Annotated in this window: 87 protein-coding genes (1 of these 87 only partly in view); 37 read left to right on the top strand and 50 right to left on the bottom strand. The window is 62.0% G+C overall.

Features of this window, described 5'->3' with window-relative positions; translation table 11 throughout:
- Positions 1–220: 220 nt before the first annotated feature.
- The 10 genes from ggt to G3N95_RS22445 all read right to left on the bottom strand — a co-directional run bounded on the left by ggt (position 221) and on the right by G3N95_RS22445 (position 12,236).
- Positions 221–1,978, bottom strand: a complete 1,758-nt coding sequence (gene ggt / locus G3N95_RS22490) for a gamma-glutamyltransferase (RefSeq protein WP_205972272.1) — start codon at positions 1,976–1,978, stop codon at positions 221–223.
- A 127-nt stretch (positions 1,979–2,105) separates the two neighbouring features.
- On the bottom strand, positions 2,106–3,503 hold the full coding sequence (locus G3N95_RS22485; RefSeq protein ID WP_205972271.1) for an aspartate aminotransferase family protein: 1,398 nt from the start codon (positions 3,501–3,503) through the stop codon (positions 2,106–2,108).
- Between the two features lie 36 nt (positions 3,504–3,539).
- A complete protein-coding gene (locus tag G3N95_RS22480; RefSeq protein ID WP_205972270.1) occupies positions 3,540–5,045 on the bottom strand; it encodes an NAD-dependent succinate-semialdehyde dehydrogenase in 1,506 nt (501 codons plus the stop codon).
- A 32-nt stretch (positions 5,046–5,077) separates the two neighbouring features.
- Positions 5,078–5,254 (bottom strand): hypothetical protein, encoded by a 177-nt coding sequence (locus G3N95_RS22475; RefSeq protein WP_205972269.1) that lies wholly within the window; start codon positions 5,252–5,254, stop codon positions 5,078–5,080.
- A gap of 686 nt (positions 5,255–5,940) precedes the next feature.
- Complete coding sequence (locus G3N95_RS22470) at positions 5,941–6,411, bottom strand: Lrp/AsnC family transcriptional regulator (RefSeq protein ID WP_205972278.1); 471 nt, start codon at positions 6,409–6,411, stop codon at positions 5,941–5,943.
- A 15-nt stretch (positions 6,412–6,426) separates the two neighbouring features.
- On the bottom strand, positions 6,427–7,467 hold the full coding sequence (gene doeB, locus G3N95_RS22465) for a N(2)-acetyl-L-2,4-diaminobutanoate deacetylase DoeB (protein ID WP_205972268.1): 1,041 nt from the start codon (positions 7,465–7,467) through the stop codon (positions 6,427–6,429).
- 4 nt (positions 7,468–7,471) lie between these two features.
- Entirely contained in the window at positions 7,472–8,683 is a 1,212-nt protein-coding gene (gene doeA, locus G3N95_RS22460) for an ectoine hydrolase DoeA (RefSeq protein ID WP_205972267.1), read from the bottom strand.
- 9 nt (positions 8,684–8,692) lie between these two features.
- Positions 8,693–9,694: a cyclodeaminase gene (locus G3N95_RS22455; RefSeq protein WP_205972266.1), complete on the bottom strand. Its 1,002-nt coding sequence runs from the start codon at positions 9,692–9,694 to the stop codon at positions 8,693–8,695.
- A complete protein-coding gene (gene eutB / locus G3N95_RS22450) occupies positions 9,691–10,683 on the bottom strand; it encodes a hydroxyectoine utilization dehydratase EutB (protein WP_205972265.1) in 993 nt (330 codons plus the stop codon). Before eutB ends, G3N95_RS22455 begins: the two co-directional genes overlap by 4 nt.
- Positions 10,684–10,838: 155 nt before the next feature.
- Positions 10,839–12,236 (bottom strand): PLP-dependent aminotransferase family protein, encoded by a 1,398-nt coding sequence (locus G3N95_RS22445; protein ID WP_205972264.1) that lies wholly within the window; start codon positions 12,234–12,236, stop codon positions 10,839–10,841.
- A 240-nt stretch (positions 12,237–12,476) separates the two neighbouring features.
- Between G3N95_RS22445 and ehuB the strand changes: the two genes are divergently transcribed.
- The 4 genes from ehuB (at position 12,477) to ehuA (ending at position 15,738) form a co-directional block, all read left to right on the top strand.
- Positions 12,477–13,331, top strand: a complete 855-nt coding sequence (gene ehuB / locus G3N95_RS22440; protein ID WP_205972263.1) for an ectoine/hydroxyectoine ABC transporter substrate-binding protein EhuB — start codon at positions 12,477–12,479, stop codon at positions 13,329–13,331.
- A gap of 195 nt (positions 13,332–13,526) precedes the next feature.
- Complete coding sequence (ehuC, locus tag G3N95_RS22435) at positions 13,527–14,198, top strand: ectoine/hydroxyectoine ABC transporter permease subunit EhuC (protein ID WP_205972262.1); 672 nt, start codon at positions 13,527–13,529, stop codon at positions 14,196–14,198.
- The gene (gene ehuD / locus G3N95_RS22430; protein WP_205972261.1) at positions 14,195–14,854 is read left to right on the top strand and encodes an ectoine/hydroxyectoine ABC transporter permease subunit EhuD; all 660 of its coding nucleotides are present in this window, start codon (positions 14,195–14,197) and stop codon (positions 14,852–14,854) included. The genes ehuC and ehuD overlap by 4 nt, the downstream gene beginning before the upstream one ends.
- A 59-nt stretch (positions 14,855–14,913) precedes the next feature.
- On the top strand, positions 14,914–15,738 hold the full coding sequence (gene ehuA / locus G3N95_RS22425) for an ectoine/hydroxyectoine ABC transporter ATP-binding protein EhuA (RefSeq protein ID WP_277398027.1): 825 nt from the start codon (positions 14,914–14,916) through the stop codon (positions 15,736–15,738).
- A gap of 42 nt (positions 15,739–15,780) precedes the next feature.
- Here the strand turns inward: ehuA and G3N95_RS22420 are convergent, their stop codons facing one another.
- From G3N95_RS22420 to G3N95_RS22400, 5 genes are all read right to left on the bottom strand, one after another.
- Positions 15,781–17,184 (bottom strand): MFS transporter, encoded by a 1,404-nt coding sequence (locus G3N95_RS22420; RefSeq protein WP_205972260.1) that lies wholly within the window; start codon positions 17,182–17,184, stop codon positions 15,781–15,783.
- A gap of 796 nt (positions 17,185–17,980) precedes the next feature.
- The gene (locus tag G3N95_RS22415; RefSeq protein WP_205972259.1) at positions 17,981–18,745 is read right to left on the bottom strand and encodes a phosphocholine cytidylyltransferase family protein; all 765 of its coding nucleotides are present in this window, start codon (positions 18,743–18,745) and stop codon (positions 17,981–17,983) included.
- Between the two features lie 21 nt (positions 18,746–18,766).
- Positions 18,767–19,771 carry a flippase-like domain-containing protein gene (locus G3N95_RS22410; protein WP_205972258.1) on the bottom strand — a complete coding sequence of 335 codons (1,005 nt, stop codon included), beginning with the start codon at positions 19,769–19,771 and terminating at the stop codon, positions 18,767–18,769.
- Complete coding sequence (locus G3N95_RS22405; protein ID WP_205972257.1) at positions 19,768–20,637, bottom strand: 2OG-Fe(II) oxygenase; 870 nt, start codon at positions 20,635–20,637, stop codon at positions 19,768–19,770. Before G3N95_RS22405 ends, G3N95_RS22410 begins: the two co-directional genes overlap by 4 nt.
- Complete coding sequence (locus tag G3N95_RS22400; RefSeq protein ID WP_205972256.1) at positions 20,634–21,323, bottom strand: CDP-alcohol phosphatidyltransferase family protein; 690 nt, start codon at positions 21,321–21,323, stop codon at positions 20,634–20,636. The genes G3N95_RS22405 and G3N95_RS22400 overlap by 4 nt, the downstream gene beginning before the upstream one ends.
- Positions 21,324–21,582: 259 nt before the next feature.
- Here G3N95_RS22400 and G3N95_RS22395 point away from each other — a divergent pair, with 259 nt between their 5' ends.
- Positions 21,583–22,020, top strand: coding sequence for a hypothetical protein (locus G3N95_RS22395; RefSeq protein WP_205972255.1), 438 nt, complete (start codon positions 21,583–21,585; stop codon positions 22,018–22,020).
- A gap of 673 nt (positions 22,021–22,693) precedes the next feature.
- Positions 22,694–23,122 (top strand): HIT domain-containing protein, encoded by a 429-nt coding sequence (locus G3N95_RS22390; RefSeq protein ID WP_205972254.1) that lies wholly within the window; start codon positions 22,694–22,696, stop codon positions 23,120–23,122.
- A gap of 28 nt (positions 23,123–23,150) precedes the next feature.
- On the opposite strand, the gene G3N95_RS22385 is transcribed toward G3N95_RS22390, so the two are convergent.
- A complete protein-coding gene (locus tag G3N95_RS22385) occupies positions 23,151–23,657 on the bottom strand; it encodes a hypothetical protein (RefSeq protein WP_205972253.1) in 507 nt (168 codons plus the stop codon).
- Positions 23,658–24,350: 693 nt separating this feature from the next.
- Here G3N95_RS22385 and G3N95_RS22380 point away from each other — a divergent pair.
- The 5 genes from G3N95_RS22380 to G3N95_RS22360 all read left to right on the top strand — a co-directional run bounded on the left by G3N95_RS22380 (position 24,351) and on the right by G3N95_RS22360 (position 29,149).
- The gene (locus tag G3N95_RS22380) at positions 24,351–25,505 is read left to right on the top strand and encodes a porin (RefSeq protein ID WP_205972252.1); all 1,155 of its coding nucleotides are present in this window, start codon (positions 24,351–24,353) and stop codon (positions 25,503–25,505) included.
- Positions 25,506–25,776: 271 nt separating this feature from the next.
- Positions 25,777–26,199, top strand: coding sequence for a hypothetical protein (locus G3N95_RS22375; RefSeq protein ID WP_205972251.1), 423 nt, complete (start codon positions 25,777–25,779; stop codon positions 26,197–26,199).
- Positions 26,200–26,414: 215 nt separating this feature from the next.
- On the top strand, positions 26,415–26,753 hold the full coding sequence (locus tag G3N95_RS22370; protein WP_205972250.1) for a sugar ABC transporter ATPase: 339 nt from the start codon (positions 26,415–26,417) through the stop codon (positions 26,751–26,753).
- Between the two features lie 130 nt (positions 26,754–26,883).
- Entirely contained in the window at positions 26,884–27,393 is a 510-nt protein-coding gene (locus G3N95_RS22365) for a metal-dependent hydrolase (RefSeq protein ID WP_205972249.1), read from the top strand.
- 163 nt (positions 27,394–27,556) lie between these two features.
- On the top strand, positions 27,557–29,149 hold the full coding sequence (locus G3N95_RS22360) for an amino acid carrier protein (RefSeq protein WP_205972248.1): 1,593 nt from the start codon (positions 27,557–27,559) through the stop codon (positions 29,147–29,149).
- A 13-nt stretch (positions 29,150–29,162) separates the two neighbouring features.
- On the opposite strand, the gene G3N95_RS22355 is transcribed toward G3N95_RS22360, so the two are convergent.
- Positions 29,163–30,335: an FAD-binding oxidoreductase gene (locus tag G3N95_RS22355; RefSeq protein ID WP_205972247.1), complete on the bottom strand. Its 1,173-nt coding sequence runs from the start codon at positions 30,333–30,335 to the stop codon at positions 29,163–29,165.
- Between the two features lie 125 nt (positions 30,336–30,460).
- Positions 30,461–31,960: an aldehyde dehydrogenase family protein gene (locus tag G3N95_RS22350; protein WP_205972246.1), complete on the bottom strand. Its 1,500-nt coding sequence runs from the start codon at positions 31,958–31,960 to the stop codon at positions 30,461–30,463.
- A 333-nt stretch (positions 31,961–32,293) separates the two neighbouring features.
- Here G3N95_RS22350 and G3N95_RS22345 point away from each other — a divergent pair, with 333 nt between their 5' ends.
- Positions 32,294–32,923, top strand: a complete 630-nt coding sequence (locus G3N95_RS22345; RefSeq protein WP_028368533.1) for an XRE family transcriptional regulator — start codon at positions 32,294–32,296, stop codon at positions 32,921–32,923.
- A 37-nt stretch (positions 32,924–32,960) separates the two neighbouring features.
- Here G3N95_RS22345 and G3N95_RS22340 read toward each other — a convergent pair whose 3' ends face one another.
- Together G3N95_RS22340 and pcaQ are read right to left on the bottom strand one after the other, a co-directional pair.
- Positions 32,961–34,088, bottom strand: coding sequence for a VOC family protein (locus tag G3N95_RS22340; RefSeq protein WP_205972245.1), 1,128 nt, complete (start codon positions 34,086–34,088; stop codon positions 32,961–32,963).
- Between the two features lie 115 nt (positions 34,089–34,203).
- Positions 34,204–35,313 (bottom strand): pca operon transcription factor PcaQ, encoded by a 1,110-nt coding sequence (pcaQ, locus tag G3N95_RS22335; protein ID WP_205972244.1) that lies wholly within the window; start codon positions 35,311–35,313, stop codon positions 34,204–34,206.
- 108 nt (positions 35,314–35,421) lie between these two features.
- On the opposite strand from pcaQ, the gene pcaH reads away from it, so the two are divergent.
- Positions 35,422–36,126: a protocatechuate 3,4-dioxygenase subunit beta gene (gene pcaH, locus G3N95_RS22330; RefSeq protein ID WP_205972243.1), complete on the top strand. Its 705-nt coding sequence runs from the start codon at positions 35,422–35,424 to the stop codon at positions 36,124–36,126.
- Between the two features lie 2 nt (positions 36,127–36,128).
- On the top strand, positions 36,129–36,719 hold the full coding sequence (gene pcaG, locus G3N95_RS22325; protein WP_205972242.1) for a protocatechuate 3,4-dioxygenase subunit alpha: 591 nt from the start codon (positions 36,129–36,131) through the stop codon (positions 36,717–36,719).
- A gap of 175 nt (positions 36,720–36,894) precedes the next feature.
- On the opposite strand, the gene G3N95_RS22320 is transcribed toward pcaG, so the two are convergent.
- The 4 genes from G3N95_RS22320 to G3N95_RS22305 form a co-directional block, all read right to left on the bottom strand.
- Complete coding sequence (locus G3N95_RS22320) at positions 36,895–37,680, bottom strand: class II aldolase/adducin family protein (protein ID WP_205972241.1); 786 nt, start codon at positions 37,678–37,680, stop codon at positions 36,895–36,897.
- 81 nt (positions 37,681–37,761) lie between these two features.
- Positions 37,762–38,016, bottom strand: a complete 255-nt coding sequence (locus G3N95_RS22315) for an H-NS family nucleoid-associated regulatory protein (protein WP_205972240.1) — start codon at positions 38,014–38,016, stop codon at positions 37,762–37,764.
- Between the two features lie 335 nt (positions 38,017–38,351).
- Positions 38,352–40,004, bottom strand: coding sequence for an acyl-CoA synthetase (locus tag G3N95_RS22310; RefSeq protein ID WP_205972239.1), 1,653 nt, complete (start codon positions 40,002–40,004; stop codon positions 38,352–38,354).
- Between the two features lie 299 nt (positions 40,005–40,303).
- Complete coding sequence (locus G3N95_RS22305) at positions 40,304–40,612, bottom strand: hypothetical protein (RefSeq protein ID WP_041765167.1); 309 nt, start codon at positions 40,610–40,612, stop codon at positions 40,304–40,306.
- 377 nt (positions 40,613–40,989) lie between these two features.
- Between G3N95_RS22305 and G3N95_RS22300 the strand changes: the two genes are divergently transcribed.
- The 3 genes from G3N95_RS22300 (at position 40,990) to G3N95_RS22290 (ending at position 44,316) form a co-directional block, all read left to right on the top strand.
- Entirely contained in the window at positions 40,990–41,886 is an 897-nt protein-coding gene (locus tag G3N95_RS22300) for a DUF72 domain-containing protein (protein ID WP_205972238.1), read from the top strand.
- Positions 41,887–42,027: 141 nt separating this feature from the next.
- Positions 42,028–43,491: a hypothetical protein gene (locus tag G3N95_RS22295; RefSeq protein ID WP_205972237.1), complete on the top strand. Its 1,464-nt coding sequence runs from the start codon at positions 42,028–42,030 to the stop codon at positions 43,489–43,491.
- Positions 43,492–43,509: 18 nt separating this feature from the next.
- Entirely contained in the window at positions 43,510–44,316 is an 807-nt protein-coding gene (locus G3N95_RS22290) for a hypothetical protein (protein ID WP_205972236.1), read from the top strand.
- A gap of 8 nt (positions 44,317–44,324) precedes the next feature.
- Here G3N95_RS22290 and G3N95_RS22285 read toward each other — a convergent pair whose 3' ends face one another.
- The 4 genes from G3N95_RS22285 to G3N95_RS22270 form a co-directional block, all read right to left on the bottom strand.
- Positions 44,325–46,724: a transglycosylase domain-containing protein gene (locus G3N95_RS22285; RefSeq protein ID WP_241018819.1), complete on the bottom strand. Its 2,400-nt coding sequence runs from the start codon at positions 46,722–46,724 to the stop codon at positions 44,325–44,327.
- A 236-nt stretch (positions 46,725–46,960) separates the two neighbouring features.
- Complete coding sequence (locus tag G3N95_RS22280) at positions 46,961–48,436, bottom strand: sodium:solute symporter (RefSeq protein ID WP_205972234.1); 1,476 nt, start codon at positions 48,434–48,436, stop codon at positions 46,961–46,963.
- Positions 48,433–48,630, bottom strand: coding sequence for a DUF3311 domain-containing protein (locus tag G3N95_RS22275; protein ID WP_205972233.1), 198 nt, complete (start codon positions 48,628–48,630; stop codon positions 48,433–48,435). The genes G3N95_RS22280 and G3N95_RS22275 overlap by 4 nt, the downstream gene beginning before the upstream one ends.
- A gap of 195 nt (positions 48,631–48,825) precedes the next feature.
- A complete protein-coding gene (locus G3N95_RS22270; RefSeq protein WP_205972232.1) occupies positions 48,826–49,716 on the bottom strand; it encodes a LysR family transcriptional regulator in 891 nt (296 codons plus the stop codon).
- 167 nt (positions 49,717–49,883) lie between these two features.
- On the opposite strand from G3N95_RS22270, the gene G3N95_RS22265 reads away from it, so the two are divergent.
- From G3N95_RS22265 to G3N95_RS22235, 8 genes are all read left to right on the top strand, one after another.
- Complete coding sequence (locus G3N95_RS22265) at positions 49,884–50,609, top strand: pirin family protein (protein WP_205972231.1); 726 nt, start codon at positions 49,884–49,886, stop codon at positions 50,607–50,609.
- A 43-nt stretch (positions 50,610–50,652) separates the two neighbouring features.
- Positions 50,653–51,063, top strand: coding sequence for a DoxX family protein (locus G3N95_RS22260; protein ID WP_205972230.1), 411 nt, complete (start codon positions 50,653–50,655; stop codon positions 51,061–51,063).
- A gap of 318 nt (positions 51,064–51,381) precedes the next feature.
- Positions 51,382–52,518 carry a porin gene (locus G3N95_RS22255; RefSeq protein ID WP_205972229.1) on the top strand — a complete coding sequence of 379 codons (1,137 nt, stop codon included), beginning with the start codon at positions 51,382–51,384 and terminating at the stop codon, positions 52,516–52,518.
- A 193-nt stretch (positions 52,519–52,711) separates the two neighbouring features.
- Positions 52,712–52,846 carry a hypothetical protein gene (locus G3N95_RS40895; protein ID WP_277398026.1) on the top strand — a complete coding sequence of 45 codons (135 nt, stop codon included), beginning with the start codon at positions 52,712–52,714 and terminating at the stop codon, positions 52,844–52,846.
- Between the two features lie 169 nt (positions 52,847–53,015).
- Complete coding sequence (locus G3N95_RS22250) at positions 53,016–54,050, top strand: fatty acid desaturase (protein WP_205972228.1); 1,035 nt, start codon at positions 53,016–53,018, stop codon at positions 54,048–54,050.
- A gap of 37 nt (positions 54,051–54,087) precedes the next feature.
- Positions 54,088–54,435: a MocE family 2Fe-2S type ferredoxin gene (locus G3N95_RS22245; protein ID WP_205972227.1), complete on the top strand. Its 348-nt coding sequence runs from the start codon at positions 54,088–54,090 to the stop codon at positions 54,433–54,435.
- Positions 54,432–55,679: an FAD-dependent oxidoreductase gene (locus tag G3N95_RS22240; RefSeq protein WP_205972226.1), complete on the top strand. Its 1,248-nt coding sequence runs from the start codon at positions 54,432–54,434 to the stop codon at positions 55,677–55,679. Before G3N95_RS22245 ends, G3N95_RS22240 begins: the two co-directional genes overlap by 4 nt.
- Entirely contained in the window at positions 55,676–56,542 is an 867-nt protein-coding gene (locus tag G3N95_RS22235) for a sugar phosphate isomerase/epimerase (RefSeq protein WP_205972225.1), read from the top strand. The genes G3N95_RS22240 and G3N95_RS22235 overlap by 4 nt, the downstream gene beginning before the upstream one ends.
- Here G3N95_RS22235 and G3N95_RS22230 read toward each other — a convergent pair.
- Entirely contained in the window at positions 56,532–57,569 is a 1,038-nt protein-coding gene (locus tag G3N95_RS22230; RefSeq protein ID WP_205972224.1) for a LacI family DNA-binding transcriptional regulator, read from the bottom strand. The two genes, G3N95_RS22235 and G3N95_RS22230, sit on opposite strands and share 11 nt — an antisense overlap.
- 110 nt (positions 57,570–57,679) lie before the next feature.
- Between G3N95_RS22230 and G3N95_RS22225 the strand changes: the two genes are divergently transcribed.
- The gene (locus tag G3N95_RS22225) at positions 57,680–58,507 is read left to right on the top strand and encodes an SDR family oxidoreductase (RefSeq protein WP_205972223.1); all 828 of its coding nucleotides are present in this window, start codon (positions 57,680–57,682) and stop codon (positions 58,505–58,507) included.
- A 47-nt stretch (positions 58,508–58,554) separates the two neighbouring features.
- Here G3N95_RS22225 and G3N95_RS22220 read toward each other — a convergent pair whose 3' ends face one another.
- Positions 58,555–59,469, bottom strand: a complete 915-nt coding sequence (locus tag G3N95_RS22220) for a LysR family transcriptional regulator (protein WP_205972222.1) — start codon at positions 59,467–59,469, stop codon at positions 58,555–58,557.
- Between the two features lie 765 nt (positions 59,470–60,234).
- Between G3N95_RS22220 and G3N95_RS22215 the strand changes: the two genes are divergently transcribed.
- Positions 60,235–60,447, top strand: a complete 213-nt coding sequence (locus tag G3N95_RS22215) for a hypothetical protein (RefSeq protein WP_205972221.1) — start codon at positions 60,235–60,237, stop codon at positions 60,445–60,447.
- A gap of 122 nt (positions 60,448–60,569) precedes the next feature.
- Positions 60,570–61,088 carry a phasin family protein gene (locus G3N95_RS22210; RefSeq protein ID WP_205972220.1) on the top strand — a complete coding sequence of 173 codons (519 nt, stop codon included), beginning with the start codon at positions 60,570–60,572 and terminating at the stop codon, positions 61,086–61,088.
- Positions 61,089–61,194: 106 nt separating this feature from the next.
- Here G3N95_RS22210 and G3N95_RS22205 read toward each other — a convergent pair whose 3' ends face one another.
- The gene (locus tag G3N95_RS22205; RefSeq protein ID WP_205972219.1) at positions 61,195–61,404 is read right to left on the bottom strand and encodes a hypothetical protein; all 210 of its coding nucleotides are present in this window, start codon (positions 61,402–61,404) and stop codon (positions 61,195–61,197) included.
- Positions 61,405–61,570: 166 nt separating this feature from the next.
- Here G3N95_RS22205 and G3N95_RS22200 point away from each other — a divergent pair, with 166 nt between their 5' ends.
- On the top strand, positions 61,571–62,638 hold the full coding sequence (locus tag G3N95_RS22200; protein ID WP_205972218.1) for a hypothetical protein: 1,068 nt from the start codon (positions 61,571–61,573) through the stop codon (positions 62,636–62,638).
- Positions 62,639–62,729: 91 nt separating this feature from the next.
- Here the strand turns inward: G3N95_RS22200 and G3N95_RS22195 are convergent, their stop codons facing one another.
- Together G3N95_RS22195 and G3N95_RS22190 are read right to left on the bottom strand one after the other, a co-directional pair.
- Positions 62,730–63,068: a DUF4148 domain-containing protein gene (locus G3N95_RS22195; RefSeq protein ID WP_205972217.1), complete on the bottom strand. Its 339-nt coding sequence runs from the start codon at positions 63,066–63,068 to the stop codon at positions 62,730–62,732.
- 95 nt (positions 63,069–63,163) lie between these two features.
- Positions 63,164–63,847 (bottom strand): TetR/AcrR family transcriptional regulator, encoded by a 684-nt coding sequence (locus tag G3N95_RS22190; RefSeq protein ID WP_205972216.1) that lies wholly within the window; start codon positions 63,845–63,847, stop codon positions 63,164–63,166.
- Positions 63,848–63,918: 71 nt separating this feature from the next.
- On the opposite strand from G3N95_RS22190, the gene G3N95_RS22185 reads away from it, so the two are divergent.
- The 3 genes from G3N95_RS22185 to G3N95_RS22175 all read left to right on the top strand — a co-directional run bounded on the left by G3N95_RS22185 (position 63,919) and on the right by G3N95_RS22175 (position 65,802).
- Positions 63,919–64,542, top strand: a complete 624-nt coding sequence (locus tag G3N95_RS22185) for a glutathione binding-like protein (protein WP_205972215.1) — start codon at positions 63,919–63,921, stop codon at positions 64,540–64,542.
- A 21-nt stretch (positions 64,543–64,563) separates the two neighbouring features.
- Positions 64,564–64,914, top strand: a complete 351-nt coding sequence (locus tag G3N95_RS22180; protein WP_205972214.1) for a VOC family protein — start codon at positions 64,564–64,566, stop codon at positions 64,912–64,914.
- A gap of 132 nt (positions 64,915–65,046) precedes the next feature.
- Positions 65,047–65,802 carry an acetoacetate decarboxylase gene (locus tag G3N95_RS22175; RefSeq protein ID WP_205972213.1) on the top strand — a complete coding sequence of 252 codons (756 nt, stop codon included), beginning with the start codon at positions 65,047–65,049 and terminating at the stop codon, positions 65,800–65,802.
- A 57-nt stretch (positions 65,803–65,859) separates the two neighbouring features.
- On the opposite strand, the gene G3N95_RS22170 is transcribed toward G3N95_RS22175, so the two are convergent.
- Together G3N95_RS22170 and G3N95_RS22165 are read right to left on the bottom strand one after the other, a co-directional pair.
- A complete protein-coding gene (locus G3N95_RS22170; RefSeq protein WP_205972212.1) occupies positions 65,860–66,747 on the bottom strand; it encodes a 2-dehydropantoate 2-reductase in 888 nt (295 codons plus the stop codon).
- A 91-nt stretch (positions 66,748–66,838) separates the two neighbouring features.
- A complete protein-coding gene (locus tag G3N95_RS22165; RefSeq protein WP_205972211.1) occupies positions 66,839–67,729 on the bottom strand; it encodes an alpha/beta hydrolase in 891 nt (296 codons plus the stop codon).
- A gap of 279 nt (positions 67,730–68,008) precedes the next feature.
- On the opposite strand from G3N95_RS22165, the gene G3N95_RS22160 reads away from it, so the two are divergent.
- Positions 68,009–69,337, top strand: a complete 1,329-nt coding sequence (locus G3N95_RS22160) for an MFS transporter (RefSeq protein ID WP_205972210.1) — start codon at positions 68,009–68,011, stop codon at positions 69,335–69,337.
- Between the two features lie 89 nt (positions 69,338–69,426).
- Here G3N95_RS22160 and G3N95_RS22155 read toward each other — a convergent pair whose 3' ends face one another.
- From G3N95_RS22155 to G3N95_RS22130, 6 genes are all read right to left on the bottom strand, one after another.
- A complete protein-coding gene (locus G3N95_RS22155) occupies positions 69,427–70,497 on the bottom strand; it encodes a glycosyltransferase family 4 protein (RefSeq protein WP_205972209.1) in 1,071 nt (356 codons plus the stop codon).
- Between the two features lie 75 nt (positions 70,498–70,572).
- Positions 70,573–71,490, bottom strand: coding sequence for a glycosyltransferase family 9 protein (locus G3N95_RS22150; protein WP_205972208.1), 918 nt, complete (start codon positions 71,488–71,490; stop codon positions 70,573–70,575).
- A 1-nt stretch (position 71,491) separates the two neighbouring features.
- The gene (locus tag G3N95_RS22145; protein ID WP_205972207.1) at positions 71,492–72,394 is read right to left on the bottom strand and encodes a glycosyltransferase family 9 protein; all 903 of its coding nucleotides are present in this window, start codon (positions 72,392–72,394) and stop codon (positions 71,492–71,494) included.
- Positions 72,395–72,836: 442 nt separating this feature from the next.
- A complete protein-coding gene (locus tag G3N95_RS22140; RefSeq protein WP_241018813.1) occupies positions 72,837–75,092 on the bottom strand; it encodes an LPS-assembly protein LptD in 2,256 nt (751 codons plus the stop codon).
- Between the two features lie 140 nt (positions 75,093–75,232).
- Positions 75,233–75,637: a hypothetical protein gene (locus G3N95_RS22135; protein ID WP_205972206.1), complete on the bottom strand. Its 405-nt coding sequence runs from the start codon at positions 75,635–75,637 to the stop codon at positions 75,233–75,235.
- On the bottom strand, positions 75,630–75,809 hold the full coding sequence (locus tag G3N95_RS22130; RefSeq protein WP_205972205.1) for a hypothetical protein: 180 nt from the start codon (positions 75,807–75,809) through the stop codon (positions 75,630–75,632). The genes G3N95_RS22135 and G3N95_RS22130 overlap by 8 nt, the downstream gene beginning before the upstream one ends.
- 308 nt (positions 75,810–76,117) lie before the next feature.
- Between G3N95_RS22130 and bamA the strand changes: the two genes are divergently transcribed.
- Entirely contained in the window at positions 76,118–78,427 is a 2,310-nt protein-coding gene (gene bamA / locus G3N95_RS22125) for an outer membrane protein assembly factor BamA (RefSeq protein WP_205972204.1), read from the top strand.
- 86 nt (positions 78,428–78,513) lie between these two features.
- On the opposite strand, the gene G3N95_RS22120 is transcribed toward bamA, so the two are convergent.
- On the bottom strand, positions 78,514–79,350 hold the full coding sequence (locus tag G3N95_RS22120; protein WP_205972203.1) for a response regulator transcription factor: 837 nt from the start codon (positions 79,348–79,350) through the stop codon (positions 78,514–78,516).
- Between the two features lie 273 nt (positions 79,351–79,623).
- On the opposite strand from G3N95_RS22120, the gene G3N95_RS22115 reads away from it, so the two are divergent.
- Both G3N95_RS22115 and G3N95_RS22110 read left to right on the top strand, forming a co-directional pair.
- Positions 79,624–81,147, top strand: a complete 1,524-nt coding sequence (locus G3N95_RS22115; protein ID WP_205972202.1) for an ATP-binding protein — start codon at positions 79,624–79,626, stop codon at positions 81,145–81,147.
- Positions 81,140–81,883 (top strand): response regulator, encoded by a 744-nt coding sequence (locus G3N95_RS22110; protein WP_205972201.1) that lies wholly within the window; start codon positions 81,140–81,142, stop codon positions 81,881–81,883. Before G3N95_RS22115 ends, G3N95_RS22110 begins: the two co-directional genes overlap by 8 nt.
- Positions 81,884–81,919: 36 nt before the next feature.
- Here the strand turns inward: G3N95_RS22110 and G3N95_RS22105 are convergent, their stop codons facing one another.
- From G3N95_RS22105 to G3N95_RS22095, 3 genes are all read right to left on the bottom strand, one after another.
- Positions 81,920–82,177 carry an H-NS family nucleoid-associated regulatory protein gene (locus tag G3N95_RS22105; protein WP_205972200.1) on the bottom strand — a complete coding sequence of 86 codons (258 nt, stop codon included), beginning with the start codon at positions 82,175–82,177 and terminating at the stop codon, positions 81,920–81,922.
- Between the two features lie 69 nt (positions 82,178–82,246).
- Positions 82,247–82,477 (bottom strand): hypothetical protein, encoded by a 231-nt coding sequence (locus G3N95_RS22100; protein ID WP_205972199.1) that lies wholly within the window; start codon positions 82,475–82,477, stop codon positions 82,247–82,249.
- A 216-nt stretch (positions 82,478–82,693) separates the two neighbouring features.
- Positions 82,694–83,515 carry a hypothetical protein gene (locus tag G3N95_RS22095; RefSeq protein ID WP_205972198.1) on the bottom strand — a complete coding sequence of 274 codons (822 nt, stop codon included), beginning with the start codon at positions 83,513–83,515 and terminating at the stop codon, positions 82,694–82,696.
- Positions 83,516–83,614: 99 nt separating this feature from the next.
- On the opposite strand from G3N95_RS22095, the gene G3N95_RS22090 reads away from it, so the two are divergent.
- Positions 83,615–83,953, top strand: coding sequence for a helix-turn-helix transcriptional regulator (locus G3N95_RS22090; protein ID WP_205972197.1), 339 nt, complete (start codon positions 83,615–83,617; stop codon positions 83,951–83,953).
- A 112-nt stretch (positions 83,954–84,065) separates the two neighbouring features.
- On the opposite strand, the gene G3N95_RS22085 is transcribed toward G3N95_RS22090, so the two are convergent.
- The 5 genes from G3N95_RS22085 to G3N95_RS22065 all read right to left on the bottom strand — a co-directional run.
- Positions 84,066–85,856 (bottom strand): acyl-CoA dehydrogenase, encoded by a 1,791-nt coding sequence (locus G3N95_RS22085; RefSeq protein WP_205972196.1) that lies wholly within the window; start codon positions 85,854–85,856, stop codon positions 84,066–84,068.
- A 196-nt stretch (positions 85,857–86,052) separates the two neighbouring features.
- The gene (locus tag G3N95_RS22080; RefSeq protein WP_205972195.1) at positions 86,053–87,066 is read right to left on the bottom strand and encodes an AraC family transcriptional regulator; all 1,014 of its coding nucleotides are present in this window, start codon (positions 87,064–87,066) and stop codon (positions 86,053–86,055) included.
- 49 nt (positions 87,067–87,115) lie between these two features.
- Positions 87,116–88,885 (bottom strand): DUF6880 family protein, encoded by a 1,770-nt coding sequence (locus G3N95_RS22075; RefSeq protein WP_205972194.1) that lies wholly within the window; start codon positions 88,883–88,885, stop codon positions 87,116–87,118.
- A gap of 113 nt (positions 88,886–88,998) precedes the next feature.
- Positions 88,999–91,434, bottom strand: coding sequence for an MMPL family transporter (locus tag G3N95_RS22070; protein ID WP_205972193.1), 2,436 nt, complete (start codon positions 91,432–91,434; stop codon positions 88,999–89,001).
- Positions 91,435–91,465: 31 nt separating this feature from the next.
- Positions 91,466–92,420, bottom strand: the 3' portion of a protein-coding gene (locus G3N95_RS22065) for a YCF48-related protein (RefSeq protein ID WP_205972192.1). 185 nt of this gene lie beyond the right edge of the window; the window shows 955 of its 1,140 coding nt (coding positions 186–1,140); the start codon falls outside the window, past its right edge — the gene reads right to left on this strand; its stop codon occupies positions 91,466–91,468.

Genomic DNA, 92,420 nt, shown 5'->3' with positions numbered 1-92,420 from the left:
GATTTACGCTCCACGCTTCCTCCCCACACTCGGTCGCCCTCATGCAGTTGCGCTTCACTTCATTCGCTGTGACCAGCTTATGGCGGGACTTGCACCCGCAGGAGTGCGCCCATGCTGGGCGCACAAAAAACAGCGGGCACCGCCCATCGGCGATGCCCGCTGCAAAGCGAACCGGCTGGACGCCGCGCGGATCGATGCGGCGTCCAGGTCTGCAGTTCGATCAGGGTATCACTCGCGTCACGCCTCGTCCTCGCGGATCGGATACCGCTTCCGGCGTTTCGCCGTCGATCTTGATCGCCTGAATGTCGCCGTTGAAATCCTGCGCCTGCAATTTATAGCCCTTCGCCCTGACCTGCTCCGCAAGCTCGCCGTTGATGGGCGCATACGGCTCCCAGAAAATCGTATTCGGCGGCAGCAACTGATGGTGGAAGCGCATCGCACCAACGGCTTCCTTCAGCGGCATGTTGAAGTCGTACACGTTGTTGATCACCTGGAAGATCGACGTGAAGATGCGCGAGCCGCCCGGTGTGCCGATCACCAGCGACACCTTGCCGTCCTTCGTCAGAATGGTCGGCGTCATCGACGACAACGGACGCTTCTTCGGCTCGATCGAATTCGCGTCGCTGCCCACCACACCGAACATGTTCGGCACACCTGGCTTAGAGGCGAAGTCGTCCATCTCGTCGTTCAGTACGATGCCCGTGCCTTCCGCCACCACGCCCGAGCCGAAGTAACCGTTGATCGTGTACGTGTTCGACACGGCATTGCCCCATTTGTCGACCACCGAGAAATGCGTCGTCTCTGCTTTCTCAGGCATCGACATGCCGAGGCCCGCGATGACGCTCTTCGTGTCCGACGGCGCAGACGGATTCACTTCCGATGCGCGCTTTGCGATGTATTCGTCGTCCGTCAGCTGAGAGACAGGCACCTTGTAGAAATCCGGGTCGCCAAGATATTGCGCGCGATCCGCGAACACACGCTTTTCGATTTCCGCAATGAGGTGAATGTACTGCGGCGAATTGAGATCGATGCGAGTGAAGTCGCTCTTCAGATCCGCCTTCATCTTCAGCAACTGTACGAGTCCGATGCCGCCCGAACTCGGCGGCGGCGCGGTGATCACGCGATAGCCGTTCCAGTTAGCCTGCACGGGTTGACGCCATACGGCCTTGTACTCTTGCAGATCGCGTTTCGTAATGAGGCCATGCCCTTTCATCGACGAAGCGATCAGATCGGCTGTCTTGCCATTGTAGAACTCGCGCGCACCTTGATTCGCGATGCGGGTCAGCACGGCGGCGAGTTCGGGTTGCCTGAAATTGACGCCCTCTTTCAGATTGCCGAAATAAGTATCGAAGTTCGTCTTGCCCGCAAAGTCCTTCTCGGCATCCTCACGCCGCTTTGCGAGCTGTGCGTCGACATCGAAGCCGTCGCGCGCATACTTGATCGCGGGCGCGAGCACCTGCTTCCATTTCAGCTTGCCGAATCGATGCTGCGCTTCCCACATGCCCGCAACGGTGCCCGGCACGCCGACCGCGTCATAGCCGACCAGGCTCTTCCCTTTGATCACGTTGCCCTGATCGTCGAGATACATGTTGCGTGTCGCGGCCAATGGTGCGCGTTCGCGATAGTCGATGAAATACGGTTTGCCGTTCACATACAAGGTCATGAAACCACCGCCGCCGATGTTGCCGGCTTCCGGGTACGTCACGGCCAGAGTGAACGCAATGGCGACCGCCGCATCGACGGCGTTGCCGCCTTCCTTGAAGATCTGTTCCGCTGCATCGGCGCTGTATTTGTCAGCGACCGCGACGGCCGATGCGTTCAGTACAGGCTGTTGTGCAGCGGGCGCTTTTGCGTAAGCGGGTGCGGATTCGAGAAAGCCGGCTGAAGTAGTGAAGACTCCGGCGATGGTCAGTGCTGTTGCAGAGAACTTTGCCTTATCGATTAATTTCAATGCGTGTCTCCCAAAACGTTCATTCATTAAACAAGCGAAAAGCCTGTCTTTGGGCTTATAACACGCAAGCTGCGCATTTGCGAAACGGCCCCATGCGTTACGCATAGGGCCGTATTCATTCGCTTATTCGATTTGCATTAGAACGATGAAGATCTCAAGCAACCGTGGATTCCTTTAGCACTTGAGAAGCCACTTCATCGACGGCAGCTTTGGTCAGCTTGACGATCTCATCCACTTCATCACGCGTCGTCACGAGCGGCGGCGCGAAGCCCAGGATGTCGCCATGCGGCATTGCGCGTGCAATCAGGCCGCGTTGCATGGCAGCCGCCGACACGCGCGGGCCGACCTTCAATGCGGCATCGAATGGACGGCGCTCGTCCTTATGCGCCATGAATTCGAGCGCTGCCAGCATGCCTGCGCCGCGTACTTCGCCGACGAGCGGATGCGAGTCGAACGCGGCATGCAAGCGCTGCAGCAGATAGCCGCCGACATCGGCTGCATTTTGCGTGAGGTTCTCGCGCTCCAGAATGTCGAGATTCGCGAGCGCGGCAGCGGCGCAGATCGGGTGCCCCGAATAGGTCCAGCCATGTCCCATCGGGCCATGTTCCTGCGAGCCTTGAGCGATCACATCCCAAACCTTTTCACCGACGATCACCGCCGAAAGCGGCGCATACGCGCTCGTCAAACCCTTTGCAACCGTGATGAGATCGGGCTCGATGCCGAAATGCTGCGCCCCCATCTTCGAACCAAGACGGCCGAAGCCGCACACCACTTCATCGCTGATCAACAGAATGTCGTGCTTCTTGAGCACTTTCTGGATCGCGGGCCAGTAGCCGGCTGGCGGCGGCAGGATGCCGCCCGTACCCATCACCGGTTCGCCGATGAATGCAGCAATCGTATCGGCGCCTTCTTTCGCAATCAGCTTCTCGAGTTCTTCGACGCAATAGTCGACGAACTGCGCTTCGTTCATACCCGCAGGCGCCTGGCGATACCAATGCGGACACACAGTGTGCTTGACGCGATCGATGGGCAGATCGAAGTGCTGATGGAAACTCGGCAATCCCGTGAGACTGCCCGTGACGATGCCGGACCCGTGATAGCCGCGCTGGCGCGAAATGATCTTCTTCTTGTTCGGGCGGCCCTTCACGTTGTTGTAGTACCAGACAATCTTGATCTGCGTTTCGTTCGCATCGGAGCCGGACAGCCCGTAGTACACCTTCTTCATGCCTTTCGGCGACCAGTCGATGATGCGCGACGACAGTTCGATGATCGTATCCGTCGAATGGCCGACATAGGTGTGGTAATACGCGAGCTTCTTCGCCTGCTCATAGATCGCGTCGGCGACTTCCGTGCGGCCGTAACCGATATTCACGCAGTAAAGGCCTGCGAATGCGTCGATGAACGACTTGCCTTGATGATCTTCGATGCGGATGCCTTTCGCGCCCGTGATGATGCGGCCGGGCAATGCGCCGCTCGCGTGATCGTGAGCGTGCGTCGACGGATGCATGAAGTGCGCGCGGTCCGCGCTAAACAGTTGATCGAACTGGGTCATGGGACACTCCGTTTAATCGATAGTTGAATGAGCCGTTCACGCAGCAACTGGCCGGTGAACAGAAGCAATAGCGTCGGCGATGGGCAAGCCCAGTTGACCGAGGCAGAAGTAACGCGTTTCGACGAAGGGCTCGAAGCCTTCGAGCCCGCCTTCGCGGCCCAGACCCGATGCCTTCATGCCGCCGAACGGAATCGGCGCGCCCGTGAACTTTGCGCCGTTCACGGAGACCATCGCGAAGTCCAGTTGGCGAATCACCTGAAAGACCGTGTTCAGATCTTTTGCGCACAGATAGGCGGCGAGACCGTGTTCCGTGTCGTTGGCGCGCGTGATGGCTTCTTCCAGTGTGTCGAACGGCGACACGGCTGAAATGGGCGCAAAGTTCTCTTCGTCGTAGACGCGCATGCCTTTTGCGGCATCGGCGATCACGGTCGGCTCGAAGAACCATCCACCACGAGCATGCGGCGTGCCGCCGACCAGAATACGCGCGCCTTTGACGCGGGCATCTTCGACGCGCTGCTGCGTCGAATCGAACGCGGCCTGATGCATCAGCGGACCGACTTCGGCGCCGGGCTCGAATGCCGAGCCTACTTTCAATGCGCGCACGGCCTGTGCATAGCGTTCGACGAAGGTGTCGTACACGGGGCGCGCGACGAGAATGCGATTTGCGGCGCAGCAGTCCTGCCCTGACGTCTGAAACTTTGCGGCGACCGCGACGCGCACCGCCTGTTCCAGATCGGCGTCCTCGGTCACGATGAATGGCGCATTGCCGCCGAGTTCGAGCGCTGTCTTCTTGATGCCGCTTTGCGCGGCCGCCTGCATGACGAGGCCGCCGACACGCGTCGAACCGGTGAAGCTCACGGTGCGTACGCGCGGATCGCGCACCAGCGTTTCCATCGCCATTTGCGGCTCGCCGAGCACGACATTGAATACGCCGGGCGGGAAACCGGCTTCTTCCGCGAGCTGGGCGAGTGCTAGCGCGGAGAATGGCGTCTCGTGTGCGGGCTTCACAACGACCGTGCAACCGGCTGACAGCGCCGCCGCTGCCTTGCGCGTGATCATTGCGTTCGGGAAATTCCACGGCGTGATCAATGCGGCCACGCCGACGGGCTCCATTATCGTGCCGAGATGCGCTCCATCGATGTGCGTTGGAATGGTCCGGCCATTCAGCCGCTTGCCTTCGTGTGCGAACCATTCGATGAAGCTCGCGCCGTAGGCGATTTCTCCTTGCGCTTCGGCAAGCGGTTTGCCTTGTTCGAGGGAGAGTATTCCTGCGAGATCGTTCTGGTGCCGGAGTACGAGTTCGTGCCAACGAAGCAGTAACGCTGCGCGTTTTGCTACTGGGACCCAGCGCCATTTTTCGAATGCGTTTTGCGCCGAGGCGATTGCTCCGGTGATCTGCTCGCGGTTCAGCATCGGGACGTGGCCTATCACCTCTTGATCCGCGGGGTTCTGCACCGCTACCGTGGAGGCTGTCTCGCTGTGGACCCAGCGGCCGTCTATGTAACACAGTGACTTGAATAGAACGGGGTGACCTAGCAGCATGGTTGCTCTCCTATATGCGGTTTCCTTATCGATCACTTTAATGCCGCTGCGCGCCGTGCTTTTTTTGTTTTGGCTTTTTTCTGTTTGTGTTTTTTCTGCTTTTTTTGTTTTCGTTTTGGTTTTTTCTTTGCTGGGATTTGGGTTGTGTTGTTGCTGGCATCCGCGTTGTGCTTCTGGTTTGCTGGTGTTGCCCCTGTGCGGGGCGGCACTTACTTTCTTTGCCGCCGCAAAGAAAGTAAGCAAAGAAAGCGGGCTCACACCGCCAGTGCTAGTTCTTGCCTGCGGGCCCCCAGCTGTTCTTACGCTTCACGCGGCAACACGCCATTTTTCCGCCCGTTGCCAGCGTGCCAACTGCACGCATCACCCACTTCACGCTCCCGCGTCATGGATCGCGTTACCAGACGTCCACGGCCGCCCAGGTGGCAAACTGTGTGTAGGCCGTCTGGACGGAAATGCACCACTCCGGACTGAAAAGCGGGATCGGTGTCGTAGGAGCGCGAACGCGTACGGTGCAACAACCTACACACCGTTTGCCACCTGGGCGGCGCGGACGGGTCGCTGCCGCTGGCTGCCTGCGGGTGACTGGAGTGGGTGATGCGCCGGTTCAAGGCGCTGGCAACGGGCGGAAAGAAGCGTGTTGCCGTGTGAAGTGCGGGACCCGTTGGGGGCCCGCAGGCAAGAACAAGGGCTGGCGGGGTGAGCCCGCTTTCTTTGCTTACTTTCTTTGCGGCGGCAAAGAAAGTAAGTGCCGCCCCGCACAGGGGCAACGCTAGCAAACCAGAGACATCACGCGGACGCCAGCACAGCGGCAAAGCCTCAACGGCAACACCAGCAAACCAGAAGCAAAATCGCGAATGCCAGCGACACCGCAAACCCCAACCGCGGATACCAACAATCACACCTCCCACTCGGAAAACCCATCACAACCATCCTTAACAACCTTAGTCACCACATAAGTGAAATACCTTTCAATTCCAATCTCTTCGGTAAGCAAAGCATCAATAAACCGCTGATAGTGATCAATATCACGAGACACCACGTGGAGCACGTAATCAACGCCTCCGCCAGTGGCATGACACTGCGTCACTTCATCGGCGGATAAAACCCGTTCCTCGAAGCGCCGCATATCCTGCGCGGTATGCCTCGCCAACGTGACCTCGACAATAATGCGACTACCCTTAAAGGCTTTAGTCCAGTCAATATCCGTTCGATAACCACGAATCACACCGCTCTCTTCAAGCCGCTTCACACGCTCCCATGCAGGCGAAATAGAGAGATTCACTTCCTCGGCGAGACGCGACTTCGTAATACGTCCGTCCCGCGCAAGAATGCGAAGAATGGCAAGATCATAGCGATCGAGTTTCAACATCGGCACACACCCCTAACGCTTCGCCAGATCGGAAGAAACTGGAATGCCCCGCTCGACGATATCGGCCACCACAGCCACCGTATCGCCGATATGCACGAGACCCGGAAAATGCCTCGCCGCAAGCAATCCGCTACGCTTCGCGCGGTACTCGACCGAAGACGCCCCAGTACGCGTCATGTCGTGCACGCGCGCGATCACTTCACCTGCTTCGACGTTGTCGCCCAGGTCCTTGCACAGTTCCAGCAACCCGTCATGCTCGCTCGTCGTGTAACAACTGCCGTCCGGCATATCGAGCAAAGTGGTCGTGCGCGCTACATCGCCCACGTCGTCGCGTAACGACAAAATACCCGCGTTGGCGAGAAAGCCCCGCACGCCGCGCTCAGCGACAGCAACGCTCGCCACCGTCGCCGTGCCGCCGCCGCCCAGTTCCGTCGATACGAATACCTTGCCCGCTTCCTCGACAGCCGTATCGAACAAACCGACGCTATCCAGCTCGAGCATCCGCATCGAATACGGTGCGCCGAACGCGTGCATCGCCGCTTCGCAACGCGCCTGCTGCGTCGCATCGTCCAGCACGTGCACGGCGGCGAACGGCACGAAGTCGAGCGTGCGGCCGCCTGCGTGCAGATCGAGTACATAGTCCGCAAGCGGCAACAGATAACGCTGAAAGTAGTCGGCGATCTTTTCCGTGACCGTGCCGTCAGGCTTACCCGGGAACGCGCGATTGAGATTGCCGCGATCGATCGGCGACGTGCGGCTGCCCGCGCGAAACGCCGGGTAGTTCATGAACGGCACGACGATCACGCGCCCTTTCACGTCGCGCGCCTTCAATGTCGACGCGAGCTTCGACAGCACGATGGGCCCTTCGTACTCGTCGCCGTGATTGCCGCCCGTCAACAGCGCGGTCGGTCCATCGCCGTTGCGGATCACCGTGATGGGGATCATCACGGCGCCCCACGCTGAAGCGTCATGCGAATGCGGCAGCTTCAGGAAACCGTGCTGTTCGCCGTCGACATTGAAATCGACCGTGGCCGAAATGGGTGAAGCACGCATTGCACTACTCCTTCACGAACAGCTTGCGCGGCGTGTTGCAGAACGTCTCGACGCCCGACTCCGTAATCAGGATGCTCTCCGTGATTTCGAGCCCCCAGTCGTCGAGCCACAGGCCCGGCATGAAGTGGAACGTCATGCCGGGTTCGAGGACCGTCTTGTCCCCGGGACGCAGGCTCATCGTGCGCTCGCCCCAGTCGGGCGGATAGCTCGCACCGATCGGATAACCACAGCGGCTGTTCTTCTCGATGCCCGATTTGCGCAGCACCGCAAAGAACGCATTCGCAATGTCTTCACAGGTATTGCCCGGCTTCGCCGCTGCGAGCCCCATTTCGATGCCTTCGACAACGGCCTTTTCCGCATCGATGAAATGCTTCGGCGGCTTGCCGAGATACACCGTGCGAGACTGCGGGCAGTGATAGCGCTTGAAGCAGCCCGCGATTTCGAAGAACGTCCCCGCGTTGTTCGCAAACGGCGTGTCGTCCCACGTGAGATGCGGCGCGGCGGCGTCGGCGCCCGTCGGCAGCAGCGGCACGATGGCGGGATAATCGCCGCCATATTCGTCCACACCCGTCACGCCTGCCGAATAAATCTCCGCCACGAGATCGTTCTTGCGCATGCCCGGCTCGATCCGCTCGACGATATGCGCATGCATCTTCTCGACGATGCGCGCAGCAATGCGCATGTACTCGATCTCGCGCGGCGACTTCACGGCACGCTGCCAGTTGACGAGAGCCGTCGCATCGTGCCAGGTCGCCTGCGGAAGATTGCGTCGCAGCGACGCATAGGCGGCAGCGCTGAAGTAGTAGTTGTCCATTTCCACGCCGATCCTGCGCGCCTGCCAGCCGCGCGCTTCGATCACTTCGCGCGCGAGATAGTCCATCGGATGACGCTCGGTGGACTGCACGTAATGATCCGGATAGCCGACGATGTTTTCGCGCTTCATGAACACCGTACGCAGCGCGCCGTTCGCGTCCTGCCCGCGGCCATACCAGACGGGCTCGCCGTCGAGCGCGAGCAACACGCACTGATGCACGTAGAACGACCAGCCGTCGTAGCCAGTAAGCCATGCCATGTTGGTCGGATCGGTCACGATCAGCAGATCGATCTGGGCTCTCTCCATTGCGCGCCGCGTCTTTGCGATGCGCGCGTCGTACTCGCCGCGATCGAACTGCAGGCGGACGACAGGCGTCACTGCCGGTTGAGATGTATCTGACATGGTCTCCTCTCAGCGCTTCATGTCGTTGCGGAAAAAGGTCCCTGCGTTGGCCGCGTGCGCACGCGCGACAGCGAGGGTCGCGATGGCCGTGTCCTGCGCACCCGTGCCCGTGAGGTCGCATAGCGTGATGTCGTTGTCGCTAGTGCGGCCTCGGGTCTGTCCTGCGATGATCTGGCCGAGCTCCGCGTACTGCGCGCCTGCATCGACGGCGCCCGCTTCGAGCGCGTGATGCAATTCGCCGAGCACGCGCGTCTGCGTGACGCGGTCGCACACATAACGCACCGCCGCCAGTGCTTGAGGTGCGATCTCGTTCTTGTGCTCCGCGTCCGAGCCCATCGCCGTGATGTGCAGGCCGGGATGCAAGTCATCTGCATGAATCAGCGGCTGGGTGCTCGGCGTCGTCGTGATGGCGATGTCCGCTTCGGCGAGCGCGTGATGCACGTCGCGCGCGACTTCGCATGCGATATGCAATTGCGCGGACATCTCCGCAGCAAATTGCTCGGCATTCTTGCGATTGCGCGCCCACACCGTTACGCGGTCGACCTTTCGCACCATCGTCAACGCCTGCAATTGCAGACGCGCCTGTTCGCCTGCGCCGATCATGGCGACATTCGGCGCATGCTGTTTCGCGAGCCAGCGTGCTGCAACGGCGCCCGCCGCTGCCGTGCGCACCGCCGTGAGATATCCGTTGTCGAGCAACACGGCTTCCGTCAGCCCCGTTTTCGCGGACAGCACCAGCATCAGGCCATTCAGGCTCGGCAAGCCGAGCTTCGGGTTATCGAAGAAGCCGGGACTTACCTTGATCGCGAAGCTGTCGAAGCGCGGCAGATACGCGGTCTTCACGTCGACTTCGCCGCGATGCTCGGGGAGGTCGAGCCGCAAGATTGGCGGCATCGCGACGGCTTCCGTTGCGAGCGAAAGAAACGCGGCTTCGACCTGGTTGATTGCGGCAAGATCGAGCGGCACGAGTTCTCGCAGTTGTGCTTCGCCGAGCAGGGTAATGGCCGTCATGCCGTCACTCCTTGTGAGGCCTCGCCGACGATGCGGCGATGCTGGTTCATGTCGATGTTGGCGCCCGTCACGATCAGCACGATCGGGCCGCGCGCTGCGGATGAATCGCCAAGCCGTCCCGCGAGCAGCGCGGCAATGCCGACGGCAGCGGCGCCTTCGAGCACGAGATGCTCGTCTTCGTACGCGTGCACGATGCCGCGCGCAATCGATGCCTCGTCGAGCAGCACGACCTCGTCGATCAACTGACGGGTCAGCGAAAAGGTGTGCTGGTTATCGAGCCCGATTCCGCCGCCCAGCGAATCTGCGAGCGTTTCCCGTTCATCGACGAGCACCGGCTTGCCGGCCGCGAGGCTCGCGTGCATCGCCGCGCCGCGCTCCATCGTTACGCCCGTCAGACGCACTGACGGCGCAATCCGCTTCGCGGCGAACGCCACGCCGGCGAAGAGTCCGCCGCCCGACAGCGGCACGACGATCTGTTCGACATCGGGCAAGTCTTCGACGATTTCGATGCCGATGGTCGCTTGCCCGGCGATCACGTCGAGATGATCGAAAGGCGGCACATACGCATAGCCTTCTTCGCGCACGAGGCGTTGTGCTTCGTGCTGCGCGTCGTCCTGACTCTTGCCGACGATGTGCGCATGCGCACCGAGCGCGCGCACGGCTTCGACCTTGTTCGACGGCACGAGCGACGACATGCACACGGCCGCCTCGATGCCGAGCGCGTGCGCAGCGTGTGCGACGGCGCGCCCATGATTGCCCGTCGATGCCGTGACGACCCGCGTGCAACCCGTTTCGGCCAGACGCACGAGCGCATTCGTCGCGCCGCGCAGCTTGAAGCTGCCCGTCGGCTGGACGGTTTCGAGTTTCAGATAGACGGGTGCGTCAGCGAGCGCCGACAAGGCGCGCGATGCGACGAGCGGTGTACGCAGTACGCGCCCTTCGATACAGCGCCGGGCACGATAGACATCGGCAAGCGAGAGGTCGGACATTGACGGGCCTTGCACATGTTCACGACCGATGCGGCGCGCGTCGCGGTATTCGACGCGTGTCGTAACGGACTCAGTGCGGCCAGTCTAATGTTCTAAATATTGTTTTCTATTGTCCTGGTACATTTCGTTTTGCATGCCCGCATGCGATGACACGCTCAACCGAAGTCATGCACCTGCGGATATTGCTCGAACACGTCACGCATCGTTTCGAGCGCTTCCTCGAACACCTCGTCGCTCACTTCCGCGCCCACGCAAAGCCGCACGGCATTGGGACGTTCGGCGCCACGCACGAGAAACGGATCGGGCGATGTCACCGCGATGTTCCGGTTGCGCAGCTCGCGCACGAGCCGATCGGCCTGCCAGTGATCGGGCACGCGCAGCCAGACGGACAGCGCCTGCGGATGCGAGCCGAGCACGTACGGGCCGAGCACTTTTTGCGCGAGTGCCTGACGCACCGTGAGCCGTCCGCGCTGCATCTCGACGAGACGCGCGGCCGTGCCGTCGTTGATCCAGCGCGTCGCGACCTCCGCCATCGGCGAAGTCGCCATCCAGCTGCTCACGCGCAGCACGCTTTCAGCACGCAGCGCGAGACGGCGCGGCGTCGTCATATAGCCGATGCGCAAGCCCGCCAGCACCGACTTCGACATGCTCGTGCAATAGAAGGACAGATCGGGAATATGACTCGAGATCGGCGCGGGCCGCGTCGCGGGCAACGGGCCATACACATCGTCTTCGATCACGAACACGCCGTAGCGCTCCGCAATGCGCGCAATCGAGCGCCGCCGCGACTCGGGCATCAGCGCGACGGTCGGATTGTTCAGCGTCGGCGTGCAGACGAGCGCCGTGATGCGCTCGCTGTCGCACATCTCTTCGAAGTGCTCGGGATGAATGCCGTATTCGTCGATCTCCAGTCCCTTCAACGTAAACCCCAGGACATTCGCGGAGCCGATGACGCCGTGATCGGTCAGACTTTCGCACAGTACCGTATCGCCGGGTCCGACGAGCGACGCGAGCGCGAGAAAGATGCCGTGCGCCGCGCCATTCGTGACGAGCAGCGTATCCATCGAAGCGGGCATGCCCATCGACTGCAGCCACGCGATGCCCGCCTGTCGATGATGCTCGAAGCCGGCAATCGGCCTGAAGGCGCGTATCCACGGCTGGTCGTCGATCTTCGAGAGCGTCGCGCATACCTTGCGCCACATCGCATCGTGCTCGGGCGTGTGGATGATGCGCGCAATCGAAAAGTCGACCACGGAACGTTCCGCCGTATCGAGCATGTAGTTCGACATCGTCTCCGTCACGCGCTCGGCGACGAAGCTGCCGCGTCCCACTTCGCAGCGGATCAGCCCTTGACGCTCCAGTTCCTTGTAAGCGTTCGTGACCGTCTGCACGCTGATCGAGAGTTCCGATGCCACATCGCGCTGCGGCGGCAGACGCGCGCCCGCACGCAGCGATTCGCTTTCGATGTCGCTTGCGATCGCCTTGACCAGTCTCTTGTATTTCGACTCGACGCCATGCACCGCGCCGACTGCTTCCCGCCAATGTTCGATCACCTGCCGCCTCTCCCGTACAAGGCATGTTCACAACATGCATAGTGCGACGAAAGCACCTCGGAAAATTATTGTCCTAGAGCAATCAGAACAAAAAAATGGCTTTGTATGCTGCGTTCATGGGTCGCATCCCGGGACATGTCGAATGCTCCGGAATGCTTGCCACATCGGGTTTTCCCGGGTTTCAGGCGCACGCCGCACCGCGCCATTTATCACTCTTGTTCGCCCTCATACGGAATCGATATGAAATCGAAGCGCACGTCAGTCATGCTCGGCGCCTTCTGTCTCGCGGCAGCCGGTCTCGTCATGCACACCCAGTTCGCGTCGGCTGAAACGACGTTGCAGCGCATCCAGCGCACCGGCGAGGTGCGCATCGGTTACGCGAACGAAGCACCGTTCGCCTATACGCAGCCCGACGGCAAGGTAACGGGCGAATCACCGGAAATCTCGCGCAAGATCTTCGAGAAGCTCGGCGTGAAGAAGGTCGATGCCGTATTGACGGAATGGGGCTCGCTGATTCCGGGCCTGCGTGCGGGCCGCTTCGACGTGATCGCGGCAGGCATGTACATCACGCCTGAGCGCTGCAAGCAGGTCGCTTTCGCCGACCCGCAATATCAGATCCAGGACACGCTGCTCGTGACGAAGGGCAATCCAAAGAATCTGCACAGCTATGGCGATATAGCGAAGCAGCCGGACATCAAGCTCGCGGTGATGTCGGGTGCCGTCGAAGTCGCCAATTCGCGCGATGCCGGCGTCAAGGATGGGCAACTGCTTCAGGTGCCCGATACGACGGCGCAATTGCAGGCGGTGCGCACGCGTCGCGCCGATGCGGCAGCAGGTACCGCCCTCACGATGAAGGGCCTCGCTTCGAAGGATGCGGGCCAGGTCGAAACGGTTTCGACCTTCAAGGACGATCCGAAACATACGGGCTATGGCGCGCTTGCGTTCCGCCCTGAAGACACCGATCTGCGCGACGCCGTGAACAAGCAGTTGCATCAATGGCTCGGCACGCCCGATCACCTCGCGACGGTTGGACCGTTCGGCTTCGACAAGACGAACCTGACCACGAAAACGGCCGCGGACATCTGCGGCAAGTGATTCGACGCCATGTCGTGACGGCTATGCACGCATCTACGTGTATAGCCGTCGCAGGGCCGCGATTCCATGCACGGCTGACGCGCTGCGTCATGCGCAGCGCAACGTGTATCGCGCGCTCCAGGGAGGCATCTGAATTGCTTCCAGCATTCAATCCAGCGCGCGTCCATGCGCCATCATGCAAGCGAGGCAACCGCCATGCGTGAACTGTTTCCCCTGCTGCTGCAAGGCACGATCGTCACGATCGAGATCGCCGCGTTCGGCACGCTGCTCGCCATCGCGATGGCATTCGTCGCCACGGCCGCCAAGCTCGCCCCTTGGGCGCCCGTGCGCTGGGTCGGCAATGTGTATGTGGAAGTCTTTCGCGGTACGTCGCTGCTCGTACAGCTCTTCTGGTTCTTTTTCGTGCTGCCGCTGCCGCCGTTCAGGATCGAACTGACGCCGTTCACGGTGGCTATCGTCGGGCTTGGTTTGCACTACGGCGCCTATGGTTCGGAGATTCTGCGCGGTGCGCTGCGCTCCGTGCCGGGCGGTCAGTTCGAAGCCGCCGTCGCGTTGAACATGTCGGCTTTTACGCGCATGCGCAGAATCGTGCTGCCGCAGGCGATGATCAACGCCTTGCCGCCCGCGACGAACCTGATGATCGAACTGTTGAAGGGCACGTCTCTCGTCTCGCTGATCACGCTGTCGGACCTCACGTTCCGCGCACGTCAGCTCGACGAAGCGACGTTCAAGACAGCCGAGATCTTCTGCCTCACGCTCGTCATCTATTTCGTGCTCGCACAATTGCTCGCCACGCTGATGCGTCATTTCGAACGGCGTGTGAGTCACGGCATCATCGCTCACACCACGCGAAAGGCGGCGCCATGAATCACTTCTTCGATTTGCAGTACGCCGCGCATATCCTGCCCGATCTGGCGCGCGCATCGATCTACACGATCCTGATCACGCTGGTCGGCTTTGCAATTGCACTCGTGCTCGGCCTCGTGTTCGCGATCTTGCGGCGCAGTCATATCAAGCCTGTTTCGCGCACGGTCGGTTTCGTCGTCGAGTTCATCCGCAGCACGCCGCTGTTGATCCAGGTGTATGTGCTGTTCTATGTGCTTCCCATCTATGGCGTGACGATGTCGGCACTCACGGCAGGCACGATCGGCATCGCACTGCATTACGCATGCTATACGTCCGAGGTCTATCGCGCCGGATTGAACGGCGTGGCGCGCGGTCAGTGGGAAGCAGCGTGCGCGTTGTCGCTGTCGCCGTGGCGCACGTATAGCGGCGTGATTCTGCCGCAGGCCGTGCGGCCCGTGATTCCTGCGCTCGGCAATTACCTCGTCGCGATGTTCAAGGACACGCCCGTGCTGTCGGCCATCACGGTGGTCGAACTGATGCAGCAGGCGAAGAACGTAGGTTCGGAAACGTTCCGCTACCTCGAGCCGATTACGCTTGCGGGCCTGTTCTTCCTCGTCATCAGCATTACGTTCGCGCAACTTGTGCGGCGGCTGGAATTCCGCCTGAGGCTGCCATGAAAACGCACGCAGACACCGACCCCCGTTTGCAGTCCGAGTCCCCTGTGATGGAGAAAGAGATGAAGCGAGATCCCGTTGCCGCGCTGCGCGAAACCTCGAACGCGAAAGGCGAACAGCCGATGGTCCGGTTCGCCGGCGTGACGAAGCGCTATGGCGCGCTCACCGTGCTCGACGAACTCGATCTGGAAATCGCGCCCAACGAGAAAGTGGCGATCATCGGCCCAAGCGGCTCGGGTAAATCAACGCTATTACGCGTGCTGATGACACTCGATCCGTTGACAGGGGGCATGATCGAAGTGGACGGCGAACCTTTGACGCATATGCGCAAGAACGGCTCGCTCGTGCCGGCATCGCAAGGACATCTGCGCCGCGTGCGCAGCAAGATCGGCATGGTGTTTCAGAGCTTCAATCTGTTTCCGCACATGACGGCGCTCGCCAATACGATCGAAGCGCCGATGCAGGTGCTCGGGCTGTCGAAGAAGGAAGCGACGGAACGCGCGCGCGAATTGCTGACGCTGGTCGGGCTCGAGGACAAGTGCAATCACTATCCGTCGCAATTGTCGGGTGGTCAGCAGCAGCGCGTCGCGATTGCACGCGCGCTGGCGATGCGGCCGAAAGTCATGCTGTTCGACGAGGTGACGTCAGCGCTCGATCCCGAACTCTGCGGCGAAGTCTTGAACGTGATTCGCCGTCTAGGCAAAGAGCACAATCTGACGATGCTGATGGTCACGCACCAGATGGGCTTTGCGCGTGAATTCGCAGACCGCGTGTGCTTCTTCTCGCAAGGCAAGATCATCGAGCAGGGTCCGCCGCAGCAGTTCTTCACATCGCCGCAGCATGAGCGCACGCAGCAGTTCTTGCGTGCGGTTCGCGAAGCCGTTTGATAGGGTTGCGCGACGTTCGCGGCCGCGAATGTCGCGCGAGTTCTATGCCCGCCCTCGTCCACCGCGAGCGAGTTCTTCGCCGCTGTTGTGCGGCAGCTTCGCCGTCACGGGAATCGACGCAAGCGAGAACAGGCCAACCACGAAGAACGCGGGCCAGAAGTCGGTCCATACGATGGTTGGATGACCTTGCAGCTTGTGCGAGATCTGCAGCACGATGCCCGCGAAGGTCACGCCAAGACCTAATGAAATCTGTTGCACGACGCTTGCGACGCTCGTCGCGCGTCCCACATCGGAACTCGGAATATCCGCATAGGCGAGCGAGTTGAGCGACGTGAACTGCAGCGACGGAAACACGCCGCCGAACAGCACCACACACCAGATCAACGCGAGCGGCGTGCCGGGTCCGAACAGCCCGTAGCTCGCGATCGCGCAGCCGGCGAGGATGGCGTTGAACATCAGCACACGTCGAAAGCCGAAGCGCGCGAGCACTGACGACGCGATTGTCTTCATGAAGATCGAACCGAACGCCGACGCGCACGTGATCGTGCCCGCTCCGAACGGCGTCATGCCGAGCCCTTCCTGTAACGCGAGCGGCAACAGGAACGGCACGGCGCCAAGACCGATGCGAAACAGCGACCCGCCTACGACGCTCGCGTGGAAGCTCGGAATGCGCAGCAGCTTCAGATCGAGCACGGGACGTTCGACGCGGCTCGCGTAGCGCCAGTAGATCAAGAGCAGTATGGCGCCGACGATGCACATGGTCGTCGAGACGCCGTTCGACACCAGTTCGCCGCCGACCAGCGACAAGCCCAGCATGAACAGCGATGCGCCGCTCGCGGATAGAACGAAGCCCGTCCAGTCGAGCGGCCCTGGATGCGCTTCGCGCATGTTCGCGATATGCCGGTTAGTGAGCCAGATGCCGAACAAGCCGATCGGAATGTTGACGATGAAGATCAGGCGCCAGTGCAGATACGTCGTGATGAAGCCGCCCAGCGGCGGGCCAACCACCGGGCCGAGCAGCGCGGGCACGGTCAGATAGTTGACGGCGCGGATGAAGTCCGACTTCGGCACTGAGCGGAAGATGATGATGCGCCCGACGGGCACCATCATTGCGCCGCCGATGCCTTGCACGAAGCGCGCGGCGACGAAGAGCGGCAGATTCGTCGATGCGGCTGCCATCAGCGAGCCGAGCATGAAGATGCCGATTGCCGTGCGGAATACGGAGCGTGGGCCGTAACGGTCGGCGACCCAGCCGCATACGGGAATGAAGACACCCAGGCCGATGACGTAGGCGGTGATCGCGAGTTTTAACGTGATCGGGTCGTGGCCGAGATCGCGGGCAAGCACTGGCAGCGAAGTGACCAGGACTGTCGAGTCGACGTTCTCCATGAACATCGCGCAGGCGACGATCAGGGGGACGATGAAGGCGCCTATTGCCAGGGGCATGAAGTTTGGGTTTGGGTTTTGGGTTTTGGCTACGCCGTTTTGGCTGTAGCGGTGTCGGTTTTTCGCTGGCATCCGCGGGTTGCTTTTCGCTTTCGCTGGCATCCGCGGGTTGCTTTTCGCTTTCGCTGGCATCCGCGGGTTGCCTTCGTATTTCATGCGTTGCCCCTGTGCGGGGCGGCACTTACTTTCTTTGCCGCCGCAAAGAAAGTAAGCAAAGAAAGCGGGCTCACACCGCCAGTGCTACTCGTTGCCTGCGGGCCCCCAACAGTTCTTACGCTCCACGCGACAGCGCGCTTGTTTGCGTTCGTTGCCAGCGTGCTAACTGCACGCATCACCCACTTCACAATCCCACATCACGTTTCGCTTTACCCGAAAAACCACGGCCGCCCAGGTGGCAAACGGTGTGTAGGTCGTCGCGGCGGAAGTGCACCACTCCGGACTGAAAAGCGGGATCGGTGTCGTAGAAGCGCCATCGCAAGCGGTGCGACTACCTACACACCGTTTGCCACCTGGGCGGCGCTGACGATTCGCTGCCGTTGGCTGCGCTACGGATGATTGTGGCGGGTGATGCGCTTGTTCAACGCGCTAGCAACGAGCACAAACAAGCGCGATGCCGTGTGAAGCGTAAGAACTGTTGAGGGCCCGCAGGCAATCACTAGCACTGGCGGGGTGAGCCCGCTTTCTTTGCTTACTTTCTTTGCGGCGGCAAAGAAAGTAAGTGCCGCCCCGCACAGGGGCAACGCCTGAAGAACCACTACGAAAGCGCGGATGCCAGCACACCCACAAGCAAACCACCTTATCGCGCCGCGCCCACGAGTGGCTGCAACACCGGCAAAATCTCAACCGTAGCCCGCTTCACATCATTCGGAAAATCAATCTCGATCCACGGCGCGCCCGTGACATCCGCCGTGTCGAACACATGGCTGCGCTCGAGCAGCAGATCCCGCACAGCCTCCTCGTGAGGCATATTCGCGCGCCCACTGTCGACATACCCCGCAACGATCTCGGCAAAACGCTTCGCCGTCTCTTCGCGCAGACGGAAAAACCCAACCGACTCGCCAATCGTGTCGTACTCGAGCCCGACCGCCAGCTGCTTGCGCAACTCGACAGGCACACCGTCCTTCAAACACAGCTTGACGGGCTCATCGCCGGCTTCGAAATCGCGGTCGATGAGCAGGCGATTCGCATGCTGGCCCGCCACCAACGCGCTCAGGATACGCTCGTCGTACAGCACGTCGGCGTCCATCAGCAACACGTCGCCGCCGCTCGTCATCGCGTCCGCAACCGTGTGGACCGTCAGCACACTGCCGAGGTCGAAACGCGGATTCAGCCTGATCTCGACCTTGTGCGGCCAGTCGATCCGCTTCAGTTCGGCCTCGACCAGCTCCGGCTGGAAGCCGAGCGCCAGCACGACGTCATCGACACCCGCGGCATCGAGCATCTGCAGATGACGCTCGAGCAAGGTCACGCCTTCGAAACGCAACAGGCATTTGGGAAACTGTTCTCCAACGGGTTGCTGAAGACGCAGGCCAAGACCTGCAGCAAGAATGATGGCGCGCATTCGCGGTCCTTTCTAAAAAAATCAATCGACAGCGGGCAGACGCGTTGCGCGCCGCCGCTGCCAGCTACGTTCGCTGAAGTGCAGATAAAGCAGGCCCGGCAAGCCGAGCAGCAGTTCGCGCGCGCGCTTCACCAGCGACAGCGCGAGCGCCGCTTCCGGCGGCAGGCCAACGAGAGGCGCCAGCAGCAAATAGCCGCCTTCCTGAACGCCGAGCGAGCCTGGAATCGCGAAAGCCGCGCCGCGAATCGCCTGCCCGAGGCTTTCGAGCAGCAGCGCGTCGACCCAACTCACAGGATGACCGAGGAAGCGCAGCGCAAGCCACACTTCCACCGTACCGACGATCCAGCCTGCGAGGCTGAATGCGAAGCTAGCCGCAACCTTGCCGCGCTGATCGTACAGTTCGCGCACGGCGACGTCGACGGCATCGGCACGCGTGGTCAGCGCCGACCAGTCGCGCTTGCCGAATACCTTCGACACGACGCGCAGCGCCTTGCCGAACAGGCCGCGGCGCTGCGCGATATAGAAGCCGACGATCATCGCGCCGAGCACGACCGTTGCGATCAGCGCCGCCGTCTGCAGGTCCTGCATCGCGCCATGTGCGGCCGACGCACCGAACAGCAGCAGGCCGAGCATCGCGAAGACGATCTGCGCGAGCGCCTGCAACGTCGTGCTCACGGTGATCGCAGCGGCCGCGTCGCGCATGCGCAGGCCGCGTTGCGACAGCTGGCGCACCATCATCACGGGTCCGCCGATCTGACCGGCGGGCAACAGGCTATTCACCGATTCGCCGATCCAGCGCGCGAAAACCGCGTCGCGTTCGGTCACTTCCTTCTGCTTGCGGTCGAACATCACCGAGATCGCACCCGCATCGAGCACGAGCGGCAGCAGATGGAACGCCGCGACGATCGCGAGGCCCCAGCCGGCCGCCATCAGCGTCGACACAACCGAACCGAAGCCCTGCCATGCGAGCAGCGCGACGAACAGCCCACCGCCGATCGTCAGCAGGATCATGGCTGCACGCGTCACACGCCTTCTCCTTTGGCATTGCGACGCGCGAACTGGCTGAACACCTGGCGAAAGCCGAAGTACGCAATGGCGTCCTTGAAGTTCGAGATCACGCGGCGCCACGGACGCATGTTCGGATCGGTGACGTACTCGAACGTCAGCGACACGCGCATTTCGTTGTCGAGCGCAGGCGTGATGCGATGGCGCAGCTTGTCGCCGTCGAAGAACACGAGACCGCCCGGCGGAATCTGCACCGAACCCGGTTCGTCGGCCTTCTCGGAGTTGCGCGTGTGCAGTTCGTAGTCGAGACGGCACGACGATTCGTCGATCACGCCGAGCAGCAGCGTATAGCGGCGGCCGTCGTAGTAAGACGTGTCGTAGTGCCAGCCGATGTGATCGCCCGGCTTCGTGTAGTAATAGAGCGCGTACGCGTGCGGATCGTCGGCCGGCGACAGCAGCAGCTTGTCGCCCGTCAGATGCTCGAGCCAGCTGATCAGCTCTTTCGAGCGATACAGCTGCGCGATAAACGGCGCGAGCCGGTCGATCGTATGACGGCTGACGCTGCCGCCCTGCTTGTGGCCCGGCAGATAGTTGCGGTTCACTTCCGGCAGCAGTCCGCGCGCCGCGGCGACCAGTTGTGCGGTCACTTCGGGCGCGAGGAAATCTTCGAGGTACAGAAACGCGCTCTGATCATCGAAGTCCTTGCGCAGTTGCGCATTGTCGAAGGTGCGGACACGGCTCGCGACGGCGCGATCCGGATCGGGCGCGCCATTCGACTGCGATGCCGACGCAGACGCCGTTCCAGAAACGGCAGAAGCCGGCGCGAGGCCGGCTGCGGTATCCATCGAGTTGGGTGTAATCACGTTTTCTTCTGCGGGGACGCTCATCGGCTGACCACGGCTTGACTGTTTTCTTGCGCGGGACGACTGCGGCGCACGACACGCCGGTAATCGAGCACCACATACGCAGCAAATAACGGCGCGCCGATCGACGCAGCCACGAGAAACGGTGCAACGCCGCCCGTCAGTGTGACGAGAGGCAGCAGATACAGGATGTCTTCAGTTTCGAACCCGCCGACCGACGCCTGCTTCGTGCCCGCCTTGCCCGCCATCTCCTCGATGCGCATGCGCAGGAAGAAGATCAGCGCAACCGCGATACCCGCGATCGTGCCGAGCAGGAACGGCGGAAGATGCAGACCGATCAGGTTGTCGACCTGCGCCGACGTCATCCCGTAGCCCATACCGCCGAACAGCAGCACCGTGACGAGGGCGTCGCACGCGAGATCGTAAAAATGACCGATGCGGCTTGTCTTGCCGCTGACGCGCGCGAGTTCGCCGTCGGTGTGATCGACGAAATTGGACAGCACGATCAGGAGCGCGCCGACGTTGGTCCACGCGAAACCGCCGCGAGCCAATGCCAGGCCACCCGCGAGACCGATCAGCAGGCGTACGGTCGTCAGGTGATTCGGCGTAACGGGTGTGTCCACGAGCGGCATGATGAGCCGCCGGGCAAGCCGGGCGTCCCACATTCTCGGCGGCGGAACGTTCCGGGGAGGGTGTGATTGCGAAGTCATAACCCGGAAATATATACGGGATCGCGATTTCTTGCCTGAGTCGGGCACAATTCTGTTGCTTTTCAAAGACCTACCGTGGTTCACCCGACAGCACGATTTTCCGAACGCAGGTAGAGTGCGCGTCTGTCACGCCGATGTTACCGCATCGCCGGGCCGCCATTCTCGCTGGTTTAGCGTCGATCGTCACGGTTTCTTCGTGCTTCATACCGCTTTTGTCTGTGCGCGCTCAAAGTGCTCGCGCGCATGTTCCGTCGAAAACATGAGATACCTTTTTGTCCGTTCCGTCTTGATCGCCATGCTGCTGTCGGCGCTGCCGCTCGCGGCTCGCGCCGCGTCGCTCGATGCCGCGCTCGCCTGCGATCAATCGGCCCACAAGTTCATCGCCGACCTCGCCGCGCAACAGCTGATCGACCCGAAGCCGATGCGCGTCGAAAGCAATTCGATCAACGCGTTCCGTCCCGTGCGCGGCGCGAATCTGGACGCGTACGGCTTCGGCGTGTTCGCCGTCGTCGGGTATGAACAGGACGACCCCATTTTCCGCGTCGGCAGCGGCGAGCCGCTTGCGAAATCGGCCTATGGCGCCGTGGTCTGGGGTAGCGACGAGAAGGTGCAGACCGCTGTGACGGCGGCGGGCAGCAACGCGATCGTCCATCACGTCGCGCCGCATGTGACGGCGATTTTCTGCAAGCGCAGCTAGAGGCTTCGCGCGCGAGGCTCGGCCGCGAGTTATCAACATTTTTCGTGGGTAAGGCTGTGAGTATCCTGCGCACGAACGTCGCAAGTCATTGATCCCACTCGGAATGTATGTCGTGCACGAGAAGGTGCGTCTGCCGGCTGAACCGTTACCCGACGTGACGCGCTTACCCGCATGCTTGTCCACAATTTCTGGGGGCAAGCCTGTGAGCAACCTGAGCAAGACCGACATAAGTCATTGACGCGATTCGGATTGCTCCTCATGCACTCGAGCACGCTCAACTCGAAGACTGCTTTCGGCGCCCGCGACACGCTTCGCGGTTGTCCACAGTTTCTGTTCAAAAGCCTGTGAGTATCCTGAGCAAGACAGCGGCAAGTGTTTGACGCGATTGAGTTTGAAGGCGCTGCACGCAGTGTGCGAGCGGCGCCGCGTGCCGTCGCGCGAATCGCGGCTACCCTGGTTGTCCACAGATTTTGTTGGCAAGGATGTGGACAACCTGAGCACACCGCTCGCAAGTGCCTGCTGAGAAAGGAAAATCGGGCCGCGTTGCCGATCGATGCAACGACGCTTGCGCGCAGTCGAGCGATCAGGCGAAAAGCGCGTCGGATAAAATCCCCGGACCCATCATGCACGGCCTCCCGAGCGAGGCCATTGCGACTGACCACCGGAGCCTCTCATGCCCTACGATCAGCAGAACCCGTTTGCCCGCATCCTGCGCGACGAATTGCCGTCCATCCGCATCTATGAAGACGAGCACACCGTCGCGCTGATGGACATCATGCCGCAGGCGGAGGGCCACGTGCTCGTTCTGCCGAAAGAGCCCGCCGCCGAGCTGTTCGAACTGTCGGAGGACGCGGCAGCGGCCGCGATCCGCACGACGCGCAAGATCGCGATTGCCGTCAAGGCTGCGTTGAACCCGCCCGGGATGATGATCGCGCAACTGAACGGCGCAGCTTCCGGCCAGACCGTGCCGCACGTGCACTTCCACGTGATTCCGCGCCACGACGGCATTCCGCTCAAGATTCACGCCGCCGAGCGCGCCGACATCGACGAACTGCGCGTGCTGGCGGAGCGCATCAAGGCGGAACTGAACCAGTCCGCCTGACTCGCCACAGTCTGATGGAGACGCGGCGTCAGCCGCCGGGCCGACGGAATTCGTTCTCGACCCACGACGCCGCGCTCGCCCTGCTGAACTTGAAGTTCGGCGCGACTTTCACTTGTGCGAGCTGTTCGCCGAACGTGTCGAACGCGGTGAGCAACGCATAGGGATCGTCTTCGTCAGGCACGATGTCGAGCGTGACCTCGACGATGTTCTCGCCGGATTCCACGGTCATCCGCTTGTGCAATTGCGCGTGCAGTTGCTGTTCATGCCGGCGCAACACTTCCGATGCCGTCTTCACGAGCGTGTTGAACGCCCCGACGTCCAGCGGCTTCGGATTCTTCTTGTCGCGGCCCATCGTCCACGGGCCCACCAGCGCGGGTTCGGCCTCGCCGTCCTTGATCATCTCGACAGCCCAGCCGTCGTCGTCTTCGTTCTTTTTGACGCGCGCGGTCCAGCCGTTGTCGGCCCACAGGCGGTCTTCGTGGATGGCTTCGGACGCGTTGCCTGCGTCGGGTTCGGAGAGAAGCGTGTCGGTCATTGCGGAATACGTTCGGGTTCGTCGGGCGCCGCGCCTTCAGGCCTGCGGCACGAAAACCTGCATTTTACCCGCGCGTGCCGCCTCGAATCCGCGCCGGCTGCCCGCCTATAACGAACGGACAAGGCAAGAGCATTTATCGTTCGAATAAGAAAAAGTTCAGGCGAATTTGATATCGATTTTCGAAACACTCTATTGCGACCAGTCGATAAAATAAATTGGCCGCATTTTAATAGGGCAAAAAAAAGCGGCCCGAAGGCCGCTGAAAACAGATGAAAAAGACAACCCTTGGTCAAAGGGGCAACACGAATTCTATTAGCACCATCCGGCTTCAGCGAGACCAAAGGATGGAACAGTACCTTTCCAAAAATCGCATGAATCAAGGCTTGCAAAAGCGCATGAAAACGGCTTTCAACGGGTTAACCCACCTGACTTTGGGCTGTCGTCGTCGCGCTGTTGCAACAATGTGACAATTGACAACGTCTCTCACGAACCTCGCCAGCCACAAAAAATCCTTTAAAAGCAAAATACTTAGCGACATTAATCGATCTATTCCGATTTCTGGAAAGCATTGTTGCGTCAGGCGAAAGTAAGCAGACGATTATCAGTAATACACTTCGCTCCGGATCGACGGCACGCATTGCAGGCGCGTGTTCCGTATTGCGATCTCCACGCAAAGTCTCGGAGTTATAAAGCATGAAAAAAACCCTTATCGTCGCGGGCATTCTCGGCGCATTCGCAGCATCGGCCAACGCGCAAAGCAGCGTGACCCTGTACGGCACGCTGGACGCCGGTCTCGTCTACACGAACAACCAGGCTGGCCACAGCAACTGGCAACAAGGCAGCGGCACGGTGTCGGACACGTACTTCGGCCTGCGCGGCAGCGAAGACCTGGGTAACGGCCTGCACGCGATCTTCACGTTGGAGAACGGCTTCAACCTGAACAACGGCAGCCTCAAGGAAAGCAACACGCTGTTCAACCGTCAGGCGTACGTCGGTCTGCAAAGCAACCAGTTCGGCACGCTGACCCTCGGCCGTCAATATGACTCGATGGTCGATTACCTCGCGCCGCTGTCGGCAACAGGTTCGGGCTACGGCAACAACCTGGCCGGCCACCCGTTCGACAACGACAACCTCGACAACTCGTTCTCGATCAAGAACGCGGTCAAGTACACGAGCGCAAACTACGCCGGCCTGCAATTCGGCGGCCTGTACGGCTTCTCGAACGAAGCAAACGGCTTCGCGGACAACCGGGCATGGAGCGCAGGCGCTTCGTACAAGAACGGTCCGTTGAACGTCGCTGCTGCTTACCTGCAACTGAACAACGCAGGCAGCAACAACACGGGCGGCGCGATCTCGTCGGGTTCGAACGGCGCGGCGCAACTGGCAGCACAGACGCAGCGCACGTACGGCGTCGGCGCGAACTACACGTACGGCCCCGCGACCGTCGGCCTGCTCTGGACGCATACGCAACTCGACAACCTGCAAAGCGCGAATGTCGGCGGCACGTTCATCAACGGCCTGTCGGGCACGAACCTGCACATGGACAACTACGAAATCAACGGTCGCTACGCGCTGACGCCGGCGCTGGCCCTGGCCGCTGCGTACACGTTCACGGACGGCAAGGTGTCGGGTTCGAACGGCGACGGCTCGCCGAAGTGGCACACGGTTTCGCTGCAAGGCGACTACTCGCTGAGCAAGCGCACGGACGTCTACCTGGAAGGCGTCTACCAGCACGCTTCGGGCGAACTCGGCAACTTCGGTGCGAACGTTGCATCGATCAACACGCTGACGCCGTCGTCGACGCAGAACCAGACGGCTGTCGCCGTTGGCCTGCGTCACCGCTTCTAAGCCTTCCTCCGCCTGACGACGGTCGGGCGAGGCGGTCCGGACCGCCCGTCTGATCCGTCCCGGCAACGCAAGGCAACACACAACGCGCGCGTGCATAAAGCACGCGCGCGTTTCTTTTTGCCCGAAGCAGATACTCCAACGCACACCGACACATTCGTTGACACTTTTATTTCGGTTTACTAATGATCTAACTCAATATGTCGTTAAATGCTCACACGCGCCGGACTTTTCTGACAGAACGGACGCGAATCACGACAACATCGGAGAGCATATGACGACAATTTTCAGACAGGCGGGGGCGCTCGCGCTGATGCTGGCCGCGGGTTCGACCGCGCACGCGGGGACCGAATGCACCGGCACGCATAGCGGCTTTCGCATGCAGACATCGGACAGCTGGACGGGCACGGACAAGCTCAAACACTTCGGCGTATCCGCACCGTTCGGCGCGCTAGGCGCGTACATCGCGCGCGACACGCAACATCCCATCCTCTATGGCACGCTGATCGGCACCGTGCCAGGCTTCGCGAAGGAAGTGATCGACGGCACCTGCAGCACGGACGGATTTTCATACAAGGATCTTGCGGCCGACGCGCTCGGCGCGCTGACAGGCGCGGCGCTGACGCACTGGGCAATCATGTATCACCGCGAGGCGCACGGCGCGACGGTCGGTCTCGCGTACCGGAACAGCTTCTAGCCGGCGCTGCGTGCCGCGATCCGCTTCGAATTAATTTCTAACACGATGCGCATGCATATCCGGCTCGCGTCTGTATACTTCGCCAGAACCGAATTTGCATTCGTTGACAGTTCATTCGACAGATGAGCGTCGCGGCGCAAGCGGTTTCGTCGCGAAGCCTTGCGCTTCGCTTGCGCTCACGTTCCACGCAGCACGCAGACGTCGACGAAACAACCATGAAACGACTCATACTTCTCGCCCCCATCGCCATTCTCGCCGCATGTGGTTCGTCGCGCGGCCCCGACACCAGCGCCTCCGGCGAACCGATGGTGTACGCATCGTCGGCGCGGCCCGCGTCCGAGATCGAGCGCTGCCTCGACAGCCGTTTGTCGCGCGTTCACGCGTCGAAGAACAACGGCGTGACCGATCTGACCATCGGCTCTTCATCGAACGGATCGTATTTCATTACGCTGACGCCTTCGGGCCGCGGTTCGGTGATCAAGGTCATGCGCGGCACGGGCGACGATCCGCCCGAAGAGGAAATGCGCTTTGCCATTGCGCGTTGTACGACCTGATGTGTAAGTCTTCGTAACCGCATCACCTGCAGTCATGGCCCGCGAATTTCGCGGGCTATTTTTTCGCCTGCGCTTCTGCGAAGATGGCCGCCCCGTGTTTCATCGCGCCGCTCGTCGACGCACCACTTCAATGGCATCGAGCAAGGCACATCACGCGACGGGCTGGGCGGCCGGCATCATCTCGGCGGCGCTGGCGACACGTTATGGATCGCACGGTCCATTGCACGTGTGGGCCTGGCTCGCGTTCGTGGCGGGCATCGCGGGCGCGACCGCGCCGGATTGGCTCGAAGTGGCGTGGTGGTCGCGCAGGAAGCGCCTGTGGATCACGCATCGCACGGCGACGCACTGGGGCATCGGCTGGCTCGCAGCGCTGTTCTTCTCATGGCACGCGATGGCGCATCATCCCGCGGCTGCCGTCGCTTTCGGCTTCGCCTGCGGCGGCGTGATGCATCTGCTGGCCGACTGGCCGAATCCGCTCGGCGTGCCTTGGCTTGTCGGGCGTCATTCGCTGAATCTGTGGAATAGCGGGCATTGCGATCTGATCGTCGTCGCCGCTTCGTGGGCAGGCGCGTGGTTCGTCGTCTCGCATGTGTGGATGCACAACATGGCGCCGATGTCCCTGCTGCGTCAGTTGCACTAGCCGCCTGTACTGTACGCAGCGCTTTCCTTGCTCGGTTTACACGTCGGTAGGACTGCCACATGTCCGTATAATGGCGGCCCACGACGGCAGCGTACATGACCCAAATCTATCGCGCCGTTCCGCTCATCACGAATTTAAACGCCTGCGATAGAGGAAAGCCCGCGTGGAGAATCTCTTCCGATCCGTGAATGCATTCTTCGCATTCATCGCCCCCATTTCGGATTTGCTATGGGACTTTCCGACTGGATTCGATGCGTATTCGCGGATCCCCGTGCTGGGTCACCTCCCGTTCGCGATCCTGTTGCTGGTCGGTGTCGGCATCTATTTCTCGATCCGCACGCGCTTCATCCAGACAATGAACATCGGCAGCATCGTGCGCATCATGATGCGGCGGCAGTCGTCGAATACGGGCGTCAGCGCGCTCGCGTCGTTCATGCTCGGACTCGCGATGCGCGCGGGCCCCGGCAACATCGTCGGGATCACAGGTGCGATTTCCGTCGGCGGCCCGGGCGCATTGTTCTGGATGTGGGTCGCCGCGTTCTTCGGCATGGCGACGGCCTTCATGGAGTCCGTCCTCGCGCAGCTCTTCAAGGAAAAGAACCACGACGAATTCGTCGGCGGGCTGCCGTTCTATGGGCGGCGCATCCTCGGCGGCTGGCGGATCGTCGGCACGTTCCTGTCGCTGGTGTTCATCGTGTATGCGCTGTTCAATGTGCCGCCGCAAACCTTCAACGTATTCACCGCGCTGGGCACGATCGCCGATACCGTGGCGGGCACGCACCTCGCGCGCCAGTCGAGCGTCTACTATCTGATCGCAGCGGGCCTCGTGGTCGCGTGCTCGTTCATCATCATGGGCGGCATCCGGCGCGTGACGGCTTATACCGACGTGCTCGTACCGATCAAGGCCGCGCTGTTCTGCCTGATGTCGCTGGTCATCATCCTGATCAATCTGCCGCTCATTCCGTACTTCTTCCATGAGGTGATCGTCGGCGCGTTCGCGCCGCATGCGCTGTTCGGCGGCGCAATCGGCACTGCCCTCGCGCAAGGCGTCAAACGCGGGCTGATGTCGAACGAGGCGGGGCAAGGCACGATCACGATGGCGGCGGCCATCGCCGACAACGACCATCCGTGCGAGCAGGGCTTCGTGCAAAGCCTCGGCGTGTTCTTCGACACGATGGTGATCTGCACGATGACGGGCTTCATCGTCGTGATGGCGCATGTGTGGACCGGCACGATCGACGGGCAGGCATGGGAATCCGTTCGCGCGTCGAAGATCACGGTCTACCTGGCTTCCGTCCAGACGCTCGTGCCCGCGTCCGTCGCGTACATCGTCAAGATCGTGATGCGCGTGTGCTACGCGCTGTTCGCGTTCACCACGCTGCTCGGCATGATTTCGTTCGCTGAGATCTCGGCAAACTTCATTTCGCGCAGCCGCGCTTTCATCACGGGCATTCGCGTGCTCGGCTCACTCGTGTTCGTGCCGTTCGGTGCGCTGACCGTGCTGGCCGGACTCGAATTACCAAACCTGTGGGCGCTCTCCGATCTGATGAACATCGTGATGGTGCTGCTCAATGTGCCGATCGTGCTGCTTGGGCAAGGCCTCGTATACAAGGCGCTCGCGCACTATCGGACCACGCGCGGCGCCGCCCCGTTCGTGTCGGAGCAAATCGGCGTGCGCACCGACTACTGGACGGCTGAGCAGCGCAACGACGTGCAGCGTGCCGTCGTTTCACAACCGGAGCGCGTCGAAAGCTGACGCGCGGCTTGCTTCACACGACGTTCTTCTCGACGATCGGCCGATTCTCCAGCACGCGCGCAAAGCCGAGCGATGAAAGATCGAGCGTCACGTAGCGCCCGTGCAAAATCAGTTCGCTGACGCCGCGTCCGGTTGCGGGTCCCTGTTGCAAACCGTGGCCGCTGAAGCCATTGGCGAAAATGCAATTGTCGACATCCGGGTGATAGCCAATGATCGCGTTCTGATCCAGCACGTTGTACTCGTAATAGCCGGACCAGCAATGCTCGACACGCAGCGCTTCGAACTGCGGCACGCGATGCGCGAGCGTCGGCCAGATCACGTCGTCGAATAGCGCGTGATCGACTTCGTCGAGAGGGAGATCGTCGGGATCATTCTCCGGCGAAGGCGACGTGCCGCAAATGAACGACGTGCCCTCAGGGCGGAAATACACGCCCGTCGGATCGATCAGCAGCGGACAAGCCCCGAGCTTCGCCGGCGAACTCACGTTGAAGATGCTACGGCGCCGCGCATACACGGGCAATTCGATACCCGCCATCGACGCCACCCGCCGCGCCCACGCGCCCGCCGCGTTCACGACGACATCGCACGCGAAAGTCTCGCCGCTCGCGGTCGCGACATGCGTGACGCGCCGCCCTTCGCGATGCAGCGCCGTCACATCGTCGGCCACATAGCGCGCGCCCAGCGCTTGCGCTTTCTTGCGCAACGCCTGCACCAGTCCATAGCCGTCGAACCAGCCTTCGCCCGTTTCTCCAAACGCGCCCGCGCTCAGATCATCGGTGTTGAGCCACGGGAAGCGCGCAGCCAATGCCGGGTTGTCGAGCAACGTGATGTCCGCGCCGAGCTGCTTTTGCAGCGCGTGATTCTCGCGCAGCGTCGCTTCGCCGGAAGGCGTCGCGAGGAACAGATAGCCGCCTTCGTGGAGATCGATGGAAGGCTTTGCGCCTTCGATCTGCAAACGCTCGCCGATCGTTCGCAAGAACTCGATGCCATACAGCGACATCTGGATCGACAACGGCGTGGAGAACTGCTGACGGATCGACGCCGCCGACAACGCCGACGACGAGCGCGCATATGTCGGATCGCGTTCAATCACCGTGACGCTGACGCTCGGGTCCGCCAGACGCAAGAAATACGCGATCGAACTGCCGATCACGCCTCCACCGACAACGACGACTTTCGAACTCACAGGCCACTCCAGACGAAGCGGGTCGGCGGACCGCACAGGTCCGCGACAGGTTGAAAAGCGATATTGAAACGAAGGCTACGCGCGGCGTCGCGGCACACAGTGGCGGAACGCGCCGCGCCGAACCATCAGCCGAGATTGAAGTCGATGCCCTGTGCGAGCGGCAACGCGGACGAATAGTTGACGGTATTCGTCGCGCGGCGCATGTACGCTTTCCACGCATCCGAGCCGGATTCGCGGCCGCCGCCCGTTTCCTTCTCGCCACCGAACGCGCCGCCGATTTCCGCGCCGCTCGGCCCGATGTTCACGTTCGCGATGCCGCAATCGCTGCCCGAGTCCGATGTGAAACGCTCGGCTTCGCGCAGGTCGGTCGTGAACACGCACGACGACAGGCCGTGATGCGCTGCGTTGTTCGCGGCGATGGCATCGTCGAAGTCCTTGTAGCGCAGCACATAGAGAATCGGCGCGAACGTCTCTTTCAGAACGACGGACGTTTGCGACGGCATTTCGACGAGCGCCGGGCGCACGTAATAGCCGTTCTCGTAGCCCTTCACTTCGACGCGTTCGCCGCCCGTCACCTTGCCGCCCTCGGCCGTTGCCTGTTGCAGCGCTTCCTGCATGCGCGCGAACGACTGCTTGTCGATCAGCGGTCCCATCAGGGTGCCCTTTTCGAGCGGATTGCCGATCGGCACCTTCGCATAGAGCTGCTTCAGGCGCTCGACGGTCTGCTCGTACACGCTTTCATGCACGAACAGACGGCGCAACGACGTGCAGCGCTGGCCCGCCGTACCGACCGCCGAAAACAGGATGCCGCGCAGCGCGAGTTCGCTGTCGGCCGTCTGCGTGACGATGCCCGCATTGTTGCCGCCGAGTTCGAGCAGCGAGCGGCCGAAGCGCTTCGCCACTTCGACGCCGACCGTGCGGCCCATTTCCGTGCTGCCCGTCGCGCTGACGATCGACGCGCGCGGGTCCGCAACGAGCTTCGCGCCGACATCGCGTCCGCCGTTGACGACAGCCGTCAGGCCAGCAGGGGCATCGCCGAATTCCGCCAGCGCTTCGTTGAGAATCTGGTTGACCGCGAGCGCCGTCAGCGGCGTCTTCTCCGACGGCTTCCACACCACGGCGTTGCCGCACACGAGCGCGAGCGCCGCATTCCACGACCACACGGCCGCTGGGAAATTGAACGCCGAAATCACGACGCAGGTGCCCATCGGATGCCACGATTCGGCCATCCGGTGGCCGGGTCGCTCCGAGGCGATGGTGAGGCCGTACAACTGGCGCGACAGACCGACCGCGAAATCGCAGATGTCGATCATTTCCTGCACTTCGCCAAGGCCTTCCTGCAGGATCTTGCCCGTCTCCAGCGTGATGATGCTGCCGAGCGCCTGCTTCTTCTCGCGCAGACGCTGGCCGAGCAGGCGCACGAGTTCGCCGCGGCGCGGCGCGGGCACGTTGCGCCATTGCTCGAATGCCTGTTTCGCGTTCGCCAGTACCGTGTCGACGTCCGACGCCGTCTGGCTGGCCACGCGGCCGATGAGTTCGCCCGTGATGGGCGAATGCACAGCGATGTCGCCCGCTTGCGCTGCGTCTGCAATGCCGAGGTCGGCAAGAATGCTCGATGCGTTCATCTTGATTCCCTTATTTCCGATACGAAACAAAAGTAAGTGCGGAAACTATACACGCCGCGATTTATGGCGACAAGCGGCGCCGCGACATGAATTTGCGCGATCCGGCAACGCTCGATAAACGCTTTTAAATGAGGGTTTTCCCGATTTTTCGCGGGAAATCTTCCCATCGCAATGCAGCATCGTGCACACTCTCCGGGTTCGTTTCAGATCGGAAAAAACCGGCTGAGATTGCGTCGGACACCGCCTGTGCGGCGGTCTGCGACGCACCGGATGTTATGATCGGAAACACTCGAAGCACTACGCCGGCCTCACGCCGCACAGTCATTCAAACGCATGGATACCTCGCTCACCAAGTCGCCCGAATCCTCAACGTCGGACCTCGGCCGGCGCGTGCGCGCCGCGCGGCTCGCCCACGATCTCACGCTCGAAACGGCCAGCCGTTTGTGCGGTGTGTCGCGCTCGACGCTGTCGAAAGTCGAAAACGGCCTGATGTCGCCGACCTTCGACGTGCTGCAAAAAATCGTCGTGGGCTTGAAGATCGATCTGGGCGAACTGTTCGGCTCAACGCCGAAGCTCAACGCGAGCGGCCGGCGCGCGCTCACGCGCAAGGACGCGGGCCAGCGTCACGCGTATCGCGGCTACCAGATGGAACTGCTGGCGACGGACCTCGCGCACAAGGCGATGCTGCCGTTCCGCATCCGCATCACGGCGCACACGCTCGACGCGTTCGACGACTGGGGCCGCCACGAAGGCGAGGAGTTTCTGTATGTGATCAGCGGCAGCGTGTGCCTGTATTCGGAGCTGTATGCGCCGACGCATCTGAACGCGGGCGACAGCCTCTACTTCGACAGCCGCACGGGGCATGCCGCCGTCTCGACGAGCGAAGAAGATGCGGAAGTCCTGTGGATGGCGACGAATGCCGATCTGCCGCATGCGGGCGGCGGGAATACATCGAAAAAATAAGCGTCGAAGAAAAAGGCCTGAATTCAGGCCTTTTTTACTATGCGGTCGAGCGCGCCTGCGCCAGCGCGCTGAGATTGCCCTCGCCGAAACCGTGATGGCCCTTGCGCTGCACGATCTCGAAGAAGATGTCCCCTTCGCGGCGCCTCACGAACGTCTGGAAGAACAGCAGCGGCACGCCGTCCGCGCCGATCTCGCCGTCGACGAGAATCCGGCCGCGCTTCAGGCGCTCGATATCGAGCCCATGTCCGGGCAAACGCGCGTCGATCTGCTCGTAGTACGCGGGCGGCGGCTCGACCAGTTCGATGCCATTGGCAAGCAGCTGATCGGTGCACGCGAAAATGTCGTCGGTGGCGAGCGCGATATGCTGCACGCCCTCGCCCGGATGATCGGGCAGATACTCGTGCATCAGGCTCGTGCGGCGCGTACCCTCTTCATACAGCGGAATGCGGATCGCGCCGCACGGCGACACCATCACGCGCGATTCCGCCGACACATGCCAGTTCGCGTGCAGTTCGTGAATCTCGCGGAAATTGAGCAGTTCGCGATAGAAGTCGATCCACTCCTGCATGCGGCCCGCGCCGACCGTTTGCGTGAGGTGATCGACGGCGACGAGACCCGTACCCGCGTGGCTCAGATCGGCTTGCGCGGTGCTGACTTCGATCGGACGAAAATCGATGTCGAAGATCGAAATGTCGCCGAGGCCGCCCTTCTGGCCGCCGCGCCCGCGCCAGCGGTCGATGAAATAGATGTGCGAATCGCCGATGCCCTGAATGGCGGGGATCATCAGTTCGCCCTTGCCGAGGCGCTCGCCTTCGAACGACCACGCGCCGAGTTCGGTAGCGCGGTCATAAGCGCGCTGCGCATCGGCGACGCGAATGCCGATCGCGCAGATGCCGACGCCATATTCTTCCGCGTAACGCTCGGCGAACGAATCCGGCTCGGCATTGAGCAGGAAATTCATGTCGGCCTGGCGGAACAGCGTCACGTCCTTGCTGATATGACGCGCGATCGGCTTGAAGCCGAGCTTCACGAACGTATCGGCGAGCGTCTGCGGGTGGCGCGCCGCGAATTCGACGAACTCGATGCCGGCCGTGCCGAGCGGATTGTGCTCCGGGTCCGCGACGGCCTTGAGCGCGTCGGTGGGGGTGGGCAGGTCGCTGGGCATGTGCATCTCCATGATCGTGCTATTTCAACTCGGCAGACAAACAGATCGGGCGCTGCGCACCGTGTTTTACACCGCGCGGCGCCCCTCGTGCAACCTCAATTTTGTACCATTCGGTTCAAAGATGCATTTTCCGGCGGGACGCGCCCGCAGCTTTGCCGGCTAACGGCTTGGCGCCTGTATCGTTTGCGCCGCTCGCATCGCGTGGCGTGTCTCTTGCGGCGTCACGCTTCGCGCGGCTCTTCGCCGTTTTCCCCTGCGCCCGCTGCCCTTCTTCGCCGCGCGCCTGCACGTGGCGCGCGAGGCGCTCACGCGCGACCTTGCGCACCGCATCGATCAGCGCGCGGCCGACGGGCGTAGGCTGCGTGTCCGAACGCAGGATCAGGCCGACGGGTTCCTCTGTGCCCGCGACGGGCAACGGCAAAGGAGTCAGCAAACCATGCGCCAGTTCGTATTCGATCGCACTGCGCGGCACGAACCACACCGCATCGTTTTCAAGCGCGAGCGCCCGACCGACCGACACCGACAGCACCTCGACGAACGACGACAACGGCGGCACGGCCCACGCGCGCAGCAGACTTTCCGCCGACTGCCGGATCAGCGTGCCATAGGGCGGCACGACAACGGGAAACTCGAGCAACTGCGTGGCCGGCGACGCCCCGCCCGACGCCAGCGGATGCCCGGTACGCACGACGGCGATCAGCGGCGCGCTATACAGTTGCTCGAACGTGAGACCGACCATCCGCTCGGGATCGGCCAGCCGGCCGACGGCGAATTCGATCGAGCCCGCTTTCAGGCGCTCCAGCAACTCGGTATTCGAACCCGTCTTGAGCCGCACGATCGCGTTGGGCCACTGCTCGCCGAAGAGCCGCATCGCGGGCGGCACGAGCGAGGTGGCGACGGTCGGCAGCACGCCGATATCGAGCGTCGCGGCCGCCTCGCCCTCCACCCGTGCGAGCAGGTCGACCCCCTGGCGCAGCGCGCTCACGCAGGCGCTCGCGTGCGGCATGAAGAGCTGTCCTTCGCGCGTCGGCACCGCGCCATGCCGGCCGCGCTCGAACAGGCGCACGCCGAGAATCTCTTCGAGTTCGGCGACCGTCTTCGAAACGGCAGGCTGCGTGATCGACAGGCTCTCCGCGGCCTTCTGCACGCCGCCGAACTGCGCGACGGCCAGAAAGCACTGGAGATGCCGGAATTTGACGCGGCTGTCCGCGAGGCTGCGTTGCATAACGGATCGTTATACGAGATACGAAAAAACGTCATTTTGCATAACTTCTTCGCTTCTATAAAGTCACGTCATCCACTACCCATAAACGAATCCCCAAGGAGACATCTGATGGACGATTCCATTCTGAGTCCGCGTGACTTCCCCTCCCATCCCGCCTACGTGCATGCGCCGTATGGATCGTCCGTCAAGCGCGGCCCGACGCGTCCGCTGATCCCGCTGAAAGAGCGCCTGCGCGACCAGCGTGTGCCCGTCTACGGCGCGGAAGATCTCGGCGCGCTCGACAACGACCTGACGCGCAATGCCGTGAAGAACGGCGAGCCGCTCGGCGAGCGCATCATCGTCACGGGCCGCGTGCTCGACGAAGGCGGCCGCCCGGTGCGCAACACGCTGGTGGAAGTGTGGCAGGCGAACGCCGCGGGCCGCTACGTGCACAAGAACGACCAGCACGACGCGCCGCTCGATCCTAACTTCCTCGGCGCAGGCCGCTGCCTGACCGACAACGACGGCCGCTACCGCTTCATGACGATCAAGCCCGGCGCGTATCCGTGGGGCAATCATCCGAACGCATGGCGCCCGAATCACATCCACTTCTCGCTGTTCGGCGACTATTTCGGCTCGCGTCTCGTCACGCAGATGTACTTCCCCGGCGATCCGCTGCTCCAGTACGACCCGATCTTCCAGGGCACCCCTGAAGGCGCACGTGACCGTCTGATTTCGCGCTTCACGCTCGACGTGACGGAAGAGAACTACGCGCTCGGCTACGAATTCGACATCGTGCTGCGCGGTCCGAACGAAACCCCGATGGAGCGCTAATCATGACGACGCTTAAGCAAACCCCTTCGCAAACGGTTGGACCGTACTTCGCGTATGGCCTGTGCCCCCAGCAATACAACTTCGATCTGAAGAGCCTGTTCTCGGGCGTTATCGCGGATCGTGAGGCAGCCGGCGAGCACATCACCGTGCTCGGCCAGGTGTTCGACGGCGACGGCGCCGTGATCGGCGACGCGATGATCGAAGTGCAGCAGGTGGACAGCGAAGGCCGCTATCCGGCGTCGCGCGAAGAAGTGGCGAAGACGGGCTTTCGCGGCTTTGCACGCTTCGGCACGGGCACGGACCCGCAGAAACGCTTCATCATCGAAACGGTGAAGCCGGGCCGTGCATCGCCCGACGAAGCGCCTCACCTGAACGTGATCGTGACGATGCGCGGCATGCTGCTGCACACCTTCACGCGCGTCTACTTCGACGACGAAGCCGCCGCGAACGAGAAGGACCCCGTGCTCGCGAGCGTGCCCGCCGAGCGCCGCGCCACGCTGGTCGCCAGGCGCGAATCGAGTGCCGGCAACGCCGTCTATCGTTTCGACATTCACATGCAAGGCCCGAACGAAACGGTGTTCTTCGACCTGTGATGTGTCGCACGGCGATGAACTTCGCATGCATTGATGCAAAGTTCATCGTCGGTTCACAAATGCGCGTTAGGATGCGGTGCGCGAGTCAAATCGCGCAACGAAACTCCGAGCAGTATTTGGATGCCCGCTTCGAGCGGGCTTTTTTTCGTCCCGGCTTTTGCGCACCGCGTTCGGATCAACTGCGGTAATCGGAAGCGGAATCGTCGATCAGACGCAAAGCCGATTCCCATGCGAGTTCCGCGATGCCTTCTTCGTCGTCGCGTGCGAACTGGCTCGCAGTCAGCTTGCGTACATGCTCGGGCGGCAGCGTCAACTCCGCATTGCCTGCGAGTGCATCGACCTGGATCTGGCATGCGCGCTCGAGAAAGTAGATTTCCTGAAACGCAGTTGCCGCCGACTTGCCGCCTGCCAGCAGCCCGTGATTGCGCAGAATCATCGCGTTGTGTCCGCCCAGATCGGCCACGAGCCGTTCACGTTCGCCGAGATCGAGCGCAATGCCTTCGTAGTCGTGATACGCGAGCGCGCCGTAAAACTTCAGCGCGTGCTGGCTGATGGGCAGCAAACCCTGCTTTTGCGCCGACACGGCCGAACCCGCCGACGTATGAGTGTGAATCACGAAGCGCATGTCGGGCCGCGCCATATGCACAGCCGAATGAATCGTGAAGCCCGCTGCATTCACGCGGAAACGCTTCGGATCGGCGGCGACCTTGTCCGCTGCTTCGACGACGCGCCCGTCACGATCGATCTTCACCAGATCCGACGCGCGCATCTCGTGAAAGAGCACGCCGTAGCGGTTAATCAGAAAGTGATGATCGGGACCGGCCATGCGCGCGGTGATGTGAGTGTCGATCAGGTCCGTCATGCGGAAATGGGCGACGAGCCGATACAGTGCGGCCAGCTCGCAGCGCGTCGTCCATTCTTCACTGCTGTAGCCGGCATGTTGCGTAGTCGTATCGGACATGACGGTGTCTCCGTGAATACAGTCGCGGTGTCGGAACGGAAAGCGGAAACGGTTCAAATCGAGCACCCGCCAAGGCGGCGCTCAGACGCGGAAATGCTCGATATCCTGACCGGCGTTGATCGCGCGCGTAAGCCAGTCCGGGCGGTCGCCCGTGCCGTCCCATTCGTGCCCGAATGCGTCGCGGTATTTCGGCACGGCAGCGTCGGCGATCAGCGCCGCTTCGAGCGCTTCGGCCGTAATGCCGAACTCCTCCATACGGCGACGGATCCACAGGATCAGCCGCTCACGCGCTTGACCGTCGAGGTCGAGCGTCCGATGTTCCTCTCGCTCTTTCATAACGTGCCGATAACGTTTCGAATGACGCTGCCCAATAAGCACGCGCTAAATAGATTAAAGGCTTCGCAGTTGCAGCGAAGCCTAAATACGCATCCACCCATTTCTGCCGACAGAAGATGTCGGCGCTATTCGACGGATTGAATGGCGGCGAAAACCCGCATAGTGCGTACCTGAATTTCGCCATCGACCTTGAGAACCAAGGTCGCTTCCCTGATTCCTTTGATTCTAGCATCCCTTTGCGCGTTCGCGCGCCGCAGGCCTGCTTCGCTATGTGCGGAAAGCGGCATGGGCTCTACGTTTGCGCGAATCGTGCGGCAGCGCGCACCATAAGCATGCTACGTTTTTCCCGGCTCCTGATCGATCGCACTGGACGACTTCACGCGCGCACGCAATTCGAATTTCTGGATCTTACCGGTCGAAGTTTTCGGTAATTCGCCAAAGAATACTGCTTTAGGCAATTTGAATCCGGCGAGCAATTGGCGGCAATGCGCGATGATTTCTTCGGCGTTCGCGTCCATGCCCTCTTTCAGTTCGACGAATGCGCATGGCACTTCGCCCCATTTCGCGTCGGGCATCGCGACGACGGCCGCCACCGACACTGCCGGATGCCGGTACAACGCGTCTTCGATCTCGATGCTCGAAATGTTCTCGCCTCCCGAAATGATGATGTCCTTGCTGCGGTCCTTGATGCGCACATAACCGTCTTCGGTAATCACGCCGAGATCGCCCGTATGGAACCAGCCGCCGCAGAACGCGGCCTCCGTTGCGCGCTCGTTCTTCAGATAGCCCTTCATGCAGATATTGCCGCGGAACATCAGTTCGCCGATCGTTTCACCGTCGCGCGGCACGGGTTCGAGCGTATCGGGATCGCGCACGTCGATGGCCGTCTGCAGGTGATAGCGCACGCCTTGACGCGCATTGAGCCGCGCCCGCTCGTCGTCGTCGAGCGCGTCCCATGCGTCCTGCTTCGCGCACACCGAGGCGGGCCCATACACTTCCGTCAATCCGTACACGTGCGTGAGATCGAAGCCGATCGACTTCATGCGGGCAATCACGGCAGGCGATGGCGCCGCGCCCGCGACCATCGTCGACACGCGATGCGCGATGCCTTCGCGCCATTCGGCCGGCGCATTCGCGAGCGCGCTCTGCACGATGGGTGCGCCGCAATAGTGCGTGATGCGCTCGCGGCGAATCAGCTCGAATACGAGCTTCGGATCGAACTTGCGCAGACACACGTTGACGCCCGCGCGCGCCGCGACGGTCCACGGAAAACACCAGCCGTTGCAGTGAAAGAGCGGCAGCGTCCACAAATACACCGCATGCTTCGGCATGTCCCATTCGAGGATATTGCTGACCGCGTTCAGATACGCGCCGCGATGATGATAGACGACGCCCTTGGGCTCGCCCGTCGTGCCCGACGTGTAGTTGAGCGCGATGGCATCCCACTCGTCGGCAGGCGGCGTCCACGCGAACCGCGGATCGCCCTCTTGCAGGAATGCTTCGTAGTCGGTCGCGTTCGGAAAATGGCGCGCGTCGGCGGGCAATGCGTCGCTGACGCTGACGATGCGCAGTTGCGGAAATTCTCGCGCGGCACGCAACGCCAGTTCGCCGTACTCGGTATCGACGATCAACGCCTTCGCCTCGCCATGACGCAGCATGTAGAGAATCGATGCGATATCGAGCCGCGTGTTCAGCGTATTGAGCACGGCGCCCGCCATCGGCACGCCGAAATGCGCTTCGATCATCGGCGGAATGTTGGGCAGCAGCGCCGCGACGGTATCGCCGCGTTCGATGCCGGCGCGTTGCAGCGCGCTCGCCAGGCGCCGCGTGCGCTCGTACGTTTCGCGCCACGTGCGGCGAATCTCGCCATGCACGACGGCGAGCCGGTCGCCATACACTTCTGCGGCGCGCGCGATGAAGTCGATCGGCGTCAGCGGAACATGGTTGGCCTCGCGACGTGCGAGTCCCGCATCGTACATATGCGTCATGGCAGTGTCTCCCGTCTCATGCGCGATGGTGGAGGCAGAGTGGTTTTCTTTGGCGAACCGCTTGGCCGCTATTTTTACGTACCAATGCGCACGTTGCCCCGCGCGCAATAGCAGCGGCTATTATCGACCGTTGCAAAAAAATGCAACGCCGCAATGCAAAATTGACGCGGACATGACGCGTGAACACGCGCAGGCGTTTTGTGCAAAGCCGCAACGCGCGATGCCGAACGCGTGCATCGCGAGCCTCGCGCTAACGGGAATTGGGCCAATGCCCTTAGGACATCACGCGCCTGAAGCAGTCAGACGCGCGGCAGATCGTCGATGAATTTTTCGACGTGGCCGTCAGGCACGTCGGTATCGATTCCGTCGTGGCCATCGGCATGGGCGACCGTCTTGATCTTGGGTCCCAGCAGTTGCATGCCGCCCAGCGTGAAGAGCGACCACACGGCATTGCCCGCATGAATTGCCGTCACGACGTCCGCTACTTCGACGATTTCGTGAGGCGAAAGCCATTCATTCGTTTTTGGATTGACGAGAGCCCAACGGACGTGGGTGACGCGGTCAGTCATAGGGTTAATGCGTACGGCATCGATAGCATAGGTCGCCATTTCCACCTCCATCGTCGTCACCCAGGCATCGTAGCACTTTAAATCTGGTTAGACGAAGCTGACGCGTTCAGCGCACGCATCCTGGCAGACAGACGCGGAACGCGGCCCGAGGGCCGCACATCGACGGATCCATTCGAAAACCAGCGCTCCGCTGCATGGCGATTGCCCGGATGTACTCTGCGGCGCCGACCGCCGCGTGACAACCCGCATGCGAGGAATAACTGCATCTTCGAATGGCTTCCACTTTCTATAACGGTCGTGCGCAAAAGTTCTTGAACTCGGGTTTGCACCAATGCGGCGCGTGCCCGCGTGGAGATGCGTCTGGCGCACATGCAGTACGATGGCCGCACTCGCACTGACTCGCACGGAACACAGCCATGTCGATCGAAGTCGGGACAGCATCGTGGACGGACGCCACGCTCATCAAATCCGGCCGCTTTTATCCGAAGGGTTGCACGAGCGCGGAAGCGCGCCTGCGCTTCTATGCGAGTCAGTTTCCGATGGTCGAGGTGGACGCGTCGTACTACGCGATGCCCACGGCCGCCACCAGCGCGCTATGGGCCGAGCGCACGCCGCAGCACTTCACGTTCAACGTCAAGGCATTCCGGCTTTTCACGGGGCATCAGACGGAACGCAAGTTCTTCCCGCCGGACATCCAGCCTTTGCTTCCGCAGAACGACAAAAAGAATCTGTACTACCGCGACGTGCCGCCCGATATCGTCGACGAAATGTGGCGGCGCTTCTTCGAGGCGCTCGAACCGCTGCGCGCAGCGGGCAAGCTCGGCGCCGTGCTGTTCCAGTTCGCGCCGTGGATCTCCACTGCGCCGCGCGACAAGACGCACGTGCAGCACTGCGCGGACCGTATGACGCCGTATCTGACGGCCTTCGAATTCCGCAACGCCAGCTGGCTGGACGACCGGCATCGTGAAGCGACGCTCGCGTTCGAACGCGAGCACGGCCTCGTGCATGTGGTGATGGACGCGCCGGATGTGACGAACCGCGCGCATACCGTATGGGAGGCGACGTCGGCTGAACTGGTGATCGTGCGCATGCATGGGCGCAATGCGGAGACATGGAGCGGCAGCACGACGGCAGCGGGCCGCTTCAACTACGACTATACGGACCGCGAACTGGAAGAGATCGCCGTGCCCGTGCATGAGATCGCGAAACGCGCGGGCCGCACACATGTGGTCTTCAACAATTGCTTTGAAGACGCCGCGCAACGCAATGCCCATTCGATGATCCGCATCCTTCAACAGGAGCGTTTTGCATAAGCACGTGCGGCCCGCACAAAGCGTTTTCAGGTTGCAATTCAGTTTGCATCGACTAGCCTCGTCTTATTCGAATCATACAAACAGCTTTCATAAGACGATAATGACGATGACGCTCGCTAACACCAACGCCAGGGTGCGCCGATGCTATTGACGGCTTATGTGCAAGCCAGCGAGCCCGGCTTGCTGCAGCTATGGGTCGGCCTGTTCGGTGTTCCTGTGCCGCCCGTGCCGCAGGTTTCCATCGACCGGCAAGCGGTTGCGCCTCTCGACCCGCCGCAGTTCTTTCCGATCCGTGATTTCAGCATCGACGACGCGGGCCAGCCCATCAATCACCAGTGCGTGATGCGCTTCGCGGTGCCGGACGAATCGCGGCCGCGTCAGATCCGTATCGATGCCGGCGGCGAGCAGTTCGAATTCGCGAGCACGTCCTTGCCGAAGGAAGTGCCGACGCTGATGGACGGCAGCTTCAACATCCTGCTGTCGTCGTGTTATTCGCAGCCGGAAGACATCGACGGACTGCTCGGCACGATCGTCTCGCAGATCAAGGTGCAACCGCATCTGACCGTGCTCGCGGGCGACCAGGTGTATCTCGACCTGCCCCTCACACAGCGTGTGCCCGATCAGAACCCGGATCGTGCGCGGCTGCTCGCCAACAAGTACTACCTCAACTGGCTCTCTGGTGCGTTGCGTGTGCCGGGGTTGCAATCGGTATTGGAGCGCGCGCCCGTTGTGTGCATTCCCGACGATCACGAGTTCTGGAACAACTACCCGTTCGCGCAGAAGCAGTTGCCCGATACATGGACGGATGCGTCGCGCCAGCTGCTCGGCGACACCGCACGCGCGCTCTATGAGGACTATCAGATCGGCGGCGCACCGGGCGGCGCGGGCGGCGCGATCCGGCTCGACGTCGAACCGTTGAAGATGCTGTTCGTCGATATGCGCTGCGATCGCGACAGCACGTTCGGCTCGTTGATGGGCCCTAAAGCCGTGGCCGCGATGCAGAAATGGGAAAAAGATCTCATCGATGCGCACGCAGCAGGCCAACCCGCAGTCGGCCTGCTCGCGTCAGGGCAGGCGCTCTTCATCGAACCGCCCGAGAGCAACTGGCGCAAGAAGACCTTCGACGCGGAAATGCCGAACTACGCGCAGTTCGACGTCCTGCAAGCGACCATCGGTCGGCTCGCGGACAACGGCATCCCCATCGCCTACATCACGGGCGACGTGCACTGGGGACGCGTCGCATCCGGTCACGACCTGCAGACGGACACGACGCTCTACGAAGTGATCGCCTCGCCATCGCGCCTGATTCGCACGCCGTTTCTCGACACCGCAAAAGAAGCGGCCAATTCGGTCAAAGGTATCTTCGGCGGCGGCGGCGCATGGCCGCGTCACGCCGACCCCGAAGATGTGCCCGATCGCTTCGGACTGAACCATCGCTTTGCGCTGAAGCCGGAGTTCGGCCGACGCGGCGATCAGGTCGCGATCCTGTCGTTCACGCGTGTGGGCAGCGGCGTCGACATGCAGGTCATGTACTACGGCATTTCCAGCGATAAAGCGCTTTCCCAATCGGTATCCACGACGCGCTTCGAACTGCGCGCACGCTAACTACAACGAGGCAAAAGCATGCTGAAGATCGTCCGATCGACCACCACGCAATCGAATCCGCAGTTCACGCAGTTCGACCGCAAGGACGGCGAGAGCAATACCGCCTGGGGCGAACGCGCCGTGCGAGATATGCAGGCGGGCGGACCCGACGAATGGACTTACGTCGTGCTGCTGGGCGGCAGCGATACGCTCGCGTTTCGCGTGCGCATTGCGCAATCGCATCTGCGGCACGACATGCTGCCGTCGTTCTGGTCCGAATCGATACTCGTGCGTCTCGGCGGTGCCACGCTCAAGAACGCCGAAGCGCTGCACGTGCCGCTGCATCAGCCGGAAGGGCCCGCGTTTGCGGCACGCGTGAATGGCGTGGTCGCGCGGCCTTTGACGGACTTCGACGACACGACGCGCTTTCCGAATATCGCCGTCATCGCATTACCCGTTGCGCAAGATAAGGTAGTCGACAAGGTGGCCAGCTTCGAACAGTCACGCGCGACGCTCGACGCGCTCGAGCATGTATTGCGCTGGCTCGCCTATGCATGGGGTGCAGCGCGCACGCCCAATCCGTTGCACGACAACTACGGCTTGCCGTCGACGTGCATGATCGAAACCGTTTGCGCTGCTGCGAATTTCGACCTGACGCCGGGGCTCGAATCGAGAGCGTCATGTCCCGAAGCGATATGGGCCGCGGCGAACTACTGGCACGAGTACTTCGAGAAGTTCAATGGGCGCGAACCGATAGGACGTTTTTTCGCGCCGCACACGTATCCGATCGTCGAACCGTCCGCGCCCACTTCTCCTTTGCAGCCGAAACGTAAATCGAAGAAATGAGCGACGGCTCAAGGCTGTGATGCGGGTGTGCTGGCGGGACTTGCGGCAGGTGCGGATGCAAACACAGGCGCTTGCACTTCGCTGTTCGCAGCACCAGGCGCGCTCGCTTCGCCAGGCGACGGCAGAATAGGCGGCTGCGATGCGGCAGGCGAAACGATCTGCGGCGGCTCGATATCGGTCGGCGCGGACGCCTCCACAACGGGCGACGCATTCTGCACGACAGGCGCAGCAGGCGTGGGAGCGGGACGAGGCTTCGCGCGCATTGCCGGCACGGGCGTCTCCGGCTTGTTCGACGACGTGAACAGATACTGCATCCATGCCCGCAGCTTCATCCGCAGCGTATCGAACATGCCGGGGGGCGGGCCTTCCGCGAACTTCACGCGCGGGTCGATCAGGCGAGAGCGCAGCGAACGCTGGAAGAAATCGCCGACGATCGGCAGCGCGCTATGCGCGCCTTGCCCCCAGTAGTCGCTGCGCAACGTCACGCGGCTGTCGTTGAAGCCGATCCACGCGCCCGCGACGAGCTGCGGATGCATCAGGATGAACCAGCCGTCCGCATTGTCCTGCGTCGTGCCCGTCTTGCCGGCGACATCGGCGCGTATGCCGAAACGCGTGCGAATGGCCGAGCCCGTTCCCTTGTTGACGACCGAGCGCATCACGTCGAGCAAAGTCTGTGCGCTCGCAATGGGCATCACGCGATCGGCGCGCGCCGGCTGAAACTCGGCGAGCACTTCGCCCTTGCGGTCTTCGATCCGCGTGACGAGCATCGGCGCGATGTACGCGCCTTCGTTGGCGATCGTGCCGTACGACGACACCATTTCCTTCAGCGTCACAGGGCTCGTCCCCAGCGCCAGCGAAGGCACTGCGTCGAGCTGGCTTTCGCGTACGCCCATCGCGCGCGCGAGCCGCGCGACCTTCGCGGGACCAACCGACTCCATTAGTTGTGCCGTGATGCGGTTGCGCGAATACGCAAGGCCGTCGCGCAACGTGATCGGACGGCCGCTGGGTGCATCTTCGTCGCTGGGCCGCCAGATTTCCCCGCCTGCCAGCGGGATTTCGACGGCCTGATCGGGGAACGTGTCGTCGGGTTTCGCGCCTTGCTCGAATGCCGCGCCATAGACGAACGGCTTGAACGTCGAGCCCGGCTGGCGGCGCGCCTGCGATACGTGATCGTACGGGTCCTGCGTGAAATCGCGGCTGCCCACCCACGCCTTGATCGCGCCATCGCGCGGGTCCATCGCGACGAACGCAGCCTGCACGCGTGTCTTGCTCTCGCACAGCGACTTCATGAACGCGCGGTCGGATGACAGATGCTTGAGCGCCTCTTCATCGCTCATGCCCGAGTCTTTCGCGCTATGGTATTCGGGCGTCTCGCGAATGAACGCGTCGAACACATCCTTATGGCCCGAGCACGCGCTGCGCGCATTCCACGCCGCATTCGCGATCGACTGCAACTGATTGCCCTGGAACGTGAGCGCCTGCGTCGCCATCGTTTGCAGACGCGCGTCGATCGTCGTGCGCACGACAAGTCCGTCGGAGTAAATGTTGTAGTCGTGCGCGTCAGCCCATGCGATCAGCCACTTCTTCAATTGCTGCGCGAAATGCGGCGCAGGACCGGGCGGCTCGGTTTGCCGCTCGAAGTCGACGCGCAGCGCTTTGCCCTTTAGCGAATTGAATTGCGCCTGCGTCAGACGTCCGTATTTCACCATCTGCCCGAGCACGATATTGCGGCGGTCCAGCGCGCGCTCGGGATTGATCACCGGGTTGTAATAGCTGTTGCCCTTCAACATGCCGATCAATGTCGCGCTTTCGAGCACGGTGAGGTCGTCGGCGGACTTGTCGAAATAGGTGCGCGCCGCCATTTCGATGCCGTACGCGTTGTAGAGAAACGGCACCGTATTCAGATACGTTTCGAGAATCTCGCTCTTCGTATAGATCGCTTCGATCTTGAACGCCGTGATCGCTTCCTTGATCTTGCGCGTGAGCGTCGGCGCGCGGCCGATGTCGTCGGGATACAGATTGCGCGCGAGCTGCTGCGTGATCGTCGATCCGCCCTGACGGTCGCCCGAGAACGTATGCAGCGCAGCGCCTGCGGTGCGCTTGAAGTCGATGCCGTGGTGCTCGTAGAAGCGGTGATCTTCCGTGGTGATCAAGGCGTCGACGACGTGCGGTGAGATGTCGGAGAGCTTCATCCACACGCGGTTGGTCGGCTTGAACTCGGCAAGCAGCTTGCCGTCCGCCGAATAGATCTGCGCGGGCTGCTCGACCTTCGCCTTGCGAATGTCCCCGATGCCCGGCGTGAACGGAATCAGGACCAGCACATAAAGCACGATGAGTGCGGGAACGGCGGCGACCGACAACGCGACGCCACGCCAAGTCGGATGGCGCAAACGTTGCAATGCGCTCATCACGAGCGGCTTCGCATGGGCCCATGCCCTCGCGGATACTTTCCGGAAAAACGACAGTACTGACTGTCTCACGCTAGCGCACCATCGGCAGAAAAGGCTGCATCCTACCAAAACAGCGTGCACGTACAGGCGTTTTGCAAGAATCGGGCACGCAAATGCGCCAACCCAAAAGAAATCGGCCGAACCCGCGCCGCTTGCGCGGACGGATTCGGCCGATGCGTACGGCTACGACTCGATCAGGCGTGCGCGCGCTTCGGCGTGACCATCGAAACGATGAACGTCACGACGATATTCACGACCAGCGCGATCAGGCCGATATAGAGCGGCCACGTCGAACCGCCGACATGCAGCGCGAACACGGGCTTGAGGCCTTGCGAAATAGCGAGCCCTGTGCCGACGACGATACCCACCAGCCAGCCGAGGAACAGGCCCGGCGTGTTGAGACGCCGCGTGTACAGCGAGAACACGATGGCCGGGAAGATCTGCAGAATCCATACGCCACCGAGTAGCTGCAGGTCGATCGCGTACTGCGTCGGCAGGAACACGATGAACAGCAGCGCGCCGAACTTCACGACGAGCGACACGATCTTGGCCGTCGATGCTTCCTGAGCGGAACCCATATTCGGCGAAACGAGCGGACGCCACAGATTGCGCGTGAACAGGTTGGCTGCACCGATCGACATGATGGCGGCGGGCACCAGCGCGCTGATCGCAATAGCGGCAGCAGCAAAGCCGACGAACCACGACGGGAACAGCGTACCGAACAGCGTCGGCACGATGTCGGACGCCGACTTCACGTGCACGCCGGCCGCAATCGCCATATAGCCGAGCAGCGCGATCAGGCCGAGCAGCAGCGTGTATGCGGGCAGGAAGATCGCGTTCTTGCGCACGGTCTGCGCCGACGAAGACGACAGCACGGCCGTCATCGTATGCGGATACATGAAGGCGGCAAGCGCCGAGCCGAGTGCGAGCGATGCATACGCGGTGAATTGCGTCGGCTTCAGGATGATGCCCGTCGCGCCGCCCTTCGCCTGGAAGTACTGGTCGGCCGCATCGAACACGTGACCATAGCCGCCGAGCTTCACGGGAATCAGCCACACCGCCGCGATCACGACGATGTAGATCATGATGTCCTTGACGAACGCGATCATCGCGGGCGCGCGCAGGCCGCTCGTATACGTATAGAGCGCGAGGATGATGAACGCGATGATCAACGGAGCTTCGCCCGACACGCCGAGCCCCTTGATCACCACCTGCATGCCGACCAGTTGCAGCGCGATATACGGCATCGTCGCGACGATGCCCGTCAGCGCCACGGCTGCGGGAAACCACTTGCCGCCGTATTCGCCGTGCACGTAGTCGGCTGCCGTGATGTGGTTCTTCGCATGCGCGATCTTCCACAGCTTGGGCATCACCGCGAACACGAACGGATAGACGATGATCGTATAAGGCAGCGCAAAGAAGCCATACGCGCCGACGGAATAGACCAGCGCGGGCACGGCGATCACCGTGTAGGCCGTATAGAAATCGCCGCCGACGAGGAACCACGAAATGACTGTGCCGAATTGACGGCCGCCGAGGCCCCATTCGTGCAACTGCGTGAGGTCGCCCGCTTTCCAGCGCGCAGCGATGAAACCCATCACGGTGACGAGCACGAAGAATGCGATGAAGACAGTCATCGCGACCGGGTTCACAGGGTTCATATCGCTCATTTGATGCCCCGGTACACGACGTAGATCAGCAGCGACGTGAGCGGAACCCACAGAAACTGATACCAGTAGAAGAAAGGAAAGCCGGCGCATGAAGGGCGCGTGTCGTTATAGAAAGGCAGCCACAGCAACGCGACATAGGGGATCAGCAAGATGAGCCAGAGCCATGAACGGCCGGCCGGTTCGGTAGGTTCCACGATTGTCCCTCTTTTGTCTATCTGATTGAATCCGCCTTGCTGGCGCGCGCTGCAAATATGCGCGTGCGTGCATATTCACGCTGGCGCCCGCCAAGGTACGCGCATTATGTGCGAAAAGATTCATTGTTGCTGGCGCGGTAACAGGCCGTTATCGGACGTGCCTGAAGGCTTCGATTGTTTCGTCGGGACGTCGCTTTAGCGGCGTATCGCCTTCACGAAGCGTTCACGCAGGAACTGCGTGAACGCGCGTATCGTCACGGAAGACTGACGGTGCTGCGGATACACCGCATAGAGCGTCAACGGCGGCGAGACGAAATCGCCGAGCACTTCGACGAGCTTGCCGCTCGCGAGCGCATCGGCCACGATGAATTCCGGCAGCCGCGCAATACCGAGCCCCGCTACAGCCGCGTCGCGAATCACTTCGCCGTTGTTCACGCGCAGCGGGCCGTGCACTTCGATCGTCCTGCTCGCGCCATCCACGATATATTCCCAGCCGCTGCGCCCTTCCTGTCCATAGAGCAGGCAGGCGTGACGCGCGAGATCGTCGGGCGTCGCGGGCGGGCGGCGCGCCTTGCGATACGCGGGACTGCAACACGCGACCATGCGTATCTCGGCGAGCTTCTGCGCAATCAGCGTCGAGTCCGCCAGCGTGCCGATGCGCAGCGCCATGTCGAAGCCTTCTCCGACTACATCGACGACCCGGTCGCTCAGCTCCATGTCCACACGCACATCCGGATTGGCGCGCAGAAACGCGGCGACGAGCGGCGACAGATGGATCATCCCGAACGACATCGGCGCGCTGACGCGCAGCAGCCCACGCGGGTCCGAACGGCCCGACGTCATCGCCTGCTCCGCGTCCTCCACCTCGCCGAGGATGCGCGTCGCGCGCTGATAGAACTCATAGCCGAGGTCCGTCACGGCGAGCTTGCGCGTATTCCGCACCAGCAGGCGCACACCGAGGCTCGCTTCGAGCGCCATCACGCGACGGCTGACGAACTGCTTCGACAGTTGCAGCCGGTTGGCCGCCGCCGTGAAATTGCGCGCGTCGACGGTGGTGACGAAGATTTTCAGGTCATCCAGTTGCATGGCAGTTCGCTCGGTTCGGCTTAATTGTCAACTCAGATAAGACAGTAATTCACATTTGACGACGATTATAGCCGCGCTGATTGACCTACACTTCTCATCACTGCTTCAGACAACGGCGCCGCCGATGTCGCGAGAGGCAAACGCAATTCAATAACAGGAGAAGGGAAATGATCGACATTCGCCACGCCAGCGACCGCGGACGCGCCGAACACGGTTGGCTCAGCTCGCGCCACACGTTCTCTTTTGCGAACTACTACGATCCGAAGCAGATCGGCTTCTCCGACCTGCTCGTGATCAACGACGACCGCGTAGCGCCCGGCCGCGGCTTCGGCAAGCACCCGCACCGCGACATGGAGATCTTCTCGTACGTGCTGGAAGGCGCGCTCGAGCACAAGGATTCGATGGGCACGGGCTCCGTGATCGTCCCCGGCGACGTGCAGTTGATGAGCGCGGGCACGGGCGTCGCACACAGCGAGTTCAATCACTCGGCCAGCGATCCTGTGCACTTCCTGCAAATCTGGATCGCACCGTCCGTCAAGAACGCGACGCCGCGTTACCAGCAGGAAAACTTTTCGGCGGAAGCGAAGCGCGGCACGTTGCGCCTCGTGTTGTCGCCGGATGGCAAGGACGGATCGCTCGAATTGCGCCAGGACGCGCGTGTGTATGCCGGTCTGTTCGACGGCAACGAAGCGGCAGGTATCGATATCGCCGCCGACCGCTATGCGTATGTCCACGTGGCTCGCGGCAGCGTGAAGGTGAACGGCGTCGAACTGAGTGAAGGCGACGGTGCGCGCATCCGCGACGAGCGCCGCCTCGAATTCACCGAAGGCGACGATGCGGAAGTCATCGTCTTCGATCTGCGCAACAACGAAGTGTCGGAACTGTGGTCCTGAGCGAATCACGCCAGAACCCTATTGAATTGAAAGAGGATTGAACATGAACACGTTTATCGAACAACGCAAGGATGCACTGCTGCTCGTCGCACGCGTGCTGCTGGTGGTGCTTTTCGTGCTGTTTGGCTGGAGCAAGCTGACGGGCTTCGCAGGCACCGAGCAATACATGGCTTCGACGGGTGCGCCCGTCCCGGCCGTGGCCGCGGTCATTGCGATCGTGATGGAGCTGGTCGTCGGCATCGTGATCGCCGTGGGGTTCAAGACGCGCGCCCTTGCCTTGCTGCTCGCGCTCTATACGCTCGCTACGGCATTCATCGGCCACCACTTCTGGACGCAGACGGGCATGGAGCAATACATCAACATGATCAACTTCTATAAGAACATCAGCATCATCGGTGGCTTGCTGCTGTTGTTCGTGACGGGTCCGGGCAAGTACTCGATCGACCGCGCATAAGCGAATCAACTCGTCATCGTAGTTCTCAAGGGCGGCCTCATGGCCGCCCCTTTCATTGGGCACACACGCAACAAAGCGTGTGCTTTAGGCATGAACGCAACACTCTTGTCATGTTCGCGGCGTAGTGCAAATTGATGTGATAAAAGTCCGCCTGCCTGCATGAAGCCCATGCGTACGGGCTTAAAAGACTCACAAAAGACTCACGAACGGCGAGATGAATCGCACGTTGCTTGCGGCGCAATCGCCCGTTTCGACTCCCGTCGCGCACCACAAAAACAAGCTCATGCAGTGTTCTCAACATATGAAAAGACAACACCCATGACCCAGCAATTCAAACGGACAGTGGCTGCATTCGGCGCGACGGCATGCGCCCTTGCCTGCCAGACGGCATTTGCGCAAAGCTCGGTGACGCTGTACGGCGTCGCGGACGTCGGCATTCGCTACCTCACGCATTCGAATGCGAACAACGATGGCCGTCTCTTCATGACCAACGGCGCGATCACGAACAGCCGTTTCGGCATCAAGGGATCGGAAGACCTCGGCAATGGACTGAAGGCGATCTTCCAGCTGGAAAGCGGCATCGATCTGCAAAGCGGCGCGCAATCGGATAGCCAGCGCCTCTTCAATCGCGCGGCGTTTGTCGGCCTGTCGAGCAACTACGGAACCGTCACGCTGGGCCGCCAGAAAACGCCGCTGTTCGATCTGCTCGGTGACACCTACGATCCTCTGACCGTCGGCAACTACTTCGAAAACGCATGGCTGCCCGTCGCGCTCGGCGCGGGCCTCTATGCGGATAACGCCGTGAAGTACGACGGCAAGTTCGGCGGCCTGAACGTCAAGGCGATGTACTCGTTCGGCACGAACTCGACGTCGACGGGCGCGAACGGCTTCTCCGGCCAGATTCCGGGGCACCTCGGCGCGGGCAACATGTATGGCTTCACCGCGTCGTACTCGTTCGGCGCATTGAGCGTCGCGGCCGGCGTGCAGCAGAACAGCGACAACTCGAACAACAAGCAGACCATCTACAACGCGAATGCGGTCTACGCGTTCAGCACGGCAAAGATCTATGTCGGCTATCTGCATTCGACGGACGACACCGGCTTCGTCGACAGCACGCTCGCGCAGCGCGACCTGACGCTCGGCGTCGACATCCTGAAGGGCTCGGGCCGCAAGGACGACGGTCCGTTCGCAGGCGTGACGTGGCAGGCAACGCCCGCGCTGCTGCTGACTGGCGCGTTCTACTACGACCATATGAAGAACGCGGCAATCGGCGGCGGCGCAGTCGGCAGCGGCAACCGCTATACGGGCGTGGCCGTGGCGGAATACGCACTGTCGAAGCGCACGGAAGTGTATGGCACCGTCGACTTCAACAAGGTCACGGGCGCAGCGACGGTCGAACTGCCGGGCTCGACGAACCAGACGGGTGTGTCGGTCGGTATCCGCAACATCTTCTGATTGACGGCGATGCGCGCTGAACGGCGCGCTTGCCTGAACCATCCAACCTGCGAATCAGCGGGCGATATGGCTTTAAAGGGCCACGTCGCCCGTTTTTCGTATCGGGCGACGCGGCATATGCTTCCTGCTTAACTATGATATACAGGGAAAACCCGTAAATCGCAGTTGTTCAATTGCAGAGAGCAGTACCAGCATGAAACGCATTGCCGCCTTTTGTCTGACGACGTGGTCCGCCGCGGCGCTCCTCTATTTCGGCCAGCACTCGGTCGCGCTCATTGCGGTGAGCGGCGTCATTGTGTTCGGCGGATTCGATCTGCTGCGCCCTTAAGCCCCGTGTGGCCCGCGCCTAAGCGGCGTCCGGCCCGACCTGATGGAAATCCATCATTTTTCGACGTGAGGCTTCGCTCGCCTTCAACTATCTTTGTGCAAACGGAATGTGTTCCTGAAGCTGTCGCTGAAGGAAATCCCGCAATCACAAAGCATGAAGGAGACACCTCATGTCCTCGACTTCCGCCATCGACGGCGGCAGCACCAACGCACCCGGCTCCAGCGATCCCTCTTTCGACGCCCGCATGGCGGAGCAGTGGTATCAGCCGCGCATCCCGCGCGCCGTGCTCAAGGAACTGATGAAGCGCGACGACGCAGCCGGTCTGCGCAACTTCGTGCCCTGGTTCGTGCTGCTCGTCGCATCGGGCGCGGTAGCGGCGTTCACGTGGGGCACCTGGTGGGCCGTGCCCGCGTTCTTCGTGTACGGGACGATCTATTCATCGAGCGACGCGCGCTGGCATGAGCTTTCGCACGGCACGCCCTTCAAGACGCGCTGGCTCAACGACGCGTTCTATCACCTGTCGTCGTTCATGACGATACGCGAGGGCTACTGGTGGCGCTGGAGCCATGCGCGCCATCACACGCACACGTACTTCCAGGCACGCGACCCGGAAATCCAGGTGACGCGGCCGACGCACGTGCTGCCCATCATCGCGGACTTTCTCGGGCTGGTCGGCTGCACGCTCGAAATCAAAAAGGTCGTGCGCCATGCGTTCGGCCGTGTCGATGCCGCCACCGACGCATTCCTGCCCGCAAGCGAAAAGCCGAAAATGATCTGGTCGTGCCGCATCTATCTGGCCATCGTGATCGGCACGATTGCACTCGCTATCGCGATGCACAGTTTCCTGCCGCTGATGTTCGTCTGGACGCCGCGCTTCTATGGCGGCTGGCTGCATCAACTGCTCGGTCTCACGCAGCACGCCGGCCTCGCCGTCAACGTGAAAGACCATCGCCTCAACACGCGCACCGTGTACACCAACTTCGTGTTCCGCTTTCTTTACCTGAACATGAACTATCACCTCGAACATCATCTGCTGCCGATGGTGCCGTTCCATGCGCTGCCGCGTCTTCACGAAGCGATCAAGGACCAGTTGCCGCCCGCTTATCCGGGCGTGTATGCCGCTTACCGCGAGATGCTGCCCGCGTTGTGGAAGCAACGCACCGATGCGACACACGTGATCGAACGGACCATTCCCGCGGCCTGACCGATCGAACAAAAGCATAGAACAGGAGGAGATAGTCATGAGCGTCGAAACGAATGCCAAGATTCACTGGATTGCCGCCTGCGCACCCGACGACATCGATGAAGAAGACGTGATGCGCTTCGATCACGATGGCGCGAGCTACGCGGTCTATCGCATCGCGGACGGCTATTACGCATCGGAAGGCTGGTGCACGCATGAGAAAGCGCATCTCGCGGATGGCTTCGTGGTCAATCGCGAGATCGAATGTCCGCTGCATCAGGGGCGTTTCGACATTCCGAGCGGCAAGGCAAAGAGCGCGCCCGTATGCGTGCATCTGAAGACCTACCCTGTCCGCGTCGAAAACGGTGAAGTACTGCTTGGCCTTCCCGTACAGGACGCATCATGAGCACACAACCCGCGATGGTGATCATCGGCGCAGGCCAATGCGGCGTGCGCACCGCGGCCGCGCTGCGCGACAACGGCTGGGACGGCGAAATCACGCTGCTCGGCAATGAAGGCGCCGCGCCGTACGACCGGCCGCCGCTGTCGAAAGCCGTGCTGCTCGGCGAACGCAGCACCGAGCAATGCGCCTACCATGACGACGCGTTCTATCGCGATCAACGCATCGACTTGCGCATCGATGCATGCGTGCGGGAGATCGATCGCGGCGCACGCAAGGTCGTGTTGACCGATGGGCGCAGCATCGACTATCAGCGTCTTCTGATCGCAACGGGCGCCGAACCGAGGCGGCTCGACGTGCCCGGCGCGAATCTGCAAGGCGTGCATCTGCTGCGCACGGCAAGCGACGCCAATGCGCTCGCCGAAGCGTTGCAGCCGTCACGGCGCATCGTGATCGTCGGCGCGGGCTTCATCGGCCTCGAAGTCGCGGCGTCCGCAAGGGCGCGCGGTTGCGAAGTCGTCGTCGTCGAAGCCGGTGCGCGCGCGTTGATGCGCGCCGTGCCCGAAGTGGTCGCGGGCTACCTGATCGACAAGCATCGCGAGATGGACGTGCAGATCCATTTCGCCGCCCAGATCGAGCGCCTGCTCGGCAGCACGCATGTGACGGGCGTGAAGCTCAAGGACGGCACGCAGATCGATTGCGATTGCGTCGTGGTCGGCATCGGCGTAAAGCCGCGCACGGAACTGGCAGAGGCGGCAGGCATCGATGTCGCGGACGGCATCGCCGTCGACGATACCTTGCGCACGAACGATCCGCACATCTTCGCGGCAGGCGACGTGTGCTCCTTTCCGCATCGTCTGTTCAGGCGCCGCATGCGGCTCGAATGCTGGAAGAATGCCGAGGATCATGCGCGCATCGTCGCGCGCAACATGCTCGAACGTGGCGAAACGTATTCGGAAGTGCCGTGGTTCTGGTCGAACCAGTACGACATGACGATCCAGATTGCAGGCATGCCAGCATTCGGCGTGGAAAGCGTCGTGCGCGAAACAGGCGAGACGTCGCGCATCTTCTTCGCGCTCGATCGCGACGGCGTACTGGTCGGCGCGAGCGGCGTCGGCAAACTCAGCGAAATTGCGCGCGACGTGCGCCTCGCACAGACCCTGATCGGACAGCGCGCGTGCATCGACCGGGCGCTGCTCGAAGACCGCAACGTCAAGCTGAAGGGACTCATCGCCGCGGAGGCGCTATGACGCAACGGCTGGCCGTGTATCAATCGTTATGGGCGATGGAGCGGCGTCATACGGACGGCTTCGAGCGCACGCTCGAAGAGAATGTCGCGATGATCGCGCAAGCCGGCTTCGAAGGCGTGAGCACAGCGTATGAATCGCGCGACGACGTACGGCGTCTTTCGCATGTGCTCGCGCAGCACGGCCTGCAAGCGGAGGCGCAATGCTTTCCGCGCACGGTCGACGACCTGCGCCCGATTCTCGAACACGCCGTCGAGTTCGGCGCGCACCATATCGACTTGCAGCCGGACGTAAGACCGCGCCGCCTGGGCGACGCACTCGAACTGATCGACGGCTGGCAGCGGCTCGCGGAACAGGTAGACATTCCCGTCTACATCGAAACGCATCGCGACCGCATGACGACCGATCTGCACTTCACACTCGATCTGCTCGATGCGCGCCCCGATCTGCGTCTGCTCGGCGATCTGTCGCATTACCTCGTCGGCCGCGAATTCGCATGGCCGGTGAATGAAGAAAACGAAGCCGCGATGCAGCGGATCATCGAACATTCGTGGGCCTTTCATGGACGCGTCGCGAGCCGCGAGCAGGTACAGATCGAGATCTCGTTCGAGCCGCACCGCATGTGGGTCGATCTGTTTCTGCGCTGGTGGCGCGACGGCTTCGTTTCATGGCGCCGGCGCGCCGGTCCCGACGACACACTGGTCTTCACCTGCGAACTCGGGCCGAAGCCTTACGCGATCATCGGACGCGACGGCAACGATACGACCGACCGCTGGGCCGAATCGCTGCTGATGCGTCAATGGATACGCGATCTGTGGGATGACGTCGCGCAGGAAAACGCACCCGCGTTAGAAGCTAATCCGTAAGCGGCAGATTCTCGCGCAGCAGCACCGTCACGGGAATCTGCTGCGGCAATGTCACGCCGGGATCGCGATGATAGTGACGCAGGATCACTTCAATCGAATGCAATGCTTCGCCAACGGGGTTCTGATCGAGCACGGCATCGAGCACGCCTTCGATCAGCAAACGCCGCGATGTGTCGTTGAGTTCGTGTCCGATCAGCACCGTCTTGTGCACGCGGTCATTCGCACGCAGCACATTGCCGATGCCTTCGTCGCCCACCGAAATGTTGTAGATGCCGCGCAGGTCAGGATAACGGCGAAACGCGTCGCGTGCGAGGCTCTCCGTGAGCGACGATTGCTCGCGGCTCTCGACCGTCTCGACGATGTCGCATTTCGGAAAGCGCCGCCGCAGTACTGAACGAAAACCGCTTTCGCGTTCTTCGTGGCCGAGAAAGTCATGCATACCCGTCATCACGAGCACCTTGCCGCCCGCGTCGCCGAGAAAGCGGCCCATCAGTTCGCCCGCGACACGGCCCGCGCAGCGGTTATCGATGCCGACATAGGCGAGCCTGCCCGTACCGGGCAGATCGCTCGCCAGTGTGACCACGGGCATTCTGTGGCTCACTTGACGCAGCGCCGCCGTGATGTCGGGATGCTCGTAGGCGACGATCACGAGCGCGTCGGCCTTGCGCGTCGCACGTTCGATCGTCTCGACGACGGCCTGCGGCTCGAGGCTGTCGAAGTACGTGACGGCGCAAATCACACGCTGCGATTCAAAGGTTTTTTGCGCGAGTTCGAAGCCCTGCTTCAGATGCACGTAGTACTGCGCAGCGGGCTGCTGCAACAGGATCGCGATACGCAGCCAACGCACCGACACCGCTTCCAGCGCGCGATCGATCTTCAGCTTGCGCGCCCATTCGAGCACACGCGTTTCCTTGTCGCGCGACACGCCGCCACGCCCGTTCAATACCCGATCGACCGTCGCCTCGCTGACACCCGCTGCGCGGGCGATGTCGCTCATGCTCGTCTTGCGGCGGCGTGTATCGGACATGGTCGGATTCGTTGTGATCGGCATAGCGGCAATCATCGCATCGACGCAATCGACGTATCAAGCCGAGGTATCCACTAACCATTGCAGTACGACATTCACGGAGACACTGCATGAAGCCATTCGATTCGAAAGTCGCCATCGTCACGGGCGGTTCGCAAGGACTCGGTGCCGCCATTGCCAGGCTGTTCGTCGAACGCGGCGCGCGCGGCATCGTCATCTGCGGACGCGCGACAGAGAAAGGCGAAGCGAAAGCGCGCGAACTCGGCATGCTCGGAGAAGCAAATGGCACGAAGGTCGTGTTCGTGCAGGCGGATCTGTCGAACGTCGACGATTGCCGCAACGTGGTTGCTTGTGCCGATCGTCACTTTGGCCGTGTCGACGTGCTTGTCAACGCAGCCGCCCTGACAGATCGCGGCACGATACTCGACACCGATCCCGCGCTGTTCGACCGCATGTTCGCGACCAACGTGCGCGCGCCGTTCTTTCTGATGCAGGAGACGATACGCGTGATGCTGCGCGAGCGTATCGAAGGCGCGATCGTGAATATCGGCTCGATGTCGGCAATGGCCGGCCAGCCGTTCATCTCCGCGTATTGCGCATCGAAGGGCGCGCTCGCGACGCTCACGCAAAACACCGCGTACGCGCTATTGCGCAATCGCATTCGCGTGAACGGATTGAATCTGGGCTGGATGGCGTCAGACGGCGAAGACCGCATTCAGCGCGAATTTCACGGCGCCGCGGACGACTGGCTGAAACAGGCCGCCGCCGCTCAGCCGTTCGGCCGTCTGATCGACCCGGCGGAAGCGGCCCGCGCCGTCGCGTTTCTGGCAAGCAGTGAATCGGGCTTGATGACGGGGTCGATCGTCAATTTCGATCAGTCGATCTGGGGCGCTTATGAAGACGCGCCGCATCCCGCCGAGCCCATGAAAAGCATGTGAACGGACATGCCTGCTGCGCGCATCGGCGCAGCAGGCGAACGCGCACGTCAGTCCTTGATGCGCAGATCGGGATTGTTGTGCGCGATCTCCGACACCCAGTCGACGAACGCACGCAGCCGCGAACTGAGATTGCGGCGATGCGGATAGACCACCGATAGCGGCGTCGACGGGCTGTCGTACTCGGTCAGGATTTCGCGCAATGCGCCCTGGTTGATCAGCTCGGCCACCATGAAGCGCGACGGCTGGATGATGCCGTGACCGAGCGCGCCCGCATTGATGTACACCGAGCCGTCGTTGACGGCGAGCACGCTCTTCATCTGCACCTTCACCACTTCATCGCCCACGTTGTACTCGAACGGAAAGGTTCTCCCCGTTCGCGCCGACACGTAGTTCACGGCCTGGTGTTCAGCGAGTTCTTCGAGTGTCTTCGGCGTGCCGTGCTTGTCCAGATAGGCAGGCGATGCGCACGTGACGATGCGCGAACTGCCGATGCGTTTTGCAACGAGACTCGATTCTTCGAGCATGCCCATGCGGATCACGCAGTCCACACCGTCCTGGATCAGATCGATGTTGCGGTCCGCAAGGCCGAGGCGCACGTCGATTTCGGGGAAGCGCTGATAGAAGTCGTCGAGCACGGGCAGCAGCAACGCACGCGCAAGCGTACCCGACGTATCGACGCGAATCGTACCTGCCGGACTCTCGCGCTTGTTCGACAGCGAGGATTCGGCGTCTGCCACTTCGGCGAGGATGCGCACACATCGTTCGTAAAACAGCGCGCCGTCTTCCGTGACGCTCACCTGGCGCGTCGAACGGTTCAGGAGACGCACGCCGACATGCTCCTCCAGCGCCTGAATCGTCCTGCTCACCTTTGCGCGCGGCAAATCGAGCATTTCAGATACCTTTGAAAAGCTGTTCGCGTCCACCACGCGAGTGAAGATCTCCATTGCCTCGAAGCGATCCATTTCCTGTGCCCTGTCATTGTTTGGCGGCGAAGCCCTCTGCCATGGCAGAGTTCGCCCACTCGTACGGAACGGCACGCGCCGGTCCGGCGGCCGGCTGCCTCTCCCGCGCAGCCTGACGGGTAGAAAAATAGCACGGAGAAAATCGCCATGTACGAGAAGGGGCGCGAACGGCGGGGCTTTTGCGGTCGTTGTCCGATGCGCGCGACCTGCTGAAATCGACGTTTTTTTTGGCGTGCGGTCGAATGGCCGGCATTTCCGGATCCTGCCAACCCGCAGACCACCGATATACGATTAATAGTATTTATTCGCACGGCGCCGCGCGATTCACCTTTAAAACACCATTTTATCTGTGACTAAAAACCACGCCCGGAGGAAGTAAAACGTTTTACAGCATGATCGTACGTTCGTTAATTAACTGATCAAATGCCCCGCAGGCCGAACGTTGCATCATGCGAACCGAGTAATGCCTTGTCGGACAAGGATTTGTGTTTAGCGGACGGCTGGTCGACCCATTGCGGCAGTATTTTCCCGAAGCCTGTGATTCAAGCACGCAATAGTTTCCTGACATCCTTCCGATGAAACTGCTCCGCAGTATTTTGCTAATTCCGATTGAAATTTAATAATCGCCGCATTACGATGAGAGCCCCGTCGATGCCAAAAGCATTGTTCCGGGCAAACACTACCAATCATATTTACCGTCCGCGAATGCATTTGCAGGTCATTAATGCCGCGAACGGAAGGCTACGCGCCCTTCAGGAGATACCGATGCTGAGCCCACACGAATTTGCGACGCTCATGCTGATCAAGGACGCGACCGCTCAGTCCGATTTCGACAAGGCCGATCTGCTTGCGCTCGCCGACCGCGAGTTCATCACCATTGGGCTGTCTCACGCCAGCACGCTTCCGCGCCTCACGGATCGCGGACTTGCGTTGCTCGCCCGCCTGGGCGGCGTTAGCGCTCCGGCGATGGCCGTCTGAAGGCGGCATCAGCCAATCTGCCGATACCCGGCAACAACCGCTATTTAACCGGCGGCATCGAGCTTCGATCGCATCGATGCCACGGGCCCTTTGGTGTGCATTCAACCCTGCGAGGCCTTTCGATGCTCACGACTGTCAACGAAGTGACTGCCGCACAGAAAGCCGGTGTCGATACGTTCTTTCACATCGCGAACGAGGCAATGAACGGCTTCGAGAAGCTCGTTCAATTGAATGTCCACCTCTGGCGCGACAGCACGCAGCGCGCGATGAACGCGCTCGCCAACGGCGAACTGCCCGGCGTCGCAGCCGCGAGCCGGGGCGATCTGTCTTTTATCGAACGCGCAGCGCTTTATAACCAGCAGCTGTTCGGCATCGTCGCGAACACGCAGGCCGCGATCGTCAAGCACGCATCGGCGCAATACGAGTCGCAGATCGGCACCGTGCGCGCCGATCTCGACGACGCCGTACAACGCGCGCCCGCAGGCGCCGAAGTCGCGGTGTCGGCAATGAACTCGGCGATCACGGCCGCGAATGCGTTCTACGAGAGCATCTGGAAAACGGCACAGCAAGCAGTTGACATGGCCGAAAGCAATGCGAATCTCGTGACACGCAGCACAGGGAACACGTCGCACGCAGCCTGAATGGCCGTGCGCGAGCAACAGTTGTAGGAAACCGGACGCGATCCCCGCGTCAGGCGCATTTTGAGCCCGCTTTCGAGCGGGCTTTTTTTTGCTCGTCGCGATCGCGCTACCGATGTGGCGTGCTCTTCGTATCTCCGGGAACGATCGGCGGCTCGAAGTCCGGGTCGGTCGGCTCGCCGTGTGCGGCTTTGTCCTTGCGAGCGTTGCCGGCAATTCCATTCTTGTTGTCCGCGTTCATGCCGCCGGCGGGCAGCGGCGCTTCGGGTCCACCGGGTTCATCCATCGTATTGGGCTGTTGCTTCGTCATATGTCCCATGTCGTGCTCCTTGCTTTCGCACTAGCCATTTGCGAAGCAGCAACGCGTATTCCACGCATGTGAGGCCGTCGGATCGAAACGCGGCATGCAACATGCTGCCTCGCCACGGACGTCTTTACCGGGACGACGAAATCGACCTCACCACCCTGCACATTTTTCTAATCCGATGAAAAGACTTCCTGGCTTGCTCGCCTGTTGCGCGCTCACCCTGTTCGCCGGATGCACGAGCATCGGCCCCACCCGGCTGAAAGCGGATCAGGTCGACTACTCACGCGCACTTGGCGAAGCAAAGAAGCGGGAAATTCTCGCCGCGATGATCGGACTGCGTTATGCCGATGCGCCTTCCTTCCTGACCGTGAGCCAGATCATCGCGGCCTATAACGTCGATGCGTCCGCGTCGTCGACACTCAATGCGGGCTCAGGCAGCGTGCCGAACTATGCGTCGGTGACAGGCACCATGTCGTATTCGAACCATCCGACGTTCACCTTCACGCCGACAACGGGTGAAGCCTATGCGCAGGCGTATATTCGCCCCCTTGCGCCGACGCTCGTGCTGCCCCTCGCCGAAGGCGGCATCCCGATCGATCTGCTGCTGCGCATTTCGGCGCAATCGATAGGCGGTCTGCAAAACGGCACCGCGCTAGGCGGCGAAGACAGCGCGGGATCTCCGCAGTTCTTCCAGCTGATTCAGGCGTTCCGGCGGCTGCAACTGGCGGGCGAACTGAACGTCGAATCGCGCACCGAAAACAACGAACAGCATGTCTATCTCGTGCTCGGGACGGCCACCACTACGGACGCAGCGAAGGCGACGCCCGATCTGATGCTCGTGCGCAAGCTGCTGCATCTGAAGTCCAATAGCGGCAACTTTGAAATCGTGTACGGACAGTCGTCGCACGGCGGGGATCAGATCGCGATGCTGACGCGCTCGGTGCTCGGCATCCTCACTGATCTCGGCGCGCAGGTGCAGGTGCCCGACGATGCGATTCACAATGGCTCGACCAAGGCGACGGTCACGCTCGTCGGTGGCGAAACGCGGCCGACGATCATCGTGCAATCGGGCGACAAGCCGCCCGCTGACGCCTATGTCGCCATTCGCTATGGTCCGACGACGTACTGGGTCGAGCGCGCGGACTTCGATTCGAAGTATGCGTTCACCGTCGTGCAGAACCTGATGGCGCTCGCGGAAGCCGATACGAACAGCAAGGCGCCCGTCGTCACCATTCCCGCCAATTGATCGCGCTCGCGTTCGATAAAGAAGCGGGGTTGCATCTTCATGCAACCCCGCTTCCTGAAGACTCCTTGAAAGAGCCTTTACTCTTGATGCATTACCGGCCGAAATACACGCCCCTGGTTCCGTCATCGGGATGCGAGTGCATCGTCGGGATGGCCATCCCCGATGCCGCCGATCCACTCACCACACCGCCGTAGCTTTCGCCCTGGCCTTGCTGATCGGACAGCCTGCGCTCCGCAGCCTGCGCATTCGCAGGGTAATTCGTGCGGTCGCCTTCGCCCGGACGATAGCCTTCGCTCTCGACGTTCATCAGATCCTGCCTCACTTCACCGCGCGTCGCCGGCCGGTCCGGCTGGACTGTCGTCTGCGCGAAAGCCGTGACGGAGATACCCATGACGGCGGCAAGAACAGCAGCTTGCTTGAGCAGTTTCATGACTTCCTCCATGAAGTAGGTAGTACACGTTCAATAGCGCATACGCTGTACCAGCCAGGTTCATGAAAGGCGCATCAAATAGGCGATCGCTTTGGCTAATTCTTTTTCTGTTTTCGAGCACCGCTCATTGATGCATCTTTTGACGCGTTGTCGTTGCAAGCACCACAAATCAGCGCGACGCCTTCCGCGGCTGTCGCGCGCAACGATGCGCGCGAGTCGCCCGCGCGCGAACGCAATGCAAGGCTGTGCAAGATCGCCGATGCGACGCGCGCCAGCACGGCGGCATCCGCTTCAGCAGAAAGCTCGCCATCCGTCTGCGCGCGGCGGATGCGTTTCTCGAATGCGCGATCGAACGATTTGAGCCCTTGCGCCAATCTGGTGCGCACGGACTCGTCGGCTTTCGATTCGACAACGGCCGTGCCGATCAGAAAGCACCCACGCGGTGCTTCGCCCGACGGCAGATAAAGCGCAAGCGCGGCGTCGTAGACCCGCTGTAATGCTTGCGCCAATGAAATGTCGTCGCGTAGTGCGTCCTGCATGCCTAGCACGCCGGCTTCGACATAGCGGTCCAGTGTGCTCAGATAAAGCGCGTGCTTGTCGCCGAATGCCGCATACAGGCTCGGACGATTCATTCCCATTGCATCGCTGAGCGCATCGAGCGACGTGCCCGAATAGCCGCCAAGCCAGAAGGCATCCGTGGCGCCGCTGAGCGCATCGTCCGCATCGTACGCACGCGGCCGTCCGCGCGCGCGCTTCTCTGTTTTTGTACTGTCTCGCATATAAATATTTGACACCGTCGATTTTTGTTCACTATAGTACAAAAACGAACCAACGATCAGGAGACGTCGTCATGGATCTGTATTTTTCGCCGCTCGCGTGCTCGCTCGCCACGCGGATCACGTTGTACGAAGCCGGCGCGCAAGCCGGATTCATTCAGGTGGACACGAAAAAGAAGAAGCTGCGCGACGGCTCCGATTTCTATCCGATCAACGCGCTCGGCCAGGTGCCCGTCTTGCGCACGGACGAAGGCTGGCTGTTGACCGAAAACACGGCTATCCTGCCGTACGTCGCGGATCAGTTTCCAGCGGCGCAACTGGCGCCCGTCGCGGGTACGCCGGAGCGCGCGAAGCTTCAACAATGGCTCGGCTTCATCAGCACTGAACTGCACAAGGGCGTGTTCGTGCCGCTGCTCGATCCGGACGCGCCGCATGATTACGCGCGTCAAAAGGTTGAAAGGCGGCTCGACTATCTGCAGTCGCATCTGTCAGAGCGTGCATACCTGCTCGATAGCTTCACGGTTGCGGATGCATATCTCACCACCGTGCTCAACTGGGCACGGTACTGCGACGTCGACCTCGCACAATGGCCTGCCGTCGATGCGTATTACCATCGCATCGTGCAGCGTCCTCAAGTGGCAAAGGCATTGGCCGAAGAGATCGCGCTGTACCGCGAGGAACAGGCGCAACTCCAGTAATTCATCGAACGAGGACGGGCAATGAAGGTCAACCGCATCGTCGCGAACATCGAAACGAAAGACACCGCGCAAGCGCGGCGTTTCTATCAGGATGTTCTCGGCCTCGAATTGCTGATGGATCACGGCTGGATACGCACGTACGGCTCGAACCAGCCGATGACGGTGCAGATCAGCTTCGCACAGGAAGGCGGCTCGGGCACGCCCGTGCCCGACCTGTCGATCGAGGTCGACGACGCGGACGCAGCGCTCTCGGCGATGCAAGCGGCAGGCTTTGCGATCGAATACGGTCCCGTCGACGAACCGTGGGGCGTGCGGCGCTTCTATGTCCGCGACCCGTTCGGCAAGCTCGTGAACATTCTCGCGCACCAATAGCGTTTTCCTGTTGTACGTATCGAGGGCATCGGCGAATAGCGGGCAAATTGCCATCGAACGGACACACCGCTGCGCGCGCAATCGCTTTACCATTGACGCGCGCAGTGTGCGCTGCTCACCGGGAGAACCTCAATGGACCTGGACTCGATCCGCAAGAACGCTTTTGCGATGCCCGTACACAATCCCGCTTTTCCGCGTCCGCCGTTTCGATTCGTGAACCGCGAGTACTTCATTATTTCGTATGAAAGCGATCCCGATGCGATCGCCGCCGCCGTGCCCGCACCGCTCAAGCCTGAGAACACGCTGGTGCATTACGAGTTCATCCGCATGCCGGATTCGTCGGGCTTCGGCGATTACACCGAAAGCGGCCAGGTCATTTCCGTGCGCGACGCGGAGGGACGGCTCGGCAACTACACGCATTCGATGTATCTCGACGACGAAGGCCCGATTGCGGCAGGCCGCGAAATCTGGGGCTTTCCGAAGAAGCTTGCGCGTCCGCATATCGGCGTGGACGGCAACGACACGCTGCTCGGCACGCTCGATTACGGCACGCAGCGCGTGGCAACGGGTACGATGGGCTACAAGCACTGGACGCTCGACATGGAAACCGAGCGCGCCAAGCTCGCCGATACACCAAACTATCTGTTGAAGGTGATCCCGCATGTCGACGGCACGGCACGCGTGTGCGAGCTGGTGCGCTTCTTTCTGCGCGACGTGACAGTGCTTGGCGCGTGGGCGGGACCAGCGGCGCTCGAACTGCGGCATCATGCGCTCGCGCCCGTTGCGGATCTGCCCGTGCGGCGCGTGGTGGGCGCCCGCCAGGTCGTCGCCGATCTCACGCTCGATATCGGCGAGGTCGCATTCGACTATCTGGCGAACGCCGAATAACGGCCACATCGAACAGTGCCGCGCGCATGCAGCGCGTACGCGCGGCGCCGGCGTTTTCTACTTGCTCTCGATCAGCTTGACGAGCGTATGCAGCAAACGATTCGACGGCGTCACCACGCCGAGCGCTTCGCCGCGCCTCACGATCAGGCCATTCAGGTGATCGATCTCACTGCGCTTGCCGCGCGACAGATCCTGTGCCGTCGATGAATACTGTCCCGGCATCGTCTCCGCGATCATGCGCACGGCCTTGTCGACGTCGCCTGTAATCGTGACGCCATCGGCCTTCGCAACGGCCAGACACTCGTCGACGATATCGCGCATCACGGTCGTCACGCCTTCGCCTTGCACGAGCCGTCCGTACGGCAACTGCGTGATAGCCGACAACGCGTTGTAAGCGCAATTGAGGATCAGCTTCGCCCACAACGCGCCGCGCACGTTGTCGGAGATTTGCGTGGGCACACCTGCTGCGATCAGCGTCTGTGCGACTTCCGCACTGGCTTTGGACGGCTCGATCACAAGTTCGCCGCGGCCGTGATGGCGCACGTGCCCCGGCCCGGCCATTTCCGTCGCGACATAGACGACGGCGGCCGCCACTTCCTGCGGCACGAGCGTGCGCACTTCATCCGCGTTTTCGACGCCGTTCTGCAGCGACAGCACCAATGTATCGGGCGCAAGAAAGGGCTTGATTTCCAGCGCCGCGCTTTCGGTATCCGTCGATTTCACGCAGAACAGCACGAGCTTCGCGCCCTGCACCGCACTCGCTTGCGTGCTCGCCGCAAGCCGGATGTGTTCGTCGAATGATTGCGTTTCGAGCCGCAGGCCGCGGCGCTCGATGGCCTCAACGTGTTGCGGACGTCCGATCAATACCACTTCATGCCCCGCGCGCGCCAGCATGCCGCCGTAATAGCAGCCCACCGCGCCCGCGCCCATCACGGCGACTTTCATAAGCAACGCTCTTCTGTACGGAATTGAACCGTCAAAACTTACCACACGGCGCACGCGGACGCGTCATAAGCGGCCACGTGGACACGCGCCGTCATGCACGCGTTCGCACGGCAAGCAATGCGTCGGCGAAGGCGGCGGGCGTTTCCTGCGGCGGATTGTGGCCGGCGTTGTCGATCACGCGGTGTTCGTACGGCCCCGTGAAATGCGACGCATGATGCGCCGTTCCGCCGATCGCCATCACACCGTCCGCGCTGCCGTCGATCGAGATGGTGGGCACGGAGATGGGCGGCTGCGCGGCAAGCTGCCGTTCCAGCGCGTCGTAACGCGGATCGCCCGCCACCAGCGCGTAGCGATGCCGATATGAATGAATCACCACGTCGACGAAATCGGGGTGATCGAACGATGCCGCCGTGCGCGCGTAACACGCGTCGTCGAATTGCCAGGTCGGCGACCAGAGCGACCAAAGCAGACGGCACAATGCACGGCGGTTTTCGGTGAGACCGGCGCGGCCGCGCTCGCCGTGAAAATAGTACTGGTACCAGTGGCGCAGTTCGTTTTCCGGCAACGCCGGTTTTGCCGATGCTGCGATGTCCTGGATGTTGTAGCCATTGACCGTCACGAGCGCTTGCACACGCTGCGGATACAGAGCAGCGACGATGCACGCGGCGCGCCCGCCCCAGTCGTACCCGCCCAGCAGCGCGCGTTCGATGTGCAACGCGTCGAGCAGCGCGAGCAGGTCGGCGCCCAGCGCGGCCTGCTGGCCGGAGCGCGGCGTATCGGCGGACAGGAAGCGCGTCGGCCCATAGCCGCGCAGATACGGCACGATCACGCGCGCGCCCTGCCCGGCGAGAATCGGCGCGACCTCGTCGTATGCGTGAACGTCGTACGGAAAGCCGTGCAGCAGGACGACGGGCCAACCTCGTGGGTCGCCCGTTTCCTCATAGGCGATGTCCAGCAATTCGGTGCTCACGTGCTTGGGCATGATCGGCGGCTCCTTTCAGGACGATCGCTGTGCACACTCGGCGCGGACCGGCGCAGACCCAGGCCGCGGCGAGCGTTCATGTTAGCGCCGTCACGCGCATCGCGCTGACCGCATCGCGCACGTGACGCCGCGCAAGGCCCGCTAAAGAAAGTCGTTTTACCGCAAGCCGATGTCGTATTCTTGCTGCACCCGCCGCATCGCAGCCCGCTACATTCGACAAGACGAACCCGCAACACGTCGCTATCCGGTGCCGCGCGAGACGAACCACATCGAGTACGAATGAAACAGGCACACGATCAGGCGACCCCGCCCTGCGGCGCATTCTCTCTGCACGACACGCAACCGCTCGCCGATTTCGTCGAAAGCGGTCCATCGCTCGCCGCTCCCGCTCAGCCCGTTCCCGCGCCGCCACCGCCCTTCAGCAGCCTGCAGGCCACCGCGATTCTGCTGCTCGGCTATGCGATTCTCATCACAGGCAACGGCCTGCTCGGCACGCTGATCTCGCTGCGGCTCATCCAGCAGCAGGCGCCGTCGATCGTCGTCGGCTTCGTGCAGTCCTCGTATTACGTCGGCTTCATGGTGGGCGCGCTGTATGGCGGTTCGCTGATCGGCCGCGTCGGTCATCATCGCGCGTTCGTCACGTTCGCGGCGGCCTCCGCGTGTTGCGCGCTCGGCTACGCGGTGTGGGACGCGGCCTCGATATGGGCGGCGTTGCGCTTCATCACCGGCTTTTGCCTCGTGGGCATCTTCACGGTGGTCGAAAGCTGGCTGCATCAGGTGGCGAGCAACGCGCAGCGCGGACGCGTGTTCTCCGCCTATCTGATCACGAACTATCTCGGCGTCGGCGTCGGCCAGTTTCTGATCGGTCTCGCAGACCCGGCGAGCTTCGAGCTTTTCAGCGCCGTTGCCGCGTTGTTCACCGCATCGCTGATTCCCGTTGCACTCGCGGGCACGGCGCCCGGTCCCGTCGCCGCGCATGACACGCACGCGAGCGCCTCGGGCCGCTCGCGGCTTGCGCGCGGACTGTCGGGCTTGCAGACCATCTACCGCTGGGCGCCCCTCGGTGTCGTCGCGTGCCTCGCGGCGGGCCTGCTCAACAGCGCGTTCTACACGATGCAGCCGGTCTTCATGCGGCGCGTCGGCTATTCGGTGCCGGACGTGTCGCACTTCATGGGCTTTGCGCTGCTCGCGGCACTCGTGCCGCAATGGCCCGTCGCGCGCCTCGCCGATCTGTTCGACCGGCGCAAGGTGCAACTATGCCTCGCCGCGCTCGCGGGTTCACTGAGCGTGTTGCTGTTCCTGTTGCGCGACGGCGTGCTGATCGAAGTGCTCGGCTATTTGTACGTCGCCGTCGCGTTCTCGATGTATGGCGTCGTCACGTCCTACGTGAACGACTGCATTCCCGCCGGCGAGCGCATCGCCGTCAGCGCCGGGCTGCTGTTGATCTTTTCACTCGGCGCGAGCGGCGGCCCGACGCTCGCGTCGGCGATGATGGCCTTCGTTGGGCCGGCCGGTCTCTATCTGTTCACGGCCGTCGTGATGGGTGCGCTCATCGTGCTGACGCTGCGCAGCCTGCGCATGTCACCGCCTGCACGCCGGGGCGCTTAAGCACGCCGGGGCACGTTTGGGGGCACGTTTGAGGACACGTTTGAGGACACGTTTAGCGGCGCAACGCGCATGCGCGTGCCGCCCGCATGTCACGGCCACCCGCACGCCTGATCCGCCAGATCGAGCAGATCCGTCACGTGACGGCCGAGGCCCGGATCGTACAGCACGGCGTCGCGCGAAAACGCCGGCATCGGCGGCCGCTCGCCGCGTGCGTCCGACACCGCCTGAGCCAGCACGCGGCGCAAGCTGTCGACATCGTTTGGCTTGAACACGAGCTTGGCTTCCGGCGCGATCACGTCGTGGCAGCCGATGTTCGACGACAGAATCACCGGCGTGCCGCACATCACCGACTCCACGCCGACGAGGCCGAACGGCTCGTAGCTCGACGCGAGGATCGTATAGTCCGCCGCGCGGTAGCCTTCTTCGATCGTATTCACATAGCCGATGTAGCGCAGCCGCTTCGACGTGCGCTCAGGCGGACGCCCCGCCACGGCCACGACGACGGGCAGATCGAGATCGCGCAGCGCCTCTTCGATCAGCGGCAAACCCTTGCGTTCGTGACTGCTCGACGGAAACAGCAAGACGACTTCGTCGTCGGCGAAGCCAAAACGTTTGCGCAACGCGCGGCGCTCATCGCCGGCGACGGGAGAAAAGCGGCCATTGTCGACGGGCGGATACAGCACGCGGATCTTGGCATCATCGACGCCATACAGATGCCTCAGTTCGTCGCGCATCTGCGGCGAATGCGCGACGACGAAGCGCGCGCGCCGATATTGACGGCGCTCCAGCGCGATCTGTCTGCGGTCGAAGAACGACGGACGGCGCCCCGTCGCGCTGAGAAAACCCAGATGCGTGCCGCCGCAAATTGCAATCTCCGACGCTTCGACGCGATTGCAGCCGATCAGCACGTCCACTTTCGCGTCGCGCCGCATCGCGCTCAGGCGGCGCGAAAACCATTCGTCGCGCCATTTGCCCGGCAGAAACGAAACGTTGATCCGGTGCGGCTCGACGAGCCGGCTTTCCGGCAACTTGGGATCGAACGCACGGCCGAACACGGCCAGCTTGATCCCGGCTGCGACGAGTCCCCGCGTCACCTCGATCGCATAGCGCTCAAGGCCCCCACTGTACTTCAGTGCATTGCACGACAATCCGATTTTCATGCTTCTTTTTCGAGCTTCACCAAATGACACTGGCAAGTCATCGCGCTTTCGATGTCAGGACACATCGCGCGTTCTTTAGGCCTGCTCCGCCAATTGCCTGAATACAGTGACAACGCGTTGACACGTCAGCGCCTCGCGCCAGAACTTTTCCTTGAGCCGCGCGGTGGGAATCCATTGCCGCGGCAGCACGACGCGCACGGTGCCCCACGCAGGCCGCCAGCGCTCGGCCACGGCGCGCCGCCTGAACAGACTGATGGTCGGAATCGACAGATTCGACGCCAGATGGCCGATGCCCGAGTCATTGCCGATGAACCAGCCCGATTCATAGAGCCGGCATGCGAGCGCGTGAAGATCGTCGAACTGCGGCGCCGCGATACCGCGCTGTTCGAGGTCGCGCCAACGATCGCGCTCATTGGGCGCGATCACGAAACACACTTCATAGCCGAGCGCTTGCAGGCGCTTGGCCAGCGCGATGAAACGCGCTGGCGACCAGCGCTTGTCGTCCGTGCTCGCTTCCGGATGAATGACGACGCGATGCCGATGCCGCCGGTGCTTGAGCGTCGCGGGTGCAACGATGCCGTTGTCCGTCGTGCTTCCCGTCGCGCCGAAATACGTGCGGCTGAACTGCGCAAAACGCTCCGCCATGCAGCCGGTCCAGTCTCCGTATTCGACATCGTGCAGATCGATCACATGCGGATGCGCGCTGGCCAGCTGCGGAAACGGTTGATGCCTGTGCATCTGCACGACGGCATCGAACGGTTCGAGCAGCGCGGCGCAATCCGCCTCGTTCGGCAGCGGATGAATCTCGACATGAGGAAACCAGTGACGCAGCGCGTGGACCGGCGTGCCGAACACGCATACGGCGATGCCGCTCGCACGCAGGTTCTGCACGATCACCATCGAGATCAGCGAATCGCCGATCGCATTCGACATCATGAACGCGACACGTCTGATCGACGCGATGCGCACACCGGCAGGCAACTTTGCGTCCACGTCAGGCTGCCTCGCGTCGAAGCTGCTCGAATGCGCGCAGCACCTGGCTCACCGACAGCGCGTATTTCCAGCAGCGCTCCTTGAGCCGGCCCGTCGGCAGCCACGCGCCGCCGACCAGCACCTTGCCCGCGCCCCAACCCGGCCGCCAGGTCCGCGCGATCCCTTTGCGCATGAACAGCGACAAGGTCGGCACCTGGAGACACGACGCGAGATGGCCGATGCCCGAATCGTTGCCGATGAACCAGCCGCATTCGACGAGCCATGCAGCGACGTTGTCGAGCGAACCGAGGCGCGGCAGGCCGATGCCATACTTTTGCACATGTTCCCAGTCGGCACGCTCTTCATCCGTCACGATGAAATGCGGATCGAAACCCCTCGACTTCAACTGGCGCGCAAGGCTTAGGAAACGCGGCGCGAGCCAGCGCTTGTCGGCCGTGCTGGCCGTCGGATGAATCGCGACACGCAACGCATGCTTGCGATGGATCAGACCTGCGGGCACCGAGAGACCGTTGTCCATCTGCGCGTGCCGCAGATGCAGCGACTCGCGGCAAAAGTGTGTGAGACGCGCCGCCATGGCTTCAGGCGATGGCGCACGGCACAGATGCTCGAGCACGATCGCAGCCGGATGGCGCTGAGCGAGACGCGGCACGGGACGATCCGCGTGAAGCTGGATGACGGTATCGAACTGACGCAGCAGCGAGTCGGCATCGTCGTCGTTCAAGGCAGGCCGAATGTCCATGGCCGGAAACCATTCGCGCAACGCGTCCATGTGGCCGCTGAACACGGTGACACGCTTGCCGCTCAATTGCAGATTGCGCGCGACGGTCATCAGCAGCAGCGAGTCGCCCAACGCGGGTGACGACGTCACCGCTACGCTCAAAACCGGCTCGTTAGCGTGCTGCATGGCTGTTGCTCTCGATGAATGACGTGAATCTGACGCTTGTGATGCGATCGCAGCGCATTATAGGTTTGGCCCTGTCACGTTAGATTGGCGAAAACTTTCCGGTCATTACCCACCAGGCAGCGCGTGTCCAGAGGCCTTTTCGGCACGCGTAAACGCGCGTCGAAACGTACACGTGCCTTACGCGATAAAGAATTTGAAAGCATCGGTTCAAACGTGAGCGTGCCGTGCATGTTCAACCCGTACGCGTGGCTTCGCCGTTGTCGTAGCGCAGATTCGCTTCCATCAAAAGACGCTTCATGGATTGAACGCTGTCAGGCAGACGACGACTTGCGTGGCGAATCGACGTCTCTGAAAGGTACCGCATACTGCATCAATTTCGCGTGCCGAACTGGCCTTGAATCGGGCCCGCTCGTTACACAATATTTCCCGGCTCCACGCACATTCATTGATAGTCGCTGAAGCGCGAAACAGGCGCGTCGTCGGCAGGCGTCGACGAATAGCCGGGCACGTCGGCCTTGAACTGATCGAGCAGACCGCGATCGCTGCGCGACAGTCCTTTCAACTGAAGCTGCATCATTACGCGCGTACCCGTGCTCGGCTCCGAAGTACTGCTCGTCGCGTTCGTATACTTTTCAAAGGCCAATGCAAGCGACCAGCATTGCGCGTCGTATTGCAGCCCGAGCAGGCCCGCGATCAGACGGTGCGTGCTCATGTCGTAGTTGACGCGCGCGACGCTGGCCACGTTCTTCGCCAACGGCCACTGCCCCGATACGATGATCTGGTTCACGGGCTGATAATCCAGCGTCGTGTTGGCGCGCGTGTAACGGTAGGCAATATTGAACACATGAGCCGTCGAGGGCGACCACGCAAGACCGATCGACCCTTGCGTCAGATAGTTGTTCGCCTGGCTGTATTGCAGCGCGTTCTCGATGTTCGTTCCAGGGCCTACCTTCACCGAACTGCCGAGTATCAGGCTGGTTCGCGCGACGTTCGCCGTGCTTTCCGTGTCGTAGAGGGTGACGCGTGGCTGAACGAAATCGTAACGCTGTGCAATGACGAAGCGCGCACGCTCGTCGCCCGTCGCCGCATCGATGAAGCGCGACGTCAATGCGGCCGTGACGCGATTCGCGTCGGACACGCGGTCGTTGCCGACAAACGCATTGTCGCGAAACAGTTCGCCCAGACCGAAGTCGGCTTCCGTCGTGTCGAACAGCGGCACGTAGGTCTGGTTGCGGTAAGGCGTATAGACATAGAACAGCCGTGGCTCCAGCGTCTGGATATACGACGTTCCAAAGATGCGGACCGCGCGCTCGAATGTCATACCCGAATCCAGCGTGAGCGTCGGAATGCTCACGTTCACGTTGCGCGGCTGGCCCGCCGGCGCATCGGATGCAATCGACGACAGATCGTACGAGGCGAAATGCCATTTGATGGTCGGCGTGAAGAACCAGCCGGGCCGCACGATCGGATAGCTGACGAAAGGATTGAACACGAAGCGCGTGCCTTGCGTCGCATCGTCCGATGACAGCGTGAAGCGCGTGGCGTCCGCCTCGAATCCATAGTCGAAGCCACCGACGTCGTAACGGTTGTAATGCACGTTGACCTGCGGCTCGCGGTTGTACGTCGTATCGCTGGAAAACGACTGCCAGTGCTGCTCGCGTGCAAGCACCGACCACGGCCCATTGTTGTATCTGATGCCCGCTTCCTGCTGATAGAGCGTGGTGGAACTGGTCGGAAATGCACTGCCCGAACCGAGATCGGTCGACACGTTCGCATCCGACACACGGTTGTAGTTCACGTACGCGCTGAAGCCGGAGCCGATATTCCAGACGTGATCGAGCGAGATCGAATAGCGGCGCTCATGCGTGATCATGTCGTCCGGCAGCCACGAGATGGAAAGCGAACCGGCCGACGCGCCCGTCAGATACCGATAGTCGGCGCTCAGCATTTCACCGCGCTTCGACATGTAACGCGGCGCGATCGTCAGGTCGTAGTTCGGTGCAATGTTGAAGTAGTAGGGAACGGTAATGTCCACACCGTTCTTCGAACTCATCGACCACGTGGGCGACAGCAGTCCGCTGCGGCGCGCTCCGTCGAGCGGAAACGACAGCCACGGGCTCGCGAGTATTGGCACATCCTGAAAGAACAGGACGCCGTTGTACGCGACGCCTTCGTCTGCGCCGCTGTCCATCGTGAACTGGGATGCGTGGATGTACCACGCGGGGTTCTCGCACGCACATGTGCTGTACGTGCCGTCGACGATCTTCGACCGTTCGTTGTCGAGCAGGTCCGCGCGCGCGCCGCTGCCCCAGCCGCCGTTCAGATAGAAGCGATACTTCGGCTGCGCGATGAAACCTTCATTGGCGTCCACTCGCAACTGGCTGTAAGGCCCGTCGAATACGTCTCCTTTCGATACGATCCTGACGCGTCCATACGCATCGGCCGTATCGCGATCGGCGTCGTAATGCAGCGCGTCGCCTTTCACGACGAATCCGTAGCGGCGCAATTCGGCGGCGCCCTTCAGCGATATGTCGGTGTCGACGGTGCCCGTCGCGCTGTCGCCCAGTGCGATCGTCGCGGGTTTTGCGTTCGGCGGATTCGGCGTGTCGACGAGTTGAGGCGCGAGCCGCAAGCTCCATTCATCGGACAGACGTTCGGCGCTGGCCGCGTCGCCGGCGAGTTGCGCGTAAACAGGCATCGGCGCCAGCAGGCAGAACACCAATGCGGCAATGGGCCTGATCGCGAGGCCCTGGACTTCTCGGCGGAATATCAAAGCGAAATCGTGGCGTCTGATTGACGGGCGGACGCGAGCCCGAATGAAGAGGCGTCCAGAGCGTCTTACTGCAACGTCACGGCGTCGCTCTTGACTTGAGCAACGGCGCCACCCGCCGACGCGGCAACGCCCGTCAACGCTTCGATCAGAGGCGGGATCTGCTCCAGCGGCAACGAGAACGACAGGCCCATATTTCCCGCAAGCCTGAAGCGGATCACGGCGACTTCCGTGCCGTTGAGCCGCCCGATCTCCCAGCCGTAGCTCTGATACGCGAAAGCGGTGTGGTCGTTTCTCGTGATCACGCGGTCCGATTGCTCGATCGCATTCGGCAGCGCGACCAGCAAATGATCCAGCACGGAACGATGGATGGCCGTCATGGGCTGATTGCCGTGAAGCAGCAGATAGCGGCCGTCCTCCGTCAATTGAAGATCGGTGATCGAATCGACGACGTGGGTGGTGTTCTCAGACATGGCGCACCTCGCTCTGAGCGGTTTGCACGTTCGCTTCGCCATGACGCTGCGTGCGCGTGTCTTCTAACCACGGCTCGTATGAAGCGGCCCTGGCCATCCAGGCAGAGAACAACGGCGAGGAACTGGCGCGCAACACAGCAACCAGTACGGCGGGATCGATATGTTCGAGCATGGCGAGGAGGCGAAGGTTGGTAGAGACCGCACGATACCGCCACCACTGCCTTCAACGCGTTACCGCGACCCTACCGATTCTTAGCGCCACCTTTCCGCATTTGCACGGCATCGCCAGTGCATCGCGCGTCTGCGCAGGGTATTGCGCCTTTCCTTTCACGAAGCAACAAATATTCGGAAAGTTTGGCGTAACCCCGAGCAAGGGGCCCGTTCCTATACTCGCGGCTTTCAACAGTCGGTCGCGTCCGGTTCGCCCACGCGCGCATCGAAACCTGTCGCTACTCGAGCGGGTTCACAACAAGATCTTCGATGAAACAAAGAGCATCAACTATCTGTCTCGCCAGTGCGATCACGGTCTATGCAACGACACTGACACCCTCGCTAGCCCACGCCGATGAGTCCGTCACCGTCAAGGACATCCGGCTCGAAGGCCTGAAGCGCATCGAGCCAGGCACGCTGCTCGCCAATCTGCCCATCAAGCGCGGCGAAGTCTTCACCGACGACAAGGCATCGCAGGCCGTGCGCGCCATCTACGATACGGGCCTCTTCAACGACGTCAACGTATCGCTGGACGGCGACGTCGTCGTGGTTCGCGTGGTCGAGCGGCCCGCGATCTCGGACATCGACTTCGCCGGCATTCACGAGTTCGAGAAGGACAATCTGACGAAGGCGCTGCGTGCCGTCGGTCTGTCGCGCGGCCGTCCGTTCGACAAGGCGCTCATCGACAAGGCCGAGCAGGAGTTGAAGCGCCAGTACCTGACGCGCGGCTACTACGCCGCCGAAGTGCAGACCACCACCACGCCGATCGACAGCGGACGCGTGTCGGTCCTGTTCTCGGTGATCGAAGGTCCGAACGCGAAGATCCGGCAGATCAATTTCATCGGCAATCACGTGTTCTCGGAAAGCACGCTGCGCGACGAGATGGAACTGTCGACGCCGAACTGGTTCTCCTGGTACACGAAGAACGATCTCTACGCGAAAGAGAAGCTGACGGCCGATCTCGACCGGCTGCGATCGTACTATCTGAATCGCGGTTATCTGGAGTTCAGGGTCGAGTCCACGCAGGTCTCGCTGACGCCCGACAAGAAGGAGATGTATCTGACGCTCAACCTGCATGAAGGCGAGCCGTACACGATCACGGGCATTCGTCTCGCCGGCAATCTGCTCAATCGCGAAGCCGAATTGAAAGGGCTCGTCAGCATCAAGCCCGGCGAAAAGTTCTCGGAAGAGCGGCTCAAGGCGACGACGAAAGCGGTCGTCGACCGGCTCGGCGAATATGGCTATGCGTTCGCGACCGTCAACGCGCTACCGCAGATCGATCAGGACAAGCACACCGTCGACCTCACGTTGCAGGTCGATCCCGGCAAGCGCGTGTATGTGCGGCACGTGAACGTGGAAGGCAACACGCGCACGCGCGACGAAGTGATCCGCCGCGAAATGCGCCAGCTCGAAAGCTCGTGGTTCGACTCGAACCGGCTCACGCTGTCGAAAGATCGCGTCAACCGGCTGGGCTATTTCACCGACGTCGACGTGACGACGGTGCCCGTGCCGGGTTCCGACGATCAGGTCGATGTCGACGTCAAGGTCACGGAAAAACCGACCGGCGCGATCACGCTCGGCGCGGGTTTTTCTTCGTCGGACAAGGTGGTGCTGTCGGCGGGCGTTTCGCAGGACAACGTGTTCGGCTCGGGCACGAGTCTCGCCGTCAACGTGAATACGGCGAAGACGTATCGCACGATTTCGGTGACGCAGACCGATCCGTACTTCACCGTCGACGGCATCAAGCGCATTTCGGATGTCTATTACCGCACGAGTTATCCGCTGTACTACAGCAACGACGAGAGCTTTCGTATCGTCTCGCTCGGCGCGGACCTGAAGTTCGGCATTCCGTTTTCGGAGATCGATACCGTCTACTTCGGGCTCGGTATCGAGCAGGATCGCTTCAATACCGATTCGTCGACGCCGCAAGCCTATCTCGACTATGTGAAAGAATTCGGCCGCGTCGTCAACAACGTGCCGATTACGGCGGCCTGGTCGCGCGACGCGCGTGACAGCGTGCTGGTGCCGAGTCGCGGTTACATGCTGCAGGCCAACGGCGAAGTCGGCACGCCGGCGGGCGAAACCGAGTACTACAAGGCCGATGTGCAAAGCCAGTATTACTACTCGTTCGCACGCGGCTTCATTCTCGGCCTCAATCTGCAGGCCGGCTACGGCAATGGTTTTGCTGGCAAGGCCTATCCGATCTTCAAGAACTACTATGCGGGCGGTATCGGTTCGGTGCGCGGTTATGAATCGAGTTCGCTGGGGCCGCGCGATTCGTCGACGGGAGATTCGATCGGCGGCTCGAAGATGGTGGTCGCCAACATCGAAATGACTTTCCCGCTGCCTGGCAGCGGCTGGGACCGTACGCTGCGCGTCTTCACTTTCCTCGATGCGGGCAACGTGTGGGGCAACGAAGGCAGCAGCACGGGCGCGAACGGCTTGCGATACAGCTATGGCGCAGGCCTCGAATGGATTTCGCCTATCGGTCCGCTGAAGCTCTCGCTGGGCTTTCCTATCGTCCGGCATGCGAACGACAACTACCAGGTGTTCCAGTTTCAGATCGGCACGTCGTTCTGAGTTCCAGCAATGCAAAAAGCCCGCTGTTCAAGCGGGCTATTTAATATGTACCGGCAAAACGCCGCGAACAGAACTCGCTGCGCGTGCTACAAGGCAAGCCGCGCCGCGCTCTCGAAACGCATGCGCTCATCCGCCACGATAGGCGCTGCAACGCCGAGCATGTGCGCATCGTCGTTGCCTTCCTGGCCATCGTCACGGCCGTCCGATGCGCCGTTCCGCGGCAGCGCCTCGTCGGGCGCGAACATATAACCCTCGCCGCGCAGCGTCTTGATGTATTGACGACCCGTCGGGGACAGCTTCAGCGCGGCGCGCAGTCTGAACACAACCACATCGAGCCCGCGTTCCGTCACGCTGCAATGGCGGCGCAGCATGTTGAGAATACGTACGCGCGACAAGACTTTCATCGGGTGCGATGCGAGCACCACGAGCAACGCGAATTCGGTGCTGCGCAGCGGCACTTCCACGCCGCCACGCGTGAGCACGCGGTCGGCGATGTCGACTTCGAAGTCGTCGAACGAGATCGGATTGCGCTCGACGTGCAACGGCACATGCGACGGCGGACCCGAACGCAACGCATTGCGAACCCGCGCGATCAGCTCGCGCGGATCGTGCGGATCGACCACATAGTCATTCGCGCCGAGTTCGAACGCGAGCACTTTGTCGACGACATCGTCGGAGCGGCTCACGATGATCACGGGCAGATCGTAGCCCAGCGAACGCACGCGCCGCAGCGCAGCCAGTCCATCCACTTCGGGCAGGCCATGGCGCATGACGATCAGCGACGGCACTTCCAGTTCGAGACGCCTTTCGAGCGACTCCGTGTTGTACAGGACGGACATCTCGATCTTGTGCTGCTGCACATGCGAGCGCAGCGTGTCGCGGCTCTCCTGATTCGGCTCGACGACGAGCAGATGGATGGTCATGATGGGTCCCCGCCCTTCTTCCATTTGAACGGATCCCATGATAGTGAGCAACTGTGCAGGCAAGACGGTGAAAATTAAGGAGAATGTGTGGAGATTACCGAACGGTCGTCCACGCTTGCGCCGCGCCGCGTCACAATAGCGCCGTGACAGCAAATCGACAGCTAAATTGACAGCAGCCAGCTTGCGGGCGCCGGCCTCGGTCGCCGCGCCAGATCTGGTCGACAGGGAAAACAGGGTGTGAAGCATGAAAAATGGCCGCCGTGGGGACGCGCCATGAGAGTCGGCATCACGTCGAAGCTCTTCGTCGCGATATCGGCGGCCTGCATTCTGGTGGCCGTCACGATGGGCTTCGCCGTTCGCTGGAGCTTCGAACAGGGCTTCCTCGGCTACCTGCAGCACCAGTCCCAGTCGCACTCCGCGCAGCTGAAGCAGAAGCTCGAAGCCGCGTGGGCGAAGCATCGAAGCTGGGATTTCGCCAAAGACCCCGTCACCGCGACAGCGGAAATTCCGGAACTGGCCGAGGCAGGCATGCCGCCGGGCCCGCCCGATATGAATGGGCCGGGCGACGGCCCGCCGCCGCCCGACACCGCCCCGCCCTACAACGCGCCGGCCGGCAACGCCGCGCATCCGGGGCCGCCGCCCGGCGATCCCGGCGCGCCGCCGAATCCGGACGATAGATCCGGACCGGGCGCGCAGCGTGAGCGTCATCCGCCGTTCAGGGTCTACGACACGAACATGCAAAGCGTGCTGAAAAAGGGCCCGCCGCCTCCGCCCGATGCGCCGCGCGAGGAACTGACCGTCGACGGCAAGGTGATCGGCTGGTTGATCGTCGCCGGACCGGAAGTGATGTTTCGTTCCGCCGACCGGCAGTTCCAGGCGCAGCAGGTTCGCACGACGTGGATCATCGTCGGGTTCGCCGCGTTGCTGGCCGCGTGCGTTGCCGTCGTGCTCGCGCGCGTGCTGCTCTCGCCCGTGCGGCGCCTCGTGCTCGCGACGCATCGCCTTGCGAGCGGCGACTATTCGATCCGCGTGCCCGACACGGGCAGCGACGAGCTGCACGAACTGGCCGCCGACTTCAACCGGCTCGCGATCTCGCTCGGCAACGCGGAACGCTCGCGCCGCAACTTCATCGCGGATATTTCGCACGAATTGCGCACGCCGCTCGCCGTGCTGCGCGGCGAACTCGAAGCGATCGAAGACGGCGTGCGCAAACCCGACCGCACGACGCTCGCGTCGCTGCAGGCGGAAGTCGCGCTGCTGAGCCAGTTGATCGACGACCTGTACGAACTGTCGCTGGCCGATATCGGTGAACTATCGTTCGAGAAAGTGCGACTCGATGTGGCGCCCATCGTCGAGGCAGCCGCCGAATCGTTCCGCGACCGTCTCGCCGACAAGAAAATCGCGCTGGAAACGGATATCGGCGAAGCGAGCGTGATCATGCTCGGCGACCCATACCGTTTGACGCAATTGATGAAGAACCTGCTCGAAAACGCGCTGCGCTATACCGATGAGAGCGGCAAGGTTCGCGTCGCCGTCGCACAGCACGAGCGTGAAATCCGCATCGACGTGCAGGATTCGCACCCTGCCGTGCCCGAGCCTTTGCTGCCGCACCTGTTCGACCGGCTGTTTCGCGTCGATGCGTCGCGCAGCCGTCAGAGCGGCGGCGCCGGCCTCGGGCTCGCGTTGTGCAAACATATCGTGAGCCAGCACGGCGGCACGATCGACGCATTGCGCTCGCCGCTCGGAGGACTGTGGATCGCCGTCCGGTTCGCTACGTTTGAAGCCAAAGATGACTGACCATTCACTTGCCCATTCACCCGCTTCGGTGCTGATCGTCGAAGACGAGCCGAAGCTGTCGGCGTTGCTGACCGACTATCTGCGCGCCGAGAACTTCAACACCCAGGTGATCGAGGACGGCCGCGACGTGATCGCCTCCGTTCGCGCGAATCCACCTTCGCTGATCCTGCTCGATCTGATGCTGCCGGGACGCGGCGGACTCGAAATCTGCCGCGAACTGCGTACGTTTTCCGATGTGCCCGTGATCATCCTGACGGCGCGCGTCGACGAAATCGACCGGCTGCTCGGACTCGAACTCGGCGCCGACGACTACGTGTGCAAGCCGTTCAGTCCGCGCGAAGTGGTCGCGCGCGTGAAGGCGATCCTGCGCCGCATCGATTCGCTCTCCGGTGCGACACGCGCCGGCGCGGAGCCCGTTGCGGGCGGTCTGGCAATCGATCTCGAACGCCACGTTGCGTCGCTCGACGGCAAGGATCTCAATCTCACGCCGATCGAAATCCGGCTGCTGGCACTGCTGCACTCCACGCCCGGCCGCATCTATTCGCGCGACCATCTGCTGCGCCAACTGTATGACGATCACCGCGTGGTCGCGGACCGCACGGTCGATTCGCATGTGAAGAATTTGCGGCGCAAGCTGCAAACCGTGCGTCCGGATCACGACATGATCCGCTCGATTTACGGTGTCGGTTACCGCCTGGAGGTCGTGCCGCAAGAGGGTCACGACGACGCAGCATAACGAGCGGATGTCGCACTGCGAGTGCTCAGGCAGTCTTTAGCCTTCGCAGCGGAAGAAGTCGATGCTCTGGCCGGACGCGACTGCGCGGCGCAGCCATTCGGGCAAATCGCCCTGTCCGTCCCAGACATGACCCATTGCATCCTGATAGCGGATGGCGCGCGCGCTTTGCTCATCTTCGGCGAGCGAACGCTGAAGCGCGTCGACCGTGATGCCGAATTCATCCATCCGGTGCTGGATCCATGCGATCAGGCGTTCCCGCGCCTGACCATCGAGTTTTGCGATTGAAGTAGACATTGCTCGTGCGATTCGAAGAGTGACGCGATCAGCAATCCATTCGTACGGGCGAAGCCATGACCGACGGATTCAATTGCGCCGCCGCGCGTCGATCCGCACCACCGAGTCGAACAGTGCCTGGGCGCGTGCGAGTTCGTCGAGCGCGCGGTCCAGTTGTGCGACGGCGGCCGCGTGTTCGTCCGAAGCAGAACCCTCTTCCGGATCGCGGCGCACTGCGCGAAACGCCTGATCGACGTTGCGCGTCGCTTCGACAAAACGCTTCGCGGCCTCAGCCTGCCGCGAGTGCATGACTGCCGACATAGGCATTCCTCCATCTGGTTTCAGGTTGCGAGAGCGTGGATTGCGCGCCGGCTGCTGTCTGCGCGCCAATGACTTTGATCAGGCCAAACGTGCGAAACGGATTCGCTGCGATGCGCTATCGATTTTCTCTCCGCTCGCAGCCAAACGCCAGGTCTGGATGACAACAAACACGCACATTTTTTATGCGTGAACCCGCATAGTCAGTGTTCCCAGGTTTTATGCGCTCGCGACCCGGGCCGTATTCTCCGGAAAGCCTGCTTGCGCGTGTGCCGCATTGAATGCGGCCATTGCTTCGACGGGCGGCATCTCGAAGAGGTCGCGCGTGAAGCCGCGCACACGCTCTTGCGGTGGGCGGGTGCGCAAACGTCCGACCAGTTCGATGAAAGCGGCGAAGTCTCCGTCGCGCGTGGCCTTGTTGACATCGGCGAAGTCACGCGCCTTGAGCACGCAGGGCTGCGCGAGGCGCACCACGTACGGCGCCTCCAGTTCGACCGATAGCGCAACGGGATAACGCTTGCCGCTCAGCTCACCCGCACGCGCGATGCAATCGACCACAGCCGCCGCTTGCGCGGCACCGAGCGGCTTGCCCGTACTGACGCTGCGCAGATGCTCCGGATGGACGTACAACCGCGTGCCCATGCTCAATTCCGTGGGTGACGAGCACACCAGTGCGTAGTGCTGCTCCCTCTTACGCCCCGATGGCAACACAGAGCGGCTGACGATGAACGCATGCGGCGGAAGCTGCCGCACCTGGCCCGCGCTGTCGATCCACGCGTTCCACAACACCATGTCTTCACGCTTGCGTCCGCTGGGACGGGGCTTGCTGGCCGCCGGCGAAAACAGCGCGAGCAGCGAACCCGTGCGGTGCGCCGCGACCTGCGCGCTATTCCCGAGCGGCTGACCCACGCCCCACAAAAAGCGCCCGCCGCCCAGCCTCCGCTCCCATTCTTTCTGGAGAACGATGGTGGGGAGTTCCTCGCCGGACTCGGTGCCTGTCTTGATCCAGCAGAACGTGGGCGGTAGGTGCTTCAGTGTCATCAACTTCCTCGGGACGGCCTTCGACTCGCAATCCGGCGAGCCATCGGCAATAGGCGACAGCCATTCAACAAGCGTTAATGTATAGATATAATGCATGGAATGGAAGCCCCGATGAGCGAATTTCCCGTGCAGGATCTGTTGCGCCGGTTAATGGCGGACACACGCTCGTCCAGTGAAATTGCAAGGCTTTCGGGGGTGAGCCAGCCGACCGTATCGAGGCTTCGGCTGTCGAAAGGGCGCCGCGTACGCCGCAGCGCGTCATTCAATAAGCTATGCAGTTTCTACGGAATGGAAGCGCGGCACGTCGGACGTGCGGGGGGCTATAACGAACTGCTGCGCAACGCGATCGTCGACGCGTGGGACGGCTCGGAAGAGCACGGCCGCGCGTTGCTTGTCGTGATCAAAGGCTTGAAGGGGTTGAGCGCGAAGGTGGAGTGAGCGCGCGCTCTCTTGAGCTTCGACGGCGTGACCGTCGTCGTGCAGGAAGATTTGAAGCGAGCGGGCTTCGTGTTCGGTCGAAGCCCGCTGCTGGAAGGAAGGGAAACCGCTTTTAGAACTGGTCTTCGTTCAGCGCCAGCACGCCTTCACTGCCCTTCGTGCTCACAATCGACGCCTCCAGCGCCACCGCCTGCGGCAGCACGTGTTCCGCAAAGAACTGCGCCGTCGCGAGCTTTGCGCCGTAGAACGACGGATCGTTATCGAGCTTTGCCTGCGCGGCGAGCATCGCGCGCGCCATCTGCCAGCCGCCCAGCACGATCCCCGCGAGCTTCAGATACGCCACGCTGCCCGCAAACACCGCGTTCGGATCGCTCTTCGCATTCGCGACGACGAACGCCACCGTCGATTGCAACGCATCGTGGCCACGCGACAGATGCTTCTGCATCGACGCGAAGGCCGCGCCTTTCTGCTGCTTCAGCGCTTCGACCGTCTGCGCGATCTCCGCGAGCAGCGCCTTCGCGACCGCGCCGCCGTCGCGCAACGTCTTGCGGCCGACCAGATCGTTCGCCTGGATCGCCGTCGTGCCTTCGTAGATCGGCAGGATGCGGGCGTCGCGGTAGTACTGCGCCGCGCCCGTTTCCTCGATGAAGCCCATGCCGCCGTGCACCTGCACGCCCAGGCTCGTCACGTCGATGGACAGCTCCGTGCTCCAGCCCTTCACGATCGGCACCAGGTATTCGTAGATCGCCAGATGCTCGGCGCGTTTGGCTTCGTCGGCGTGATGGTGCGCGATGTCGCAATGCGCTGCGGCGACATACGCGAGTGCGCGCGAGCCTTCCGTGAGCGCACGCATCGTCGACAGCATGCGACGCACGTCCGGGTGATGAATGATCGATACCGCCTGCTTCGCCGAGCCATCGACGGGACGGCTCTGCACGCGCTCTTTCGCGTACGCGACCGCCTTCTGGTACGCGCGGTCCGAAATCGCCACGCCCTGCATGCCGACCGCGAAGCGCGCCGCGTTCATCATGATGAACATGTATTCGAGGCCGCGATTCTCCTCGCCGACCAGCTGACCGATCGCGCCACCGTGGTCGCCGAACTGGAGAACGGCCGTCGGGCTCGCCTTGATGCCGAGCTTGTGTTCGATCGACACGCAGTGCACGTCGTTGCGTTCGCCCAGCGAGCCGTCTTCATTCACGAGGAACTTGGGCACGACGAACAGCGAGATCCCCTTCACGCCTTCCGGCGCATCCGGCGTGCGCGCCAGCACCAGATGGACGATGTTGTCCGCCATGTCGTGCTCGCCCCACGTGATGAAGATCTTCGTGCCGAAGATCTTGTACGAACCATCGCCCTGCGGCTCGGCGCGCGTGCGCACCAGCGCGAGATCGGAGCCGGCTTGCGGCTCGGTGAGGTTCATCGTGCCCGTCCATTCGCCCGAAATCAGGCGCGGCACGTAGGTCTGCTTCAGTTCTTCGCTACCTGCGGTGAGCAGCGCCTCGATGGCACCGTCCGTCAGCAGAGGACACAGCGCGAACGCCAGGTTCGACGCATTGAGCATTTCGATGCACGCCGTCGCGATCAGCTTCGGCAGGCCCTGGCCTTCGTATTCGACCGGATGCTGCACGCCCTGCCAGCCGCCCGCGGAAAACTGGCGGAAGGCGTCGGCGAAACCGGGGCTCGCCGTGACCTTGCCGTCTTTCCACGTGCTCGGATTCCGGTCGCCTTCGACGTTCAGCGGCGCCAGCACTTCACCGCACAGCTTCGACGATTCTTCGAGCACGGCTTGTGCCGTTTCCAGACCCGCTTCCTCGAAGCCGGGCAACTGCGCAATCTCGTCGATACCGCTCAATTCCTCGAGCACGAACAGCATGTCTTTGACGGGGGCGATGTAACTCATGGTGATTCTTCCAATCAGGCGTTCAATGGATCAATGCCACGACGCCCGAAAAAGAAGAGAGACCGAGCGGTGACCTGCCTGACGATCGTACCGGCTTATCTCATTATTGGACTGTCCAAACCTGCCCACGTACTGACAAATCTGGCCATTTCGACGGGGGGGACGGCCCACCCCACCCTGGGGGCCACCCGGGGGTTTACCCCGCCTGAACGGGCCGCCGATAGGTGCCGGGCGTGCTGCCCGTCCAGTGGCGGAACGCCCGATGGAACGCGCTCGGATCGTCGAATCCGATATCGCCGGCGATGATGGCGATCGCGTCCTGCGTGTCCGTCAGACGCTGGATCGCGACGTCGCGCCGCAGTTCGTCTTTGAGCAGCTGGAACGTCGTTTCTTCCGACGACAGCCGCCTGCACAGCGTGCGCACCGAGCAATGCAGGCTCTTTGCGGCCGCGTCGATGGTCGGCAGGTCGGGCAACTCGCCCGCGAGGTATTGCCGGACGCGATGACTGACCCGCTGTTCGCTGAACGACTCGAAAATCCACTCGCCCGGCGAACGGGCGAGAAACTTGTGCAGGTTGCGCTTGCTCTGCCGGATCGGCATGTCCAGAAACGCGGCGCTGAACCGCATCAGCGTGGCGTCGCAGCCGAAACGCACCGGCCCTGAGAAGAAGTAGCGGTGATCGAATGCATGCGGCGGTTGCGGGAACGCGAAATCCACCTGCAACAGCGGAATTTTCTGGCCGATCAGCCATGAAGACACGCCGTGCGCGAGTTTCAGCATCAACTCCTGACCGAGCGGCCTGATGCCTCCGAATGCGGGATTCGGACGCAGCTCGACCTGCGCCATCAGCTCGTCGCGACGCGACTCGAAACGAAAGTCGTCGAGCACGAGGTGAATGAACTGGCCGAAGCGATGCAGCGCCGTCTCCAGGTTGCGTGCGTCCAGTAAGCTGAGACAGAGAAATTTCAGCGTGCCGCTGCGTAGCGGCCGGCTGAAGATGCCGGGCATTTCGTCATCGAGTTCAATGGCCAGCGTGCGATAGAGCGTGGAAAACTGTTCTTCCGTCACGCGCGCCCCGGATGCACGAAGCAGTTCGGGCGTGATCCCCGCCCGCTCCAGATAGCGCTGCGTGACGTCGGGTTGCGCACCGGCGGCGGCAAGGAAGCCGTTGACGAGCGAAATCGGGACGGTTGCGCTGGGCGCTTGCATGGCGATGGTCGATTGCGTGCCTGAATCGAGGCGGTGAATGCTTGTTATGTCAACGCAGGTCGGCGAGCAGCTTGATGAAATTGCGCTTCGCTCGATACTCCACGCGAATTTTATCGAGTTCGACGGCAAACTGCTCGCGTTCGCCGAGTCGCAGTCGCAGTTCGCCGATGGCCCGCACGATTTTCGCTGCATCTTCATATTTCGCGCCGGACGAACCCAGCGTCACCGCGGCGGGCAACAGTCGCGCATAGATCGCGAGGGCATCGCGCGGATGGGTACGGCCGCGAACGGCAGCCATTTCCGCACACAATGCCGTCACGGTGGGGCCGCCGGTGAACACCTGCCAGGCAGTCTCGTCTTCGTGTTCGGCGAGGTGGACCCTGACGATTTCGGTACGCATCGGCACATGCCATGCGGAGTCGCTTCCTCGACCTGGCTTCGACTCCTCGCGCTCGACGATGGCCCACATGTGTGCGAGCGCTCGTTCCCGCGTTTGGTCGCGCCGTTTGGTTGCCGAAGCGGCCTTCAGCAGTGCCGGTAGAGCATTGGCCGCCGGACGCTGCTCAAAACGGCGCCATGCGTAGCCATCTGCCTTGTCGAGCTTTCCGAGCTTCAAACATAGGTCGACGCACAAATCGAGCAGGGAAGCGTCGTGGGTTTTTGCTCGCGATTCCTTTAAACCCCTCTCCGCCCATGCCAGGGCTTCCTCCTCGCGGCCGTGCTGCCTGCATAGCTGCGCGACCTGCTCGAACCGATACTCGCTCGTCAAATCTTTGGCCTCGATGCGAATGAGCGCGTCGACGTCCCCGTCCTGTTCGGCGAGTGCGCTCATCGCGTTCCAAATACGCGTGCGCCGCCTGTCGAATGGACGCTCTCCCGGGCCTAGCGCCGGGAGGGTATCCCAGTCATTGCAGACCAGTTCACGATACCGGCGCAAGCCGGCGTCGCCCAACGAATCCTCATAGGCCGGCAAAACGTCCGAAAAGATGCCCCACGTACTCTCTATCTGCAAGCGGTAGAGCCGCTCCGCAAGCGCGACGGGATCGGGCCGCATCCGCTCGCAGGCTTCGAGATGGACGGCAGCCAGCTCATGGATGGCGGGCAGCACGTAGCCGCCGGAATCGTCGATTCGTTCGAGGCTCGTTTCTGCGCCCTCGATTGCCAACTCCGCGAGTTCGATCACGTGCGCGGCGAAAGCGCCATCGAGCTGGACGCGCAGCATCTCAGCCAGCGACAACAGGCCATCGGCGTATTCGCGGGCCTCTTGCCAGAAAAGCGCCCCCGTGACGCGTGTGGTCTGCCGGACGGTGGACTTCAACGCGGGAAGATCGTCGGCGGATGCCGAACGTGCTGCGAACAGCAGCTTGTCGCGCAGCGTCACGTCACGGTCGACGGCATCCAGCAACCAGCGGCGAAGCTCGTGTTCGTCGAGCGTCTCCACATACTCGCCGATGATCTCGCCGTAAGTCTTTCGTTTCTTGCGCGGTTTTTTCGGCTTCGTCTCGTCGGGCTGGAACACCTCCGCACCCGAGTTCTCGAGCCACGAAAGCGCGACGGCTACCGCATGCTTGCAGAAGGCAGAGGTCTGGCCGACCGGGCAATTGCAGTAGTACACGAGGTCACCGTGGTCCGACCTCATTTCGACGGAGTAAGGCTCCGTGCCGCGCACGATCGCACGAACGGTGTATTCATCTGCATCCAGACGCGATACCGCGCCGTCGTGGAAATAGGCTTTGCCGCGCGCAAACGTTTTAGTGTCGGTAAGCGACAGCACCGCTGCAAGAGTCAAGGATTTGGCAAGACTGACGTATTTGGACATGGGGAAGCTGGCAGCGATGCCGCGTGGAGAACGCGGCATCCTCTGGTTTCATCGAAATCGTGGTGCCGGATAATGTACCCGAACTCGATGATCGCTGTCCGAACATCGCCCGCCTACGCGACGCGTGACGACCCCGGCGACGGTTTCGCCAACGCGTCGGCGTCGCCGGTCGACTTCTTCCGCTCGCCCTGAAGCAGAAAGTGCGACAACGCGGGACTCAGCACGAGCGCGCCGACCATGTTCCAGATGAACATGAAGGTCAGCAGCACGCCCATGTCGGCCTGAAACTTGATAGGGGACCAGGCCCACGTGACGACCGACACGGCCAGCGTCACGCCGATCAGTGCGATCACCTTGCCGGTGAAGCCCAAGGCTTCGCGGTAGGCCGATTCCAGCGAAGCGCCCTGCCGTTGCAGCGTCAACTGCACACTGACCAGGTAGAGCGCATAGTCGACGCCGATGCCCACGCCCAGCGCCGTGACGGGCAGCGTGGCGACCTTGACGCCGATGCCGAGCGCCACCATCAGTGCCTCGCAAAGAACCGACGTGATCACGAGCGGCACCACCGCGACGACCACCGCGCGCCAGTTCCTGAACGTCACGAAGCACAGCGCGACGACGGCGGCATAGACGAGCAGCAGCATCGTGCGATTGGCCTTCTCGACGGCGATGTTCGTCGCCGCCTCGATGCCCGCGCTGCCGGCGGCCGGCAAAAACTGGCGGTTCGGCGCGTTGTGCTGCGCACCGAATGCCTCGACGGCCTTGACGACCTGCTCGAGCGTTTTCGCCTTGTGATCGGTCAGGAAGGCGATGACGGGCGCCACGGATCGCGCGCCGTTGACGAGTTCGGGATTCGCAATGTACGCGTCGTTCACCGCGACGGCAGCGGTGGCGGGATCGCGGCTGATCGTCATCCAGCGCGGATCGCCTTCGAAATCCGCTGCCGTGATCCGTCGGCTCACGCCGCTCACGGAAACCGTGGTCTGCACGCCAGGGACGCCTCGCAGCACCTGCTCAAGGTTGTCCATTTCCATCAGCGTCTTGTAGTCGGCGATGCCGCCGGGCGGCGTCTTGACGATCACCGCGAACTGATCGGTCGACAGACGGTAATGGCTCGTGACATACGCGTTGTCGCGGTTGTAACGCGAATTGGCACGCAGTTCCGGTGCGCCCGGATCGAGGTCGCCGATCTTCAGATGTTGAGCGACGAGCACGCCGCCTGCGCACAAGGCGCCCGCCAGCAGAATCGCGGCGCATGCAGGACCACGCCGGGTGAACGGCACGAGCAGCGCGGCAAGCGGGTGGCGCTCTTCCGCACGCAGGCTGCGCGCTGCCGCTGCTGCGCTGACGCCGGTGTACGACAGCGCGACGGGCAGGAAGACCAGATTCGTGAAGATCAGCACGGCCACGCCGACGCTGGCCGCCACCGCCAGTCCGCGGATGACGGGTATGTCGATCAGCATCAGCACGGCAAAGCCGACGGCGTCGGCCAGCAGCGCCGTCAGCCCGGCGAGGAACAGGCGCCGGAACGTATAGCGCGCCGCGACGTACTGGTCGATGCCCCGCCCGATGTCCTGCGTGATGCCGTTCATCTTCTGCGCGCCGTGGGACACGCCGATTGCAAAGATCAGGAACGGCACCAGAATCGAATAGGGATCGAGGTCGATGCCCAGCAAACGCACGATGCCGAGTTGCCAGACCACCGCGACGAGCGAGCAGCTGATCACGAGCGCCGTACTGCGCACGCAGCGCGTGTAGGCGTAGATCACGGCCATCGCGATCGCCGCTGCAACGGCAAAGTAGACGGCAACCTGCAGCAGCCCCTCGATCAGATCCCCGACCAGTTGAGCGAAGCCGATGATGTGAATGTCGACGCCGTCGCGCGCGTAGTCGTGCCGGACGCCTTCGAGCGCATCGTGCAATGCGCGGGCGTCCAGTGGTTTGCCCGTATCCGCATAGTGATCGAGCAGCGGCACGAAGATCGTGCTGGAGTGCAGATCGTCGGCCACGAGCGAGCCCATGATGCCGGCGCGAGCTACGTTCTGACGCAGCTTGTCGATGCTGGCTTGCGAGCCGTCATAGTTGTCCGGCATGACGGGACCGCCCTGGAAGCCGTTCTCCGTCACCTCGGTCCAACGCACGACGGGCATCCACAACGACTTCACGAAGGCCCGGTCGACGCCCGGCAGCAGATAGATCCGGTCGTTGACTTCGCGGAGCACCTTCAGATAGGCCGGATCGTAGACCGTGCCGTTGCGGGTCTCGACGACGACACGCACCGAATTGCCGAGCGAGCGCAACGAATCGATGTTCGCCAGATAGTTGCGAATGAACGAACTCGACTGCGGCATCATGCGTTCGTAGCTCGCGCTGATATTCGATTTCGCGGCCTGAAAACCGAGCAGCACCGTCACGACGATGCACACGGCCACGATCCAGAGTCGATTGTTGAAGATCAACCGCTCCAGACGCGATCCCGAGTTCGATTCGAAATCTTCTCTTTTGTGCGCGACCGGCGTGGATTCGGCACGCTGCGAATGGGCATTCATACTGACACTCTCTATACGTATTCAGCGGTCTTTAGCGGGTAGACACGACGGCCGGGCCGTTCAGCGAGGTGATCGCAAGCTCGCCGTGATTCAAAGGGAGAACGCCGGTGAGTACCGACGAATGTTTGAGCGTCACCAGTCTGAAGGCGCGCGTGCGTTCGTCGTAGAGCGCCGCTTCGCCAGCAGCCGTGACGAAGACGACTTCATGGCCCGATGCGAGCGGCATCGCACTCGTGACGGATCCGTGCAGGGGACTGGATATCGGCGACCACGTCGCGCCGCGATCGGAGCTCCCGTAGATCGTGCCGCGCAGGCCGAACGCGTACAACGCATGTTCGTCGCCCGCCATGCCGAAGAAGCTGCCTGCATAGCCGGTGTTGACGGCCTGAAATCTTCCGCTCGCGGCGTCGAGCCGGAAAACCGTGCCCTTCTCCGCCGCCAGATAAAGATCGGCGCCTTGACCCAGGACTGCGTTCAGATGCAGGAACTGCGGATTGTCGATGCGATCGAGAACGGGCCGCCATGACTTGCCGCCGTCTTCCGTCGCGATAGCCATGCCGAACGGACCCACCGCCATGCCATGCTGCGCATCGCGGAACGAGACGCTCAGGAGCGGCAGCGACGGGCCATGGTTGTAGTTGAGCGTCACCTGATCCAGAAACGGCTGCAATGCCGCGTCGCCGTCGGCAACCTTCTGCTTGTAGTACGCCACGAGTGTCGTGGCGGCCATGCGGCCATCGAACTGACGCGTCCATGATCGGCCGCCATCGGCCGTGTGCAGGATCACGCCGTCGTGACCGACGACCCAACCGTCGAGTGCCGTCGGGAAGCTGAGCGCAAGCAGATCGCTGCGCACGGGCGAACCGACCTGCCCCCACGTCCTGCCCTCGTCGTCGGAGATGGCGATCAGCCCGCGCATGCCGACCGCCACGATACGCGTGCCTGCCCGCGCTATCGCCATGACGGGCCGGCCGGCAACCTGCGGC

The organism is Paraburkholderia sp. Tr-20389 (genome assembly GCF_017104565.1).
In the GTDB taxonomy this organism is placed as follows: Bacteria; Pseudomonadota; Gammaproteobacteria; order Burkholderiales; family Burkholderiaceae; genus Paraburkholderia.
Note: the sequence above shows the minus strand (reverse complement) of the source record. Positions and strands in the feature narration are given on the sequence as shown.

Bases quoted from the DNA above. Each gene is read 5' to 3' on its own strand.
- ggt (WP_205972272.1), bottom strand. From the start codon at position 1,978: ATGAATGAACGTTTTGGGAGACACGCATTGAAATTAATCGATAAGGCA.
- G3N95_RS22485 (WP_205972271.1), bottom strand. From the start codon at position 3,503: ATGACCCAGTTCGATCAACTGTTTAGCGCGGACCGCGCGCACTTCATG.
- G3N95_RS22480 (WP_205972270.1), bottom strand. From the start codon at position 5,045: ATGCTGCTAGGTCACCCCGTTCTATTCAAGTCACTGTGTTACATAGAC.
- doeB (WP_205972268.1), bottom strand. From the start codon at position 7,467: ATGCGTGCTTCACCCATTTCGGCCACGGTCGATTTCAATGTCGACGGC.
- doeA (WP_205972267.1), bottom strand. From the start codon at position 8,683: ATGTCAGATACATCTCAACCGGCAGTGACGCCTGTCGTCCGCCTGCAG.
- G3N95_RS22455 (WP_205972266.1), bottom strand. From the start codon at position 9,694: ATGACGGCCATTACCCTGCTCGGCGAAGCACAACTGCGAGAACTCGTG.
- eutB (WP_205972265.1), bottom strand. From the start codon at position 10,683: ATGTCCGACCTCTCGCTTGCCGATGTCTATCGTGCCCGGCGCTGTATC.
- ehuB (WP_205972263.1), top strand. From the start codon at position 12,477: ATGAAATCGAAGCGCACGTCAGTCATGCTCGGCGCCTTCTGTCTCGCG.
- ehuC (WP_205972262.1), top strand. From the start codon at position 13,527: ATGCGTGAACTGTTTCCCCTGCTGCTGCAAGGCACGATCGTCACGATC.
- ehuD (WP_205972261.1), top strand. From the start codon at position 14,195: ATGAATCACTTCTTCGATTTGCAGTACGCCGCGCATATCCTGCCCGAT.
- ehuA (WP_277398027.1), top strand. From the start codon at position 14,914: ATGAAGCGAGATCCCGTTGCCGCGCTGCGCGAAACCTCGAACGCGAAA.
- G3N95_RS22420 (WP_205972260.1), bottom strand. From the start codon at position 17,184: ATGCCCCTGGCAATAGGCGCCTTCATCGTCCCCCTGATCGTCGCCTGC.
- G3N95_RS22415 (WP_205972259.1), bottom strand. From the start codon at position 18,745: ATGCGCGCCATCATTCTTGCTGCAGGTCTTGGCCTGCGTCTTCAGCAA.
- G3N95_RS22405 (WP_205972257.1), bottom strand. From the start codon at position 20,637: ATGAGCGTCCCCGCAGAAGAAAACGTGATTACACCCAACTCGATGGAT.
- G3N95_RS22400 (WP_205972256.1), bottom strand. From the start codon at position 21,323: ATGACTTCGCAATCACACCCTCCCCGGAACGTTCCGCCGCCGAGAATG.
- G3N95_RS22395 (WP_205972255.1), top strand. From the start codon at position 21,583: ATGAGATACCTTTTTGTCCGTTCCGTCTTGATCGCCATGCTGCTGTCG.
- G3N95_RS22390 (WP_205972254.1), top strand. From the start codon at position 22,694: ATGCCCTACGATCAGCAGAACCCGTTTGCCCGCATCCTGCGCGACGAA.
- G3N95_RS22385 (WP_205972253.1), bottom strand. From the start codon at position 23,657: ATGACCGACACGCTTCTCTCCGAACCCGACGCAGGCAACGCGTCCGAA.
- G3N95_RS22380 (WP_205972252.1), top strand. From the start codon at position 24,351: ATGAAAAAAACCCTTATCGTCGCGGGCATTCTCGGCGCATTCGCAGCA.
- G3N95_RS22375 (WP_205972251.1), top strand. From the start codon at position 25,777: ATGACGACAATTTTCAGACAGGCGGGGGCGCTCGCGCTGATGCTGGCC.
- G3N95_RS22370 (WP_205972250.1), top strand. From the start codon at position 26,415: ATGAAACGACTCATACTTCTCGCCCCCATCGCCATTCTCGCCGCATGT.
- G3N95_RS22365 (WP_205972249.1), top strand. From the start codon at position 26,884: ATGGCATCGAGCAAGGCACATCACGCGACGGGCTGGGCGGCCGGCATC.
- G3N95_RS22350 (WP_205972246.1), bottom strand. From the start codon at position 31,960: ATGAACGCATCGAGCATTCTTGCCGACCTCGGCATTGCAGACGCAGCG.
- G3N95_RS22345 (WP_028368533.1), top strand. From the start codon at position 32,294: ATGGATACCTCGCTCACCAAGTCGCCCGAATCCTCAACGTCGGACCTC.
- G3N95_RS22340 (WP_205972245.1), bottom strand. From the start codon at position 34,088: ATGCCCAGCGACCTGCCCACCCCCACCGACGCGCTCAAGGCCGTCGCG.
- pcaQ (WP_205972244.1), bottom strand. From the start codon at position 35,313: ATGCAACGCAGCCTCGCGGACAGCCGCGTCAAATTCCGGCATCTCCAG.
- pcaH (WP_205972243.1), top strand. From the start codon at position 35,422: ATGGACGATTCCATTCTGAGTCCGCGTGACTTCCCCTCCCATCCCGCC.
- pcaG (WP_205972242.1), top strand. From the start codon at position 36,129: ATGACGACGCTTAAGCAAACCCCTTCGCAAACGGTTGGACCGTACTTC.
- G3N95_RS22320 (WP_205972241.1), bottom strand. From the start codon at position 37,680: ATGTCCGATACGACTACGCAACATGCCGGCTACAGCAGTGAAGAATGG.
- G3N95_RS22315 (WP_205972240.1), bottom strand. From the start codon at position 38,016: ATGAAAGAGCGAGAGGAACATCGGACGCTCGACCTCGACGGTCAAGCG.
- G3N95_RS22310 (WP_205972239.1), bottom strand. From the start codon at position 40,004: ATGACGCATATGTACGATGCGGGACTCGCACGTCGCGAGGCCAACCAT.
- G3N95_RS22305 (WP_041765167.1), bottom strand. From the start codon at position 40,612: ATGGCGACCTATGCTATCGATGCCGTACGCATTAACCCTATGACTGAC.
- G3N95_RS22300 (WP_205972238.1), top strand. From the start codon at position 40,990: ATGTCGATCGAAGTCGGGACAGCATCGTGGACGGACGCCACGCTCATC.
- G3N95_RS22295 (WP_205972237.1), top strand. From the start codon at position 42,028: ATGCTATTGACGGCTTATGTGCAAGCCAGCGAGCCCGGCTTGCTGCAG.
- G3N95_RS22290 (WP_205972236.1), top strand. From the start codon at position 43,510: ATGCTGAAGATCGTCCGATCGACCACCACGCAATCGAATCCGCAGTTC.
- G3N95_RS22285 (WP_241018819.1), bottom strand. From the start codon at position 46,724: ATGAGCGCATTGCAACGTTTGCGCCATCCGACTTGGCGTGGCGTCGCG.
- G3N95_RS22280 (WP_205972234.1), bottom strand. From the start codon at position 48,436: ATGAGCGATATGAACCCTGTGAACCCGGTCGCGATGACTGTCTTCATC.
- G3N95_RS22270 (WP_205972232.1), bottom strand. From the start codon at position 49,716: ATGCAACTGGATGACCTGAAAATCTTCGTCACCACCGTCGACGCGCGC.
- G3N95_RS22265 (WP_205972231.1), top strand. From the start codon at position 49,884: ATGATCGACATTCGCCACGCCAGCGACCGCGGACGCGCCGAACACGGT.
- G3N95_RS22260 (WP_205972230.1), top strand. From the start codon at position 50,653: ATGAACACGTTTATCGAACAACGCAAGGATGCACTGCTGCTCGTCGCA.
- G3N95_RS22255 (WP_205972229.1), top strand. From the start codon at position 51,382: ATGACCCAGCAATTCAAACGGACAGTGGCTGCATTCGGCGCGACGGCA.
- G3N95_RS40895 (WP_277398026.1), top strand. From the start codon at position 52,712: ATGAAACGCATTGCCGCCTTTTGTCTGACGACGTGGTCCGCCGCGGCG.
- G3N95_RS22250 (WP_205972228.1), top strand. From the start codon at position 53,016: ATGTCCTCGACTTCCGCCATCGACGGCGGCAGCACCAACGCACCCGGC.
- G3N95_RS22245 (WP_205972227.1), top strand. From the start codon at position 54,088: ATGAGCGTCGAAACGAATGCCAAGATTCACTGGATTGCCGCCTGCGCA.
- G3N95_RS22240 (WP_205972226.1), top strand. From the start codon at position 54,432: ATGAGCACACAACCCGCGATGGTGATCATCGGCGCAGGCCAATGCGGC.
- G3N95_RS22235 (WP_205972225.1), top strand. From the start codon at position 55,676: ATGACGCAACGGCTGGCCGTGTATCAATCGTTATGGGCGATGGAGCGG.
- G3N95_RS22230 (WP_205972224.1), bottom strand. From the start codon at position 57,569: ATGTCCGATACACGCCGCCGCAAGACGAGCATGAGCGACATCGCCCGC.
- G3N95_RS22225 (WP_205972223.1), top strand. From the start codon at position 57,680: ATGAAGCCATTCGATTCGAAAGTCGCCATCGTCACGGGCGGTTCGCAA.
- G3N95_RS22220 (WP_205972222.1), bottom strand. From the start codon at position 59,469: ATGGATCGCTTCGAGGCAATGGAGATCTTCACTCGCGTGGTGGACGCG.
- G3N95_RS22215 (WP_205972221.1), top strand. From the start codon at position 60,235: ATGCTGAGCCCACACGAATTTGCGACGCTCATGCTGATCAAGGACGCG.
- G3N95_RS22210 (WP_205972220.1), top strand. From the start codon at position 60,570: ATGCTCACGACTGTCAACGAAGTGACTGCCGCACAGAAAGCCGGTGTC.
- G3N95_RS22205 (WP_205972219.1), bottom strand. From the start codon at position 61,404: ATGGGACATATGACGAAGCAACAGCCCAATACGATGGATGAACCCGGT.
- G3N95_RS22200 (WP_205972218.1), top strand. From the start codon at position 61,571: ATGAAAAGACTTCCTGGCTTGCTCGCCTGTTGCGCGCTCACCCTGTTC.
- G3N95_RS22195 (WP_205972217.1), bottom strand. From the start codon at position 63,068: ATGAAACTGCTCAAGCAAGCTGCTGTTCTTGCCGCCGTCATGGGTATC.
- G3N95_RS22190 (WP_205972216.1), bottom strand. From the start codon at position 63,847: ATGCGAGACAGTACAAAAACAGAGAAGCGCGCGCGCGGACGGCCGCGT.
- G3N95_RS22185 (WP_205972215.1), top strand. From the start codon at position 63,919: ATGGATCTGTATTTTTCGCCGCTCGCGTGCTCGCTCGCCACGCGGATC.
- G3N95_RS22180 (WP_205972214.1), top strand. From the start codon at position 64,564: ATGAAGGTCAACCGCATCGTCGCGAACATCGAAACGAAAGACACCGCG.
- G3N95_RS22175 (WP_205972213.1), top strand. From the start codon at position 65,047: ATGGACCTGGACTCGATCCGCAAGAACGCTTTTGCGATGCCCGTACAC.
- G3N95_RS22170 (WP_205972212.1), bottom strand. From the start codon at position 66,747: ATGAAAGTCGCCGTGATGGGCGCGGGCGCGGTGGGCTGCTATTACGGC.
- G3N95_RS22165 (WP_205972211.1), bottom strand. From the start codon at position 67,729: ATGCCCAAGCACGTGAGCACCGAATTGCTGGACATCGCCTATGAGGAA.
- G3N95_RS22160 (WP_205972210.1), top strand. From the start codon at position 68,009: ATGAAACAGGCACACGATCAGGCGACCCCGCCCTGCGGCGCATTCTCT.
- G3N95_RS22155 (WP_205972209.1), bottom strand. From the start codon at position 70,497: ATGAAAATCGGATTGTCGTGCAATGCACTGAAGTACAGTGGGGGCCTT.
- G3N95_RS22145 (WP_205972207.1), bottom strand. From the start codon at position 72,394: ATGCAGCACGCTAACGAGCCGGTTTTGAGCGTAGCGGTGACGTCGTCA.
- G3N95_RS22140 (WP_241018813.1), bottom strand. From the start codon at position 75,092: ATGCCTGTTTACGCGCAACTCGCCGGCGACGCGGCCAGCGCCGAACGT.
- G3N95_RS22135 (WP_205972206.1), bottom strand. From the start codon at position 75,637: ATGTCTGAGAACACCACCCACGTCGTCGATTCGATCACCGATCTTCAA.
- G3N95_RS22130 (WP_205972205.1), bottom strand. From the start codon at position 75,809: ATGCTCGAACATATCGATCCCGCCGTACTGGTTGCTGTGTTGCGCGCC.
- bamA (WP_205972204.1), top strand. From the start codon at position 76,118: ATGAAACAAAGAGCATCAACTATCTGTCTCGCCAGTGCGATCACGGTC.
- G3N95_RS22120 (WP_205972203.1), bottom strand. From the start codon at position 79,350: ATGACCATCCATCTGCTCGTCGTCGAGCCGAATCAGGAGAGCCGCGAC.
- G3N95_RS22115 (WP_205972202.1), top strand. From the start codon at position 79,624: ATGAGAGTCGGCATCACGTCGAAGCTCTTCGTCGCGATATCGGCGGCC.
- G3N95_RS22110 (WP_205972201.1), top strand. From the start codon at position 81,140: ATGACTGACCATTCACTTGCCCATTCACCCGCTTCGGTGCTGATCGTC.
- G3N95_RS22105 (WP_205972200.1), bottom strand. From the start codon at position 82,177: ATGTCTACTTCAATCGCAAAACTCGATGGTCAGGCGCGGGAACGCCTG.
- G3N95_RS22100 (WP_205972199.1), bottom strand. From the start codon at position 82,477: ATGTCGGCAGTCATGCACTCGCGGCAGGCTGAGGCCGCGAAGCGTTTT.
- G3N95_RS22095 (WP_205972198.1), bottom strand. From the start codon at position 83,515: ATGACACTGAAGCACCTACCGCCCACGTTCTGCTGGATCAAGACAGGC.
- G3N95_RS22090 (WP_205972197.1), top strand. From the start codon at position 83,615: ATGGAAGCCCCGATGAGCGAATTTCCCGTGCAGGATCTGTTGCGCCGG.
- G3N95_RS22085 (WP_205972196.1), bottom strand. From the start codon at position 85,856: ATGAGTTACATCGCCCCCGTCAAAGACATGCTGTTCGTGCTCGAGGAA.
- G3N95_RS22080 (WP_205972195.1), bottom strand. From the start codon at position 87,066: ATGCAAGCGCCCAGCGCAACCGTCCCGATTTCGCTCGTCAACGGCTTC.
- G3N95_RS22075 (WP_205972194.1), bottom strand. From the start codon at position 88,885: ATGTCCAAATACGTCAGTCTTGCCAAATCCTTGACTCTTGCAGCGGTG.
- G3N95_RS22070 (WP_205972193.1), bottom strand. From the start codon at position 91,434: ATGAATGCCCATTCGCAGCGTGCCGAATCCACGCCGGTCGCGCACAAA.